Consider the following 114,242-nt stretch of genomic DNA (forward strand, 5'->3'; position numbering starts at 1 on the left):
ACCTCGAAGGTCGAGCGAGCAGGGCGATGGCCCGACGGTCACCGGTGCACTCGAACCACCATCAGCTCGAGTGAGACAAGGGTGCACCAATGAGCACCCTGGCGGTCCCCGCGACGCAGGCGCGGCGTCACGGCCGCCAGAGCGCCCGCCGGGCTGAGGCGACACGTCACCGCACCCGGCAGTCCTGTGAGGGGCCAGCCGGTGAGGAGGGACCACGGGAGGGGGCAGCCACCTCGCGGGACAGGCCCGGTTCGGGGCCGGTGCGGTGGTGAGAGGTGTGGCCGTACCGCCGAGGGGTCAGTCGGTGACCGGGAGGCCGGACGACGTGAAAGCGCGCCCGTCATCGGTGACGGCGGCGGATTCGTAGCCCTTGCCGGTGAGGGTGGCGAGCCAGGACAGGCCCGGTTCGCCCATGGCCAGGGCGGCGGTGGCCCAGGCGTCGGCGACGGCCAGGTCGGGGCCGACGACGGTGACCGATCGCAGGCCGGTGGCGGGGGCGCCGGAGACCGGGTTCCAGACGTGGGCGCCGCGCTCGTAGGTCCCGGAGGTGGCGACCGCGCCGTCGGTCAGCTGGAGCACCCAGGCGAGTTTGTCGGCCTGCCACGGGTGGCGGACGCCGACCCGCCAGGGCCGGCCGCCGGGGCCGCTGCCGCGCATCCGGATGTCGCCGCCCGCGCCGATGTAGTGGCGGGTGGAGCCGGCGGCGGCGAGGCGTTCGGACGCCACCTCGACGGACCAGCCCTTCACGTAGCCGGACGGGTCGAGCTGCCCGCCCGCGTAGGCGTCGAAGTAGCCGCCGGTGTCGCGCCACAGGTCGGCGCAGCGGTCCAGGACCAGGCGCAGGTCGGCGGAGCACTCCTCCAGGCGCAGATCGCCGCGGCGGAACCGGCACACCTCGCTGTCGGCCTGGTACGTGCTGAACCGGGCGTCGACCTCGTGCAGCCACGCGCACGTCGAGGCGATCAGGGACCGGAGCCGGGACTCGGGCAGGTCGTCGGCCAGCTCGATGCTGACGACCGTACCCATGACCTCTTCGACGTGCCGCACGAACCTGGACCCTACGCGCCCGCCTTGTCCAGTGCCGCCTGCAGGGAGGTCTTGTAGGCGCCGGTGGTGAGGGTGGCGCCGGAGACGGCGTCGACGTCCGCGCTCTGCGCCGCGAGCGCGGAAGCGTTGAGGCTCTTCACCGCGTTCGGGTTGATCGTGCCGCTGAAGCCCTCGGTCGGATACGTCGCGTTCGCGCTGGTGATCTTGCCACCGGCGACCTTGATGGTGACCTGGACCGTGCCGTACGTGTGCTGAACGGCCTTGCCCTTGTAGGTGCCGGCCTTGAGACCGGCCTCCTCCTTCTCGGCCTCGCCGCCCTCCGTGCCCTTCTTGTTGCCGGACGGCTTCTTGGAGGTCTCCGGGGCGGCGGTCGACTCGGCGCCGGCCTCGTCGATCTCCGGCTCCTCGTTGACGGCCCCGTTCTGGGCGGCCGACACCGGGACGGCCGGGGGCTGCACGCTCAGGCGGACCCCGAGGATCAGGGCCGCGCCGGTGAGGGTGCCGACGGCTGCTGCGGTACTGCGTCGCATCGCGGGAACTCCTGGTCAGGTAGGGGTCAGAACTCGAAGGGGTCGAGGTGGAGCTGGCTGTCCGGGACGTCGAGCTGCTTGAGCGTGTCGACGGCGGCGTTCACCAGTCCGGGCGGGCCGCACAGGTAGACGTCGCGGCGGTTCACGTCGGGGACCAGGCCGCGCAGCCCGTCCGGGGTGAACAGCCGGCGCGGGCCGGGGTCGTTGCGGCCGCCGACGATGTAGCGCACCCAGGCGTCCCGCTCCTCGGCCAGCTCCTCCAGCTCGGCGCGGAACACCAGCTCGTCGGGGCGGCTGGCCCGGTAGATCACGATGGTGTCCGGCGGCATGTCCTCCAGCAGGGCCCGGATCGGCGCGATGCCGCTGCCGCCGGCGATGAGAAGAGCACGGCGGCGGGTACGGCGTTCCGCGGTGAACGTCCCGAACGGGCCCTCCGCCCAGATCGGCGTGCCGGGGCGCATCGTGGCCAGCTTGCGGGTGTGGCCGCCGGCGATGGTGACGGTGAGCCGCAGCCACTTCGGGTTCGGGGCGGCCGACAGCGAGAACGGGTGCGACTGCCACCAGCCGTTCGCGGTCAGGAACCGCCAGCGCATGAACTGGCCGGCCTGCACCGGCAGCTTGTCGAGCCGCTTGCCCTCGATGTAGATCGAGAACGTGTTGGCGCCCTCGCCGACCACCTCGGCGACGGTGAACCGGTGCCGGGCGTTGAGCCAGAGCGGTTCGACGATGCGGCCCCAGAACAGCGCGGCGATCGTGATGCAGCCCAGCGCCGGCCAGAACACCGAGGCGAACTTGCCGTTCATGTCGTTGCCGGCGGCGATCTGGTGGCCGTAGCCGAGCAGCAGCACGCCGTAGCTGGTCAGGTGGATCAGGTGCCAGAGCTCGTAGTTGAGCACGTTGCGGATGGCCCGGATGGAGATCAGGGCAATGAAGGCGAGCAGGCCGGTGGCGATGGTCGCGCTGATCATCTCCGGGAACGTGGTGATCACGGTCCAGCCCTGCTCGACCACGTCGGTGCCGGCGGTGAGGGCGTAGCCGTACACGATGAAGACGATGTGCGCGACCACGAAGGTCACCAGCGAGGTGCCCAGCCAGCGGTGCCAGCGCAGCAGGTCGCGGGAGCCGACCCACTCCTCCAGCCAGGAGACCCGGCTCATCATCAGCAGCTGCATGAAGAGCAGGTAGCCACCGATCAGGCCGGTCACGCGCCCGGCGGCGATCATCGTGGTGGCGGTGTTGCTGATCGAGCCGGCCTGGGTGTTGAACAGCCACAGCGCCACGCTGGTGGCCAGGCCGGAGAAGAAGAGCAGGACGGTCAGGAGCCGGTTGCCGCTGGTGGACTCGCCGGGCGGGCGCTCGTCGACGACCGGGACGCCGGTGCCGGCCTTCCAGCCGGTCGGGTCGGTCATCGACGGCTCGGTGACCTCACCGCGGCGGAAGTTGTCCGGCTGGGCGTAGGGCTGGCCGTACTGCGGCTGCTGCTCCTGCGGCCACGGCGGCATGGACGGGTTGTCCCAGCTCGGTCGGTTGTCGGTCCGGAGGCTGGAGAAATACCCATCGTCGTCGGGAAGCTCGCGTTGATCCCGGAACGCCGGAATTGTCAACGTCCTCACCTGCTCAGCAGTCGTCTCACGGCGCCTGCCACCCCATGCGGCCGACGTGACGGCCCGTGCGCGGAGGGGCCGTCATGGTTGGGTACGCGCATCACGCCGACTTGGCTCAACGGGAGCGGAAAAATCCCAGAGGTTAGGTTCTTGCGCATGAGTTCCGTACAACCGGTCACCGTGGTCGGCGTCGGCGCCGACGGCTGGCCGGGCCTCTCCGGTACGGCACAGGGCGCGCTGACCGCCGCGGAGGTGGTTTTCGGCGGCGCCCGGCAGCTCGCGTTGCTGCCCGCCGAGGTCGCCGCCCGCCGTGTCCCGTGGCCGTCCCCGCTGGTCCCGGCCCTGCCCGGGCTGTTCGAAGCGGAGCACGGCCGCCGGGTGTGCGTGCTGGCCAGCGGCGACCCGATGTTCCACGGCATCGGCGCCACCCTGGCCCGCGTCCTCGGACCTTCGTCGATCACCGTGCTCCCGCATCCGTCGTCGGTGTCGCTGGCCGCGGCCCGCCTGGGCTGGGACCTCGCCACCACCGACGTGGTGAGCCTCGTCACGGCCCCGGTCGAGACGCTGCACCGGGTGATCAATCCCGGTCGCCGCATCCTGGTGCTCTCCGCCGGAGCGCACACCCCGGCGGCGGTGGCCGGCCTGCTCGCCGCCCGCGGCCACGGCGACGCGACCCTGACCGTCCTGGAGCAGCTGGGTGGCCCGGCCGCGCGGCTGCTGACCGGCGCCGCGGACGGCTGGGCGCTACCGGAGGGCGACCCGCTCAACATCGTCGCCATCGAGTGCGGCGACGGCCCCGCGCTGGCCGTGGTGCCCGGCCTGCCCGACACCAGCTACCAGGGCGACGGGCAGCTGACCAAGCGCGAGGTCCGGGCCGTCACCCTGGCCGCGCTCGCCCCCGCGCCCGGTGAGCTGCTGTGGGACGTCGGCGCCGGATCCGGCAGCATCGGCATCGAGTGGATGCGCAGCCATCCGTCCTGCCGGGCGGTCGCCGTCGAGTCGTCCGCCGACCGGATCACCACGATCACCGCGAACGCTGCCGCGCTCGGCGTGCCCGGTCTGCGCGTGGTGCACGGGCGGGCCCCTGACGCCCTGGACGGCCTGCCCCGGCCGGACACGATCTTCATTGGAGGCGGATTGACCCGCGACGGCGTCCTGGACCGCTGCCTCACCGCGCTGCGCTCCGGCGGGCGGCTCGTGGCGAACGCGGTCACTGTCGAATCGGAGGCGGTCGTGGCGGCCGCCTACGCGAAACTCGGCGGCGAGCTGACCCGGCTCACCGTGCAGCGTGGCTCCCCGGTCGGTGGCTTCACCGGGTGGCGTTCGTTCATGCCCGTCACGATCTGGGCGGTGACCCGATGACCGTCCACTTCATCGGCGCGGGCCCCGGCGCCGCCGACCTGATCACGCTGCGCGGGCACCGGCTGATCGCGGCCGCGCCGGTCTGCCTCTACGCCGGCAGCCTCGTCCCGGAGGAGCTCCTCGACGCGTGCCCGCCCGGCGCCCGCAAGATCGACACGGCGAACCTGACCCTCGACGAGATCATCGCCGAGATGGTCGCCGCCCACGAGTCCGGAAAGGACGTGGCCCGGCTGCACTCCGGCGACCCGTCGGTGTTCAGCGCCGTCGCCGAGCAGATGCGCCGCCTCGACACGGCCGGTGTCCCCTACGACGTCACGCCCGGCGTGCCCGCCTTCGCCGCGGCCGCCGCCTCGCTCGGGCGGGAGCTGACCGTTCCCGAGGTGGCGCAGACGGTCATCCTCACCCGCACCGCCGAACGCGCCACCGCCATGCCACCCGGCGAGGACCTGGCCACCCTCGGCGCCAGCCGGGCCACGATGGTCCTGCACCTCGCCGTCCAGCGGATCGACGCGGTCGTGGCCGAACTCACCGGCACCTACGGCGCGGACTGCCCCGTCGCGGTCGTGGCCAGGGCCTCACGGCCCGACGAGCTCATCCTCCGCGGGACGCTCGGCGACATCGCGGCCAAGGTCACCGCAGCGGGGGTACGCCGTACCGCGGTGATCGTTGTCGGCGCGGCCCTCACGGCCGGCCAGTTCCCGGACAGTCACCTGTACTCGGCCGACCGTTGCCGGCCATGAGCGCGCGGCTGCCGACGCCCGCCGCGATCGGGCCGGGTGCCCGGTGAAGGTGCTCCTGCTGGGCGGTACCACGGAGGCACGGCGGCTGGCCTCGATGATCGACGGGGAGGCCGACGTCGTCACGTCGCTCGCCGGGCGGACCACGGAGCCGCTGCGGCCGGCCGGGGAGGTGCGGGTCGGCGGGTTCGGCGGGGTCGACGGTCTGGCCCGCTATCTGCGGGACGCCCGGATCGACGCGGTCGTCGACGCGACCCATCCGTTCGCGGCGACGATCAGCGGGAACGCGGCCGTGGCGTGCGGGGCTTCGGGCGTACCCCTGCTGATCCTGCGAAGGCCGGGCTGGACCGCCGTGCCGGGCGACGAGTGGCACCGCGTCGCGTCGCTGCCGGAGGCCGCCGGACGGCTGCCGCGGCTCGGACGCCGGGTGTTCCTGACCACCGGGCGGCAGGGCATCGCGCATTTCGCCGCGCTCGACGACTGCTGGTTCCTGGCCCGCTCGGTGGAGCCGCCGACCGGAACCGTGCCGCGTCACCTGGAGGTGCTGCTCGGCCGGGGCCCGTTCACCGTCGCGGCCGAACGGGACCTGATCACCCGGCACCGCGTCGACGTGCTCGTCACCAAGGACAGCGGCGGCTCCGACGCGAAGCTGGTCGCGGCCCGTGAGCTGGGGATTCCGGTTCTCATGGTGAACCGGCCGGCGGCCCCCGACGCCACCACGGTGTCCACAGCGGACGCCGCCCTGTCCTGGTTGCGAACGCTGGACCGCTGAAACACGACAATCGGGGAGCTGCGTGACGCGCGTCGCGGTGCGACGCTCGACTCATGGCCGTACGCGCGCTGTGCACCGAACTCGCGGCGATCCGCGCACTGGTGGCCGACGGACTCGGCGACATCGGTGACGCGGGGGACACCGGGCAGGTCTGGCTGCGTTCGGCCGCGGCCCGCCTGGCCGTTTTCGACGGGGTGATCACCGAGGCCGCGGGGGTGCTCGCCGGGCCCGCCCGGGTGATCGTCGTGACGGTCGCCGTGTTCGCGGTGGTGGCGGGGTCGGCGGCTCTCGCCGCCGCGCTGGGCATCGGGACCCTGATCGGCGCCGGCGTCGCACTGGTGATCCTGCTCGCGGCGCTTCCCCCGGCTGCTCGCGGGATCTACCCGGTGATCGGCCGGCGGCGGCTCGCCCGTGTCCCTCTGCCGCGGTCGTCGCGCCCGCCCGCGCCACCCGCCACGTCGCCGTCCCGCTCCTGGGCTGCCGAGCCGGCGGCCGGCCGTGGACCGGAGGTGGCGGCGGTGTCGGAGAGCGGCCTGGCCGGCGTGCCGGATCGGCTGCTGCGAGCCCGGGTGCGGCTCGTCTCGGCCGCGTTGCGGCAGGTCGGCGCCGACAGCTGGACCGCGCCGGAACTACGCCGGGCCATTCGCACCGACCCCGTGGTCCGCCGCCTCGCCCTCGCCGACCAACTGCTGTGCCAGGCCGTCGACTGTGCCGAACGGCACCTGGGCGACCTGCGGAAGGACAGCCTGTGATGCGATCACCGGTACGGAGCCCGTTCGCGTGGGAGGTCCGGCCCCGGCTGTCCACGATCGACCGTGATCTGGACGCCGTGATCACTGATGCGCAGAGCCGGGACTGGTCGGCGGACCGCCCGGACCGGGTGACGTTCGCCCGCCTGGGCCAGGCCCGCCGCCGGGTACGGGCGCCCGGCGACACGACCGGGACCACCGTCTCCCCGATCCGCTCGCCGCCCTGGTCGCGTCGGCGACCGGACTGCTGACGGCAGCGTCGCTGATGGCCACCGGCGTACCGGCTCACCTGCTGGCCGCCGCCGGGCTGCCGGCGACCCTGGTGCCCGGCGGCGCTGCTTCGGTGACCGCCCCGCTCCCCCTGGCACTCACCGCGGTCGGCGCCCTGTGGACGGCGCTGCCGGCCGTCGCCGTCCTGCGACGGCTACGCCGCCGGTGGGATCGGGCCACCGCCGACGGCCCCGCGCCGATCGACGACCACTACCGCTACGCGGGATTCCGCCGCCGGATCGAGGCATACGCCGGCGCGGCCCGCGATCATCGCTCACCCCGCCGCCGGGCCGCCGCCATCGATCTGGAGTACGCCCTCGACTGGCTGGCAGCCGCACAGACCGAGCCACCCCGCCACTGACTTCGTTCTCCTGCCTCCCTCGCCTTACGCCCTGTCCTTTCGTCCTGCCTCTTGCTCCCGGTGGGGCGGGGGGGAAAGTTCATAGCGAAGAACATCGATGGTTGTTAGGGTGAGTGAAAGGCTTCAAACGGGGAGGAAGTTTGCGTTCTGGTATTAAACCCATATTTTCCGGCGCGATAGCCCTTCTGCTGTCGGGTACGATGATCACACCCGCAACCGCCGCTGACCTCGGCAGCGAAGTGCCCGGCGAGAAATCCATGTCCATTGCGGGATTCGATGCGGATGTCGCCCGCGCCCACGGCTATGAGGTGGTGACGCTGCCCGACGGGGCGGTGGCGTCGGTTCCCGCCGAGAAAGCCGAGGCCGCCCGCCTGGGCAAGTACATCCCGAGATCTGGCGTGATCCCTCCTCCCGCCGGCGGTGTCTCCACCAGCGCCTACGGCGAGACCGTCGGCGACTGCGGACTCTCGTGGGTGCAGATCAGCCCTCGAGGCGGCGCAAAGGCCAGCCTGACGACCGGCATGACGCTCGTGCCTGACTCGGGCGGGCCCTGGGACGTCCACTGGTGGGTCGATGTCGCCGACACCGGGGGCTACTCGACGCAGCCCTACACCGAGTACGACGGCTATTACAGCAGCATCGGTTTGAGTTGGACGGCGAAGGCGCGGTCGCTCAACCTCACCCGAGGCTGGGCGAACGTCACCGTGACCTTCGGAAGCTTCACGATCACCGAGGCAGGGTGGATCTGCTACTCGTACTCGCCGACAGCGTCGACAACCATCACCTGATCTTGCGGTGAGCCGGCGCCGTACGGCACCACTGCCGTACGGCGCCGTCGCACGCTCTCATGCGGGACAATCGATGAGACGGCGCGCCCGCCGACATCAGGGAGACTCTACGTGGAGTTCAGAAGCACGAGCCGGCGTGACGAGCAGTTCGCCCGTCAGACTGAGCGCATCGCCGCTGAACTGCGTGCCAGCGGTCTGCCCCTCTACGCTCTGTCACCCGCAGCGCGGCCTGCCGTCCAGGAACAGTTCGGAGGACTGGAAACCGTCGACGGCACGATTACGGCCGTGCACCTGGTGTATCCCACGCACGCGCCCCTCGGTTTCTGGGCCGATGTGGAAACGGCCCGTTGGAGCGATGAGCGGACCGAGCCGGCAGACCTGCGGGAGACCCTGAAACATCATGTCCGCCGGGCCGGGGATCATCTCTCCTCCTTGACGTGGGAGGAGGACAGCACCACCCTGCTGGTCGACGGTCACCGCGTCGACGCCCGGCGGCTGCGTGCCGGCCCCCGCTGGTGGGTGATGCGAGGGGAACGCGCCGGCATCGAGATCACCGTCGTGGGCAGGGACTGGCAGCCAGAAGCGTGCGCCGTCGAGACAGTCACCGACCCCGTACCCATCCTCAACCGCCTTCGCGACGGCGGCCGCGCCCACCGTCCCGGCACCCGACCGGATCGTGAACCGGAACCACTGCCCGACCAACCGCGCGGCGAACCTCACCGGGCCCTGGCCGACGCGGTCCTGCGCCATGCGGCCGACAGTGCTGCCTGGCGGGCCGACGGCGGTTCCGAACCCGAGTTGCCCACATACTGGACCGAGCTGTGGCAGGCTGCGGTGCTCCGCCAGATGCAGCTGAGTGGCAGAGATGAGATCCAAGCAGCCGCAGCCGTGCGCGCCATGGCAGCACAGTTGGCCGGCCTCTTCGACGAACACGAATGGTTCCGTACCGACGAGAGGCTTCGCGGACGTGCTGTGACCGAGGTCCTCTTCCACACCACCGGCCTGGAGCCCGACGTCCGCAGCCGGACCGCACAGGAGGAATGGTGGCACGTCACAGCGATCGGCGCTGACCCCCGTCTTCGAGCGGCAGCCACCGACCGCTGGCGTACCGCCTGGCAGACCTGGGCCTCCACGGACCGATGACCTGCCGGTAGGAGACTGCTCCGATCACCGGCGATGCCCACTTCTGCCGCCGGCACAGGTTCCGGTCCGCGCCGGGCCGGATCCCTGTTCGGTCGGTGGTGCTGTCACATCCGTGTCTTCCGGTTCGTCCCTGTCCTGGAAGCCGTTCTCACCCTTGTCCGGGTGACGCCGGACGACGCGGGAACGGTCGGAACGAACGTCGCGAAGGAGCACGAGATGCGGATCGTTGTGGCAGGTGGCACCGGTCAGACCGGACGGCTGCTGGTGGACGCCCTACGCGAACGCGGCCACGAGGCGGTGCCGGCCTCACCCTCGACCGGGGTGAACGCGTTCACCGGCGACGGCCTGGAACAGGCGCTGATCGGAACCGACGTGGTGATCGACGTCACCAACGCGCCGTCGACCGATGAGGCGGAGGCGACCGAGTTCTTCCGGGTCTCGTCGGAGAATCTGACCACCGCCGGAGCCAAGGCGGGCGTACGGCATCACGTGGTCCTGTCGATCATCGGCCTGGAGCGGGCCTCGGATCTGGCCTACTACCGGGCGAAACTGGCACAGGAGGAGGCGGTCCGTTCCGGCGGAGTGCCGTACACGATCGTCCGGGCCGCCCAGTTCTTCGAGTTCCTGGACGTCATCCTGCAGGCCAACACGCGGGGCGGCGAGATCGCTCTGGCGCCGCTGCGAGTGCAGCCGATCGCCCTGTCCGACCTCGTCGACCACCTGGCCGTGATCGCCGAGTCGGACCCGGTGGACGGCATCGTGGAGGCGGCCGGCCCGCAGCCGATGGCTCTCGACGAGATCGGCCGCCGGCTGGCCGCTCCCGGCCTCGACGTGACGAGCGGTGGCCGCCCGTTCTTCGGCGCCGATATCCCGGTGGACGCCCTGGTCGCGGGCCCGTCGGCCTACCTGGCACCCACCACTCTGGAATCCTGGCTGACAGACCGCGCCCGCTGACACCGACCCGCGCCCGCCCCACGGAAAGCCGCCGGGGCAGGAAACCGCAGCCGGGCCGCCCACGATCGCCGGCCCGGCTGCCGAGTCCCTTCCGGGCCAGGCGGAGCGGGAGCCGGCCGGTAAGGCTAGGCCGTCGCCGGAAGGAGGGCGTTCCGGCGGGTGAACAGCACCGCGCAAACGGTGACTGAGCTGGTCAGCCCGACCAGCGCCGACGCCCAGACCGCGGGCTGGCCGACCCCGATGCCGTACGCCAGCCAGGACCCGCAGGCCGAGGCCGCCAGCGTCCACCGCAGCGGGGACACCCCCGACAGGTCCTGCCGCCGGTCGCGGAGCAGGGCGAGCGGCTGCGGCACCGCCGAGACGAACGACATCGCGGCCAGGGCCGTACCCAGCATCGTGGCCGCCCGCGAAGCGCTGACCTGGGGCAGCGCCGCGGAGGCGGCGGTGGCCAGGACCACGATCAGCACCCCGGCGGCGGTGCTCGCACTGGCGAGCAGGGGGCGGACGGCACGGGCCGCGGGCCGCGTCACCAGCAGCGCGATCAGGATGGCGAGCCCGGTCGAGGCGCTGACGACGTTCGTCACGATCTGGAACGGGTCGCCGATCAGCAAGCCGTAGGTGATCCAGCCCAGCGGCATGGCGACGCTCAGCATGCAGGCGGTGGCGGACAGGCCGCTGGTCCGGCGGCGTACGCACGAGCGGTACACCTGTGGCCAGGCGATCGACATGGACAGGGTGGCGCCGAGAAGGCCGAAGACGTGGATGAGCATCGCCGATCCGTTCGGGCTGTACCGGCCTCCGCTGAACGCCCGCAACCGGATCGCCACCTGTCGCACCGAACCGGCACCCCGGGGGTGACGGGGACCGGCCCCCATTTGGCACAGTGGACAGATGCTGACCGACGTGGACCTGCCCGCGCCCGGACTGCTCTGGACACGCTGGGCGACGTTGAGCGCCACCCATGTCGCTCTCGGCCGTGCCGGCTGGTCGATCGATGACGGTGGGGCCGGCCGGGATCTGCAGGACGGGAGCTGGGCCCGGTTCGCGCTGCTCGACGGCCGGCGGGCGGTGCTCTACGGCCACCACGCCGGGCACAGTGCCGCGGGCTGGGACGATGCGCCGGCCGACCCGCTCACCGGCGCTCCGGACTGGCTCCCGTGGGACACGCTGGCCCCGCTGGCGGAGGGCGACCGGCTGGGGTTCGTCGTCTGGCACGAGAGCGGCCGCTGGTCGCGGGTGCGTTACCGCGGCGGGCGTACGGACGGGATGGCCGACCTGACCGACCCGGTGTCGAGCGGGGAGCGCACGGTCCTCGCGCTGAGCCGGTTCGGGCCGCGGCCGGCGGCTGAGCGGCTGCTCGCCGCCGCGGTGCGGACCGAGGTGTCGGCCGCTCATCTCGGCGATCTGCTGACCGATCCGTCGCCGGATCTGGCGGCGGCGCTGGCGACGGCCGCCCGCGGTGGCCTGGTGCCGGGCAGTGCCGCGCCACGGATCGCGCCGGGCCGGCGGCCGCCGATGCGCCGGGTTCGCCGGCTCAGTCAGGGCGAGCACGACCGGCTGGTCTGGTCGGCGATGCAGGATTCGCCGGAGTTGTCGCGCCCCGCGCCGCCGGTCACCGACGAGTTGGACACGCTGGTCGGCTGGCTGCAGGACCGGGCGCCGCAGGCCGACGGCCGGTGCTCGCTGCTGGCGTATGCGGATGCCACGAGTTTCAGCGCCCAGCCCGGCGAGCACCCACCCGACGACCGGCCGGACGAGGAGCGTTACACCGCTTTCCGGCGGCTCACCGAGTTGGTCCGGGCGTTGCGCCGGGCCGAGTCCGATCCGCGGTACGGCCGGTGGCTGTTCCTGCGGGTCGAGACGAGCGCGTCCGGCGTGCAGGTGGAGCGGCGGTACGACTCGTGGCCACCGTGGTGGCACGACGACGGTGTCTCCGGCCCGTGGCGCACGAATCTGCAGGAGGAGATGGACGCCCGGCTCCCCCGTTACCGCCCGTCGTGGGTGCCCCTGCTCGACCCGGAGGTCGCCTTCCGCCCGCAGTAGCCGGCCGGAGTGGTCAGCGGGCTTTGCCGGCCCGCAGCAGTTCGAGCGACTTGGCCAGCCGCCGGGCGCGGGTCTCGGCCGTCTTCGCCGAGGTCAGCTGCTCGGCATGCCAGCGCTGGTTGCTGAAGGAGATCGACTCCCAGAACGCCTTGGCGTCCGGCTCAGCGGCCAGGGCCGCCGCAAGATCGTCAGGCATCTCGACGGTACGGGGAGTGTCATCCAACTCGATGCCGAGGTCGTAGACCTGCCCGCCCTCGAGCCCACCGGCGGCCCGCCGCTCGGCGCTGACACCCAGCCAGTACTCCCCACCCATGCGGGCGATGGACGACCGGAACTCGAACTCACCGACCCGCACGACCACCTTGGGCCGCCCGCCACCCCCGAGCCCGGCCACGAACTCGTCAGGAATCCGAAACCCGGTGGTATTCCCCCCGGTCTTCTCCAGCTCACCCCGGTACTCCATTCCCGGAACGATAGCCAACCAGGGGGAACGAGTCAGGCCGTCACGATCGAAAGCCCGTAGTGGATCCGGAAGTAGTCGAAGTCCTTGAGGTTGAGCGTGGCGAGTGGAAGGTCGTGCGCCAGACAGCACGCCGCGATCCACATGTCATTCGTCGGTTTGCCGCGACCGCGGCGCATGGCGTCTGCGGCCAGATCGCCACAGAGTTCTGCCACCACTCTCTCCCCGGTCAGCAGCACGAAGCGGGACATCCATTCGGCAAGCCCGGCCCGGTTCGATGCGCTCCAGTCTCGGATCTGCGGCCAGGTCGTGAGCTCAGCCCAGTTGATGAAGGTCAGAACCTGCGTGGTGCCCGCAAGCTTGGCGGCAAGCGTCGCGGGCACACGCCCCTTGAAGATCGATGAGGCAACGTCAGTGTCGAGCACGATCTGAGACATCGGGGATTTCTCAGGCAACCTGTCGCCACCGCTCAGCCCGATACCACGTCAGGAATTCTTCATACTCCTCGTCCGACTCGAATACGTCGGGAGCCGTTGCCACGGCCTCCTCGAAGGTCATCGGGGGCTTCTCCATCCGCCGGATCAGCTCCTCGATCGGGGTGAGTCCGGCATACGGAGCGGACGATGCCGAATCGGCGCTGCGTGCACTCATGCGCACCTCCTGGAGGACCTCACTAGTCATGGGTTCATGCTACCGAGCCTACTAGGCTGCAGACAAGTCCCCTTCACCACTAGGCCTGCGTCAAGGATACCCCTCGCCCTACGCCGCGGCACCCTCGAAGCGATCCCGCTCCAAGAACGTGAGCTGCGCCTTCTTGTGACCGAGGTCGATCTCCGGCCCCAGTGTGAACCCCTCCCGCCGAAGCCGGGAAATCATCCGTTCGTTGCGGATGTCCGGTTCGGCGATGATGCGCCGGCGCTCCGGCTCGGCGAAGAGATGCCGCAGCAGGGCCGGAAAGACCGCGCTCGTCAGATGCGGCAACTCCCGCCCGGTCGCGTCGAGCAGCAGGTGCAGCCCGAAGTCCCCGGGCAGCACGTCGTAACACTCCCCGACCGGATCCTGCGACGGCTCGTAGGTCTGGAACACCCCGATCGGCCCGCCGTCGAGCAGCAGCAGGTAGGCGTGATGGCTGTCCAGCCCGTCGACGAACCCGTAGATCTCCTCCACGTCGGCGACGGTGTGCTCGCCCATCCCCCAGAACCGGTTGCGCTCCTTGATCACCCACGAGTGCACGACCGGCGCGTGCGCGGCCGGATCGAGCCGGATCATGGTGAGTTCCCCGAGGCCGGGCAGCTTCTCCGCGAAGACGATCACGGGTTCCTCCGTCAGTAGTTCCCAGTCGGTGACCAGTGGCGCGAGCTCCCCGGAAGCCCAGAGCGGCAGCTGGTCCAGGAAGTGCGGTGACGCGGGGTCGTCCGAGGCGCCGAACGGGACGACCCACCGGCTGCGGCCGCGGTCGGCGAGGTCCCACACGTAGCGGGCGACCGGCCCGCGCCAGCAGAGGTCACTGACCCCGGGCACGCTGGACGTGTTGAGCACACACCCGGCCGATCCGCCGAGCGGGATCTGCGGCACGACGGCGTTCAGCCCGGGCAGTTGCAGCGGATACAGCAGGTGCCGATCGCCCCAGGGAGTGTCCGGCAGCGGTTCGGCGAGAACCGGGTCGAGGTCGAGGCCGAGCCCGGCGAGCACCCCGTCGAGGGCGATCCCGATCCGGGCGCGCGGGTCGGTCCACGGCGCGAAGAGCGGGTCGTGCCCCGACGGTTCGAAGAGGGGCCGCAGCTCGGGCCGCTCGCACACGGCACGGGCCCGGGCCGCCTGCCGGGCCATCCGCCGCCCGGCGTCGGCCGAGCCGGCCGGCAGCGCGGTGTCCATGTGGATCCGCTCGTGCGGCACACCGAGGTCGAGCAGCTCGCGGATCCGGCGGGCGCGGGCGGGCGGCGCGAAGTCCACCCCGTAGGGCGCGGTGTCCGGCCGCCGGTCGTTGGCGTTGACAGCGGTCGTGATCTCGGCGCGGAACATCGGCGCCCAGTCCGGTTTCCAGTCGTGTCGCGGCTCCCACGCGGGCACCGGGACGAGCCGGTTGCGGTCGTCGCGCTCCGGCACCCGGCCGACGGTGAGCTGCAGGGCGCGGCCGGTGGAGTCGGCGGTGAGGACGCTGTTGACCGGTTCGGCCCAGCGGGACAGGGCGTCGGCGACGTCGTCCACGGTGGACGCGTGCAGCAGTGGCAACAACGCGTCGAAACCCAGATCAAAAGCGGACCGGGCGGGGGTACGCAGACTCAGGTTCCCATCGATGACCGGTCCACGGGCCGTCTCGATGACGTCGACCACGACCGGGTCGTCATCGCGTACGACGATCGTCTCCTGATGGGTGGCCACCGGCTCCCAGCCGGTCGCGCCGCGGGCCTGGAGCACACCGCCGGCCTCGCGCAGCTCTTCGATGTAGAGGTCCTGGTAATCGGCCATCGCGTTGGTGATGGCCCAGGCCACCGACCCGGCGTGCCCGAAGTGCTGCACCCCGGGGACGCCGGGGAAGGTGAGCCCGGCCACGTCGAAGTCCGGGCAGGCGAGGCGGATCTGCTGGTAGACGCCGGGCAGTTCGAGGAGCCGGTGCGGGTCGCCGGCGATCTGCCCCGGGACGGTCCAGGCGTTGCTGCCGGAGCCGCCCGGCCCCTCGATCGCGAACCAGGACAGGGCGTGCGGCCCGAGGGTCCGCTCGACGTGCGCCCGCCACATCTTGTTGCCGAACGTCCCGAACAGAATGTGCTGTACCTGAAAAACACCGAGCGACGACCACGGGTGCCATTCGATGCCACCAGCGCGGACACCGTCCGTGTAGGCCTCCAGCCAGCGCTGGGTCGAGATGTCCAGTGTGGCGAATGACCGCTGCGCGGTGTCGTCGAGCCGGGCCCGGCGGGCGAACCGGTCCCAGCCCACCTCGGCGGCCCCGGCGACGGACGCGAGCCGCCCCTCCGACCGGAGCCGCTCGACGGTGATCTGACGGCCCCGATCGGTTGCGGTCACCCGCCCCTGGAGCCAGGCCAGGTCGAGGACCGAGCCGGCTCGCAGGTGCGGGATGCCGTGATCATCGCGGTAGAGCTTCATGCGGCGATCGGGTTCTCCAGCTCACCGGCGAAGATCAGCGAGCCGGCCTGGTCGGTGAGGTCGACCATCTGGAGCGTGTTGCGCAGCTGGAGCCGGTTCAGGCAGGAGTGCGCGAAGGTCGGCCGGAGCAGGTCGAGGCGGCCGGCCAGGGCCGGGTGGTCCTTGGCGTGCTCGCGGACGCAGTCGCCGGCGAGCGCCCAGAAGTCGGCGGCGCTGAGCACCCCGTCGCTGTCGAGGATCCCGGCGAGGTGCCGCAGGAAGCCGTCGAACACGTCGGTGAAGATCGCCAGTTCCTTGACCTCGTCGGTGACCTCGGCCCGGATCCGCTCCACCTCGGGCGGCAGTGGCTGGTCGTTCAACACCGCGACCTCCTCGCCGATGTCCTTCATGAACACCCGGGTCGGCACGTGGTTCGCCAGCACGAGGATCAGGTTCTCGCCGTGCGGCATGAACGCCAGGTCGTGCTTGAGCAGGCAGTGCATGATCGGCCGCAGGTAGGCGCGCAGGTAGGTCGTCACCCAGGTGGCCGGCGTCACGCCCGATTCCCGGATCAGGGCGGCGGCCAGCGAGTTCCCGTCGCGGTCGCGGTGCAGGAGGCTGGCCATCGTGGCGAGCCGTTCGTCCGCACCGATGCGCGGGACCGGGCTTTCGCGCCAGAGGGCGGCGAGCATCTTGGTGTACGCGCCGGCCGTCCCGGTCCGGTGATAGGCGTCCCCGGTGTACCCGATCGACGCCAGCTCACGGAGCACCTGAAACCCGCAGGCACGCAGTTCCTCGTCTCCCTCGACGACCGACGCGACCCAGTCGTTGATCGGCGGCGTGGCTCGCATGTACCTGGGTGACAGCCCGCGCAGGAAGCCCATGTTCTGCACGGCGATCGCGGTCTTCACGTAGTGGCGTTCCGGCCGGTCGATGTTGAAGAACGTCCGGATCGACTGCTGTGCCCGATAACGGTCCGGGCCGGCGTCGAGCGGGACGATCGCCCGGCGGGCCACGTCGGGCGCGAACGTGACGGTGACCTTGTGCTCCCACTGCCACGGGTGCACCGGCAGGTAGCGGTAGTCGGCCGGGTCCAGTCCGTGCCCTCGGAGCTGCTGCTCGAAGTGTTCCAGGAGCGGGCCGAGCTCCTCCTGGTAGTGCGTGCGCTCGTCGCCGTCGTACACGAAGACGCTCTCCGACTTGAGGATCGCCACCCACCGCAACCGGACCGGCTGCCCGGCCTCCGGCGCATAGGCCTCGTGGTCGCCCAGACCGTAACCGATCCGCCCGTTGTTGGCCACGAATCCGGGGTGGCCCTCGGTCATCGCGGCCTCGATGGTCTGGAAGGTCGCGTGCACCAGGTCGTCGGCGGTCTCCCGGCGGTGCGCGTACTTCCAGGCGGTCCCGGCCAGCGTCGCCGAGATCTCCTCGAGGTAGGTGCCGAGCAGCTTCTCCGGGATGCCGAGCGTCTCGCGCAAGCCGGCGATGAAGTCGAGCGCGTCGAGCGGCCCGTCGAGCGACTCCGGGTCGATCACCCAGTGCTCGAGCGGGTAGCGCTTGGCGGTGAAGGTGTGCGCGCCGAACTCGAACCGGTCGTCGCCCAGCGCGACCGGCGCGATCAGGCGCTCGTGGCTGAACTCGGCGAGGGCCTTCGCGATCAGCCGGCGATGGGCGAACGCGATGGCCTCCGGCCGCAGGTGCGGGACGCTCATGGCGTACGCCGTCCGCGTGCAGAAGCTGAGCCGGCCGGTCTTGCCGTGCAGTGGCACGTCGCGGTCCACCACGAAGCCGACCTCGGCGTTCTTGCGGTGGATGGCCTCGTTGCGGACGTCCGGCTCGACCACGACCCGCTCGATGCGGGAGTCGGCGAAGCAGAAGTCCATCACGGCCCGCATCACCGCGGAGGTGACCCCGGATCGCTGCCGGGTCGGCGGCGCGACCAGCACGTGCATGCCGATGTCGCCGGGCCGCACGTCGTAGTGCGAGGCCAGCTCGCTGTGCGCCGGATCGTAGGTCTCGGCCAGGAAGAGCGGGACGTCGTCGTCGTCGAGCCCGAGCCACGCGTGGTGGTGCGGGTTGCCGGCGATCTTCTGATACTCCTCGCGGACCCGTTCCGGGGTGGCGCCCTGCAGGCCCCAGTAGTGCGACCGCGGATGGGTCACCCAGCCGTGCAGCAGATCGAGATCACGATCAAGATCCAGGGGTACGAGTCTCACCGGTTCACCAACTGTCGGGGGATGTCGGCGGTGGGGACGCCGAACTGCTGGAACGCGATCGACTCCTCGACCGGGTAGATCTCGCGGCCGGTGATCGCCCTGAGGATCACGCTGTTGCGGTACGGGCCCATGCCCAGGTCGGGGTCGGTGACGCTGTGCGTGTGCTCGGCGGCGTTCTGCACGAACACCTCGTCGCCGGCCTTGTCGACGGCGTAGTCCGCGGTCACGTCGAAGCGGCCGCGGGCGTCCCAGTTGATCCGGTCGCGGACCGGGTCCAGGAAGGACGGGACGCGGGGGGCGTACCCGGTGGCCAGCACCAGGCCCTGGGTGGTGGCGGTGAACGAGCGGCCCTGCTCCCGGTGCTCCAGGGCGAGGGTCCAGCGGTCGCCGTCCCAGATCACGCCGTCCAGCGCGGTGCCGGTGAGCAGAGTGGTCGGCACCGGGCCGGTCAGGCTCTTGGCGTACAGCGTCTCGTAGATCGTGTCGACCAGGTCACCGCTGATGCCCTTGTAGAGGTTGCGCTGCTCCCGGCCGAGCCGGTCGCGCACGTCCATCGGCAGCGCCCGGTGGTAGCGGATGTAGTCCGGGGAGGTCATCTCCAAGGTCAGCTTCGTGTACTCCATCGGGAAGTACCGCGGCGACCTGGTGATCCAGCTCAGGTGGTAACCGTACGTCTCGATGTCGCCGAGCAGGTCGAGGTAGATCTCGGCGGCGCTCTGCCCGCTGCCGATGATCGTGATCGAGTCGAGGCCCTGCAGCCGTTCCTTGTTCGGCAGGTAGTCGGCGCTGTGCACGTACGGCCCCTGGTCGACGGCGGCCGGGACGCGCGGCGCGGTGCCGATGCCGAGGACCAGCTTGCGGGCCCGGTAGGTCTCGCCGTTCGTGTGCACGACGTACGCCTCGCCGTCGTGGGTGACCGTCTCGACCCGGGTGTTCCACCGGATCGACGTCAGCTGCCGGGCCGCCCACCGGCAGTACTCGTTGTACTCGGCGCGCAGCGGGAAGAAGCTCTCCCGGATGTAGAACGGGTAGAGCCGGCCCACCTGCTTGAGGTAGTTGAGGAACGAGAACCGGTTCGTCGGGTCGGCCATGGTGACCAGGTCGGCGAGGAACGGGACCTGGATCGTGACGCCGTCGAGCATCAGGCCCGGGTGCCAGTCGAAGTCCGCCCGCTGCTCCAGGAAGATCCCGTCGACGTCGGGCAGGTCCTCGGTCAGCGCGGCCAGCCCCAGGTTGAACGGGCCGACCCCGATCGCCACGAAGTCGTGGGTGCGCATCAGGCCATCACCGCCGTCGCCGCGTCACGCTCGCCGGTCATCTCCCGGCCGATCTCCCGGATCAGGTCCAGCACGTCCCGCAGGTTGCCGACCGTCGTGTTCGGGTTGAGCAGGGTGAACTTGAGCCAGTAGTGACCGCCGACGGTGGTGCCGGCGACGATCGCCCGGCCGCCGTAGAACAGCCGCTGCCGCAGCTTCGGCATCAGCTCGTCGCACTCGGCGACGTCCATCCCGGCCGGCCGGTAGCGGAACAGCACGGTGCTGAGCGTCGGGGCGGCCAGCGCCTCGAAGTCCTGGTCGTCGCCGATCAGCAGATAGGCGTCGTGGGCCCGGTCGACGACCGCGTCGAACATGTCGCCGATCTGCTCGGCCCCCATGGTCCGCAGGGTCATCCACAGCTTCAGCGCGTCGAAACGGCGGGTGGTCTGCAGGCTCTTGTCGACCTGGTTCGGCACGGTGGCGGCCCGCGGGTTCAGGTAGTCGGCGTGCACCGCGATCCGGCGCATCGTCTCGCCCCGGCGCACCACTATCGCGCTGGAGCTGACCGGCTGGAAGTAGCTCTTGTGGAAGTCCACGGTGACCGAGTCGGCCCGCTCGATGCCGTCCAGCAGGTGCCGGCGGCGCTGCGAGACGAGCAGGCCGCAGCCGTACGCGGCGTCGACGTGGAACCAGATGCCCTGGCTCTCGCAGATCGCGGCGATCTCGGCGACCGGGTCGATGCGGCCCAGGTCGGTGGTGCCGGCGGTGGCGACCACGGCCATCGGGACGTCGCCGTCACGGCGGACCTCCTCGATCGCGGCGGCCAGCGCGGCGGTGTCCATCCGCCCGGCGCCGTCGGTGGCGACGCCGACCACCGCGCCGGCGGCCATGCCGAGGATCCCGGCCGACTTGCTGACGCTGAAGTGGCTCTCCGTGGTGGCGAAGATCCGCAGCCTCGGGATGGCGCTCCGGTCGTCGAGGGCCGCGAGGGTCTCCTCCCGGGCCAGCAGCAGCGCCTGCAGGTTGGACTGGGTGCCGCCGCTGGTGAAGATGCCGTCGGCGCCTGGGCCGAAGCCGATGCGACCGGCCGTCCAGTCGATCAGCCGGCGCTCGATGAGGGTGCCCGCGGTGCTCTGGTCCCAGGTGTCGACGGACGAGTTGACCGCCGAGATCAGCACCTCGGCGCTGAGCGCGGGGATGGCGACCGGGCAGTTCAGGTGAGCGACGTAGGTGGGCTCGTGGAACCAGACGGCGTTGTCCAGGTAGAGCCGGGCGACTTCGTGCAGTGCCGCGCCGGTGTCGCCGAGCGGACGATCGAGATCGACGGCGTCGACCTGGTCCTGCAGATCGGCGACGGCTGCGCCGGAGTACGGCTGCCGCACTGCCTTCACCCTGTCGGCGAGCAGCGCCGACGCGTGCCACACACCGGACGTGTAACTGTCCAGGGTGGACCCGGAAAACAGATGCGGGGACTCGGACCGCTCCAACGGGGGCCTCCAATAAGGTAAACCTTACCTAACCTGAGGGGAGGCTAACCGGCCGGACACGGGAAGGAAACTTCGGCCCGGAGTCACGGAGGACACCACAGACGATCATGCGCGGCCGGGAAACGGCGCCACCTGCGCATGTGTGCCGCCCATTCACTTCGATGAACGTCTAGTGACGAGTGCCACATGGTGCACGAGGCCCGCCCTTGACAGAGCGGGCCTCGTCGATGAAGAAGATCAGAAAGCGGTCAGCGTGATCCCGGCCGCGCGCGGATCCCCGTCGTGCACCAGCGACTCCTGGTTCTGCACGTCGTCGAAGGCGAAGGCGTACGCCTTGCCGTCGGCCATGTTGCTGTGGATCGACTTCGCGTACGGGTTGGCCGGCCCACCGGTGTAGAAGTCGGCAGCGGTCCCGCCCGGCTGGGTGTCGATCCGGCCCAGGGTGGTCCGCCACAGCGCCGCGCACAGCGTGCGGGCGATCGGCCCGACCACCTGATCGTTCGGCGCGCCGAGAGCACCGTCACAGCCCCAGACGTTCGCGGTCGACGGCTTGGTGAAGGACGCCACGGTCCGGCCACTGGTGTCGGTGAAGTTGATGACGTTCCCCGAGGTACGCCCGGTGTACCTCACCTCCGGACGGTCACCGAACGGCACCACTGTCAGATTCTTCGAGGTGTACGCGTTCCAGGCGCTCGTGATGTACGAGTCGAGGTAGGTCGCGCTCATCAGCCCGGCGTCGGCCGCCTTGCCCGGGGCGAGGACCCGCAGCACCGTGCCGTCGGACCGGGTGACCACGCTCTTCGCGAAGTCGGGGTTCGCCCGGACCGCGTCGATGACCTTCTGCCGCCCGTTCGCGACCAGGTCGCCGGTCTTCGTGACGACGCCGCTGCCACCGGTCACCGAGACCTCGTGCGGGATCGCGAACATGTCCACCTGCGAGCTGTTCAGGAACAGGCCCGAGCCGTTCAGGGTGAACTCGCTCCAGTCGAAGAGGATGTCCCGGTTCGGGTCGCCGCCCGCCCACGGAGCCGGCTGCACCAGCCCGTCGGTGGTGATCCGGAAGTCCAGCTTCTTGCCGAACGAGAAGTAGATCCGGCCGGAGATGTTCTTCAGCACCTTGATCGTGGTGCTCTGGCCGTTCGCCGGGCCGGGGATCGCCACGTCCGGCGCGGGCACCGGCACCGCCCCGCCACCGGTCCACGGGGTGAACGCGCCCGACGCGTCGACATAGCCGAGTTTGCCGGTGTCCAGATTGACGCCCAGCACGTAGAGGAAGACCGGCTCGGTGCGCCCGGTCCGGTTGGTCACCGTGAACGGCAGCGTGGGACCGGCCGCCGGGACGGTCGGCGCCTTCGTCGTCGGGACCGTCGTCGGCACGGTCGCCGCGGGAGTGGTCGGCGCGGTCGTCGGCGCCTTCGTCGTCGGCGCCACGGTCGGCACCCTCGTCGTGGGGGCCACCGTCGGCGCGGTCGCCCCGGTGCCGCACGGCGCGCCGTTCAGCTTGCAGTTGACCGGCTGCGGGCCGGCGCCGACGAATCCGAACGTGACGCTCCCACCCACCGGAATCGCGCCGTTCCAGGCACGGTTGGTGAATGTGCGGTGACTGGAGGAAACCGTCATGTCGGTCTCCCAGAAACTACCTACCGAACCACCCGCGGGCAGATCGAATTCGACTTTCCAGGACGTCAGGGCGGATGTGCCGCCGTTGCTGATGGTCACCTCGTCCTGCCAGCCGGAACCCCAGTCGGACACCGTACGCAGGGAAGCGGTGACCGAAGCGGCCGAGGCGGGCAGGGCGATCCAGGCGGTGGTGAGCGCAGCGACCGTCGCCACAGCGGCGAGAATCAGGCTCCGTTTACGGCGCATGGGGGTGCGACCTCCGAGAGTGGCACGGTCAGGGACGGCCGCCATTGTCACTCGCCGGAAACCGCTCTCACAGAGCCTTTAAAGCTGCTTTAAGGTCTATTTTCCTGGACGTTCTCGCCACACCCCGATAACAGAAATCCCGGCTGGTTCCCGGGACTGTCCCGGCGGGGCCGGAACAGCACCGGCAACCAGCCGGGGAGGATCGGGACGCGGCCGCTCATACCGGACCGGCCGGGGCGTCAGCGGGTGAAGCGGATGGCGGTCCAGGAGACGTGGGGCAGGGTGAGCGTGGCGGCGCCGCCGTCGAGGGTGATCGCGCCGCCGGCCTCGGCGAGAGACCGGAGGGTGACCCGCTCCGGCACCTCCTTGGAGTTGTAGGCGTAGACGTCGTCGTCGGTCAGGGTCCAGGACTCGGCGACCGTCAGGTCTGCGCCGAAGGCGGTCAGGTCGACGGCGAACTCGACCGGGTTCGCCACGTCCCGGTTGACCGCGAACACGGTCACGTCGCCGGTGGCCGGGTCGTGGGTGGCGACCGCGTCGACGAGCGGGGCCGTGCCGTACTTGGCCGTGTCGTAGGACGGGGCGTCGATGTGCAGGCGCAGCACGTCGCCCTTGGCCAGGGCCGCCGTCTTGGCGAAGGGGTGGAAGATGGTCTGCTTCCAGGCCGGGCCGCCGGGCTCGGTCATGATCGGGGCGATCACGTTGACCAGCTGCGCCTGGCAGGCGGCGGTGACCCGATCGCTGTGCCGCAGCAGCGAGATCAGCAGGTTGCCGACCACGACCGCGTCCGCCACGTTGTAGCGGTCCTCGATGACCGGCGGGGCGACCTTCCACTCCTCGGGCAGCGGGGCGTTCTGGAAGCGGGACAGGTACCAGACGTTCCACTCGTCGAAGGACAGGTTGATCTTCTTGGTGCTCTTGAGACGCGCGCCGACCGCGTCCGCCGTGGCCACGATGCTGTTGACGAAGAAGTCCATGTCCACGGCGGACGCCAGGAACGAGCCGAGGTCGCCGTCGTGCTCCTCGTAGTACGCGTGACAGGAGACGTAGTCGACCACGTCGTACGCGTGCTCCAGCACCGTCGACTCCCAGGTGCCGAAAGTCGGCATCGACGAGGACGAGCTGCCGCAGGCGACCAGTTCGAGGTCGGGCTCGGCCGAGCGCAACGCCCGCGCCGTGCTGGCCGCGAGCAGCCCGTACTCCTCGGGGGTCTTGTGCCCGGTCTGCCAGGGGCCGTCCAGCTCGTTGCCCAGGCACCAGATCTTGATGCCGTAGGGCTTCTCCGCGCCGTTGGCGCGCCGCTGCTCGGAGAGCGCGGTCCCCTCCGGATGGTTGACGTATTCGTGGACGTCGAGCGCCTCCTGCACGCCACGGGTGCCGAGGTTGACCGCGTACATGATCTCGACGTCGGCCTTCTCCGCCCACTTGGCGAACTCGTCGATGCCCACCTCGTTGGTCTCGATGCTGCGCCAGGCCAGGTCACGACGGCGGGGCCGCTGCTCGCGGGGGCCGACACCGTCCTCCCAGCGGTAGCCGGAGACGAAGTTGCCGCCCGGGTAGCGGACCATGGTGACGCCCAGCTCGCGGGCGAGGGCCAGCACGTCGGTACGGAAGCCGTCCTCGTCGGCGAGGGGGTGGCCCGGCTCGTAGATGCCGGTGTAGACGCAGCGGCCCATGTGCTCGACGAACGAGCCGAAGGTACGGCGGCTGACGGGCGCCACGACGGCAGCCGGATTCAATGCGACACGCGCACGAAGCATGGTTGTTCCCTTGATGAAGAAAGAAGAAGGAGATGCGCGGGCTACTTGACGGAGCCGAGAGTCAGGCCGCCGCGCCAGTACCGCTGCAGCATCAGGAAGGCCGCGATCAGGGGGACGATCGCGATCAGGGCGCCGGTCACGATCACGTTGAACGTGGCGCCTCCGCTGTTGCCCATGATCGCGGACATGTACCAGGCCCGCAGCCCGACAGTGAGCGGATAGAGCTGGTCGTCGCTCAGCATCACCAGCGGCAGGAAGAAGTTGTTCCAGGACGCGACCATGCTGAACAGCAGGACGGTGACCAGGGCCGGCTTCATGGCGGGCAGGGCCACGCTGGTGAAGACCCGGACCTCGCCCGCGCCGTCGATCCGGGCCGCCTCGAGCATCTCCTCCGGGACCGAGTCGGCCACGTAGACCCTCAGCAGGTAGACACCGAACGGGTTGAGCAGCGACGGCAGGATCACCGCCCAGATCGTGTCGACCATGTTCGCCTGCGACATCAGCAGGTAGGTCGGCAGCACCAGGGCGGTCGCCGGCACCATGATCAGTCCGAGGAGCAGCGCGAACAGGGCGTTACGGCCGGGAAAGCGCAGTTTCGCGAAGGCGTAGCCGGCCAGCGCCGAGATGACGGTCGATCCGATGCCGCTGACCACCGCGTAGAAAGCCGAGTTGCGCAGCCAGGTGACATAGACCCCGTTGTCCTGCTCGAACAGCACCTTCAGGTTGTCGATCAGGTGGAAGTCGGAGAACCAGAGCGAGGCCGACTGGAAGAGCCCCTCGTTGTTCTTGGTCGCGGCCACCAGCAGCCACCAGAACGGCAACAGGAAGTAGATCGCCATCAGGCCCATGACGACGTGAGCGGCGACGCTGCCTTTCTTCAGGTTCATTGCAGCGCGCTCCGTTTCCGGGTGGCGAAGAGGAAGATGTACGACCCGACGAACACCACCGCGCCGAGCAGGAACGAGATCGCCGCCGAGTAGTTGTACTGCTGGAACGAGAACGCCTGCTGGTACGCGTAGATGTTGGGCGTGTAGTGCGTGGTGATCGCGCCCGGGTTGAGGGGCTGCAGGATCAGCGGTTCGGTGAAGAACTGCAGCGTGCCCATGATGGTGAAGAGGGTCGCCAGGACCAGCGCGGAACCGATCATCGGGGTCTTGATCCGCAAGGCGATCTGCACCTCGCTCGCGCCGTCGATGCGGGCCGACTCGTAGGTCTCCCGTGGCAGGCCTTGCAGCGCCGCGTACAGGACGATCATGTTGTAGCCGGCCCACTGCCAGGTGACGATGTTGCCCAGCGACGCCAGCACGGTGCCGGTGGAGGTGAAGTCGATGCCGGTCCAGGCGAAGGGCCCGACGCTGTCGCTGTAGAGGAAGCCCCACATCAGGGTGCCGATGACCACCGGCACGGCATAGGGGACGAACGCCGCCAGCCGGAAGAACCGGGAGAACCGCGAGGTGGCGGCGTCGATCAGCAAGGCCGCGACCAGCGCGAGAACGATCATCACCGGGGTCTGGATCAGGCCGAAGACCAGGACCCGGACCACGCCCTCGCGTACCAGCGGGTCGTCGATCGCCTGTTTGTAGTTGTCGAACCAGGCGAAGACCTCACCCTCGATCAGGGTGGAGCGGTACAGGCTGATCTTGAAGGCGTAGGCCATCGGAAGCAGCAGGAAGGCGATCAGCAGCACCGCGAACGGCAGGACGAAGAGCCAGCCGGTGGCCGCCTCTTTCAGCCGCGCGGCGCGCCGGGTGCCGGCGGTTCCACCCGAGGGGCCCACGGCCGCCGGAGCGGCCGTGGGGGAAGTCTGGACCTCGGTCATTACTGAACCTTGAAGCCCTGCTGGGTGGCGTAGGTCTTGATGTTCTCCTGCGCGGTGTCCAGCGCCGCCGTCCAGGAGGTCTTCTTCTCGATCGCCTGGCCCAGGTTGGTGGTCAGCTGGTTGAAGTTGTAGCTGTTGAACGGGCTCCAGTCGAGCTCACCGATCGCGCTGTAGGCCGGCACGAAGACCTCGTTGACCTTCTGGCCGCCGAAGAAGTCGTAGGTCTTGCCGGTGAAGGTGTCCGCCTCCAGGACCGGGGTCACGGTCGGGAAGAGGAACGCCTTGTCGATGCCGATCTTCCAGGCCTCGGAGTTCTTGGCGCCGAAGATCTCGATGGCGACCTTGGCCGCGATGTCCGGGTACTTCGCCTGGTCGGTCACGGCGAACGAGGAGCCACCCCAGTCGCCCTGGGCGTTGGCGCCGGCGGTCCACTGCGGCAGCGGGGCGACCTTCCACTTGCCGGCCGCGCCGCCCGCATTGGCCTGGATGTAACCGGGGCCCCAGCCGGCCGCGAGGTAGGTGGCGTACTTCTCCGAGCCGAGGCCGTTGTAGAAGTCGGTGGTGTGGAAGGCGGTGGTGTCGGCCAGGCCGTTGCCGACCATGCCCTCCCAGTACTCGAACACCTTCTTGGCCTCGGCGCTGTTGACGTTCACGCCGATGCTGCTCGGGTTGGCGATGTCGTACGCATAGGGCTTGGCCCCGGCCTGCCAGAACAGACCGGTCATGAAGCCGCCGTCGTTGGCGCCGAAGTCGGTCATGAAGCTCTTGCCACCGGAGGCGGTCTTCAGCTTCTCCGCCTGCGCCTTGTACTCGTCCCAGGTGGTGGGGACGGTCAGGTTGTACTTCTTGAAGATGTCGTCGCGGTACATCATCGCCATCGGGCCGGCGTCGACCGGGATCGCGTAGACCTGGTCACCGGAGCTGACCTGGCTCCACGCCCAGCCGGCGTAGTCGCCCTTGACGTCGTTGGCGCCGTACTTGCCGAGGTCGACCAGGTGCTTGGTGAGCGCGAATGTGGGGATCTCCTGCAACTCCAGCATCACCACGTCGGGCGCGCCCTTGCCGGCCTTCAGCGCGGTCTGCAGCTTGGTGTACTGGTCCTGGCCGGTGCCCGCGTTCGTCCACTCGATCTTGACGTCGGTGTGGGTCGCGTTGAACTGGTCGACGACCGCCTTGAACTCCGGGTACCAGGCCCACACCTTGACGGTGACGGTGCCGGTGGGCTTCTCGGCCGGCTTGTCGTCGCCGCCGCTGCTGCAACCGGTCAGCGCGAGGGCCGTGGCCGCGACCGCCGCCACAACTGATCGCCGACTGACTCTCCGTGCACTAAAGTTGCCGATGTTCACTGGGTCCTCACAGACGAGTAGATGCGTATCCAGTTGATCAGTTCTGAGACCCGTGCAGGGCTCAGAGAGCCGACCTCCGGTGCTGGCACACCGGGGGTCGGCCGTTAGGCCAGACCTCGCACGCCCGATCAGTCTTCACTGCTGGTCGAGCGATGTTGCTACGCTTTTGCAGCGCTGCAAAGCAAAGCATGCACGGCACCCTGAACGACGGCAAGGGGTAACCTGCCGGAAACTTGGGGCGGTCAGAGGGGGCAAGAATGCGTCGAGAAGTCACTCTGCGTGACGTCGCGGAGTTGGCCGGCGTCTCCAGCCGAACCGTCTCCAACGTGGTGAACGGCTACGCCAACGTCACGGACCACACGAGAGAGCGCGTTCAGCGCGCGGTGGAACAACTCGGATACCGTCCGAACGTCCTCGCGCGCAACCTCGCGCAGGGACGGTCGGGGCAGATCGCGGTCGTCGTGCCGTATCTGGACACCCCGTACTTCTCCGAGTTGTTGCAGAGCGTGATCCGTGCGGCGCGGGTCCGCGGCTATAACGTTTTGATCGACCAGACCGACGGCGACCCCGAGCACGAGCGCGCGTTCATCGCGCACGGCTCGCGGCGGCTGCTCTTCGACGGCGTCATCTTCAGCCCGCTCGGCCTCGACCAGCAGGCGCTCACCGACCGCGATCCGACGCTGCCGCTGGTGATCCTCGGCGAGCGGTCCAGCGACGGCAGCTTCGACCACATCGGGATAGACGACGTCGCGGCCTCCCGGGAGGCCACCGAGCACCTGCTCGCCCTGGGCCGGCAGCGGGTCGCGGCGATCGGTGACCAGCCCTACGCCACCGGTGAGGCGGCGCAACGGCGGACCCAGGGCTTCCGCGAGGCGCACGCGGCGCGCGGGCTCACCCCGCACGAGGAGCTGATCATCAGCACGCCGCGGTTCAACCGGCCGGACGGCGCCCGGGCCATGGCTCACCTGCTGGATCTGCCGGAGCCACCGGACGCCGTCTTCTGCTACTCCGACCTGGTCGCGCTCGGCGCCATCCGGACCATCGTGTCGCGCGGGCTGCGCGTCCCCGAGGACGTCGCGGTGATCGGTTACGACGACATCGAGGACGGGCGCTTCTCCAACCCGACGGTCACCACCATCTCGCCCGACAAGGAGATGATCGCGACGACCGCGGTGGAGAGGTTGCTGCTGCGCATCGGCAGCGCGACCCCTCCGGACGGCTTGGAGGTACGCGCTCCGCACCGCCTGATCATCCGGGAGAGCACTACTGGAAGAGTTTCGCAGCAGTGATCAGGGTCTGGACGACCCCGTAGCCGAGGAGCACGACCACCAGGGCCCAGGAGAGAGCGAGCCGCACGCTGTGGTTCTTCACGCCGCCACCTCCTTCCGGCTCTGCGCGGCCGGCTCGTGCAGGTGCTCCGGCACCGGCCGGATCAGCAGGTTGGCGACGAATCCGACGGCCAGCACCCCGACCATGGTGAACAGGGCCGGCCGGTAGGCGTCCGCGGTCAGCGTGCCCGGTTTGCCCTGCGCGTCGAGGAACCCGTTGATGATCAGCGGACCGGCCACCCCGGCCGCCGACCACGCGGTCAGCAGCCGCCCGTGGATCGCGCCCACCTGGTAGGTCCCGAACAGGTCCCGCAGGTAGGCCGGCACGGTCGCGAACCCACCGCCGTAGAACGACAGGATCACCCCGGCCAGCAGCACGAACAGCGCGGTCGCGAGGTGACCGGCGAAGGCCAGCGCCGCGTAGAGCACCATGCCGACGCCCAGGTAGACCATGTAGATCGGTTTGCGGCCGATCAGGTCGGAGGTCGACGACCAGACGAACCGGCCGGCCATGTTGAACAGCGACAGCAGGCCGACGAACCCGGCCGCCGCGGAGACCGCGACCGTCGAGACGCCGCCGGACTCCCGGAAGAAGTCCTGGATCATCGGGCTGGCCTGCTCCAGGATGCCGATGCCGGCCGTCACGTTGCAGAACAGCACGATCCAGAGCAGCCAGAACGAACGGGTCCGGATCGCGTTCGCGGCGGAGACGTCGGCGGTGGTGACGAGCGGCTTCTCCCGTACGGCCGAGGGGTCCCACCCGTCCGGACGCCAGCCCGGCCGCGGCACCCGGATGTTGAACACGCCGAACATCATGATCACGAAGTAGGCGACGCCCAGGGTGAGGAACAGGGCGGTCAGCGCGTCCCCGTCGGCGACCGAGGTGGCCACCGCCGGGTTGTAGCCGTCGTCGTAGAAGGACAGCAACTGCCGGGAGGCCGGACCGGCGATCATCGCGCCCCCGCCGAACCCCATGATCGCCAGGCCGGTGGCCAGGCCCGGCCGGTCCGGGAACCACTTGATCAGGGTGGACACCGGCGAGATGTAGCCGATGCCCAGGCCGATCCCGCCGAGCACCCCGTAACCCAGATAGAGCAGCCAGAGCTGGCCGGTGGCGATGCCGAGCGCGCCGACCAGGAAGCCGGTGGCCCAGAACGAGGCGGAGACGAACATCGCCTTGCGCGGTCCGCTGCGCTCCACCCAGGTGCCGCCGACCGCGGCCGAGAGGCCCAGCATGACGATCGCGATGCTGAAGACCACCCCGATCGCCGTCTGGCTGGCGCCGAAATGCTGAACCAGGGAGTTCTTGTAGACGCTGGTGGCGTAGGCCTGGCCGATGCACAGGTGCACGGCCAGCGCCGCCGGCGGGATGAGCCAGCGACTGTACCCCTCAGGGGCGATGGTGTGCTCACGGTCGAGCGCGGACAGGAGGGCCATCGCCGCACAGTACCGATCGAAGCAGGCAAATTGGAAGGTTACCTGGCGGTCAGAATGAAACCATTCACCTCGCTGACCCCCCCGGCCGCGACCGGGTACTCGGCGCCCCGCAGCGTGTGGTCGTCCTGCCAGGCCAGCGACACCGCCAGGGACACCCCGTCGACCATGCCGATCCGGTCGCGCCGGGCCATCACCGCGCCGTCGGAGAGCCGGATCAGGGCGACCGCGGCGGGCAGTGTCCGGCCGGTGCTCTTGTACTGGTAGGCGACGGCGAGCATGGTCCCGTCCGGGGAGAGGCGTATCCGATTCACGGCGAAGCAGTCGCTCTTGCCCAGCGGGATCCGTGACACCGGACGGCCGGTCGCCACGTCGATGACCAGGGGCAGGCACTCGTCGTCCGTCGAGGCCATCGCCAGCCGGCCGGCGGACAGGTCGCTGTGGCGGAGCCCGCCGAAGACCTTGCCGAGGTTGATCATCGGCTCCTTGACGACGGTCCGCTCCGTCCCGGTGGCCAGATCGTGGGCGAACAGGCCCGCCGGCCGCCAGAGGTACGCCGTGGTGGCGTCCGCCGTGAGCAGCGTGACCTGCTCGTTCCTGCGCCGGATGTCTCGCTGGATCCGGGCCCTCCCGTCCGGGCCGGTCACCACCAGCCGGTACTCGAGCCCGGCTGCGTCCGGCCGGTCGGAACGATCGACGGCCGACTTGGTGTCGTACGAGCTGAACGCGACGATGCCGCCGTCCGGCAGCGGCACCACCTTCGTCCAGTTCGGGGCGCCGACGACCGGGTGCCCCACCAGGACGCCGTCCGGTCGCAGCTCACCGGCCTGCCGGTCACGGCCGATCTCGACCTCGGCGCCACCCGGCACGTGGTAGCGACCGGCCGCGTCGTCGAGGATCAGCGCCTGGGCCGGCGGCGTCGCCACCGGATCGACGGTGGGCGCCGGCTCGGCGGTGGCGGCCGGCAGCTCCGGCGGCGCCGCCGGGGCGCGCCAGGCCGCCACTCCGGCGCCGCCACCGGCCAGCACCACCAGCACCGCGGCCGCCGAGACCGCCGCCTGCCGGTTGCGGCGCCGGCCGGCCCGGCGGTGGACGTCGGCGAGGTCACCCGGATATCCCGGTGCGCTCCGGGCCGCCGCCCGGACCATCTCGGCCAGGTCCTGCGGGATCCTCTCCATCGGTCAGTCCTCGCTGTTCAGCTCGTGCCGGAGGGCGGCCAGCCCGCGGGCGAGACGGCTCTTCACGGTGCCCTCGCTGATCCGCAGGGCGGCGGCCGTGTCGGCGGTGGAGAGGTCGAGCAGCACCCGGCAGGTGATCACGGCGCGCTGCGGCTCGGGGAGCTTGGCCAGCGCGTCGCGAGCGACAGTGATCTCCGGCGGCCACAGGTGCGGATGGGCGGAGTCGTCGGCCGGTGGACGCTCCCGGCGCACCTTGCGCCACCAGGAGGTGGCCCAGTTGAGGGCGACCCGGAAAACCCATCCGGCCGGATTGTCGAGGCGGCTGACCGTGGGCCAGCGGGCGTAGGCACGGGCCATCGCCTCGGCCACGGCGTCCGCGGCCAGCTCGTCCCGGCGCAGGGTGACCGCGAGCGCCCGGTAGATCCGGTCGGCGTTCGCCCGGTAGAAGGCCTCGAAGCCGTCCTGCTCCGAGGCCATCGGGTCCGCGCCGATCATCACTGTCGAGGACACCATGTTCGGTACACGCCGGTGACCGCTGATCGGTTCCCGCCTAGTCGGAGGATTTCTCGTCGGGGGTCTCCAGGCCCGCCTTCTCGTCGCGGTCGGCCCACTCCAGGAGCGTCTCCAGGGAGTACGCCTCGTCGTCGATGGCGGCGTGCAGGTCGCCCAGCCGGGCGAAGCGCTCGGGGACCGTACGCATGGTGAAGTCCCTGGGGTCGAGGTCGTGGATCTCGTCCCAGGTGACCGGGGTGGAGACGGTGGCCTCCGGGACGCCGCGCACCGAGTAGGCGCTGGCGATCGTGTGGTCCCGGGCGTTCTGGTTGTAGTCGATGAACAGGGCGGACGGGTCGCGGTCGCGGCGCCACCAGGTGGTCGTCACGTCGTCGGGGGCCCGGCGCTCGACCTCGCGGGCGAAGGCGAGCGCGGCCCGGCGCACGTCGGTGAAACCCCACTCCGGCCGGATCCGCACGTAGACGTGCAGGCCCTTGCCGCCGGAGGTCTTCGGGAAGCCGGTGACGCCCAGCTCGTCGAGGACCTCCCGGACGACCGGGGCGACCCGCCGGACAGTGTCGAACGGGCAGTCCGGCATCGGGTCGAGGTCGATGCGCCACTCGTCGGGGCGCTCGGTGTCGGCCCGGCGCGAGTTCCACGGATGGAACTCCACGGTGGACATCTGCACCGCCCAGATCACGTCCGCGAGTTTGGTCACGCAGAGCTCGTCGGCGTGCCGGTGGTAGCGGGGGAATGTCACCCGGACCGTCTCCAGCCAGGGCGGAGCGCCGTTGGGCACCCGCTTCTGGTGCACCTTCTCCCCGGCCAGACCCTCCGGGAACCGGTGCAGCATGCAGGGTCGCTCGCGCAGCGCGCGGACGATCCCGTCGCTCACCGCCAGGTAGTACTCGACCAGGTCGAGCTTCGTGGCGCCGAGCTCCGGGAAGTAGACCCGGTCCGGGTTGGAGACCCGGACCTCGTGGTCGCCGACTTCGATGATCGTGGCTTTGCCCGCCATACCTGCGAAACTAGCCCAACCAGGCGTCGTCCATGTCCCGAAGCAGCGTGTCGCCCGAGTCGAGCAGGTCGAGCAGCGGGCCGATCCGGGGCAGCTCGTGCGTGACGAAGTACTGGGCGGCCAGGCGTTTGCCCTCGTAGAAGGCGCCCTCCTTGCCCTCGGCCGCCCGTCGCTGCTCCAGCCACATCCAGGCGATCACCAGGTGGCCGGCGGCATCCAGATAAGCCGTGGCGTTGACCAGAGCCTTCTCGGCGTCGCCCCCGGCCCACAGCGTGGCGGTCGTCGCGGCGAGCCGGTCGGCCGCCTTCTTCACCGGGCCGCCCAGGTCGGGTGTCTTGTCGGCGGTCGCGATGATCCGGTCCAACAGCAGGGCCAGGCCGGCCCCGCCCTTCATCGTCACCTTGCGGCCGAGCAGGTCGAGGGCCTGGATGCCGTCGGTGCCCTCGTGGATCGAGTTGAGGCGGTTGTCCCGGTAGAACTGCTCGACCGGGTACTCGCGGGTGTAGCCGTACCCGCCGTGGACCTGGATGGCGTGGTCGTCGGCGAGACGGCACCACTGCGACGGCCAGGCCTTCACGATCGGCGTGAGCACGTCCAGGAGCAGGTCGTTCTCCGGCGACGGCTCGTCCAGCAGCTTCGCCGCATAGAGCACCAGGGCCAGGCCCCCCTCGACGTACGACTTGGAGGCGAGCAGCATCCGGCGGACGTCGGGGTGCGTCACGATCGGGACCGGAGGCGCCGCCGGGTCCTTGTCGCCGACCGGCCGGCCCTGCAGACGCTCCCGCGCGTAGGCCAGGGCGTGCAGGTAGCCGGTGTAGCCGAGCGCGACCGCGCCGGAGCCGACGCCGATCCGCGCCTCGTTCATCATGTGGAACATGTACGCCAGGCCGCGGCCCTCCTCGCCGACCAGCTCGCCGATCGCGTCGTCGAAGGCGAGCACCGTGTTGGTGGTGCCGCGGTAGCCCATCTTGTGGTTGAGCCCGGCCAGCACGACGCCGTTGCGCTCGCCGGTGTCCAGCCGCTTCTTCGGCACGATGAAGAGCGACAGCCCCTTGACCCCGGCCGGCGCGCCCTCGACCCGGGCCAGCACCAGGTGGATGATGTTCTCGCTCAGCTCGTGGTCGCCACCGGAGATCCACATCTTGCCGCCGTTGATCCGGTACGTCCCGTCGTCCTGCCGGACGGCCTTGGTGGCCACGTCGCTCAGCGAGGACCCGGCCTGCGGCTCGGACAGGCACATGGTGCCGGTGAACCGGCCCTCCAGCATCGGGTGGACGTAACGGCTGATCTGCTCGTCGGTGCCGTGCGCCAGGAGCAGGTGGGCGTTGCCGGCGGTGAGCATCGCGTACGCCGAGGTGCCGGTGTTGGCCGCCTGGAACCAGAGGAAGCAGGCCCGCTGCACCACGTGCGGCAGCTGCAGGCCGCCGTGCTCGGCCGGGAAGCCGGCGGCGATCAGGCCGGACTCGGCGAAGACCCGCAGCGCCCGGCTCACCTCGGGAATGATCGTGACGGTCTCGCCGTCGAAGGTCGGCTCGTTGAGGTCGCCGGTGCGGTTGTGCGGCGCGAAGTCGCGCTCGGCGATCTGCTGGGAGACGTCGAGGAACGCGTCGAACGTCTCCCGGGAGTGCTCGGCGAACCGCTCCCGGGCGGTCAGCGCCTCGGCGTCGAGCCATTCGTAGAGCAGGAAGTCGAGATCCCGCCGGGAGAACACCTTGGACACCGCGGTCACCACCGTTTCAGCCGGAACTTAATGCACCCAGTGTGCATCAAGTTTAGTCCGCCGCACGGTGCCGGCCCACCTGGATCGTCACGCCGGCCGGGATCCGGCTGGAGTGCTTGATCTCGTACATGGCATGGTCGGCGGCGCGCAGGGCCTCGTCCGGGTCGGTCGCGGCCGGGGCCAGGTGCACCCCGACGCTCGCGCCGATGCCGATCTCGTGCCCGTCGATCCGGAACGGCAGCTCCAGCACGTACCGTACGCGGCCGGCCATCGCGATCGCGTCGTCGGGCGCGACCGTGCCGGGCATCAGGATGACGAACTCGTCGCCACCGACCCGGGACAGCACGTCCTCGGTACGCACGCAGGCGCTGAGCCGTTCGGCCACCTGCCGCAACAACTCGTCGCCGATCTCGTGCCCGTGCCGGTCGTTCACCGGCTTGAACCCGTTCAGGTCGACGAAGAGCACCGCCACCGCGTCGGCCCGCAGCGTCGAGTTGAGCTTGTCGTGCATCCGGCGCCGGTTGGGCAGGCCGGTCAGCGGGTCGTGCTGCGCCTCGTGCTCCAGCCGCTCCTGGAAAGCCCGGTTCTCCGAGATGTCCCGGGCGTTGATCACCACGCCGTTCAGCGACGGGTTGGCCATCTGGTTGGAGGCGGTGAAGTCGAACCAGCGGAACTGGCCGTCGGCGGTCCGGACCCGGCACTGCAGGCGCAGCACCCCGGCCGGGTCGGCGAGCAGCGCGCCCAGCTTCTCCCGCATCTGCGGCTGGTCCTCGTGGTGCACCACGTCGAAGACGCTGTGCCCGGCCAGCGAGCCGGCCTTGAAGCCGAGCACCGACGTGGTGCTCGGGCTGCTGAAGATGATCCGGCCGCCGGCGTCGAGCACCGACACCAGGTCGGGGGCGTGCTGGAAGAGGGCCTGGAACCGCTCGTCGGCGCGGCGCCGGGTGATCTGGGTGCGGTAGCCGAGCAGGGTGATGCCGACCACACCGATCACGAGCATCGCCAGCAGCGTGAGGTTGAGGGTCTGGCTGCGGTTGTAGACGACGCCGTCGAAGGACGCCTTGGTCTGGGTACGGATGTAGTACCAGCCGCTGTGATCGATGTCGATCACCACGGCGATCATCTTCTCCTCGCCCTCGAGGTACTCGACGAACGCCGAGGCGCCGGTCCGGTTGCGCAGGATCTCCGGGTTGACCGTGGTGCCGAGCACCTCGTCCAGACTGGCCGCGCCGATCCGGCCGGTGGCGTCGACGATCGTGGTCCGGTGGTAGTCGCTCTTCAGCTCCCGCATGTAACCCTGCAGGGAGGTCGACGAGACGTGGTTCAGCCCGATCAGGTACCCCGCCGGGACGCCCGCACGGGTGAACGGCACGGCGACCGCGGCCACATAGGAGGCGGGTTTGGCGGGGTCGCTCCCGGCCACCTGCATGACGTTCGAGAAGCCGTAGTCGTCGACGGCGCTGTCGGTCGCGGCGGCGGTGTCGAGTTGCGCCCACATCGGCTGCCAGCCGGCGTCCTCGGTCGCCGGGAGAGGAGAGTCCCCGCTCGCCATCAGGACGTTGTGGCCCGGGTCGGTGATCAGCAACCCGTACTGGAAGGTGTTCGTCTTCTTCGCGGCGGCGGCCAGCGCCGCCTTCGCCTGCTCGACGGAGACCGCGGTGCCGGCCGCGAGCAGAGCGCCGATCTTGCCCAACTCGACCGTGGAGTAGTACTGGAGCTGGCCGGTGAGCTCGGCGTTGTTGTCACCGAGGGCCGTGGTGTCGGTCCGGTGCACCTTCTCGACCGCCTGGACGGTCGAGCGGTTCACCAGAATGCCGGCGACCCCGGCTCCGGCCAGCAACAACACGCTGACCAGCACCGCGATCCAGTTACGCAGCCGCATCGGGTTCCTCCTCACCGCATGTCATCGGCAGAGGAGTCGGGAAGTGAATGAACCCGCAGAAGAAACCAGGGAATACCCCGAGGGAAATGAGGCGGCGCTCGGCGGGATCGACCACGATGATGGAGAGGCAACCCATCGGGTCGATGTCGTCACACCCGGTGTGGGACCCGGCCCGACGAAACGGAGCACCGGATGCTCAGACAGGTGGTTGCGTCCCCGCCCGGGTGGCAGAGGACGTTGCTCTCCCGGATTCCCTCCCCCCGCCGATCGATCGAGGACACCCCGGCCGTCCCGGCACCGCCGGCCCGGCGCATCGTCCGATCCCGCCTCAGCGTCACCGGCGCCGGTCTCGCCGCCGTCTTCTACTGTCTCTCCTTCACCCCGTCGCTGCTGCCACGCGCCTGGTTCCTGCAGGGCGTGGTCGCCGGGATCACCGCGGCCATGGGGTATGCGCTGGGCGCCGCCCTCGGGGCGCTGGGCCGCCGCCTGCACGGCCCGTTCCGCGCCCGGACCACGCTGATCGCCTGGTCGGTGCTCGCCGCGGTGGTGCCGGCGGTGGTCGGGATCTTCCTCTGGCTCGGCACCCGCTGGCAGCGTGACCTACGGGTGCGGCTCGGCATGGCGCCGGTCCCGGAGTACGACATCGCCCGTACCGTCGGGGCCAGCCTGCTCACCTTCGGCCTGCTGCTGCTCATCGCCCGGCTGCTGCGCCTCGCCACGTACGGGTGCGCGCTGCTGTTCCGCCGGGTCGTCCCGCAGCCGGCCGCCTACTGCGCCGGCACCCTGGTGGTGGCCGTCCTGGCGTACTCGGCCCTCGACGGCCTGCTGATCGCCAACCTGTTCACCACCGTCGACCGGCTGGCCGCCGTGGAGAACAGCGGGACCGGCAACGGCGTCACCGTTCCGGCGTCCACCCTGCGCTCCGGCGGGCCGCAGTCGCTGGTCCAGTGGGACTCGCTGGGCCGTCAGGGCCGGACCTTCGTGGCCGGGACACCCACCGTCGAGGAGCTGACCCGGTTCGCCGGCCGGCCCGCGGTCGAGCCGATCCGCGTCTACGCCGGCCTCACCTCCGCCGACACCCTGGCGAGACGAGCCGACCTGGTGGTGCGGGAGATGGACCGGACCGGCGCGTTCGACCGGGCGGTGATCGCCGTGATCACCCCGACCGGCACCGGCTGGGTCGACAACAAGGTCCCCCGATCTCTGGAGTTCATGTATGCCGGGGACACCGCGCTGGTGTCCATGCAGTACTCGTACCTGCCCAGCTTCTTCGCCTTCATGGGCGACCGGTCCGAAGTGGCCGACGCGGCCGACGCCCTGATCAGCGCGGTGCGCGCGAGGTGGGCGGCGCTCCCGGAGGCGACGCGGCCACGGCTGCTGCTGTTCGGCGAGAGCCTCGGGACGTACGGGATGGAGATGACCTTCGGCACGCCGGAGCGCCTGGCCGCCGGGGCGGACGGGGCGCTGCTGCTCGGGCCGACCTTCGCCAACCCGTCGCACCGGGCGCTCACCGAGGGCCGTGCCCCGGGCAGCCCGATCTGGGACCCGGACTATCCGGGCCTGCCGGTCGAGTTCGCCGACGACGCGGCCGAGCTGCGGGACCGCTCCGGCCCGCCACCGAAGGTGGTCTACCTGCAGAACGCGACCGACCCGGTGGTCTGGTGGAGCTGGGACCTGCTCTGGAAGAAGCCACAGTGGCTGGTCGGGCAGCGGGCGCCGGACGTCACCCCGGACATGCACTGGTACCCGGGCATCACGTTCTGGCAGATCACCTGTGACCTGGTCTTCTCCAACAAGGTGCCGACCGGGCACGGGCACTCGTACCGATCGGAGACGGTGGACGGCTGGGCGGCTCTCGCCCCGCCGCCGGGCTGGACGACGGCGGACAGCATCCGGCTGCGCGCCCTGCTGGACGGATGAGTTCACCCCGGTCGATCGGCTGAACCGCAACGAGTGATGCCCGTCGAAGCCCCTCGCGCGTTGAGAATCGAAGTGGGGAGCGCGAGAGGGGGCCGGTGATGGGTGATGCGCTGAGCGGGTTCCAGCGACTGCCGGGCCGGCGGTCCCGGCCGGTGACCCAGGGGCTGCTGGCCATGATCGCCGCGGTGCTGATCCTGGGGTGTGGCCTGCTCGCCGGGCGCCTGTGGGCCGACGAGGCGCCGGCCCCCGCACCGGCGCCGAGCCCATCGAGATCCGCCGTGTGACACGGTAGGTTCCCCGGCATGACCTTGCATCGAAAACTGTCCATCGCAGTGCTCGCCCTCGTCGTGGCCGGCGGCACCGGATTCACCTCGGGCGCCGGGCTCTCGTGGCAGCTCACCGACACCGGCTCGACCGCGCGGTTCCGTGGGCTCGCCCCGGTCAGTGCGAAGGTCGCGTGGGCCGCCGGATCCGCCGGGACGGTGCTGCGGACCGTGGACGGTGGGCGCACCTGGGCGTCGGTCGGCCCACCCGAGGCCGCCGAGCTGCAGTTCCGCGACATCGAGGCCTTCGACGCCCGGCACGCGGTGGCGCTGACCATCGGCAACGGCCCGGAGTCCCGGGTCTACTCCACGTCGGACGGTGGCGCCTCCTGGACCGAGACGTTCCGCAACGACGATCCGGCCGCCTTCTACGACTGCCTGACCTTCAGCGACCGGCGGCACGGGCTGGCCCTGTCCGACCCGGTCGGCGGGAAGTTCCGGATCCTCGCCACCCGCGACGGCGGCCGGACCTGGCAGACCCGGCCCACCAGCGGCATGCCCGACGCGCTGCCCGGCGAGTTCGCCTTCGCGGCCAGCGGCACCTGCCTGGTCTCGTCCGGCCGGCACGCCTGGTTCGCCACCGGCGGCGACGCGACGGCCCGGGTGTTCGCGTCGAAGGACGGCGGATGGACCTGGTCGGTTTCCGATTCACCGGTGCCGAGCGGGCCCAGCGCCGGCATCTACTCGCTGGCGTTCCGCGGGCCGGGACAGGGCGTCGCGGTCGGTGGCGACTACGCCGCGGAGACGTCCGCCCCGGACGGTGCGGCGGTCACCCGGGACGGCGGACGGCGCTGGACGGTGTCGCGGACGGCGCCCGGCGAGTACCGGTCCGGGGTGGCCTGGTGGGGCGGGCGTACCGCGCTGGCCGTCGGCCCGACCGGCAGCGACGTCTCCTGGGACGGCGGCGTCACCTGGCGGCGCTTCGACACCGGCAGCTTCGACGCGGTGGCCTGCACCGCGGACGGCGCCTGCTGGGCGTCCGGCCGGGACGGGCGGATCGCGAGGCTCAGGCGTTGAGGTAGGTCAGCACGGCCAGGACCCGGCGGTGGTCGTCGTCCGAGGGCGGCAGGTCCAGCTTCGTGAAGATGCTGCTGATGTGCTTGCTGACCGCCTTCTCACCGACGAACAGCTTGGTGGCGATCGCCCCGTTCGATCGTCCCTCGGCCATCAGCGAGAGCACCTCACGCTCGCGGGTGGTCAGTCCGGACAGCGGCGAGGAGTGGCGGGCGAGCAGCTGCGAGACGACCTCCGGGTCCATCGCGGTGCCGCCGCCCGCCACCCGGCGCACCGCGTCGACGAACTGTGCCACGTTCGCCACCCGGTCCTTCAGCAGGTAGCCGACCCCGCCCGCGCGGTCGGTCAGCAGCTCCCTGGCGTAGAGCGGCTCGACATGCTGGGACAGCACCAGCACCGGCATGCCGGGCACCTTCTGCCGGGCCTCGATAGCCGCCTGCAGGCCCTCGTCGGTGAAGGTGGGCGGCAGCCGGACATCCACCACCGCCACGTCCGGCCGGTGCTCCAGCAGGGCCGGCAACAGCGACGGTCCGTTGTCGACCGCCGCCACCACCTGGAAGTCGAACGCCTCCAGCAGACGGGTCAGCCCGTCCCGGAGGAGGGCGAGGTCTTCGGCGAGGACAACGCGCACGGCAGCTCCATGGTCACGACGGTCGGTCCGCCCGGCGGGCTGGACAGGCTCATCGTGCCATCGAAGGCGGCGAGACGGCGTTCGATGCCTCGCAGCCCGGTGCCGCCGGACGGGTCGGCCCCGCCCCGGCCGTCGTCGGAGACCCGCATGACCAGGGTCCGGCCGGTGTGCCACAGCTCCACGGCGCCGTTGCCGGCCGCGCCGTGCCGCACCGCGTTGGCCAGCGCCTCGGCCACCGCGAAGTAGGCGGCCGACTCGACCGGGGTGTCCAGCCGGCCCGGCAGCTCGGTGGTGACCGTGACCGGGATCGGCAGGGCCATCGCCAGCGCCCGCACGGCGCCCTCCAGCCCGCGCTCGGCGAGCACCGGCGGGTGGATGCCACGGACCAGGTGCCGCAGCTCGACCAGGGCGGCCGAGCTGCTCTCCCGCGCCTCGGCGAGCAGCTTGCGGGCGGTGACCGGGTCGGCGTCGACGATCTCCTCGGCCAGCCCGATGGTCATGCCCAGGGCGACCAGCCGGGCCTGGGCGCCGTCGTGCAGGTCACGCTCGATCCGGCGCAGCTCGGCGGCCTGGGCGTCGACCGTGTCGGCCCGGGTGACGGTGAGCTGGCTGACCCGCAGGCGCAGCTCGGCGGCCCGGGTCGGGGCGAGGAAGAGCCGGCTGAAAAGGGCGTCGAACCGGCGAAGGTACGGCGCGGCCGCGACCCCGATGGACAGGATCACCGCGCCCTGCGGCAGAGACAGGAAGCCCTCGCCGACGGTCTCGATCGGCCAGATCATGCCGTAGCCGTACGAGTCGGTGCCCAGCCAGATCCAGAGCGGGATGAGCAGGATGCCCTCGAACCCGTAGACCGGCAGGGCCAGCGACAGCATGCCCAGCACCAGTCCGGCCACCGCGCCGGGCAGCAGCCAGGCCACGTCGCGCCAGGTCGCCGGGTCGGTGATCAGCCACTGGTAGTAGCGCAAGCCGCCGAGGACCACGCCGTCCGGCCGCGGACGGTACGGCCGGGAGATCGGCACGCCCCGCCCCGCGGCGAGCCGGCGCGCCAGATCGGCACGCGCCCGGATCAGCATCGTCACCAGCGGCAGCGCCAGCAGCCCGATGCCGAGCACCGGGGTGAGCACCAGCCCGACCGCGAAGAGCACGAACAGGGGGATGTTCACGACGGCGAGGGGGACGGCGAGCAGCCCGCCGGCGACGGCACGGGCGCCGTCCCGGATCCAGTCACGCGAGTCCATGCCCTCATCCTGGCCACCGGGCGCCAGGTTGTCGGTAGGGCCAGCCCTACCTCGCTTCGGTGGCCTGGCACTCCTGACCGGCGATCATCGGAGACGGTTCGCTGGGAGCATGACGACGACAGCAGCAGCGCCCCGGACCGCGGGCAGCGATTTCGCCGAGTTGAACCGCCGGATCAGCGCGGCCGGGCTCCTGCGCCGCCGGCCCGCGTACTACGCCGTACGCCTGAGCCTGGTGTCCCTGGCCCTGATCGGCGGGTGGACCGCCTTCGTCCTGGTCGGCGCCTCGTGGTGGACGCTCGCCGTGGCGGCGTTCCTGGCCGTGGTGTTCGCCCAGGTGGCGCTGGTGGCGCACGACCTCGCGCACCGGCAGGTGTTCCGCACCAACCGGCCCAGCGCGCGGGCCGGGCGGATCGCCGGGAACCTCGCGATCGGCATGTCCTACGGCTACTGGATGGACAAGCACACCAAGCACCACGCCAACCCGAACCACGACGACCTGGATCCGGACGTCGGCCCGGACGTGCTGGTCTGGTCCCGGGAGCAGGCGCGCGGCAAGGGTTTCGTCGTCCGGCACCAGGCGTGGCTGTTCTTCCCGCTGCTCACTCTTCTGGGGGTGTCGCTGAAACGCGACAGCGTGCGGGCGCTGGCCGGCGGCACGATCAAACAACGCGGCCTGGAGGCCGCGCTGCTGGCGATCCACTTCATCGGGTACGCCGCCGCCCTGCTCCTGGTCCTGTCGCCGGTGCAGGCGCTGGCCTTCCTCGTGGTGCACCAGGCGCTGTTCGGGGTCTACCTGGGCCTGACCTTCGCTCCGAACCACAAGGGCATGCCGCACCCCGACGGCACCGAGGACTACCTGCGCAAGCAGGTCCTCACGTCACGCAACGTCCGGGGCGGGTGGTTCGTGGACGCGGCGCTGGGCGGGCTCAACTACCAGATCGAGCACCACCTCTTCCCGGCGATGCCGACGCCGAACCTGCGCCGGGCCCAGCCGATCGTGCGGGACTACTGCGCCGAGATCGGGGTGCCCTACGAGATGACCGGGCTGATCGAGTCGTACCGGCAGGCGCTGCGGCATCTCCACGACGTGGGAGCCGATCTTCGCAAAGGATGAGTGATAACCCGGAATCGGGCGTAGACTCTCTATCGCACCTAACACCATCGTGTCATGAAAACTGAGAAGAATCCGACTACTACCCCCCTAGATCAGCATTACCGCAGGTAGTAACCCTGTTGTTACCGGCGGGCCACACAGCCTATTCGTAGGATTTGGGGCTAAAGTGCCGCGCGTGAAGGTGACCTTGCAGGAGATCCGGGAACGGACCTACAAGCCGGTCGACGCGTGGTGGACCGTGCTTCTGGTTGACCCGCTGGCGGCCCGGCTGGTGCGTCTCGTGGCGCCGTACCGATGGATCACGCCCAACGTTCTGACCCTCGTCGCATCGATCTTCGGATTCGGCGCGGCCGCCTGTTTCGCGTCCGGGGAGAGGGGGGCGCTGGTCGCGGGCGGCGTCCTGTTCCACATCAGCTTCGTGGTCGACTGCATGGACGGGAAGATCGCGCGGCTCAACGGGACGGGCACGATGTTCGGGCAGTGGCTCGACTTCGTGCTGGACCGGGTGCGGATCTTCTTCATCGCGCTGGCCCTGTTCGGCGGGCAGTTCGCGCGGACCGGCAACACGGCTTACCTGTGGCTGATGGCGATGGCGATCTTCCTGGACCTGTTCCGGTACCTCAACGGGGCCCAGATGGCGAAGGTCCGGCGCGCCATGAAGGACCAGCTCAACGCGTACCGCCTGCCCTCCGCGAGCGAGCCCGACGCGGACGACGAGACGGCCGACGACCTGACCGGGCCCGCCGGCGGCGGCTCGCTGAAGAGCCGGATCGGCGAGACGCTGCGCCGCAACCGCATCCGCACACACCTGTTCAGCGGCATCGAGTACGAGATGACGGTCTTCATCATCGCCCCGATCACCGGGCTGATCTTCCCGGTCACGATCGCGGCCGGCGCCGGGCTGCTCACCTTCGAGCTGTTCCTGATCTACAAGCTGTTCCGCACGTGTCAGCGGTTCCCCGGCAGGCTGGCGGCCGCCCGGGCCGCCTACGACGAGCATGCGGCGGAGCGGGTCACGTCCTCGGTCTGAGGACACCCCGGTCGTCCCCGCACCCCCGGCGCCGCGGTGCCCGGAGGTGCTCCGTTTCCGCCACCGGCGAACCCCTCAGCGGCCGCCGATCCCGGGCGAAGAGACGGCCATGACAGAGCCTGCTCTCGGCGTCCCCCTCACCGTCAAGCTGCGCCTGGTGAGCGCGAGCTCGGGACGCCCGCGGACCGGATGCGCGGTCAGCCTGTGGCACTGCGGCGACCTGGCGGCCGGCCGCCAGGTCGCCGACCCGGCCGGCTGGGTCTCATTCGGCAGCGCGTTCCCCGAGGCGCAGGCCGGGCACTGGCCGCACGTGCACTTCGCGGTCCACTCCGGTGACGGCGAGGTGCTGCACAGCGCCCAGCTCGCGCTGCCCGGCGACGCGTGCGCCAAGGCGTACTGCACGGCGCAGCGACGGCGTCTCGACGGGATGAGTCTCGGCCGGGACTGCTGCGGCACCGGAGAGTGGGCCGTGGAAATACCTTCGGTGACCGGCGACGCGGCCCGCGGCCTGGTGGCCACCCGCACGGTGGGCGTGTGATCCGGGCCCGGCTAGATTGGCCCGATGCCACGACGCCGCCTGCTCTACGTCCTGGCCGTGGTGGCGATGCTGGGGCAGATGGCGTTCGCCATGGTGACCACGGCGATCCAGCAGTCACCGACGATCGACGAGCCGGTCTACGTGGCCACCGCCGAGGTCTACCGGCAGCAGCACAGCCTGCGCTACAACCCGGAGCACCCGCCGCTCGGCAAGCTGATCATCGCGGCCGGGACGGCGTTCGCCGGCGCCGAGCTCGACCCGGCCTATCCGGGCAACCAGACCCGGCTCGGGCGGCACCTGCTCTACGAGACCGGCAACAACCCGTTCCAGCTGATGCTGCTGGCCCGGCTGCCGGTCATCCTGCTCACCCTGGTCTTCGGGCTGGTGGTGCTGCTCTTCGCGCGTGACCTGGCCGGGCCGTGGGGCGGTCTGATCGCCCTCACGATGTACTGCTTCTCCCCCGACGTGATCGCGCACGGCTCACTGGCCACCCTCGACGTGCCGGCCGCCGGGCTGCTGCTCACCGCGTTCTGGGCGGCGTGGCGCGCGCGGACCCGCCCCGGGCTCTGGGTCCCGGTGGCCGGGGCGGCTCTCGGGGCGGCGCTCGCCACCCGGATGAGCGTGCTTCCGGCCGTACCCCTGCTGGTCCTGCTCTCCGGATGGTCCGCCTGGCGGGCCCGGCCCGGTGACCTGAAGCGCCGCCTGCTGATCGCCGCCGGAGCGGGCCTGGGCGCCGGGCTGATCGCGGTGGCCGTGGTGTGGTTCGTCTATCTCGTGGTGGATCCACGGTTGCGCTGGACCAGCCCGCCCAACCTGCCCGACGTGCACGGCCTGAAGCGTCTGGCGGTGGATCTGCTGCCGTTCCCGCAGGCCTACACCGACGGCATGCTGATCCAGTTCAAGTTCGAGAACCGGCTGTTCAACGGGTTCCTGCTGGGTGAGTCCTACAAGGGGTCGCCCTGGTACTACATGCCGGTCGCGATCCTGATCAAGACCCCGCTCGGCATGCTGGCGCTGTGGATCGGCGGGCTCGTCACCATGCTGACGGCGCCGCGGCTGCGGGCCGCGCTGCTCTACCTGCTGCCGGTCTCGGTGGTGCTGCTGCTGGTCACGATGACCGGAGCCCGCAACTACGGCACGCGGTACGCGATCCACCTGCACCTGTTCCTGGCGGTCGCGGCGGGGGCCGTCGCGCTGATCAGGCTCCCGGCGTCGCGGGTCGCGGCCGGGCTGCTGGTGCTCTGGGTCGTGGTCAGCTCGGCGCTGACCTTCCCGTTCTACCTGCCCTACTCCAACGAGGCGTTCGGCGGGACCACGCGGACCCACCTCAACCTGCACGACGCGAACGTCGACTGGGGCCAGGACCTCGCCCGCCTCGGCGTCTATCTGCGGGCCGAACACCCGGGCGAGCAGGTGTGGCTCGTCTACAAGGGGTCCGGGGTGCCCGCCTACTACGGGATCCAGGCGCGCGATCCGTACTCGGTGCCGCTCGACCAGGTCCACGGTCTGCTCGTCGTCTCCGACTCCCGGGTGGCGCTGGCCGGGCCCCGACTCAAGCAGATGATCGCCACCTCCCAGGAGATCGGCGACGTCGGGCATTCGATCCGGATCTATCGCCGCTGACCCTTGTCGGTTACTCGCCGGTAATGCTTAGGTGACACGATGACGCACTTCGACATCGTGATCGTGGGCAGCGGCTTCGGTGGCAGCGTCAGCGCTCTGCGGCTGGCGGAGAAGGGATACCGGGTCGCCGTGCTCGAAGCCGGCCGCCGGTTCACCCCCGACACCCTGCCCAAGACCTCCTGGGACCTGCGCAACTTCCTCTGGGCCCCCCGGCTCGGGATGCGCGGCATGCAGCGGATCACCCTGCTCAAGGACATCATGGTGCTGTCCGCGGCCGGGGTCGGCGGTGGCTCGCTGGTCTACGCCAACACGCTCTACGTGCCACCCACGCCGTTCTTCGACGACCCGCACTGGTCCGGCATCACCGACTGGTCGGCCGAGCTGGCGCCCTTCTACGATCAGGCGTCGCGGATGCTCGGCGTCGTCGAACAGCCGACCATGACGCCGTCCGATGTCGTCATCAAGCAGGTCGCCGAGGACATGGGCGTGGGGCACACGTTCCGGCGTACCCCCGTCGGGGTCTTCTTCGGCGAGCCGGGCAAGACCGTGCCGGATCCGTATTTCGGCGGCGCCGGACCGGACCGCACCGGCTGCGTCGAATGCGGCAACTGCATGATCGGCTGCCGGGTCGGCGCCAAGAACCGGCTCGACGTCAACTACCTCTACCTGGCCGAGCGGGCCGGCGTCACGGTCCACCCGGACACCGAGGTGACGACCCTGCGCCCGGAGGGGGCCGGCTGGCGGATCGAGACCCGGCGCGGAGTCTTCACCGCCGAGCAGGTCATCCTCTCCGCCGGGGCGCTCGGCACCCAGCGGCTCCTGCACACCATGAAGGACCGCGGCGTGCTGCCCGCCCTCTCCGGCCGGCTCGGGCAGCTCACCCGCACCAACTCGGAGGCGCTGCTCGGCGCCGCCACCAAGGACGTGCCCGAGCAGCCGTTCTCCCAGGGCATCGCGATCACGTCGTCGTTCCACCCGGACGCCGACACCCACATCGAGCCCGTCCGTTACGGGCCGCGCAGCAACGCCATGGGGCTGCTCTCCACGATCCTCGTCGACGGGGGTGGGCGGGTGCCGCGGCCGCTGCGGTTCCTCTGGCAGGCCCTGCGGCACCCGGTCGTCCTCGGGCACTCGCTCTCCGTCCGCCGGTGGAGCGAGCGGACCATCATCGCCCTGGTCATGCAGTCGGTGGACAACTCGCTCACGGTACGGCGCACCCGTACCGGCCGGCTCACCACGAGTCTCGGCCACGGCGCCGCCAACCCGACCTGGATTCCGGTCGGCCACGACGCCGTCCGCCGGATCGCCGACCGGATCGGCGGATACCCGGGCGGCACCGTCGGCGACATCGTCAACATCCCGCTCACCGCGCACATCCTCGGCGGCGCCACCATCGGCGACTCGCCGTCCACCGGGGTGGTCGACGCCTACCACCGGGTCTACGGATACCCCGGGCTGCACGTCATCGACGGCTCTGCCGTCCCGGCGAACCTCGGCGTCAACCCGTCCCTGACGATCACCGCCCTGGCCGAACGCGCCATCGCCCTCTGGCCCAACAAGGGCGAACCCGACCCGCGCCCGTCCGCCGGCGCCCCCTACCAGCGCCTGAGCCCGGTCCCGCCCCGGTCCCCGGTCGTCCCCGCGCACGCCCCGGCCGCCCTCCGCCTCATCCCGGCCCCACGCCCCCGCCCGGCCGCCTAGCATCGATGGGCATGACAGTCTCTCTCGCCGGGAAGGTCGCGCTCGTCACCGGTGGCTCCCGTGGCATCGGCCGAGCCGTCGTCGAACGCCTCACCAGCGACGGCGCTCGGGTCGTGTTCACCTACCACTCCGCGGAGGCGGAGGCCACGAAGCTCGCCGAGGAGACCGGCGCCGAACCGGTCCGATGCGACCAGGCCGACCTCGACACCCTGCCGGCGATCTTCGCACCCGTCCGCGACGGCCTGGACATCCTGGTCAACAACGCCGGCATCGCCTTCGCCCGCCCGATAGCCGAGATCACCGTCGACGACTTCGACCGCCTGCTCACGATCAACACGAAGTTCCCGACATTCGCCATCAGGACGGCCATCCCCCTGCTGCGTGACGGCGGCCGGATCATCAACCTCTCCAGCATCAACACCGCCCTCCCCAGCCCCGGCGCCGGCCTCTACAGCGCCAGTAAAGCCGCTCTCGAACAGATCACCCGGGTAGCCTCCCGCGAACTCGGCCCACGCCGCATCACCGTCAACACCGTCTCCCCCGGCGCCACCGACACCGACATGCTGCGCTCGGTCAACACCCCCGAAGGACTCGACCGCGCCGTGACCTTCACCGCCCTTCAGCGCCTCGGCACGCCGGCCGACGTAGCCGCCGTGATCGCCTTCCTGGCCGGCCCGGACGCCGCCTGGATAACCGGCCAGAACCTCCACGCCGGCGGTGGTTACGTCATCTGAGACCCCCGCACCGGTACGCCGTGCGCCACCCCCAACCGCAACCACACCGACCCAAGCGCGAGGCGCGTCAGAGGACGAAGGCGTCGGTCCAGAGCTGGCGGGAGCGGCCCGACAACGCCTCCATCAGGCCGACGGCCTGGCTGTCGGTGAGGCCGGCGACGAAGTCGACGACGGCGCGGCCCCGGGCGCGGGAGAGGCGGTCGGGGGTGCCGGCCGGGAGTTCGGTCTCGGCGAGTTCGACCAGGTCGCGCAGGCGGCGTGGGAGGCGCTGCGCCTCGTCGGGGTCGGTGATCCAGGCGATCAGGGCCTCGACCAGGGAGGCGAGGAGGCGGGCCTGGCCGCGCTGGTGGAGGGCGAGGTCGGGGCGTTCGAGGACGAAGCGGTTCTGGACGAACTTGAGGATCTGCACCTCGTGCCATTGGGCGCGGGACAGCTGGGCGTGGCCGCTGCGGACGGCGGGCTGGCCGGTGAGTTCGACGGCGTCGACGAGGCGGCGGGTCCAGTTGGCGGAGAAGGCGGCGACCCGGGCCTCGGCTTCGAGGGAGCCGTCGAAGGGGCGGGCGAGGAGGCCGTCGACGAGTTCGGCGCGGACGAGTTCGACGGCGTCGGCGAAGGCCTCGTCGTCGGCGATCCAGTCCTCCTTGCGGCGCAGGGTGCGGCGCAGCGACTCGATGGCGCCGCCGGCGCGGGTGAGGTCGGATTCGCTGCCCCAGCGCTGCCAGGCCATCAACTCGGTGGCGACGAGGCCCTGCTGGAGGACGCCGACCCGGTGCACGTCCTCGAGGTCGTGGATGGCGTAGGCGATGTCGTCGGCGGCGTCCATCACGGAGGCCTCGACGGTCTGCTGCCAGTCGGCGACCCGGCCGGCGAACGGGGCGCGGGCGGCGCGGACGTCGGCGATCTCGGTGGAGTAGGCGCCGAACTTGAGGGAGCCGCCGTCCGGGTCGCCGGGGACGACGGCGGCGCCGCGTGGGGGCGGGTCCATGAACCGGGGGTGCGGGTCGGGGTGGGTGAGGCGGGTCCACGGGTATTTGAGGATGGCGGCGCGGACCGCGTTGGTCAGGTTGAGCCCGATGGTGGCCTGGCCGCCGATCTCGGTGCTGGTGACGATCCGGTACGACTGGGCGTTGCCCTCGAAGCCGTCGGGCAGCCCGAGCCGGTGCCGGGCGAGCCGATCGAGGACCCGTTCGCCGAGGTGCCCGAAGGGCGGGTGGCCGAGGTCGTGGGCGAGCGCGGCGGCCTCGACGACGTCCGGGTCGCAGCCGCCGAGCTTCTCGGCCAGGTCGGGTGTCGCGGCCTGGAGGCGTTCGGCGACGGCCCGGCCGACCTGCGCCACCTTGAGGCTGTGAGTGAGCCGGTTGTGGACGAGGAGTCCCGCCCCGCCGGGGCTGATCACCTGGGTGACCCCGGCGAGACGGGCCAGGAAGGGTGAGCTGACGATCCGGTCCCGGTCGACCCGGAACGGGCTCTGTGCCAGATCTCCGGGGGCCACCAGACTGTCACCGAAGAGGCGCTGAGCACGTGGATCGTCCATGCCCGCAGAATCTACCGACTCTGCAGGGCGTCCAGCGCGACGGCCATGGCCACGACGAGACGGCGGTCCAGGTACTGGTCGTAGATGCTGACCTGGTACGTGTCCCGCAGACCCCACTTGCGCACCACCGAGAAGGCCGGGCGGCCCTGGATGGTGAAGTCGAAGTGGTACGGCAGCCACGACAGGTAGTCGACGAACCGGCGCAGCACCGCGACCCACGGGTTGCGCTCCTGACCGGCGATCTCGCCGTAGCCGGGCTGCTCGACGACCCAGCTGGAGCGCAGCAGGGAGGCCGCGAAGTTCTTCCGGAACAGGCCGATGGGCTGCCCGCTCGCGTCGAAGACGTCGTAGGTGGCGCCGAGGTCGATGACCTGACGGGCCTTGAAGCCGAGCACCGGGTACTGCTTGGTGTCGTCGGTGTAGAGGGTGACCTGCTCCTTGAACGCCAGCCGCTTCTGCTGAGCGAAGGCGAGCAGGCCGGCCTCCTCCCCGGTGGGGGAGACGGCGTGGACCTCGTACTGGTTGACCATGAGGCGGATGCGCTGACGCACGATGAGGTGTGTCTGCTGCTGAAGGGTGTCTTGCGTCACCGCGGCAGTGTGTCATACCGGTCACTTGCTGAGGCAATGCTGAGGGCCACGGTGGCCGTGGCGAACCCGGGCAGGCCAGACTGGAGCCCATGGCGAAACGAACGCGTACCGTGATGGCTCTGGCGCTGGCCGCCGCGGCGGTGTGGGCCGCCCGCGACATTCCCGCTCAGCTGGGCGCCCGGGCCTCCGGGTCCCGCCGGTCCCGGGTCGAGTCGTCGCCGCAGTATTCCGGCGGCAAGTTCCGCAACACGGTGCCGGCCACCGAGGTCACCGCCGCGTCGATGCCGCGGCTCGCGGTGGCGGCGGCCACCGGCCGCGAGGCGCGGCGGCCGCATCTTCCGGTCCCGGTGGTCACGCCGGCTCCGGGCGGCGACGCTGAGGGTCTTCACATCACGTGGTACGGGCATTCCTCCGCCCTGATCGAGATCGAGGGCCGCCGGGTCCTGCTCGACCCGGTGTGGAGCGACCGCTGTTCCCCGTCCCGGCTGGCCGGCCCGCGACGGCTGCACGAGCCGCCGGTGGCGCTGCGCGACCTGCCCCCGATCGACGCCGTGGTGATCTCCCACGACCACTACGACCACCTGGACATGGCCACCATCCAGACGCTGGCCGACCTGCAGGCCGCGAAATTCCTGGTGCCGCTGGGCGTCGGGGCGCACCTGGAGCGCTGGGGCGTGCCGGTGGGGCGGATCGTCGAGCTGGACTGGCAGGAGCGGGCCACGGTCGCCGGGGTGGAGTTCGTGGCGACGCCGGCGCGGCACTTCTCCGGGCGTGGCCTGACCCGTGACGAGACGCTCTGGGCCAGCTGGGTGATCAACGGGCCGACGCGGCGGGTGTTCTACTCGGGCGACACCGGCTACTTCCCCGGGTTCGCGGAGATCGGCGCGGAGTTCGGGCCGTTCGACGCCACGCTGGTGCAGATCGGGGCGTATGGGGACGCCTGGCCGGACATCCACATGACCCCGGAGGACGGGGTGGCCACCCACGTCGACGTGCGCGGCGGGCTGCTGGTCCCGGTGCACTGGGCGACTTTCAACCTGGCTCTGCACGACTGGGCGGAGCCGGCCGACCGGACCTGGCGGGAGGCGAAGGCGCGGGATGTGGCGCTGGCCGTGCCGCGGCCCGGCGAGCGGGTCGACGTCGACAACCCGCCGCCGGTCGACGGCTGGTGGCAGCAGATCAGCTAGCCGGCTCCGCTCGGGGCACACAGATCTGGACGGCGGCCGGGACGATCTCGGCGGTGAACTCCTTCGTCTTGGCGCGGGCGCCGCCGTCCAGCTCGTACTCGAGTTTCGAGGCCAGGGTGACGTCGATCCGCCGGGCCCGGGTGGTCCGGACGAACGGCGAGTGGTCGGAGCGGCTGACCGCCATGGTGCCGAGGGCACGCGCCCACTGGAGGGCGTTCTGCGCGGTGGCGACGCCGACGTCGAGCCAGCCGTCGTCGGGGCTCGCGTCGTCGAAGGCGTGGATGCCGCCGGTGATGGTGCCGACGTTGCCGATCAGCACGCAGCTGGCCTCGCCGTCGAACCAGTCGGTGCCGTCGATGCGGATGGTCGCGTGCGGCGCCTCGCCGTTGACGTGCCGCAGGCCGGTCCAGACGTAGGCCAGCTTGCCGAGCCGGTCCTTGAGCGCGCCGTCGGCGTCCTTGATCATCGCCCCGTCGAAGCCGACGCCGGCCATCACCGCGAAGTGCTCCCCGGCGAGCCGGCCCAGGTCGTAGCGGCGGCGCTCGCCGGTGAAGGCGATGTCGACGGCCTTCTCCAGGTCGGTGGGGATACCCAGGTTGCCGGCGAGCAGGTTGCCGGTGCCGGCCGGCATGATCGCGACCGGGATCTTGGACCCGCCCTTCTCCTGGGCGAGGACGTCGAGGGTGCGCTGGACCATCCCGTCGCCACCCCAGACGACGAGCAGGTCCACGCCGGCCCGGACGGCCTTGCGGACCTTCTTCGGCGCCTTGCGGCTCTTCGGGACCTCGTACCACAGCAGCTTCTCGACGTCGCGGCCGGTCAGCAGCCGGCGCAGCTCGTCGAGGCCGCCACCGAGGGTCTTGCGCTGGTGGGCGACGACGGCGATCGTGCGGGGTGTACGCATGCCGCCGCCGTTACCCGGTCCGGGTCACACCCGAAACCCGTGTGGTTCGCACCGGTGTCCCAGCGCCGCTGAGACACCGGCGACGACCCCACCGGGCCACCGCGCTCAGCGGAAGCCGAAGCGGCGGCGCTTCTTGCGGCCGAACAGGGTCTGTGCGGTGTCGGCGCCCTGCCGGAGCCACCGGGAGGCGCGGTTGTTCGGTCCGCGGCGGCGCTCCACGGCTTCGCCGAGCTTGCGGGCGCCCGCCACACCGAGCGGGACGAGGATCGCGGTCAGCACCATTCTGCGAAGGAAGTTCCAGATCATGCCCTCTGATTACCCACTCGGCATGATCAGTTCACGGTCTCCCGCATACGTTGTTCGGCGGCGGCGCTGCGGATCACCATGAGCCGCAGCTCCAGCTCGTCGGCGACGATCGAGGCGAGGTGCTGCAGCGCGGTGAGCTGGCGCGGGTCCGCCTCCCGCGGCACGCTGTCGATCACGTTGACGGTGCCGAGGCGGTAGCCGTCGTGGGTGCGGATCGGCGCGGCGGCGTAGAACCGCAGGCCCAGCTCGCCCCGGACCAGGGGGTGCTCCAGGGTGCGCGGGTCCACGGCGGCGTTGTTGATCACATAGACGTCGTCCTGGGCGATCACCGAGGCACACAGGCCGGGCTCCCTGCCGACCTCGCGCACGCCGCTCAGCCCCTGGCAGGCGGCCAGCCACACCCGGTCCCGCTCGACCAGGGAGACGGTCGCGATCGGCGTGCCGAAGAGGGCACCGGCCACGAAGGCGATCCGGTCGTACGCGTCCTCCACCGGCTGGTCGACCAACCGGTAGCGGCGCACAGCGGCGAGCCGGTCCTGCTCCCGCGGGTCCACGTTGTCCAGGTACTCGTAGGCGTTCGACGACTCCGTCATGGACGGAAGCCTATGCCCGGAACCGGCGGGGACGTCGCACAGATCGTCAGTCGACGGGCTCGGGGAGCGCGCGGACCCGTACCTCGGTGATGGCCCGTCCGGTCACCTCGGTCACCTCGGCGGTGAACTCGGGCAGCCTCACCACCTCCCCCGGCCCGGTGGGGATGTGCCCCAGCTTGGCCAGCACCATCCCGGCGATCGTGGTGTAGTCGCCCTCCTCCTGGTGGTGCCCGTGGAAGCCGACGTCCGGCAGGTCGTGGATGGGGAACGATCCGGGCATCAGCAGGGCGCCGTCGGGCTCGCGGACCGTCGCCGCCACGTCCCTGTCGGTCTCGTCGTAGATCTCCCCGACGATCTCCTCGACCAGATCCTCGATCGTGACGATGCCCTCGATGGCGCCACGCTCGTCGACGACCAGCGCGAGCGGCTGACGTCCGCCGCGGAGCTGCTTGAGGGCGTCGGTGACCCGCAGCGTCTCCGGCAGGAACAACGGCGGCCGGGCCAGATCGTCGACCGGGCAGTCCGCCCCGACCAGATCACGCAGGTGCACCACGCCGATCACGTCGTCCAGCCCGGCCGGGCCGATCACCGGGGCCCGGGAGTGCCCACCGTCGATCAGCGCGCGCAACGCCTCGGCGGCGGGCCGGCCGCTGGCCAGGCTGAGCACGTCGCGGCGGGGCACCAGAATCTCCCGCAGGATCCGGTCGGCGATCTCGAACGCCCCGGAGATGATGGTCCGCTGCTCGGCGGAGAACTCCTGCTGGGCGGCGACCAGGTCACGGATCTCCTCGGTGGTGACCTCGTCGCGCTGGGCGCGCGGATCGACACCCGCCAGCCGGACCACCACATCGGTGGACTTCCCGAGCAGCCAGACGGCCGGGCGGGAGATCTTCGACAGCACGTTGAGCGGCCTGGCCACCAGCATCGCCCATCCCTCGGCCCGGTTCATCGCGATCCGTTTCGGCGCCAGCTCCCCGAGGACCAGGGTCACGAAGGTCAGCACCAGGGTGGTCAGGACCGTGGCGACGCCGTCGGCCGCGAACCCGAGGAAGCCCAGATGTGCCGCCACCGGGTCCTTGAAGGTCGTGTTGGCCACGGCGGAGGCGAGAAGCCCGCCCAGGGTGATGCCGATCTGGATGGTGGCCAGGAACCGGTTGGAGTCGCGGGTCAGGCCGGCCAGCACCCGGCCGGACCGGGATTCCCGCTCCAGGCGCTGCACCTGGCCCTCGCGGAGCGAGATGAGGGCCATCTCGCTGCCGGTGAACACAGCGTTGAACAGGATCAGGAGGAACACCAGAAGGATCGGAACGCCCAGGCCATCCATCGCTTCGCCCTTCGGGACAAATCACACATTCCCGAACAATTTAGCGAGCAGTACGGGTCAGAATCGGGAGAACGACCGCAGCGGCATCCGGGGACCGAACTTCGGGGCGCTGATGCCGCCGAGCGCCAGCAGATCGCAGACCCGGCCACGATGCCCGCGGAACGGCTCCAGCAGCTCCAGCATCCGCTCGTCGGTGCCGCGCACCTCACCGGCCAGCGCGTAGGCCACCGTGTTCGGGATGTGGAAGTCGCCGACGCTCACCGCGTCGGGGTCACCGTGCGACAGGCGCACCGTCTCGGCGGCGGTCCACGGGCCGATCCCCGGCAGCGCGGTCATCCGGGCCGTGAGCTCGGCCGCGTCGGCACAGGCCTCCAGCCGGTCGGCGACCTGCGCGGCGCGCAGCAGCGCCTGGGTGCGGCGCTGCTCCACCCCGAACGGATGGAACACCCAGTAGGGGGTGGCCGCCACGGCGGCCGGATCCGGTGGCAGGACCAGCTCGACCGGGCCGGGCGCGGGCTCCCCGAAATGCCGGCAGACCGCGCGGTACGACCGGTGCGCCTCCTTGCCGGTGACCTTCTGCTCCAGGATCGCGCGCATCAGACGGGGGAAGACCCGGCCGGTGGCGGGTAGCCGTACCCCCGAGAAGGTTTTCGCCAGACGCGCGACGAGCGGATGCCGCGCCGCCAGCGCCGGGAGACCGCTCACATCGTCGCGGAGGCCGGCGACCGCGTCCGCGCGGTCGACGGCCCAGCGGGCGCCGGGCCCGTGACCGGTCGCCACGAGATCCCCGGCAGATCGGGCCAGATGCAGAGTGGCCGGGCCCTCCGGTGTACGCATCGCCAGCCAGAACCCGTCCTGGCGGACCAGGCCGCACGGATCGTGTTTCGGCACGAGCAGCGGCCGCACCGAGGGACCGAAGGCATAACGCTCCGGTGGGCTCAGCCGGCGGGTCTCGGTCACCGCGCAACTATGCCACTCCGGCGCCCCCGGAGGCGGGCACGCCGATGGCCCTGACCATGCTCCGGGGTCAGGGCCATCGGGCCGTGACCGGACACCCGAGAAAGGTCCGGTCACACTGTGCGAAACCGCCGCCGGCGTCCGGCAGGGGGAAGGACGCCCACCGGCGCTGACGGGGGGCCCGGCCCGGGTTGCCCCGGACCGGTTCAGCGCAGGTGGATCGACGTCGGTTCCGCGGTCGGTGGTCGTACCGGTCAGCGGACCCGGACTCGGATCGAGTCGAAGGCCGGCGTCTGGTTGGCGCGCTCCATCATCGGGATACGGTGCGAGCCGTCACCCGCCCACGAGGAGCACTGGAACTCGCCCGCCTGGGGCAGGCCCGGCACCTGAATGGCGACGGTGTCCGGCTGAGCGCCACCGCGGCGGTCCTCGGTCGCGACGAAGAACGCCGGGACCGGGTCCGGGGCGGGAGCCGCGTTGCGGTTGTCCAGGATTCGGCAGGCGGTGTGGAAGTGACCGCGGACGATGCCGTTCTGCAGAACGCTGGACTCCACGTAGTAGCCACCCTGGCCGGCCGCGAGGAACCGGTCACGGATCAGGTTCCGGGTGCTCACCTGGATGGTGAACGGGGTGTTCCGGTTGACCTGACGCGGAGCGTTGGTGATCAGCAGGGTCGGGTTGTTCGCGGCCGCGCCGACCTCACCGAACTCGGTCGAGACGCACCGGTTGCCCTTCTGGAAACCGTCGTGGTCCTCCAGGTTGGAGGTGTCGCAGCTGTTGGTGAGCACACCGAGGCCGGCGCCGGGCGGCGGCGTGACGGCTCCGCCGCCGTTGTTGCCACCGTTGTTGCCCTGGTTGCCACCGTTGTTGCCCTGGTTGCCGCCGTTGTTGTTCCCACCGTTGTTGTTGCCGCCGTTGTTGGCGGGCGCGGAGGAAGCGGCCTGGCTCGGCGCGGCGCTGGCGTTGCCGCCGTTGTTGTTGCCACCGTTGTTGTTGCCGCCGTTGTTGCCCTGGTTGCCACCATTGTTGCCCTGGTTGCCACCGTTGTTGTTGCCGCCGTTGTTGCCCTGGCCGTTGCCGCGGCCCCGGTTCGTCTGGTTGGCGACGTTCTTCGTTACCCAGTCACGGCACCGGGCCTGGAGCTGGGCGGTCGTCGCCACGTCGCCGGCGCCGTCGTCCGCGTGCTGCGTGACCTGGCCGTTGTTCGTGGTGTACGTGCCCTTCCGCGTCTGAGTGGACAGACGGGACCGAGCCGGGGCCTGCAGCTTGTCGCAGGCGGCGAGCGCAGAGTTCGTGCCGGCGTTGTTCTGGCTCTTCGTGCCGGCACTGGAGATCTGCGTGACGGTCACGACGCCACCGAACGCGGCCAGGGCGGCAGCAGCGACGACGACTATGCGGCGCCGACCGCTGAACCACGCCGGGGAGTTGGCGCGCCGGTACTTGGACCTTCGCATGGGTGACACCTTTCTCTGTCGCCGTGGGTGGGCGATGTTTGACCTACCGTGCGCGGAAGATGCGCATGGTGGTGACGACCCCGACCACCAGCGCGGCAGCGAGGACCAACAGGATCACGGTGTTACTGAGACCGGGCACGTTCTGGCCCTCGGTGGCGGCGATGAGCATCTGGTTGTCGATGGGGACCGGGCCTCCGCCCGGGTTCGCCGCCGGCGCCGGCGCTGTGGGCAGCGCGGCGTAGTCCACGATGCCGCTGCTCTCCAGCAGCGTCATGTGCGTCATCACGAACTGGTTGGTCTGCTGGGCGAGCTTGCGGACCGAGTCGTTACGGGTGGTGCCCCGGATCGTGGCGATCGCCGGGAAGATCTTGCCGTGTGCGGCCCGCAGCCGGTCGATGAAGATCTGGTCGAACTGCTGCGGGGTGGCGGCGTTCTCCATCTCCTTCAGCCAGGCCTGCTGGTCGCCGTTCGGCTGGTTCGGCAGCATGATGCCGAGCTTCGCGGCGACCGCGCGGTCCAGGGCGTCGAGCGAGACGTGCTGCAGAGCGATGTCCGCGCCGATCTTCTTGACGTCCGGGTTCTTCGACTTCTCCGCCGCCATGTTGCCGGCGGGGATCTCCCAGAGGCCGGCGAGCCGGACCTTGACCACGAAGTCACGGTCCGCGTCGCTGATCACGCCGGCGCCGTTGTCGGTGAGACCGGTGTTCGGGGGCACGGGCACCACCGGGTTGTCAGCGGCCCGCGCCAGTCCGGCCGGTGTCACCATGAACGCCAGGGACAGCGCCAGCGTGGCGGTCAGCCATCGGGGGATCCGGCGGGTCCTCATGTATCTCCTCCAACCTCTCCAGTGCCTGTGCCAGGTCAGTAGCTGTAGTCGCTGCCCGAGTCCGAGCCGCCGGCGTCGCCGGAGGTGTCGTCGGCGGGAGGAGCGACCGGCTTGGAGACCGCGGGGAGGCACGTGAGGTTCTTGGTGCCGTTCGGCTGGATCACGAACCAGGTGCCGCTGACGTTCTGGCCCTTCCACTGACCCGGCTTCTTGTCGCCGATGTAGCGGTAGAGCGGCCAGCCCTTGAGGGTCAGCTGCTTGGTGCCGTCGGCCCGGGTGACCGTTCCGACGAGCGACTCGTCGACGCCGCTCAGCTTGGGCTCGCCGTCGTTGGTGACCGCCGGCGGCCAGATCTTGGCGCAGTCGCCGTTGCAGTTCGACTTGGCCGGGCTGTCCTCGTCCTTGTCGAAGCGGTAGAGGACGAAGCCGTTCTCGTCCTGGACCGTCGTGCCCATCCGCGCGACCTTCTGCGCCTTGAGCTCGTTGGTGGCCAGCTCGTCGCTGATCTCCGGGGTGTTCGCGTCACCAGGGGCCGCCTCGGCGGTCGCCCCGGCGCTCGGGTCCGTCTCGGGCGCGGCGCCGGCGGTCGCGCCGGGCGTCGCCGCCACATCGTTGGACGCCGGCTCAGCGGCGTTTCCGTAGTCGGCGGTGTTGAGACCGGCCGGGGCGCATCCCGTCAGTGCGATCGCCGCAACCAACGACGCGCCGAGAACCTTCAACTTCCGCTTCTCCGGTGCCACGGGGCCCTCCAGCTGATTCATGGCTCTGGCATTTCCGGGCAGTAGTACGGAGGGCGGTCGAAGACGGTTGAACATTCGGGTCGATCAAATCAATGATTTTTCGGTTGAACCTTCCGGCCGTCCGGCACGTAATACGGAGACCCCTGACGTGAAAAATGGCCCGGTCGCTCAGCGACCGGGCCATTTCCGTGCTCGTACGGTTACGGAACGCGAACCAGGGTCTCCCCGGCGCCGCTCTGGGTGATCTCCTGCACCTGCACGTGGGCGATGTCCGTGACCGGGGTGGAGGTGACGGCCTGGAGCATCAGCGGCTCCTTGTTGGCGGCCGTGCCCCAGCCCTTCTCCCCCACCGTCCAGGCGGCGACCTTCTCCGAGGTGCCGTCCCGGCGGACCAGGAACAGGGCGCACTCCTTCGGCCCGGTGACCCCGGCGACCGCGAAGGAGACCTGGGTGCCCCAGTCCTTCTTCAGCAGGCCGACCACGGCGCTGACCCCGGTCCGCGCGTCGTTGCCGGTGTAGTTCTCACCGGGCAGCTTCGTGCCACCGATGTTCACGCCACCGACCGGCAGCGGGTCGAGCTGGTTGCCGGCCTCGGCCGGAGTGGTCGGCGTGCCCGGCCCGTTGTCCGGGGCGAGCCACTGACCACCGGCGAAGAGCGCGCCGATGGAGAGCATCGCGAAGACCACCACGGCGGCGGCCAGCGAGTAGAGCCGGCGGCTGTTGGCCCGCTGCCGCTCCGCGCCGACCTCGCGCAGCATCTTGTTGAGCACCGCGCCGTCCCGCTCGGCCCGCTCGGCGGCCACGAAGGCCTCGCCGTCGACGGTCGCCAGGACGTCGGCCACCTCGACGAACGACTCCAGCTCGTACGCGCACTGCGCGCAGTCGATGAGGTGGTCCTCGAAACGGGCCGCGTCACGGTCGTCCAGGATGCCGAGGGCGTACGACGCGACGTCGTAGTGCTGCTGGTCCTGCGTCATTCCGTCACCCCCCGCTGCTGCAGCGCGGTGCGCAGGGCACGCAGCGCGTAGTAGACCCGCGACTTGGCCGTGCCGAGCGGCAGGTTCAGCGCCTCGGCCGCCTCCGGCACGGTGCGCCCGCGGAAGTACGTCTCGATGAGAATCTCCCGATGCGAATGGCTGAGCTGCCGGAGCGCGTCCGACACCGTCATCGACTGCAGGACCTTGTCGGTCTCGTCGGACGTGGTCGGGAAACTCTCCAGCTCCCGATCATACGTCTCGGCGGGGCGGGCGTTGGCGCTGCGATGCTCGTCGATGGCGATCCGCCGGGCGACGGTGACCAGCCACGGGCGCAGCGACTGCTGGCCCTGCGCGCCGAGCCGGTGCGCGTTGCGCCAGGCACGGAGCAGCGTCTCCTGCACGATGTCCTCGGCGCGCTGCCGGTCACCGCCGGTCAGCCGCAGGACGAACATCAGCAGCGGGCCGGCGTGCTCCTCGTACAGCAACCGGACGAGCGTGTCCTCGTGACCGGGCGTGCTGCTGGGAGCGGCCTCGTGCCGCGGCGACTGTCGCGGGATCACCGTGCCCTCGTCCCGGTTGTTGCCACCGTCGAGAGCCTGCCACCTACCACCGGAGTGTTGCCGTGCCATCACACGCACCCTCTCCGGCGCGAGCCGATCCTCGGCCACCGCATGCATCGATACCTCCGCCCGGACCTTTCCCCGTCGCCCGATATACGGCCGGGAGGCCCGGCCGGGATCAAAGCCGGGGCGAGAATTTCCGGGACACTTGGTCTCAACGGTCCTCCGCTGCGTTCGAGAGGGAAGGCGCGCCCAGCCGCCGATCACGCTCTGTATTGATCAACGCCGATTGGGACGCCAGGTAAGGGCGAATGATACTCAGTGACATTCGACCCTGGACATGTCCCCGAGAATAATTCTCCCGGTCGGGAGAGAGCGTGATCTCGCAGCGTGAACAAGCGATTCCGCTGCGTCGTCACAGGTGCGTAATGTGCGGTGAATGAGCGCTCCGGCGAACCGAACGGGGGATGCTCGAATTCCGGTCGGACCCTTTCGGGCGACGCCCGTCGGGGAGCGCTCCCATTTTCGATCTCGCAGTTCCCGGGCCTGCGCGAGCGGACCTGCCGACCGGCGGCGCGGCGACGGAACGCTCGCCGGCGCCGAGGCGCGCTCAAGCGGGCGCGGCTGTGCGCGGGCGTTCCGCGATACGGATCGGCATCTCAGCCAGCGGGACGGAACAAGCCCTTCTGGGATCCCTCCGGCCCACTGGACGGGAAAGGTGTGTGCACGAGCACAGACAGGGGCGGCCTCAGCGGGTGTGACTGGTCGCCAGCGACAACGCTCGGTGCAGGACCCGGGCGTCGCCCAGCATGCCCCGCAGCCGCCGCTCCAGCCCCGCGATCGGCACCAGATTCTGCGGGGCCCGGGGATCCTTGTACGCCGACGAGGCGAACCGCGGCAGCGTCGCCACCGACACCTCGGCCAGCTCGATCGCCTGCTCCGCGGTCAGCTCCGGCGAGCACTCCACCCGCACGATGCCCGACCACGGCGCGCCCGACGAGCCGGGCAGCCGCAGATACCACGACCAGCCGCCCCACACCGAGCCGAGATGGAAGACCGGCGTCCGCTGGCCGGGCCGCAGCCGGGGCACGATCGCCTCCTGCGCGGCCGGCAGATAGTGCTTCTGCTGGGTCTTCACGTAGCCGATCGTGCGGGGCAGCTGACGCCGGTTGCGCAACGGCCCGTCCACCACCAGCAGATCGGCGCCGTCCGTGCCACCGTCCCGGGCCGCCGCCGAGATCTCGATCTCCAGCGCCGTCAGCGGGCCCTGCACGGCCGCCGGCAGCTTGCTGGCCTCGCCGTTGCCGCCGACCCGGTGCACCTCGTAGCGCACCGAGCCGGCCTGGACGTCGGTCGCCGACGGGCTGGCCGTGAACAGGCCCCGGGCCACCCGGGCGCCGACCAGCTCGGCGGCGCCCCGGGCCAGGTCGCATCGGACCACCCCGGCGGCGTACGAGGCGGCGAGCCCCGCATACGACGTGCCGTCCTCCTCGGCCGTCCACAGCCCGGCGTCGTTGCGCCGCACCCCGTCGACCAGGAACACCACGTCCGGCACCGTCGCGTCACGGGACACGTCGATCGGCGCCCACTCGGCGGCCGGCACCTCCACGTCCACGTCGACCTGAGCGCTGCTGGACGAGCCCGGCCCGTCCCCACCACCGTCGCCGCCCTCGAAGGAGGAGCCGTAGGACGGGTCCCACGCGTCGACGAACATCCTGGTCACAGGCCGACCCTCTCCACGTGGGCGGTACGCGCGTCCTTGTGCACCTCGAACCGGACCGGCACCCGCTCGGCCAGCGCGTGCACGTGGGTGACCAGCCCGACCATCCGGTCGCCGCGGGCCGCCAGATTCTCCAGAGTCGCCGCGACCACGTCGAGGGTGGCCGCGTCCAGGGTGCCGAAGCCCTCGTCCAGCACGATCGACTCCAGGCTCGCCGCGGTGGTGCTCATCCCGGCCAGTTGCTCGGAGAGGGCCAGCGCCAGGGCCAGCGACGCCTGGAACGTCTCGCCGCCGGACAGCGTCCGCACCCCGCGCCGCAGCCCCGCGTCGTGATGGTCCACGACGAAGAACTCGCCCTTCTCGTGCATCAACTCGTACTGCCCGCCGGTCAGCTCCCGCAGGATCCGCGACGCGCCGTCGACGAGCAGGTCGAGTGCCTCCTCCAGCAGCCAGCGCTCGAAGTTGTTCGCCCGCAGGTGCCCGGCCAGCGATTTCGCCACCCGGCTCGCGCGCAGCAGCGCGTCCCGCTGCTCGATCGCGGCCAGCGCCTCCGCACGCCGCTCGGTGAGCCGCCGCCAGGCCGCCTCGGCCCGCTCGGCGGTCACCGCGGCCGCCCGGATCAGCCCGGCCTCGTCCGCGGACGAGGGGCCGGCCACACCGGCGGCGGTGAACAGATCGACGATGTCGGCGCGGGCCCGGACCGTCTGCTGGTGCGCGGCGGCCACCGCGGACTCCGCCGCGACACGGGCCGCCTGCCGGGCGGCGTGCTCGCCGGACGCCCAGTCGACCAGCGCACGCCAGGCACCCGCGAGGTCGTCGCGGTCGGCGGGCGGCGGGCCGAACCGGGCCAGGCCGTCGCGGACCACGTCGAACGTACGCCAGGCGGCGCGCTGCCGCTCCTCGGCGGCCTTGACCACCGTGTGCGCCTTGCGCTGCGCCTCGCGGGCCGCCCGGACCGCCGCTCCGGCGCTCTCCAGGCCCCGCTGCAGCGCGCCCAGCTCGGCCAGCCGCTGCTGCAGCGCCTCCACCCCGGGCAGCGCCTCGACGGCCTTGCGCACCTCGGCGAGCCGGGTCAGATGGTGCTCGTACTGCCCGCGCTTGCGCTCCAGATCGAAGGCGGCGTTACGGGCGACCGCGTCCCGCTCGCGCCAGCGGGCCTGCGCCGACTCGGCCTCCTGCTTGGCCACGTTGCCGGCCTGCTCGGCGAGCCGGACCGCGGACTCGCGGGGCACCTCGGGCACCGCCGTGACGGTCTGCTCGCAGACCGGGCAGGCGTCGCCGGCGCTGAGGTGGCCGCGCAGCGCCGCCGCCCGGTCCCGCTGCTGAGCGTCCCGGTAGTCCTGGCGGGCCTGCTCCAGCAGCTGCTGGGCGCCCATGTGCTGGGCCTGGGCCAGCTCGGCGGCGGCCAGCGCGTCCCGGTGCTCGACGTCGGCCACCGACACCTTGCCGGCGAACCACTCCTCCTGCTCGATCAGCCGGGTCAGCTCGGTGTGCCGGTCGAGCGCCACCCGCAGCTGGCCGGGGTCGCCGGCCGCGGCCAGCTCGCCACGGACCTTCTCCTCGGCCTCCTCGGCCGCGTGGACCTCGTCGGTGGCCCGGTCGGCCGCGGCACGCGCCGCGGACACCGCGCCGGCCGCCTCGGACAGCCCCTCCGGGGCACGCACCGAGCCGAGCGCCGCGAGCTCCGCGTCGACCGCGTCACGGGCCTCCGAGGCGGCCACCTCGGCCTCCCGGGCGGACCGCAGCCCCGGCACCGCGGCCTCCACCGCGGCGGTCAGCTCCCGCATCCGCTCGAAGTGGGCGGCGGCCTGCTCGACGGCCTCGTCGGTGGCGTCCTCCAGAGCGCCGAGCTGCTGCTCGACCACGGTCAGCTTGGCCTCCGCCCCCTTACCCCGCTCGGCGGCCTTGACCTGCACCTCCTCGTAGACGTGCAGGCCCAGCAGGTTGACCAGGATCTGCTGCCGGGTGGCCGGTTTCGCGTGCAGGAAGTCGGCGAACTGGCCCTGCGGCAGCACCACGCAGCTGGTGAACTGCTCGTAGGGCAGGCCCACCGCGTCCAGCACGGCCGCGTCCATCTCGGCCGGGGTGCCGGCCAGGACCTCGCCCAGGTCCTCCAGGCCCATGCCGGTGTCGAGCTTGGTGACGTCGAAGCCGGGCGGCATCAGCTGCAGCCCGGCGCCCGCGGTCTTGACGTTGCCCCGGCCGTCGCGGCGCACCACCCGGGTCGCCACGAACCGGTCCCCCGCCGACTCGAAGACCAGGCGCACCCGGGCCTCGGCGGCCGACGGGGCGAGGGCGTTGCCGATCCCCCGCGTGCCGCCCCAGCGGGGCACCGTGCCGTAGAGGGCGAAGCAGATCGCGTCCAGGACGGTCGACTTGCCGGAGCCGGTCGGGCCGACCAGGGCGAAGTAGTCGGCGTCGGTGAAGTCCACGGTCGTCTGGTCACGGAAGACCGTGAACCCGGCCATGTCGAGCCTCAGTGGCCTCATCGGTTGCTGCTCACCTCGTCGTACAGCTCGTCGAAGAGCTCGCGGACGCCCTCCTCGGCGTTGCCGCGGCTGTCCAGGTAGTCGCCGAAGAGCTCGCGGGGCGAACGGCCGGCCCGCTCGGCGCCGCGTGCGCCGCTGCTCTTGGGCAGCATGTCCGGGTCGATGCGCACCTCCAGGGCGTTCGGCAGGAGCTCCTGCACGTCCTCGCGGAGGCCGGGCCGGGGCGCTTCCCGCACCAGGACACGCAGCCAGGCATCCGGAAGGTTCACCGTGGCGAGCTGCTCCAGCGTGCCGCGGACGGTCCGCAGGGTGAGCGCCGAGGTCACCGGCACGTCGCGGACGTGCGCGGCCCTGTCGGCGGACACGTCGACGATCGCGACCGAGCAGACATTTTCCTCCTCGCCGAAGTCGACGGCGAGCGGGCTGCCGGAGTAGCGGGTCGGGCACGGGGAGATCACCGACTGGGTACGGTGCAGATGGCCCAGGGCGACGTAGTGCGCGTTCGGCGGGAAGACGGTGGCCGGCACGGCATAACCCATGATCGTGTGCGCCTCCCGCTCGCCGCCGCCGGTGCTCGCGCCGACGATCGTCAGGTGGGCGGTCAGCAGGTTGACCACACCGGGCTCGCCGAACGGCTCACTGATCTTGGCGATCAGGCGGGCCATCAGGTCCGCATACGTCTGGTTGGCCTCGGCGGCGGTCAGGTCATACATCTCGGCGGCGCGGATCGCGTAGCGCTGGGAGAGGAACGGCAGAGCGACGAGCCGCCACCGCTCACCGCCCTCGGTCGTCCCCTCGATCAAGAGGTCCTTCAGATCCCCTTTGGGGTACGACCCACGCAGCTCGATCCCGGCCGCGTCGGCCCACGGGCGCAACGCGTCGAGCGCGGCCCCGTTGTCGTGGTTGCCGCCGATCGCCACCACCCGTGCGCCGGTCTTGCGCAGCGCCGACAGCGCCCGCGTCACGAGCCTGGTCGCCTCGGCGGTCGGCGCCGCGGTGTCGTAGAGGTCACCGGCCACGATCACCAGGTCCGGACGCTCGGCACGGGCTATCTCCACCACCTGGGCGAGAACCCTGATGTGCTCCTCGGTGCGGTTCTTGCCCTTGAGAACCTTGCCGACGTGCCAGTCGGAGGTGTGCAGGATGCGCATCGCTGAACCCTAGTCCGCTCGTCAGAAGGGAATGTCGTCGTCGGCCCCTGGTCGCCCGCCTATCACCGCGAACGGGTCGGCGCCCTGCACGATCGAGCGGAGCGTCTCGGCCGGCGGCGGCCCGGACTCCGACTTGCGGGTGGCCCACGCCGGGAACGGGAACTCGACGCAGAGCGGGACCGGGATGTCCGGCTGGTTCACGAACATCGTGCCCGGGCGGGCCAGCAGGGCGCGCTGGCGCATGGCCGGGGGGAGGAACCCGTACTCCGGGCGGGACGCCTCGGCCGGGTCGAGACGGCCGACCACGCGGATCGCCGAGTTCGTCACGATGCGGCGCTCGACCTCGCTGGCGGTCTGCTGGGCGCCGATCAGGATCACGCCGAGCGAGCGGCCGCGCTCGGCGATGTCGAGCAGCACCTCCTTGATCGGGGAGGAGCCCTCGCGCGGCGCGTACTTGTTCAGCTCGTCGAGGACCACGAAGAGCAGCGGGCGGCCGGTGCCCGACTTCTCCTTCTCCTCGAACTCGGTCTTCAGCGTCACACCGACCACGAACCGCTGCGCCCGGTCCGGCAGGTTGTGCAGGTCGACGACGGTCACCTGGGCGCTGTCGGCGGTCTTGATCCGGTGCGGGCGGCGCTGCGCCAGGTCGCCGCGGATCAGCCGGGACAGGTCGCGCTTGCTGCCGATCAGCCGCCGGGCGAACGCGTTGACGGTGCCCATGTTGACCGCGCTGCCCGCCCAGGTGGACCGGGTCTCGTCGTCGGTGAGCTGCTCGACCACGTGATCGACGAGATCCTGATACGAGCTGATCCGCTTGCCGTCGATGCTGATGCCGCCCTCGGCGGGCACCGCATACCGGTTGAGGTGGGCGGTCACCGAGTGGACCACCATCGTGTACTGCTGGCGCTCGTCGTCGGCGTCGGCGAACACATACGGCAGCAGTTTCTGCTCGCAGAACTCGGCGAGCGTCCAGTAGAAGGCGTCGACCCCGGTGAGCCGGCTGGCCACGTCGGGCGCGCCGGACGAGTCACCGGCCCGGGGCGGCGCGTAGACCCGCACGTCCGGGAAGGGGGCCGCGGGCAGGCCGAGCAACGCATACGCCTCGCGGGTCCGGTCGTCGAGCTTGGTGTTGGGATGGTCGAGGAAGAGCAGGTCCTCACCCTTGACGTTGAAGATCAGCGCGCGGGCGTTGGCGCCGTCGGCGCCCAGCTGGCCGGACCGGAACACCGAGTAGAGCAGGAACGTCGCGAAACTGGTCTTGGTCGCCACGCCGGAGATGCCGGAGATCGACACGTGCGCGCCCCGGGTGCCGTCGAGGAAGTCGGCGTTGAGGAAGACCGGGACCCCGTCACGGCCGGTGCCCATCGGGACCCGCCGCTCCATCCGGTCGAAGTGCAGCGCCGCGTCACGCGCGTCGCCGGAGGCCCGGTGCACCACGGCGCCCGGGGCGGGCGGCACGTAGAGCTCCGGGTCGACGCGGGTGGTGGTGATCTCGGCGGCCTCCTGCACCATGGCGGGCAGCGTGCCGTCGGCGATGGCGAACACGTCCGAGTCGAACTGGGCGCCCTCGTGCCGGGCCCGCACCTGGGTGACCACGCCGGCGATCGTCACCGGCTCGCGGTCCGGCAGGTCGCGCCGGGTCACCACGACGTCGTCGAGCTGGAGATAGCTGCCCGGGGTCACGGCCGTCCAGAACTGCAGCGGTGTCGCGTCCGCTGTTCCGAGCACCCGCCCGACGGGGGAAGTTTCGTCAGACACGGGGATCATGGTGCCTCAGAGGTACGACAAAATGCCCGCGCCCTTCGTTGTCCACAACTTCTGGTGTCCATCCACAGAGTTATGCACAAGATCTTGGCCTGATAACGGAGGCGCGCCCTGATGTGCACCGATCGGCCGGGATCGGCACTCATCTCACCTCCGGACATGCGGTGAGCGCCCGTTCCGTACATAGCGGTCAGGCCCGTACATACCGAAGGAAAAGCATGTCCTCGTGCGGGAGCGCGTGCCCCAGCGACATCCGGCGCGGGGGCGTGGGCGGCCCGTGCGCGATCCGGCCCGCCGCGCCGCCGGCCAGCATCGGGGCGACGGTCAGGCACAGCTCGTCGACCAGGTCCGCGGCGATCAGGGCGCCGAACAGGCCGGGGCCGCCCTCGCAGAGCACCTGCGTCGCGCCGCGCCCGTGCAGCACCCGCACCCCGGCGGCCAGGTCGACGTGCTCGTCACCGACCGCGATCACCTCGGCGACCTCGCGGACCGGCGCGCCGGCGGGCGCCGCGTGGTGGGTCAGCACGATCGGGCGGACCGGCGCGTCGGAGAAGACCAGCTGCTCCGGGTCGAGATCGAGAGAGCCGGAGACGATCACCATGAGCGGGAACTCGGGCAGCCCGTTCGCCCGCCGCCACGCCCGGTCCGCCTCGGTCAGGCGCAACGCGTCGTACCGCTCGGCGCGGACCGTGCCGGCCGCGACGACCAGGGCGTCGCAGACCGTACGCAGATGGTCGAAGATCTCCTTGTCACCGGGCCCCTGGAGGCCGGCGGAGAGGCCGTCGACCGCGACCGCCCCGTCGGCGCTCGCGATGAAGTTCGCCCGGAGGACCGGACGGGCGGACCGCGGGTAGTGGGCGAGCAGCGCGTCGCGGGTGAGGATCACGGGCCGGGCGGGCCGGTGACCGGCGGGGTCGGCTCGGGCTTGCGGTGCTGGCAGTCGCACCAGGACGCGCCCTTGCAGTCCTCGTGCCGCCGCTCCCGGCAGTCCGCACAGATCATGCCTAGACCCTAGACCCGTGGCCGGTAGTCGGTGCCGCCTCAGCGGCGCCGACGACCGGCCACGTCCCCCGGTCCCGCATATCGGGACGATGATCCACTCTTCGGGAGTACGGCACTGTCCGACACCCGACCGGCGAACCGCCCTCACCGGCGCGGACTCCTACTCTGAGGTGTGATTTCGGGCATATGACGCTGGCTTGACGGCCGGGACACGGCTGCGCAACCGGTCGGAAACGCCAGGTGGGCAGGGTGTTCAACGGGGACGGCGCCACCGGCCGTCGCGACGGGAGGATTTACATGTTGCTGCGGGTTCGAGTCACCCTTCCGGACCGCCCGGGCGCTCTGGGACAGGTCGCGCGCACTCTCGGGGTGGCCGGCGCCGACATCGTCCAGGTCGTGGTGCTGGAGCGCCTCGGCGGCCGCGCCGTCGACGACTTCACCGTCGTGTGGCCCGGCGCGACCCGCGTCGAGCGGCTCCTCGCCGGCCTGGCCGCGATCCCCGGTGTGCAGGTGGACGGCGTGTGGAAGGCGATAGGAGCACCGGTCAACGGCGGCCACGACGCCGAGCTGCTCGCCCAGGTCGCGGCGAACCCGGTGGACGGCCTGGCCACCCTCGTCGACGCCGTTCCGGGACTGCTCGCCGCCGACTGGGCCGCGGCCGCCGTCGTCCCGGCCGACTGGGCCGCGCGCAGCGGCGCCGGCGGGGGCAGCGAGCCCACCGTGGCGTACGCCAGCTGGCGCGCCCCGTCCCCGCTGCACCTGCCCGAGGTGACCCCGCTGCGGGCCCGCCCGATGACCGAGCCCGGTGGCGCGCGCTTCGCGGTGGCCCCGTTCGGCCGGGGCGGGCTGGTGCTGGTCGTCGCCCGTACCGACGAGGACGACCTGCCGGCCGCCGCCTTCCACGTCACCGAGGTGGACCGGGTGGCCCAGCTGGTCCGGGCCGCCGCCGTCATCCTCGGCACCCGGCTGGACTCCGTCGGCACGCCCGCCGCCGTCAATCCGGTGTGATCGTCCTAACCTCAGTTTTAGCAGCTCAGGCAATACCAACGCAACAACGGCGGTGCACTCTGAAAGGGGCCGGCAGCCGGATTCCGGCTCCCGGCCCCTGGAGGAAGGAGTGCCTTCGATGGCGTTGTGGCGTGTCCGGGCCACGGTCGACGACCGCCCCGGTTACCTCTCGGTGCTGACCGCGAGCCTGGCCCTGCGGTCGGTGAACATCCTCGCCGTCCAGGTGCACACCACCGAGGACGGCGCGGTCGACGACTTCCTGGTGGACGCTCCCGATCAGCTGACCGAGGCCGACCTGCTGGCCGCGGTGGCCAAGGGCCGTGGGCGCGACGCGTTCGTGGCCCGGGCCGAGGCGCAGGGGCTCGCCGATCAGCCGACCCGGGCGCTCGCGCTGGCCGGCCGGCTGGTTCACGAGCCCGACACGCTCGGCGAGGCCCTGGTGACGCTGCTCGACGCGACCGAGGTCCGCTGGCGCCCGCAGGGTGGGGACGTGCCCGGCTTCCACGGTGGCCGGATGACTCTCACCGACCCGGGCGGCGGCTCGCTCGAGGTGCTCCGGGCGCTGCCCGCCTTCACCCCCGCCGAGTTCGCCCGGGCGCAGGCGCTGGTCGAGGTGGCCACCGCGATCCACCGGCGGCACCGCGAGCAGGTGGCGCTGCTGCTGCCGGACGGCACCGAGATGGTGCTGCGCGCCGCCGGGCCCGACGACGTGGCCGCCGCCGGCGAGTTCCACGACGAGTGCTCCCCCGCGACGCTGCGCCAGCGCTACCCGGCCGGGGTCCCCACCGACGCGAGGCTGCGGCGCCTGCTGGAGCCGGCCGGCGGGCTGACCCTGCTCGCGGTCGCGCCGGGCGGCGCCGTGGTGGCGATGGCGACCCTGCTGGCCGAGGGCGACCTCGGCGAGGTCCGCGTGCTGGTCGCCGACGACTGGCAGCGGCGCGGCCTCGGCACGGCGTTGCTGCGGCGGCTCCGGGCACACGCCGCGAAGAACGGCGTCGCGGCGGTGGTGGCACACGTCGGCGCGGGCAACGTGGCGATGCTGCGCACCCTGCGCCGGGTCGGCGCCGGGCCGATCGAGCGGGACGGCGCGATGGTCACCGTCACCCTGCGGACGGCCGGCCCCCGCGTGACCGACGAGACCCCCGCCACCTCGGCGTGATCGGAGAGCGGCTGGTCGGCGTGATGTGAAAGCGGCCGGCACTCACGGCTGTCGCAGTGCCCTGAGACAGCCCTGACCGAGTTCCCACCGCCTGCGGGTGGGTGGGTGAGAGGGGTGGCGGCGGGCTTTGCCTGCCGCCACCCAAGGGTCCCCGCCGCCGTATCCACACGCTGGATGTCAACCCGTCGCCGGCCCTGGGACGGCGGCCGCGTCTCAGGGTGGCGGTCAGCCGTGACGGTCGCCGTGTTCGACGCAGGTGGCTGTCCAGCCGGTCGGGACCACCTGGACCTTCATCCGGCGGCGGCAGTCGGGGCAGTAGCGGGGCGGCTCCAGCTCACGGGCGGCCGTGCACTCCGGGTGTGTGCCGGGCTCGCCACAACGGTCGCAATACATCAGAAGGTCGCCGACAGGGACTTGACCGGCATCTTCAGGTCCTTCAGGAGTTCCAGGTCGGCGGTCGCCGGGCGGCCCAGCGTGGTCAGGTAGTTGCCGACGATCATCGCGTTGATGCCGCCGAGCAGCCCGTCGCGGGTGCCCAGATCGCCCAGGGTGATCTCCCGGCCGCCCGCGTAGCGCAGGATGGTCCGTGGCATGGCCAGCCGGAACGCGGCGATCGCCCGCAGCGCGTCACGGCCCTCCACCACCGGACGGTCCCCGAACGGGGTGCCGGGGCGGGGCGTCAGGAAGTTGAGCGGGACCTCGTGCGGGTCGAGCTCGGCCAGCTGGGCGGCGAACTCGGCCCGCTGCTCCAGCGTCTCCCCCATGCCGAGGATGCCGCCGCAGCACACCTCCATGCCGGACTCCCGGACCATGGTCAGCGTGCTCCACCGCTCCTCCCACGAATGGGTGGTCACCACGTTGGGGAAGTAGGAGCGGCAGGTCTCCAGGTTGTGGTTGTACCGATGGACACCCATCTCGGCCAGCTCGTCGACCTGCTCCTTGGTGAGCATGCCGAGGCTCGCGGCGACCTGGATGTCGACCGCCTCCCTGATCGCCCGCACGCCGGCGCGCATCTGGTCCATCAGGCGCTTGTCCGGCCCGCGGACGGCGGCCACGATGCAGAACTCGGTCGCCCCGGTGGCCGCGGTCTGCTTCGCCGCCTCCACGAGGGAGGGAATGTCGAGCCACACCGCCCGGACGGGGGATGCGAACAGGCCCGACTGCGAGCAGAAATGACAGTCCTCGGGACAGCCACCGGTCTTCAGCGAGACGATGCCCTCGACCTCGACCTCCGGACCGCACCATTTCATCCGGACGTCGTGGGCGAGTTGCAGGAGCTCCGGCAGGTCCTCGTCGGGTAGACGCAGAACCTCCAGGATGCCCGCCTCGTCGAGGCCGGCGCCGTCGTCGAGCACCCGGGTACGGGCGTGGTCGAGGATCTCTGGCATGCCCGTACCCTACAGAGTTCCCAGTCCGGTAGGACTGTCGGAGCTGGGTGATAGTTTGCCAGTCTGGTGATCAATGGGGGTGTCTTGGCGGACTGGTTGGAGACGCTCGATCGTCTGGCCCACGAGCGGGCCAAGGCGGGACTCACCCGTCAGCTGCGGCCGCGAGCGGCCGGCGACACCGTCATAGATCTCGCCGGCAACGACTACCTCGGCCTCTCCGGTCACCCCCGGGTGGTCGGCGCGGCACGGCAGGCCCTCGAGGCGTACGGGTTGGGCGCCACCGGCTCCCGGCTGGTCCGCGGCACCACCGACCTGCACACCGCCCTCGAGGAGACGCTGGCCGGCTGGCTCGGCTGCGAGTCGGCGCTGGTCTTCTCGTCCGGCTATCTGGCCAACCTGGCCGTGGTCCGGGCCCTGTCCGCGGTCTGTGACCTGGTCGTCTCCGACGCGTACAACCATGCCTCCCTGATCGACGGCTGCCGGATCTCCGGCCTGCCGGTGCGCGTCGCCCCCCACAACGATCCGGCCGCCGTCGCCGCCCTGCTCGACGCGCATCCGGGCCGGGCCGCGGTGGTCACCGAGTCGGTGTTCTCGGTCGACGGCGACCTCGCCCCGCTCGCCGCCCTGCACGCTGTCACGTCGGCCCGCGGCGCGCTGCTGATCGTCGACGACGCGCACGCCCTCGGCCTGCTCGGCGAGTCCGGGGCGGGCGGCGTCGCGGCCGCCGGGCTGACCGGCGCGCCGGACGTGATCGTCACCGCCACACTGTCCAAATCGCTCGGCGGCGCCGGTGGCGTGGTGGCCGGGCCGGGCCCGCTGGTCCGGCACCTGGTCGACACCGGGCGCAGCTTCATCTACGACACCGCCCCGCCCCCGGCCGTGGCCGCCGGGGTGCTCGCCGCCGTCGAGGTGGCCCGCGCCGCCGACGACCGGCGGGCCGTGCTGTTCCGGCGCGGCGCGCATCTGGCGGCCACGCTGCGGTCCGCGGGCCGGCCGGTCCACGATCCGGCGGCCGGTGTGCTGTCGGTGCCGGCGCCGGGCCCGGAGGCGGCCGTGGCCTGGGCCGCCGACTGCCGTGACAGCGGGGTGGCGGTCGGCTGCTTCCGGCCACCGTCGACACCGGACGGCAGCTCACGACTACGGCTGACCGTGAACGCGGGCGTCCCCGAGGAGGCTTTCGCCCGAGCCTTGACCGTGATCCTGGAGTGCGCACCATGACCGCCGACCCCCCGCAAGTGACCCGCCGGGCCCATCTCTCGGTGGTGCCGCCACCCCGTCCCGAGCGGGGCGGCGGGGGCCACGGGCTGCCGACTGCGACACCACCGCCGGTCCGGGTGGTCACCGGCGTCCCGGACCCGTTGCAGGCTCACGGCGGCGGGCACCGGCTGGAGCCACGCCCGGTCCCGCCTGCGCCCCGTCCCGACACCCCGGCGGAGCCCCACGACGACGACCCGGCACGACACGGCGTCCCGTCGTCGGGCGCGGGGCCGGCGACAGCGGCCCGTGCGGACGACGGAGCAGGCCCCGGCGCCGGGCCGACGGAGCCGCACACCGCCGACCGCACGGCGAACACGACGGACCGACACGCCGGCGACCGCATACGACGCGACGCGGGGCGGCCCGACGACGACCCCACACAACGCGACGCGACGCGGCACGACGACGACCCCACACAACGCGCCGCGAGGCGGCCCGACGACGACCCCACACAACGCGACACGGGGCGGCACGACGACGACCCCACACAACGCGCCGCGACGCGGCACGACGACGACCCCACACAACGCGCCGCGAGGCGGCCCGACGACGACCCCACACAACGCGACACGGGGCGGCCCGACGACGACCCCACACAACGCGCCGCGAGGCGGCCCGACGACGACCGCACAGGACACGACGCGGGGCCGCACGAAGGCGACCGGGCTAGCGGCACGGCAGGGCGGCACGACGACCACCCGGCGAGCGGCATGGCGGAACGGCAGGACGGCGATGTCGAGGCGGAGCCGAACGCCGAGCCCGAACACGACGATGCCTCTTACGACGACGCGGTGACGCCGTCTGCCGTACCGCTGCGGGAGGAAACGCCGGCCGACGGCGAGCCGGAAGCGGACCGCGGACCGGAAGAGGCGGAGAGGGCGCCGGAGGCGGCGAATCCGCACGAGTGGCATGGGATCGTGCTGGTCACCGGCACCGACACCGAGGTCGGCAAGACGATCGCGACCGCCGCGATGGCCGCGGCCGCGCAGGCCGCCGGGCTCCGCGTCGCCGTGATCAAACCCGGTCAGACCGGCATCGCGACCGGCGCGCCGACCGACGCCGACGTGATCGCCCACCTGGCCGCGCCGGACACCGTGCGGACCCTCGCGGAGTATCCGGAGCCGCTCGCCCCGCTGGCCGCCGCCAAGATCGCCGACATGCCGCCGCTGGAGCTGTTCGACGTGGTCGACGCGATCCGCGCGGAGGCCGCCAAACACGACCTGGTGCTGGTCGAGGGGGCCGGAGGCCTGCTGGTGCCGATGGGTGTGCGCCCGTCCGGCGAGGCGTGGACGTTCGCGGATCTGGCGACCACCCTGGGCTCGGGAACGATCGTGGTGGCCCGCGCCGGTCTGGGTACGTTGAATCACACCGCCCTGACTCTGGAGGCGCTGAACCGTCGCGGCGTGCACGCCAAGGTCATCCTCGGCGCGTGGCCGGCGGAGCCCGAGCTGGTGCACTGGGCCAACCTGGGCGAGCTGGTTCCGCACCTGGTCGGAGCGTTGCCGGCGGGCGCCGGGTCGATGGATCCGGGCGTGTTCCGGCGGTCGGCGCCGGGCTGGCTGACCCCGGCCCTGCACGGCGTGCTGGACAACTGGCGCGTGTGGGCGGAGGAGGCGGGCTGACCGGACACCCGCCACAATTGCTGTCCGGGGAGGTGATCCGCATGCACACTGGCCGGGTGGCATTCACCCTGACGATCGACTGTGGCGGCGGCGGTATCAAAGGTTCGGTTCTCGACGAGGCGGGGACCATGCGGGCGCAGCCGATCCGGGTCCCGACGCCGTATCCTCTGCCACCCGACCTGTTCGTGAAGACGCTGGTGGCGCTCGGCGAGCAGTTGCCGAACGCGGACCGTGTCACGGTCGGCATGCCCGGCATGATCCGGCACGGCGTGGTGGTGGCGACCCCGCACTACGTGACCCGCTCCGGGCCGCGTACGAAGGTCGATCCGGAGCTGGTCGAGGCGTGGCACGGGTTCGACGCGCGGACCGCGCTGGCCGACGCGTTCGGGCTGCCCACGCTGGTGCTCAACGACGCCGAGGTGCACGGCGCCGGGGTGGTCGCCGGGACGGGCTGCGAGCTGGTGCTGACCCTCGGGACGGGTCTGGGCTGCGCGCTGTTCGACGGTGGCGAGCTGGCCCCGCACCTGGAGATGTCGCAGGCCCCGGTGAAGTGGGGGATGTCCTACGACACGTATATCGGGGAGCACGAGCGCCGCCGTCTCGGGGACGCGCTCTGGTCGCGGCGGGTGCGCAACGTGGTCGAGGGGTTCCGGCCGGTCTTCCTGTGGGACCGGGTCTATCTGGGCGGCGGCAACTCCCGGCTGATCACGCCGGCGCAGCTGGCCCGGATGGGCGACGACGTGGTCGTGGTGCCGAACACGGCGGGTATCGTCGGCGGCGTCCGCGCGTGGACGCTGGGGCAGCGCTGATGGTCGTCTCGCCGGCGGCGGTCCTGCTCGACTTCGGCGGGGTGCTCGCCGACGCGCCGTACCGCGCGGAGCGCCCCGACCTGGTGTTACGCCTCTACAACCTGATCGAGGGCGCGCTCTCCCCCGGCCGGATCCAGCAGGCGCTGGTCGACGGCGGCGCCGCCTACGCCCGGTGGCGCGACGAGGACTGGCCGGACGAGTTGTCGCACCTCGCGGTCTGGGAGCGGTTCGTGATCCACGACTGGCCGCCGCTCGCGCAGGCCCGGGTCCGCGGCCAGGTCACCCGGCTCAGCTACGACTGGGCGTGGCGCGAGGGGTGGACGCTGCGGCCGGGCATCCCCGAGTTCCTCACCGCGTGCCGTGAAGCGGGTGTCCCGCTGGCCGTGGTGAGCAACACGCTGTGCGGCGCGGCGCACCGCGACTACCTGGCCAACGCCGGGGTCGGACGGCTCTTCGCGGTGCAGGTCTACAGCGACGAGGCGGGCGTCCGCAAACCCAACCCGCAGATGATCTGGAACGCCACCGACGCCCTCGGCATCGCCCCGCGGGACTGCTGGTTCGTCGGCGACAGCCGGCGGCGCGACATCGCGTGCGCCCGGCGCGCCGACATCGGCTCGGCCGTCCTGATGCCGTCCGGCCGGGAGGACTGCGGCGGGGACCAGGCCGAGCCGGACGCCACGGTCGCCGACGGCTGGGGACTTCTAGATCTTTATTCGGTACGGCGGGCGTAGGTCCCGTAACTCCCCGCGCGGGACGAGGGCGGTCCGTCCGGAGACCGGCCCGCCGCCGGCTCATGCACGCCCGTCACCGTCACCCCCAGCCGTCAGGAGGCGGTGACCTGCCAGACCGTGGTGCGGCGGATCGGCATGCTCTCCAGCTCCTCGATCACCGGGACGTCGTAGACCGCACGCTGGATCAGGTCCTCCGGCAGATAGGCGCGGCCCGGGTCGCCGACCAGCACGAGCGAGCCACGGCCGGCCGCCCGGCGCAGGAACGGCAGCACCCGCCCGGCCATCTCCCGGCTGTAGAAGACGTCACCGGCGAGCACCACGCCATACCTGTCGTCGCTGTCGAGCAGGTCCGCCTCGACGGTCGTCACCCGTACCCCATTGGCCTCGGCATTGGCCTGTGCCGCGGCGAGCGAGAGCGGATCGATGTCGTTGGCCGTCACCGGCGTCGCCCCGGCCTTGGCCGCGGCGACCGCGACCAGGCCGGAACCGGTCGCCAGGTCGAGAACGCTGCGCCCGGCGACCAGCTCGGGGGCGTCGAGGATGTGCCGGGCCAGGGCCTGCCCGCCGGCCCAGGCGAACGCCCAGAACGGCGGCGGCTGCGGGGTCCCGGCCGACTCGGTCGCCTCCCACAGGGCGATCGGGTCCTCCGCCTGGAAGAGCGAGACCTCGGGCACGAACGGGACCGGCGCCGACACGGTGTGGGCGTGGACGAACTCCAGAAGCACGCCTGCGATTGTGCCGTCGCCGCTCAGATGCGCGGCAACCGGGCCGATCAGTCCGACAGGGGTACGCCGGAGGGAGCACCGATGCCGACACGGTGGCCTGCCACCATCTTCGGTGCCTGGATGGTGGTGCTCGCCGTGGCCTTCGGGCTGCAACCGGGCCTGCAGGCGCCACTGCGACTGGTCGCCGGGATCTCCGCCGTCGTGGCGCTCTCGCTGGGGGTCCGCCGCAGTCAGCCCGACGACGTCAAGCCGTGGTGGGTGCTGGCCGGCGCGGTCGTCCTGTCGGCGGCCGGTGGCGCGGCCGCGTTCGCGCCCTCGTTCATCACCAACTGGCTGACCTGGCTGGAGCCGGCCGGGATCGCGACCCTGCTGGTCGCGTACGCCGCGCTCGCCGTGGCCCTGGCCGGTTTCGTGGACCGGCGCACCAGCGCGTCCCGGGACTTGGCCGGCCTGCTCGACGCGCTCACCGTCACGTCCGGGGTGGCGCTGCTGATCTGGACGTTCGTGGTCGGCCCGCGGCTGGAGGGTTCGGCCGCGACCGGCTGGACCGAGATCGCCATGCCGGTCGCCGACCTGCTCTGCCTCGGGCTGCTGATCCGGCTGGCGACCATGCCGGGCCGGCTCGTCGCCCCCGGCTATCTGCTCGGCGCCGGAGTGGTGGCGCTGCTCGCCGCCGACGTGGGCCGGGCGTCCGGTTTCGGTCATCTGGCCCTGTACACGGCGGCGGGGCTGGCCGCGCTGATCCCGTCGATGGCCGAGCTGACCCGCCCGGCCGAGACGCCGCCCGCGGAGACGAGTCACGCCCGGCTGGCGCTGCTCGGGTTCGCCGCCATGGTGGCGCCGACCGTGCTACTGGTGAAGATGTTCCGGGACGGCCAGTTCGCCGGCCTGACCGTGGTGGCGGCGCTCAGCACGCTGATGGTGGCGCTGGTCCTGGCCCGGATGTCCGGGATCATGGCGAGCCACCGGCAGGCGATGTCCCGGGAGCGGGCGCTGCGGGAGGCGTCGGCGGCGCTCGTCTCGGCCGCCGACAGCGAGGCGGTGGGCCTGGCCGTACGCACCACCGTCGCCCAGCTGATCCCCGGCGACGTGCCGCACGGGGTGGTGCTGGCGATCGCGATCGCGCAGACCGAACCGCAGTCGCCGGAGGCCGCCGCACAGGCCGCCGTGGATCGGGCCACCGGCACCGCCGCGCGCCTGGTCACCACCCGTGACGTGGACTGGGCCGTGGCCGTACGCCTCACCCAGTTCACCAAGACGCTGCGCTGCCCGATGGTGCTCAAGGACCGGCCGGGCGGCGACCCGCTCGTCGGCGTCCTGCACGTGGGCGCGCCGACCTGGGCGCTGCTGGAGTTGCAGCGCTCGGTGGAGGTGCTGGCCGCACAGGTGGCGCTGGCGCTGGAACGGATCGCGCTCGGGCACGAGGTGGCCCGGCGCAACAGCGAGACCTACTTCCGGACGCTGATCCAGAACACCGCCGACGTGATCACGATCCTCGACGAGGACGACCGGATCCAGTACGCCAGCCCGTCCGCGGTCGGGGTCTTCGGCGCCGACCCGACCGGCGCCCTGCTGCCCGAGGTGATCCACCCGGGCGAGCGGTCCCGGCTGGGTGACGTGCTCGCGGCCGTCCGCGGCGGCCACCAGCTGGAGCAGCAGCTCGACTTCCGGGCGCGCGGCAACCGGCGCAGCGAGGTGCTGCTGGAGCTGCACTGCCGGGACCTGCGCGCCGAACCGACGGTGTCCGGCCTGGTCATCACCATGCGCGACGTCACCGAGCAGCGGCGCCTGCAGAACGAGCTCACCCATCAGGCGTTCCACGACTCGATGACCGGCCTGGCGAACCGGGTGCTCTTCAACGACCGGCTGGCCCACGCGGTGGCCCGCAGCACCCGCGACGGCTCGGTGATCGGCGTGCTCTTCATCGACCTGGACGACTTCAAGATGGTCAACGACACGCTCGGCCACGCCGTCGGCGACCAGCTGCTGATCGAGGTGGCGCACCGGATCGCCGGGGCGCTGCGGGCCGACGACACCGCGGCCCGGCTCGGTGGCGACGAGTTCGCCGCGATCGTGGAGAACGTCAACGACCCGGGCGCCGTCGAGGAGACCGCGAACCGGATCTTCGCGGCCCTCGCCGAGCCGATCATCACCGACGCCAAGCCGCTGTACGCGATGGCCAGCATCGGCATCACCACCACGCCCGAGGGCGCCGACGCGGACGAGCTGCTGCGCCAGGCCGACCTTGCGCTGTACGTGGCCAAGGGCGCCGGCAAGAACCAGTGGCGCCGCTACCAGGCGCACCTCCACAACGAGATGGTCGAACGGCTGGAACTGCGGTCGGCGCTCGACCACGCCGTCAACGAGGGTCATTTCCTGCTGCACTACCAGCCGATCGTGGACCTGTCGTCGGGCACGGCTGTCGGGTTCGAGGCGCTGGTCCGGTGGCACCATCCGAAGCGGGGTGTCATCACACCGGACCAGTTCATCGAGGTCGCCGAGGAGAGCGGCCTGATCCTGCCGATGGGCCGCTGGGTGCTGGAGGAGGCGCTGCGTACGGTCGCCGAGTGGCGCCGCATCCTGCCACCCGGGCAGGCGCCGTACATGAGCGTGAACGTGTCGGTGCGGCAGTTCCGGGAGAGCGGGTTCGTCGAGCAGGTCCGTACGGCGCTCGCGAACACCGGTGTGCCGCCCGAGGCGCTGATGCTGGAGATCACCGAGACGCTGCTGGTCAAGGACGACGAGCGGATCTGGACCGACCTGGGCGTGCTGCGGGAGATGGGCATCCGGATCGCCATCGACGACTTCGGCACCGGCTACTCGTCCCTCGGCTACCTGCGGTCCCGGCCGATCGACATCATCAAGATCGACAAGACCTTCATCGACGACATGGTCCTCGGGCAGCAGCCGATGGCCCTGGTCAGCGGCATCGTGAGCCTCGCCCAGTCGCTGGGCCTCGCGGTCGTCGCCGAAGGCATCGAGGACACCGCCCACCGCGACGTCCTGATCCGTCTGGGCTGCCCGCTGGGCCAGGGCTTCCTCTTCTCCAGCCCACTGGGCCCCACCGAGGTCCTGGCCTGGCTCCGCAGCCCCCAGTCCGTAGCCGTCTGACAGCCCGAGCCGGTCGTGGCGCTGCCCGCGGAGGCCCGCAGCGGCGCTCACGACCGGCCGCCCTCAAGAACCGAGCTGATCGCCGCTGCTGTTCCGGGACACCCGCAACAGCCCCCCACAACCAGCCGACCTCAAGAACCGAGCCGGTCGCCGGCGCTGTTCCGGGACACCCGTTGCGGCTATTCACGACCAGCCATTTGGGGGCACCCGTTGCGGCACTCACGACCAGCCGGTGCAGAAGGTGGTGCGGGATCAGGCGTCCGGGCCTCGGCGGCGGAGTTCGTCGACCTGGGTCATCGCGGCGCGCAGGTCGGTCAGCCAGTCCTCGGTGTGGCGGCCCACCAGCTTGACGCACCAGGCCAGCGCCTCCGACCGGGAGCGGGCCACCCCGGCGTCGACGAGGGTGTCGAGGACCTGCCGCTCGGGCTGCCGGAGCCGGGTCATCACCGGGGCGGACAGATGGGTGAACAACTCGGACGCGTCGCCGCAGCGGGCGCCCCACGCCACCTTCCGCTGATAGCGATGCTCGACCTGACGGGCGACGCGGATCCGGGCGTCGCGGGTGTCCTCACGGAACTGGGCGATCCGCCCGGCCTGGGCGGCGGCCGCATCGGCCTCGGTGGCGTCGTCGCCCAGCTCGGGCCGGGGCAGCCGGCCCCAGATGATGATCTCGTCGCGATCGATGACGACCTCGGGCCGCTCGGCGAACCACCCGTCCGGAACGGCTCCGGCGATCCAGGCCGCGGCGTCATCGGCAGCGGGCGGCTCGGCACGGCCACCCTGTTGGGCAAAACGGACTCGCATCTCAACCTCCCGAACTTACGTGATTACATGCTTACAACGTTGGACGTGCAAGCGGCAACCATAGGCGGCGGCTTCCTGAGGCAGAGGCGAGGCGGGGACGAGCAGCCGGACGGCACGGGAGCAGGCCCGCACGACCACGCCGGCGGCAAGCCGCCACAGGACGCGGGCAGGCAGCCCGCCGGGCGACCACGGAGGCGCAACCCGGCAACCACAGGCAGGCAGCCCGCCGGGCAACCACGGAGAGGCGCAACCCGGCAACCACGGGCAGGCCGCCGCCAGGCGACATGCGGACAGGCCCCTCAGGGTGACGCGCGGGCAAGCCGTCACAGCACGACATGCGGGCAAGCCGCAACGGGGCACCCGTGGAGGGCGGGGAGCAGAAACGGCGAACCGCCCCGGCACCGGAGAGTCGGCGACGAGGCGGCTCGGGTCGAGGGCCACGAAACGGTGGCGTGGAGCGCGCAAGGTCCACTACGCTGCGGAGCCAGCAGCTCCAGAGGCCTTGGGAGCGCTCCCACCAGCCACGTTACCGCACATTCACATCGGCGAAAAGACCTGCGGGCCGGTTGGTACCCGGCAATTGCGACATGCCAGAACGGGCAATTTGCACTAGCCGCCTTCCGGACGACAGAATGAATGCGACGACGAGCATTCGCGAGCTGGACTGGCGTGTGCGCGCAGCGTCAGCCGAATAACTCGCTGTAGGAGTCGAACAACCATGGCCAAGCAGATAATTACCGTGCTGACCGACGACCTCGACGGTACGGAAGCGGACCGCACCGTCGAATTCGGCCTCGACGGCGTCAACTACACGATCGACCTGTCCGAGAAGAACGCCGGCAAGCTGCGAAAAGCACTGGAACCGTTCCTCTCCGCAGCCACCCGGCTGGGCCGCAACGGTAACGTTCCGACCCCTGCCCGGCGCACAGTTCCGGCCGTCTCGAGCCGTTCCAGCCGCGACCAGAATCAGGCCATTCGGGAGTGGGCCAACAAGAACGGCTACACCGTCTCGGAGCGTGGCCGGATCCCGAGCGAGGTCGTCGAGGCGTACCACAGCAAGCGCTAGTTTTCGCACGGCAACGGCGTCACCCCGGGCAAGGGGCGGCGCCGTTTGCCGTTGCGGGGCGGATGCCGGCGACCCGGTATCGAGCCCCTATCGCCGGACCCGGAACCATTGCCTCCGTGATGACCGCGCCGTTCCCGGCAGCCCGGCCCGGAAAAGCCCGCCGCGGACGGCCACAACCGGGCGGGACGGCCGCGGAAAAGAGCCCGAGCACCGGAAACGACGGTCGAACGGCCGGAAACGAGGTCCGGCGGGCCGGAACGGGGACCTGCTGACCGGAAACGCGGACCGGCGGGCCGGAACAGGGACCCGGTGGCTGGAAACGCGGACCCGGTGGCCGGAAACGCGGACCCGGTGGCTGGAAACGGGGACCGGCCGGCCGGAAAGCGGAGCCCAGAAGAATGCCGGATAGCCGGCGACGGCAGAGCCCGCCTTCGATAGCCCACCGCCCGGAAATGGAACGCTACCGGCTCGACGTAAACCGGCCCCCGGAAAGGGCGGTTCAACGGCGCGTTCAGGGGTACCGCAACACCCATGCGTGTAGTGATCGTGGGCGCCAGCGGCAACTCCGGCACCGCCCTGCTGCGGCGCCTGCGTTCCGAACCGGATCTGGACCTGACCGGTGTCTGCCGTCGCCTGCCCGCGCCGGCCGGCCCGTACGCCGACGTCACCTGGCACTCGATCGACATCGGGGCCGACGACGCCACCGATCGCCTGACCGAGGTGTTCACCGGCGCCGGCGCGGTGGTGCATCTGGCGTGGCAGATCCAGCCGAGCCACGACCAGCGCCGCCTGTACCGGACGAACGTCCTGGGCAGCCGCGCCGTCTTCCGTGCCGCGGTCCGGGCGGGCGTCCCGGCCCTGGCGCACGCGTCGTCGGTCGGGGTCTACGCGCCGGGCCCGAAACGGGCGTTCGTCCGTGAGACGTGGCTGCGCACCGGTGTCCCGGAGTCGTCCTACAGCCGGCACAAGGCTCTCGTCGAACGGATGCTCGACGAGGTCGAGTCCGATCATCCGACGATGCGGGTCGTGCGGCTCCGCCCGGGCCTGATCTTCCAGCGTGACGCGGGCGCCGAGATCGCCCGCTACTTCGCCGGCCCGCTGCTGCCGGCGAGTCTGCTCCGTTTCGGCCGCATCCCGGTCGTGCCACGACATCCGGGCCTGCGCATGCAGGCGGTGCACGCCGACGACGTGGCCGACGCCTATCTGCGCGTGCTCCGCGCCGACGTCCGCGGCGCTTTCAACCTGGCCGCCGGCCCCGTGCTGGACGCCGACATCGTCGGTCGCGCTTTTCACGGCGTACCCCTGCGGGTCCCTGGTCTTCTTCTGGAGGGCGCCGCCGCGCTGACCTGGCAGCTGCGGTTGCAACCGGTGGACCGCGGATGGGTGCGCCTGGCGCTGAAGGCGCCGTTGATGAGCTGCGACCGGGCGGCCGGCGACCTGGGCTGGCGGCCGGCGACCGACGCGGTGAGCGCCCTGCGGCAGCTCCTGGCCGGCATCGCCGACACCGCCGGCGCCGCCGGTCCGCCGCTGACCGAGGACCCCGGCCGCCCCGGACGCTTCGGCGGCCTGCTGCGGGGCCGCCTTCCCGGAACCGGAAACCCCTACTGATCCGGTACGCCGCCGGCCGTCCCCGACCGCATCCCACCGGTCCCGTGGCTCCCCCGCGAGGGGGCTGCCCGCTCCGGGCCGAAGCGCGGCCGCCGGGCCGATCCGGTGATGACCGTGACAGCGGTGGAAGCCGCACCGGCCGTCACCCGTAGGGTGGTCGGCGTGCTTCGTGAGGTCACAGCGATCCGGTATGTCACGCCGTTGCGGGAGGGTGGGTCGCTGCCGGGGGTGGTGGAGGCCGACGATCTCGGCACCTATGTGGTGAAGTTCCGCGGGGCCGGCCAGGGGCCGCGGGCGCTGGTCGCCGAGGTGATCGCCGGCGAGCTGGCCCGGCGGCTCGGCCTGCCGGTGCCGGATCTGGCCCGGGTGGAGCTGGATCCGGTGGTGGCGCGCGCCGAGCCGGACGAGGAGGTCCAGGAGCTGATCAAGGCCAGCGCCGGGGGCAACCTCGGGATGGACTTCCTGCCGGGCGCGCTCGGGTACGACCCGGTGGCCCACCCCGTCGAGCCGGGACTGGCCAGCCGGGTGCTCGTGTTCGACGCCTTCGTGGAGAACGTGGACCGCAGCTGGCGCAACCCGAACCTGCTGATGTGGCACGGTGGCCTGTGGCTGATCGACCACGGCGCGACGCTCTACTTCCACCACAACTGGCCCCGCGCGGAGAGTGTCGTCCATCGGCCGTACCGCTGGGACGATCACGTGCTGAAGCCGTACGCCACGGAGCTCGCCGCCGAGGGTCCGGCCCTGGCCGGGCGGATCACCCCGGAGCTGCTGGCCGAGGTGATCGCCCTGGTCCCGGAGGAGTGGCTGGAGGACGGCGACCGGGAGGCGTACCTGAACCACCTGTCGCAGCGCGCGGCCCGGCCGGAAGCGTGGCTGCCGTGACGACGAAACTCACCCCCTACGAGTACGCGATCATCCAGGCGGTGCCCCGGATCGAGCGCGGCGAGCTGATCAACGTCGGGGTGCTGCTCTACAGCCAGCGGCACGACTTCCTGTCCGCGCGGACACATCTGGCGGAGTCCCGGCTGCGGGCGCTGGACCCGGCGGCCGACGTGGCGGGCATCCGGACGGCGCTGGAGGCGTGGGAGCGGACGTGCACGGGCGGCGGGGCCTCCGAGCAGATGCGCCTCGGCGAGCGCTTCCGCTGGCTGGTGGCCCCGCGCAGCACGATCCTGCGGGCCGGCCCGGTCCACATGGGCCTGACCGCCGACCCGTCCACCGAGCTGGACCGGCTGGTGAGCCTGCTGGTCCGCTGACCTCCGGGCCGCGCCGGTTCCGGATTCGATCGTGGACGGGCCCCCGTGCCGGCGCCGGGCGGGGCACACTGATCGCATGCAGCTCCCGCTGAACCCGCCGGTCAAGCCGATGCTCGCGAAACCCGTCGCGGACATCCCGCCCGGCCAGGTCTACGAGCCCAAATGGGATGGATTCCGGTCGATCGTCTTCCGGGACGGTGACGAGGTGGAGATCGGCAGCCGCAACGAGAAGCCGATGACCCGTTACTTCCCCGAGGTGGTCGAGGCGATCCTGGCCAACTTCCCGGAGCGCGCGGTGATCGACGGCGAGGTGATCGTCGCCGACACCGGGCGGAACACCCTGGACTTCGAGGCTCTGCAGCAGCGCATCCACCCGGCGGCGAGCCGCGTGAAGCTGCTCTCCGAGCAGACCCCGGCCGGTTTCGTGGCGTTCGATCTGCTCGCGCTCGGCGACGAGGATCTGACCGAGCTGCCGTTCCAGGAGCGGCGCGAGAGGCTGCGGGAGGCCCTCAAGGACGCGAAGCCGCCGGTGTACGTGACTCCGGCGACCGACGATCTGGAGACGGCCCGCCGCTGGTTCGCCGAGTTCGAGGGCGCCGGGCTGGACGGCCTGATCGCGAAGTCCCGCGACCTCACCTATCAGCCGGACAAGCGGGTGATGTCGAAGATCAAGCACAAGCGCACCGCGGACTGTGTGGTGGCCGGCTACCGGGTGCACAAGTCGGCGGACGACCGGATCGGCTCGCTGCTGCTGGGCCTGCACGACGAGCGCGGCGTCCTGGTGAGCGTCGGGGTGATCGGCTCGTTCCCGATGAAGGTCCGGGAGGAGCTGTTCCAGGAGCTGCAACCGCTGGTCACCACGTTCGAGGGACACCCGTGGAACTGGGCGGCGCACGAGCAGGGCGAGCGGACCCCTCGGAAGAACGAGGTGAGCAGGTGGAACGCGGGCAAGGACCTGTCGTTCACTCCGTTGCGCCCCGAACGGGTGGTGGAGGTCCGCTATGACTACATGGAGGGAATCCGGTTTCGGCACACCGCCCAGTTCGAGCGGTGGCGTCCCGACCGCGACCCGCTGACCTGCACATATGAGCAATTGGAGCGACCGGTGCGGTTCGACCTGGCCGAGGTGCTGACAAGCCGCTGACGGGCCCGCCGCCGTGGACCGGCTAGGGTTTGTCGCGTGGATCGTCGCTCACGCCTGGCCGTCGCCGTCCTGTCCGTGCTGGTCCTGACGGCGGGGTGCACCCTGCCGTCGTTCGCCCCGGAGGGCTCGGACGAGCCGGCGCGCCGTGGCACCGAGAGCGCCGCCGCGCCGTCCGCCTCCAGTGCGGCGACCCGATGGCGGCCGTGCCCCGAGGTGCCCCGCAAGCTGGTCAACCGGACCGCGACGGGGATGACCTACGAGTGCGCCACGGTGCCGGTGCCGAAGGACTGGGCGGCCCCGGTGGCCGGCGAGACCTACGGCATCGACATGATCCGCATCCGGTCGGAGCGGCAGCGCGACCGGATCGGCTCGCTGCTGCTCAACCCGGGCGGCCCCGGCGGCTCCGGCATCGACGTGGCGGTCTACCTGTCGTTCGGCCAGGCGCTGGGCGGTCTGCCCACCGAGGTCACCGACCGGTTCGACATCATCGGCTTCGACCCGCGCGGGGTCGGCGAGTCCGACCCGGTGAAGTGCATCTCCGCGACCGATCAGGACGCCAGCTTCGCCGCCGAGCCGGACCCGGTCGACCAGGCCGCGTTCGACCAGATCGCGGCGCTGAACAAGAAGATCGCCGACGGCTGCGCCAAGGAGTACGGCCCGAGCCTGCGCACCTACTCCACCGAGCAGGCGGCGCGTGACCTGGACGCGCTGCGGGCCGCGGTCGGCGACGAGAAACTGACGTACCTCGGCTTCTCCTACGGGACGCTGCTCGGGGCGACGTATGCGCAGCTGTTCCCGAAGAACGTGCGGGCGCTGGTGCTGGACGGCGCGGTCGACCCGACGGAGAGCTACGTGTCCGGCTCGGAGCAGCAGGCGAAGGGCTTCGAGCGGGCGTTCACCAACTTCACCAACTGGTGCACGCAGAACGCGACGAAGTGCCCGATCGCGCCGGACGCCCGGGGCGCGGTGACCGACGCGATGGCGAAGGCGGAGAACTCACCGGTCCGCGGCTCGGACGGGCGGGAGGCGACACCCGGCTGGATCTTCCTGAGCGTGATCTCGTCGCTCTACACCGAGACCGGCTGGACCAGCCTGGCCGACGCGATCGACAGTCTCGCGGCCGGCGACGCCGAGGGCGTCTTCGAACTGGCCGATCAGTATGCCGAACGCGATCCGAACGGGCGGTACTCCAACCTGTTCGACGCCAACCTGGCGGTGAACTGCGCGGACACCGACAAGGCACCGACCGAGGCGGAGGTCCGCAAGCTGCAGGGCGAGTGGCGGACGAAGTACCCGCTGTTCGGCGCGCCGCTGGCGATCGGGATGCTGCCGTGCACGTACTGGGGCGGGCAGCGCGACCCGTACCCGGTGGGCAAGGCCGAGGGCGCCCCGCCGATCGTGGTGGTGGGCACCACCGGTGACCCGGCCACGCCGTACGAGAACACCGCCGACCTGGCGAACATGCTGGGCGTCGGGCACGTGCTGACGTGGGAGGGCGAGGGCCACACCGCCTACCCGTCGACCGCCTGCATCCGGGCCGCCGTCGACGCGTACCTCATCGATCTGAAAGTCCCGCAGGAGGGTCTGCGCTGCCCTCCGAAGTGATGCCCTGACGGGCCGCCATCTGCTCCAGCAGCGCCCGGGCGACCCGCAGGTTCTCCTTGAGCTCCTCCTGCTCCTCGTGGCGGAAGGCGTCGTTGTTCACGATGAGCTTGCTGGAGAAGTGCGCGGTGATCAGCGGGATCACCAGCAGCACCATGACCGAGATGAGGATCCCGGCCAGCACCCGGGCCTGCCACGACTGGGGCGAGATGTCGCCGTAGCCCACGGTGGACGCGGTGACCACGGCCCACCAGATCGAGTCACCGAAGGACGTGCCGTCCTCGAACCGGTTGTAGAGGGTGCCGCAGACGACGATCAGAATCGAGTACGCGATCAGCAGCGTGCGCGGCGAGTTGGCCAGCCAGACGACGGCGCGGTACAGCATGCGGGGCACCCGGAGCAGCGCGTCCATCACGTCATCGTGCCCGACGTGAAGGCGTCATGACAGCCCGTGACAAGCTTTCGATCATGCAGATCCGGATCGCCACCCGTGCCGACGTCCCCGCCGTCCTCCACCTCCTCGCCGATGACGACATCAGCCGCACCCGTGGTTTCGGGATCGTCGCCGAGGAGGTGGACGCAGCCGTGTGGGCGGCCTTCGAGGCGATCGACGCCGACGACCGCAACGAGCTGATCGTGGCCCTCGACGGCGACGAGGTGATCGGCACCTGCCAGCTCACCTTCATCCCGGGCCTGAGCCGCGGCGGCGCCGAGCGGATGCTGATCGAGGCCGTCCGCATCCACACGGCCCGGCGCGGCCAGGGCCTCGGCGGCGACCTGATCCGCTGGACCCTCGACCGGGCCCGCGAGCGCGGCTGCGCCATCGCCCAGCTCACCACCGACAAGCGGCGCACCGACGCGCACCGCTTCTACGCCGCGCTCGGCTTCGAGGCCTCCCACGAGGGCATGAAGATCCTGCTGTGAGCCGGGCGTCCCGGTCGTTCGCCACGGGCTCCGGCCGCCGGGGGCGGCTACTCGGGGGTCGCCCAGTTGGCTCGGTTGATCTTGCTCGGCTGGACCCTCGGCGGCTCGCCCGGCATCTTCGGGTGGTCCGGCGGGTAGGGCAGGTCGCCCAGGCCGGCGTGTTCGTCCCGCTCGACCCACTCCAGCAGGGGGGTGAGGTCGTGGGCGACCTCGTCGATGGCGGCGTGCGGATCGCCCACCTCGGCGAAGCGGGGCGGCATGGTGCGCAGGTCGAAGTCGTCGGGCTCGGCGGACGCCAGCTCCGCCCAGGTGACCGGGGCGGAGACGGTGGCCCGGGCGTTGGCCCGGAGGGAGTAGGCGCAGGCGATGGTCCGGTCGCGGGCCATCTGGTTGTAGTCGAGGAAGACCCGTTCGCCGCGCTCCTCCTTCCACCACGCGGTGGTGATGCCGGCCGGGTTGCGGCGCTCCACCTCGCGGGCCAGGGCGATCGCGGCGCGCCGCACGTCCACGAACGACCAGCGCGGGGCGATCCGCACGTAGATGTGCACGCCGCGGCCGCCGGAGGTCTTCGGATAGCCGGTCCAGCCGAGGTCGGCCAGGACCTCACGGACCACGCCGGCCGTGGCGATCACGTCGGCGAAACCGGTGCCGGGCTGCGGGTCGAGGTCGATGCGCAGCTCGTCGGGCTCGTCGGGGGCGTCGGCACGCACCGGCCAGGGGTGGAAGACCACGGTGCCCATCTGGGCGGCCCAGGCGACGTGGGCCAGGTCGGCCGGGCTGAGCTCGTCGGCCGTACGCATGCTGGGGAACTTGATCTTCGCGGTTCTGATCCAGTCGGGGACGCCGCGGGCCGGGATGCGTTTCTGGTAGAACGCCTCGCCCTCGATGCCGTCGGGGAAGCGCTGCAGGGTGGTGGGACGGTCGCGCAGCGCCCGCAGGATGCCGTCGCCGACCGCCAGGTAATACTCGAAGACGTCGCGCTTGGTGAATCCCCGGCCCGGGAAGACGATCTTGTCCGGGCTGCTCAGGCGCACGGTGTGCCCGGCGATCTGATGCTCTTCAGCGGCGGCTTTCGGCATGCCCCGAGCCTACGGCCAAGAGGCGGTGCGGGCCGCCCGGCGAACCGGACGGCCGCGCACGATCGTCAGGCGCTGCGGCGGCGACGGGTGTACCAGAGCGCGGTGGCGCCGCCGGCCACCAGCATGCCGCCGACGGTCAGGGTGCCGGTGAGGGGGGCGCCGGTGACCGGGAGGTTCCGGCCCACGCTGACGCCCTGGTTGGCGGCGCTGGCGGAGGGCCGCGGCTGGGCGTTCGCCGACTGCAGGCCGGTGCCCGGGCTGCTCTTGACGGTGCCGGTCGGCAGGCTCTCCGACACGGACGGGGACGGCGACATGGCCGGCGGTGTGGTCGGCGGCGTGGACGCGTAGCCGCTGTGGCCGCGGGCCGGGGTGGTCGGCGCGGTGGTGATCGTCCGGACGGTCCCGGCGGGGGCCGGCGTGGTCGAGGCGACCGCCGGCGCGGTGGTGACCCCGGGCGTGCCGGGCACCTGCTGGACGGTGCCGCCGTAGCCCGGGTTGCCCCGCTGGTCGGCGGGATCGGGGCTCGGTGTCAGGATCGCGTGGCCGGCCTTCTGCACGACGTCGGTCGCCATGGCCGGGGCCCCACCGAGAGCCAGAGCAGCAAGAACAGTGGCGCCGACCGTGGCTAGTCCAGCGGCCGGACGGCTCGAGAAGCTCATGAGGAGTATCCGTTCTGTTGCGGAAGGTACGATCCATGGTCGCACGGGAGCTTAACGGTAATTGCCCGTTTTACCCGGAAACACCCCCCGGCGGGTCTTCAGCCCGGAAGACCACCGAAACGGTGACTACGCCATAAATGGGACAGAGCGCACACCTTGAGCTCGAACTGGGGGTCCGCAGCGAAGAGTCCCCCGCTGTACGGGGCGTGCAGCTGCACGCTGGCGCCCGAGTCGAGATAGACGGAGACCACCGTGCGACGCCCGCGACGTTCGGCCCGCAGGTCCACGACGCGGCTCCAGGGGGCGAGCCCTTCCTCGAAGACCGAGGAGGTACGGATCCCGCGGTCACCCACCTCGACCCCGGTACGGCGCCCGGCCAGCAGACCGGCGACCGCCCCCACCAGCAGGGGCGCCACGATCAGCGCCGCCCACGTCCAGCCCGGCGGGCCGGACCACAGGAGGGCCGTCATCACCCCCGTCGTGACACTCGCCACGGCGCCGAGGACACCGAGGTAGAGACCGTGGCCGAGGCCCTGCTGCCAGGTCGGCCGGAACGTCGCGGGGGAGGCACCTTCCATGACCGGTCAACTCCGGGTGAACATCACTCCTGGCGGACCGGGGGTGCGACGTACGGTTGACGGCATGACGACCGATCTGCCTACCACTCAGGACGAGTGGCGCATCCGCCTGTCCCCGGAGGAGTTCTACGTGCTCCGCGAGGCCGGCACGGAGCCGCCCTGGAGTGGTGAGTACGTGGAGACAAAGACCGAGGGCGTCTACAACTGCCGGGCCTGTGGCGCGGCGCTGTATGAGAGCGGCAGCAAGTTCGACAGCCACTGCGGCTGGCCGTCCTACGACGACGCCATCCCCGGCGCGGTCCGGGAGATCGAGGACCGCAGCCTCGGGATGGTCCGCACCGAGATCCGGTGCGCCAACTGCGACTCACACCTGGGCCATGTGTTCCGGGGCGAGGGCTTCACCCCGAAGAACACCCGGCACTGTGTGAACAGCCTGTCGATCAGGCTGGATCCCGCCGCCTGAGATCCTCGATCACGTAGGAGACACCGTTCTCCGCGGTGATCGTCCCGCTGGACCCGGTGACGACCCAGTCGTCGCCGAGGTCCGGGGCATGGACGTCGCCGGCCACGTCGAGTTCGATCCTGGTCCGCACGATGTGGCCGGCCCGCGGCAGGAAGGCGGCGTAGACGTCGCCGCCGCCCATCACCCAGAAGTCGTCGAGCGTCACGTCGTCGAGGGAGTGCGCGACGGACGCGCCGGGCGCCGCCCAGCCCACCGACCGGGTGAGGACGATGTTCTCCCTGCCGGGCAGCGGCCGCCGGGGCAGCGACTCCCAGGTGGCGCGGCCCATCACGACCGCGGCGCCCATCGTCCGCTCCTTGAAGGTCCGCTGCTCCCCCGGGACGTGCCAGGGGATCGTGTTGCCGGCGCCGATGACCCGATGACGGGCCTCGGCCCAGATCATGTGGATCGTCATACCGCGACGGGCGCCTTGATCAGCGGGTGGTGCTGATAGCCGACCACGGTGAAATCCTCGTACTCGTGCTCGAAGAGGCTCTCCCGCGGCTTGATCTCGAGCGTGGGGAACGGGTAGGGCTCGCGGGTGAGCTGCTCCCGCACCTGCTCCAGGTGGTTGGTGTAGAGGTGCACGTCACCACCGACCCAGATGAAGTCACCCGGCTCAAGGCCGACGTGGGCGGCGATCATCTGGGTCAGCAGGGCGTAACTGGCGATGTTGAACGGCACGCCCAGGAAGAGGTCGGCGCTGCGCTGGTAGAGCTGGCAGGACAGCTTGCCGTCGGCCACGTAGAACTGGAACAGCGCGTGACACGGGGCCAGCGCCATGTCCGGGATGTCGGAGACGTTCCAGGCGGACACGATCATGCGCCGCGAGTCGGGGTTCGTCCGGATGGTGTCGACCACCTCGGCGAGCTGATCCACCTCCCCGCGCGAGGTCGGCCAGGACCGCCACTGCTTGCCGTAGACCGGGCCCAGCGAACCGTCGGGAGCGGCCCACTCGTCCCAGATGGTCACGCCCTGCTCGCGCAGCCACCGCACGTTGGTGTCGCCGCGCAGGAACCACAGCAGCTCCACGGCGAGCGACTTGAAGTGCACCCGCTTCGTCGTGACCAGCGGGAACCCCTGGGACAGGTCGTAGCGGAGACGCTCACCGAAGAGGCTGAGCGTCCCCGTACCGGTGCGGTCGCTCTTGGGAGTGCCCGACTCCAGGACGCGTCGCAGGAGAGCTTCGTATTGGGTGTCGACAGCCATGCCGGTAAAACTAGCGGAGCTTGCCCCCGATGGTGACGATGCGCCGGGCGAGGTGATCCAGCGCGGCGAGCTGGGCGTCACCCAGCGGCGCGTCGTTGTTGCCCCCGGTGACGTGCGAGACGCCGTACGGGTTGCCGTCGGCGAACTTCAGCGGATCGGTGTATCCGGGGGCCACCACCACGCCGCCGAAGTGGTAGATGGTGTTGTAGAGCGCCAGCAGCGTCGACTCCTGACCGCCGTGCGCGGTCATCGAGGCGGTGAACCCGGCGTACGCCTTGTTCGCCAGCAGGCCCTGCGACCACTGCGGGCCGAGGGTGTCGATGAACTGCTTGAGCTGGCTGGTCACGTTGCCGTACCGGGTCGGCGACCCGAAGAGCACGGCATCGGCCCACACGACGTCGTCGGCGGTCGCCTTCGGTTCGTCCTTGGTCCGGTCGAAGTGCTGGCTCCACGCCTCGTTGGAGGCGATCGCCTCGGCCGGGGCGAGTTCGGTGACCTGGCGCAGCCGCACCTCGGCGCCGGCCTTCTCGGCCGACTCACTCAGCCGCTGGGCCATCGAGTGGATCGTGCCGGTCGACGAGTAATAGATGATCGCGAGTTTGACGTCAGCCATGACTCTAGGAGATCTCCCGCGAGGCCCGGCCGAAACACTTATAGATGAAGTTCGCTGCCATCCTCGTCGTCGAGCCAGACGCCGTCGGTGGCCAGGTAACGGAACTTGTAGTGGCCCGGCTCGAGCGGCACGCTCACCGTCCGGGTGCCGTTACGCCGCACCTGCAGCTCGTGCTTCCCCGGCTCCCAGCCGTTGAAGTCGCCGACCACGCTGACCGTCCCGGGCGGCTCCTCAGCCGGCAGGGAAAAGGTCACCCGCGTCTTGCTTCCGAACAACTTACTCGTCTTGATCATGAAGTCCTCCCTTCACCGGTACAACGTCGCACTGCCGCGTATGTTGTGCCGATGCATCCCGAACCTCATGACGAGCTGCGTGTGGCGTCCTTCCGCGACCTGGACACCACCACCCTCTACGAAATTCTCAAGCTTCGCAGCGAGGTCTTCGTGGTGGAGCAGGAATGTGCCTACCTGGATCCGGACGGACGGGACGCCGAGCCAGGAACCCGGCATCTCTGGTTCGCCCAGGGCAAGCGGGTGCGGGCCTACCTGCGGATCCTCAGCGACCACGGGGTGGAGCGGATCGGCCGGGTGGTGACCGCCCCGGAGGCCCGCGGAGCCGGTCTGGCCGGACGCCTCATGGAGCACGCCCTGTCGGTCATCGGCAACCGGCCGGCCGTGCTCGACGCCCAGGCGCACCTCGCCGGGTTCTACGCGAGGTACGGCTTCGAGACGACCGGCCCGGAGTACGTGGAGGACGGAATCCCCCACGTGCCGATGACTAGGGCAGGTTCGCAACCAGTTCGGTGACCGAGCGGCGGCGGCCGGTGTAGAACGGCACCTCCTCGCGGACGTGCAGCCGCGCCTTCGAGGCCCGCAGGTCACGCATCAGGTCGACGATCCGGTGCAGCTCGTCGGCCTCGAACGCGAGCATCCACTCGTAGTCGCCGAGCGCGAACGACGCCACCGTGTTGGCGCGGACGTCCGGGTACGGCCGGGCCATCTGCCCGTGCTCGGCCAGCATCGCGCGCCGCTCCTCGTCGGGCAGCACATACCAGTCGTACGAGCGGACGAACGGGTAGACGCACAGGTAGGCGCGGGGGTCCTCGCCGGCGAGGAAGGCCGGCAGGTGGCTGCGGTTGAACTCGGCCGGGCGGTGCAGCGCCATCTGCGACCAGACCGGCTCCAGGTGGCGGCCCAGCGCGGTGCGGCGGAACAGCCCGTAGGCGTCCTGCAGCGCGTCCGACGAGCTGGAGTGCCACCACACCATGATGTCGGCGTCGGCGCGCAGGCCGGACACGTCGTAGGTGCCGCGGATCGTCACATCCTTGCCCGCGAGCTGCTCGAACAGCCCGTCGACCTCACCGGCCACCTCGTCGCGCAGCGCCGGCAGCGGCGACGACACCCGGAAGACCGACCACATCGTGTAGCGGATCGTCGCGTTCAGCTCTTTGATCCGGGAAGCATTCGTCTGCTCGGTCATCTAGTTTCCCTCCAGGAACCTGTACACATCGTCCGCCGCACGCTCGCCACTGGCCACACACGCCGGGATGCCGACACCGTCGAAGGCCGCCCCGGCCAGCGCCAACCCCTCCGGCAGCCCGGCACGCAGCCGCGCCACCCGGTCGGCGTGACCCGGCGCATACTGCGGGAGGCCGCCGCCCCAGCGCTGCACCCACGAGTCCACCGGCGCGGGCAGCTCGGCACCGATCAGCTCACCCAGCTCCCGCCGGGCCACGGCCAGCAGCGACGCGTCGTCGAGCTGCAGCCGATCCTCCTCGCCGGCCCGCCCCAGCGACACCCGCACCACCACCGGGCCGGGCTCCCGCGCCAGATGCGGCCACTTGGTGGTGAAGAAGGTGGCCGCCTTGACCAGGGTGCCCTCGCCCGGCGGCACCAGGAATCCGGACAGGTCCGGCAGCGTGGCCCCGGCCGGCAGGGCCATCGCGGCGAGCGCGACGCTCGCGTAGGCCAGCTCCCCCACCGCGGGGTCGCCGAGCAACCGCGCCGCGGGCGACGCGGGAACGGCGAGAACCACCGCGTCCACCTCATCCACCCCCGGCGACGGCGCAGAACCAAAGATCAACTTCCAACGGCCCGCAGGCGTACGGGAAAGCTCGCGCACCGGCAGCCCCAGCACCACACGAGCCCCCGCCGCCGACGCGGCGGCATCGACCAGACGGCTCATCCCGTCGCCCACCGCCGCGAAGACCGGCCGCCCCGGGACCCGCCGGCTGCGCGCCTGCGCCGCCCGGACCGCCCCGGCCAGGGTGTGCTCGGTCTCCGCCGTGGCCGCGAGCTGCGGCATCGTCACGCGCAGGGACAGCCGGTCGGCGCGTCCCGCATACACCCCGCCGAGCATCGGGTCGACCAGCCGGTCCACCACCTCGTCGCCGTACCGCTCGCGAACCAGCTCACCGACCGCCACGTCGGCGCCCGGGGCGAGCAGCGGACGGCCGCGGTCCACATCGGCGCCGCTCGCCGGCAGGGCCACACCGTCCAGCGCGGACAGGTCGCCGGGCACGCCGACCAGGGTGCCGCCCGGGATCGGCGTCAGCCGGCCACCGATCGCCAGCGCGGCAGGACGGGCCGCCGGATGCACCAGCGCCTCCCCCAGCCCCAGGCGCCGCGCGAACGCGACAGCCGCCGACTCGGCGCCGTCGGACCCACTGGCCAGGAACGACTCGGCGCCCCGCTCGACCCGGCGGCCGCCCAGCTCACCGGTGTGGAGCTTGCCACCCAGGGCGGGGCTCCCCTCGAACACCACGATCTCGGTCCCGGACGGGGTGAGATCCCGCAGCCGCACCGCCGCCGCCAGGCCCGCGATGCCGCCGCCGATGACCGCGATCCGCTTCCGCACGCTCTTCACACTCCCAGGTCGCACCCGGCGCCGCCCACCGGGGTCCGCCGCTGTGACGCCGCACGGCCGGTCCGGTGTCCGGCCGGCTGAATCCTGGCCCCGGCCGGGCCCGGGCGACAGGGTCTCAGGACCCGGAAACCTCGTGCACCAGCGCGACCAGCCGGGTCAGCACCTCCGGGTCGGTCTCCGGCATGACGCCGTGGCCCAGGTTGAAGACGTGCCCGGCCGCCGACTCGCCCTGCCGCAGGACGCGGCGTGTCTCCCGCTCGACGGTCTCCCAGCCGGCGAAGAGGATCGCCGGGTCCAGGTTGCCCTGCACCGCGCGGTCCGGGCCGACGCGGCGGGCCGCCTCGTCGAGCGGGGTGCGCCAGTCCACACCGACCACGTCGGCGCCGGCCTCGCCCATCGCCTCCAGCAGCACCGCGGTGCCGACACCGAAGTGGATCCGCGGGACGCCGGCGCCGAGCAGCCCGTTGAGCACCTTGGCCGAGTGCGGCATCACGTAGCGCCGGTAGTCGGCCTCGGACAGCGCGCCGGCCCACGAGTCGAACAGCTGGACCGCGCTCACCCCGGCGTCGACCTGGACGCGCAGGAACGTCAGCGTGATGTCGGCGAGGCGGGCCAGCAGGGCGTTCCACAGGTCGGGCGCCCCGTACATCATCGCCTTGGTCTTGAGGTAGGTCCGTGAGGGACCGCCCTCGATGAGGTAGCTGGCCAGCGTGAACGGCGCGCCGGCGAAGCCGATCAGGGGGGTCTCGCCGAGCTCGGCGACCAGCAGCTTGATCGCCTCGGTGACGAAGTCGACGTCGGCCGGGACCAGCTCGCGCAGCCGGGCCAGGTCGGACTCGGCCCGGATCGGCTCGGCGACCACCGGGCCGGTGCCGGCCACGATGTCCAGATCGATGCCGGCCGCGGCGATCGGCACCACGATGTCGCTGAAGAAGATCGCCGCGTCGACGTTGTACCGGCGCACCGGCTGCAGGGTGATCTCGGTGACCAGATCCGGCCGCCGGCAGGACTCGAGCATGCCCACGCCCTCGCGGATCTTGCGGTACTCCGGCAGCGATCGCCCGGCCTGCCGCATGAACCAGACCGGCGTCCGCGTAACGGGCAGACCACGACACGCCCGGACGAAGGGGGAATCCTCGAGAACCGTCACCGGGACATCGTGCCACGCGAGTGAATCGTCCCGGCGGCGCGCCGAGCACGGGACGGCGGCGAGATCGGCATAGGCTGCCCCCATGGCGTCCCCCTCCGCTGCCCCCGAGGCGTTCACCCGCGCCGTGGCCGGGTTGCGCGCGGAGTCGCCGCGGCCGGAGATCCTGCTCGAGGAGATCGCCGCGCCCCAGCGGCTCGCGCCGTACGCGTTCGCCCTCAGCGCCACCGTGCTCCGTGCCGGTGACGAGGTGGCGAGCGGCCGGCTCATCCTGCTGCACGACCCGGCCGGGCACGACGCCTGGCGCGGGGACCTGCGGCTGGTCACCCTGATCACGGCGGAGCTGGAGGACGATCTGGCCTCCGACCCGCTGCTGCCGGCGGTGGCCTGGACCTGGCTGACCGACGGGCTGGACCAGCACGCGGCGGCCTACACGGCGATCGGCGGCACCGTCACGCAGACGGCGTCGACCCGGTTCGGCGAGCTGGCCGGCCCGGACCCCACCGCCGATCTGGAGGTCCGCGCGTCGTGGACGCCGACCTCCGGCGACTTCGGCGCGCACCTGCGGGGCTGGCTGGCGATGCTCGCCTCGACGGCCGGCCTGCCACCGCCCGGGGTGGCCTCGTTGAGCGACCGCCAGCTGCGCGTCTGACAGCGGCGTCAGCCGTTTCCGCAGGCCTCCAGGGCCTCGCAGGCCACCTCGATCGGGATGGCCAGGCCGATGCCCTCGGCGTCGCGGGCCTTCGCCGTGGCGATGCCGACCACCTCGCGGCTGGAGTTGACCACCGGCCCGCCGGAGTTGCCGGGGTTGATCGGGGCGTCGAACTGGATCGTCGGCCCGTCCTCGGTGTTGCGGAACGCGCTGATCACGCCGGTGGTGACCGAGTCCTCCAGGCCGAGCGGCGCGCCCGCGACCAGCACCTGCTGGCCGGACTTGACGTCTCCGGCGGCGATCCCGAGCGCCTTGATCTCCCGGTTGGCGCGCAGCAGCGCCAGGTCCTTCTCCTGGTCGACCTTGACGATGGTCGCGGTGATCCGGGTGTTGCCGCGTTCCAGCGCCACCTGCCGCTCGCCGTCGCCGAAGATCTCCTCCACCACGTGGAAGTTGGTGAACAGGCTGGTCCGGCCGTTGGCCTCGCTGACCGCGAAGGCGGTGCCGGTGAACTCGCCGGCCCGCACCCGGAAGACGCTGGGCAGCACGTCCTCGGCGATGCCCTGCGAGTCGAAGTTGGCGGAGGTCTGCTGCTTCTCGAGTTTCTCGACGCGGTCCTTGGAGGCGTTCACCGTGTCGGCGATCTCGTTGTTGTTCTGGATGATGGTCTCCACCCGGAACGCCTGCCAGCCGGTGACCAGGACCAGCGCCGTGACCAGTCCGAACAGCGCCGGCTTGTACCTGTTCTTGCGCTCGCGGGGCTCCGGCGGGGTGTAGGCCGCCTGGTACTGCTGCTGCGGCGCCTCGTAAACCGGCTGCTGGTACTGGTACTGCGGCTGCTGGTACTCGGCCTGCTGGTACTGGGGCTGCTGATACTGGTACTGCTGCTGAGGTTGCGGTTGCGCCCACGGGTCCTGCGCCTGGTACAGCTCCTCCCGCCAGTCCCATTCCTGGGCACGGCGCCCACCGTTGGCTGGCGTGAAGGGCTCGAACGGGCTGGACATACGGCGCGGCCTCCCGGTGGTCTCGGCGCTGCGACAGGTGGTACGGACCGGAGCGGCAAACGGATGAACCCCCCGGAAGATCGAGAATCGACGCGCCGGGAGCCCTGCTGCGCACAGCGGGGGTGCTACCCCCGTACGGTTACGGAGTGACCGACGAAGCACCCCTGCGCCGTCGGGACTCGCCGGACACGGCAGGGGACGGACCGCACCTTGTGCCGCCCGACCCGACATCTGGCGGTCCCGAGGATTCCCGCCCCGCGACACCCCTGACCGCCCCGCGTGACGGCACGCCCGCCCCGGTCGAGACCGCAGCCGAGTTGGCCGAGGTGGTCTCCCGGATGGCGGCCGGCACCGGCCCGATCGCGGTGGACGCCGAGCGCGCGTCCGGATACCGCTACACCCAGCGGGCCTACCTGGTGCAGCTGCGCCGGGCCGGGTCCGGCACCGTGCTGATCGATCCCCTGCCGCTGGACGATCTGCGCACCCTGGACGCGGCGCTCGCCGACACCGAGTGGGTGTTGCACGCCGCCAGCCAGGACCTGCCCTGCCTGGCCGAGCTGGGCATGCGGCCGCGCCGGCTGTTCGACACCGAGCTGGCCGCCCGGCTGGCCGGGTTCGAGCGGGTGGGGCTGGCCGCGCTGACCGAGCAGTTGCTCGGCTATTCGCTGGAGAAACACCATTCGGCGGCGGACTGGTCGACCCGGCCGCTGCCCGAGTCGTGGCTGACCTATGCGGCGCTCGACGTGGAGCTGCTCACCGACCTGCGTGACGTGCTCGCCGACGAGCTGGACCGGCAGGACAAGACGGCGTGGGCGGCCGAGGAGTTCGCCGCCCTGGTCGCCGGCGCGGACCGTCCGCCGCGGGTCCGTCCCGACCCGTGGCGGCGCACCTCGGGCATCCACCGGGTGCGGGGCGCGCGCGCCCAGTCCCGGGTCCGCGCGCTCTGGTATGCGCGGGACGGGGTGGCCGCCCGCCGTGACTCGGCGCCCGGCCGGGTCCTGCCCGACTCGGCGATCGTCGCCGCGGCCGAGACGGATCCGAAAGACGAGCGCACCCTGCTCGGCATCCCCGGGTTCGGCGGCCGCTCGGTGCGCCGGCTGGCCCGGATCTGGCTGGACGCGCTGGACCAGGCCCGGTCCCTGCCGGATGACGCGCTGCCGGTGAACCAGCCGGTCGACGGGCCGCCGCCACCGCACCGCTGGGCCGAGCGCGACCCGATCGCCGCGGCCCGGCTGGCGCGCTGCCGGGCGGTCGTCGTGCGCACCGCCGACGAGCACAACCTGCCCCCGGAAAATCTGATCAGCCCGGATTTCATCCGCCGCCTGGCGTGGTCGCCGCCGGACGAGATCACGCCGCGGACGGTGGGCGACACCCTGCTCGGCTTCGGCGCCCGCAACTGGCAGGTCGGCCTGCTCGCCGACCTGCTGGCGGAGGTTCTGCCCGACCCGGCGTGAGCCGGCCCGCTCGCCGCGGTCGTCACCAACCCGGCGTGAGTCGACGAGGAGCCCGGCCGGACCACGGCCGGGCTCCGCTTCGTACCCCTGAGGTCAGCTCTTGCTCTCGATCTGCGCCCGCAGCTTCGGGAACTCGGCCTTCACCTGCTTGGCCTTCTTGAAGTACCACATGACCATGCCGATGCTGCCCTCGTCGGCCCAGGCGCAGACGGCCACGTCGACGCTGCCGGAGGCCTTGGAGTCGCCGCACTTGGCCGCGCCGCCGTAGGCGCCGGTGCTCACCGCGGTCTGGTTGGTCACGTCGAGGCCGCCCTTGCCGAGCCCGACGAAGATCCCGCCCAGTGTCGGGCCGGGCAGCGGCACGTCCCGCTCGGCCGCGGCCACCACGACGACGTTCTCCTTGTCGATGTCGCCGTAGAACGCGCTGAACGACTTGCGGACGCCGGGGTCGGCGGCCAGCCCCTCGCGCATCGTCTCGGCGACGTCGGCGATGTCGGCGTCGGTCAGCTTGGGCCGCCCGCCGAGCTTGGCCGGCTCGGTGAGCCGGATGGTGGCCTTCGGCGCCTCGGTGGTGGGGGCGGCGGTGGGCGCACTGGTGCTCTCGGTGCGCTTGTCACCGGAGGTGGCCGCGTCGATGGCGTCCCCGGTCTTCTCGGCGGCGTTCTTGCCGATCAGGTAGAGCGAGGTGACGACGCCGACGCAGAGCACCAGGACGAGGGCCACCACGCTGATCACGATCGGCGTGGTCTTCGACTTCCGCGGCGGCGGGGGCGGCGGCGGGAAGCCGGGCACGCCGTACTGCGGGACCGCGCCGTACGGCGGCTGCTGGCCGTAGGCGGGCGGCGCCGGGTACGGCGTGGTGGGGTCGGGCTGCGGAGGGTACGGCGGCGGTGGGGGCGGGCCCCAGCCACCGGGCTGTCCGCTCGCCGGATTGGCGGGGTGGTGCTCACCGAAGTTCGGCGGGTACGTCATCGACGCTCCAGGGATCGCGAAGTCGATGGATCTTATCGGTGCTCAGAGGCCCCGCACGGTCCCTCGACCGGTGAGTTCACACACCCGTCCGGCTGGTCCCTGGCTTTCCGTTCAGTCCTGGTTCGCGACGCCGATCATGGCGTACGGCCCGCGAATGTGACCTTTTCCCGGAGTCCCTGGCCGCTACTAGTTACTGGCGAGTAGCATTGCCGACACATTTGGGTTCACGCCCGCAAGGAGGCTTGCTGTGCCCCGTGAAGTACGCGAGGTCGTCTTCGTCGACGGCGTCCGCACCCCGTTCGGCAAGGCGGGCGGCATGTATGCCGAGACCCGCGCCGACGACCTGGTGATCCGCTGTATGCGCGAACTGCTGAAGCGGAATCCCAACCTCCCGCCGGAGAAGGTGGAGGAGGTCGCGATCGCGGCCACCACCCAGATCGGCGACCAGGGCCTGACCCTCGGCCGGACCGCCGCGCTGCTGTCCGGCCTGCCCAAGACCACGCCCGGCTACTCCGTCGACCGGATGTGCGCGGGCGCCATGACCGCCGTGACCAATGTCGCCGGCGGCATCGCGATGGGCGCGTACGACATCGCCATCGCCGGTGGCGTCGAGCACATGGGCCGGCACCCGATGGGCGAGGGCGTCGACCCCAACCCGCGGATCCTGGCCGAGAAGCTGGTCGACCCGTCCGCCCTGGTGATGGGCTCGACCGCGGAGAACCTGCACGACCGTCTCCCGCACATCACCAAGGAGCGGGCCGACGCCTACGGCCTCAATTCCCAGATCAAGACCGCCAAGGCGTATGCCGACGGCAAGATCCAGCCGGACCTGGTGCCGGTCGCGATCCGCTCGGCAGAGCTGGGCTGGGGCCTGGCCACCGTCGACGAGGCCCCGCGCCAGACGTCGCTGGAGAAGCTGGCCACCCTGAAGACCCCGTTCCGCCCGCACGGCCGGGTCACCGCCGGCAACGCGGCCGGGCTCAACGACGGCGCCACCGCGGCGATCCTTGCCGACGAGGCGACCGCCCGTGAGCTGGGCCTGCCGGTCGCCATGCGGATGGTCTCCTACGCGTTCGTCGGCGTCGAGCCGGAGATCATGGGCTACGGCCCGATCCCGTCGACCGAGAAGGCGCTGAAGAAGGCCGGCCTCACCATCGACGACATCGGCCTGTTCGAGCTGAACGAGGCCTTCGCGATCCAGGTGCTGGCCTTCCTCGACCACTACGGCATCGCCGACGACGACCCGCGGGTCAACCCGTGGGGCGGCGCGATCGCCATCGGCCACCCGCTCGCGTCCTCGGCGATCCGCCTGATGACGCAGCTCGCCCGGCAGTTCGCCGAGCGCCCCGACGTCCGCTACGGCATCAACGCCATGTGCATCGGCATCGGCATGGGCGGCACCGTTATCTGGGAGAACCCGTATTGGGAAGGCGCGGCCAAGTGATCGAGAACCCGAACGAGGTAGTGACCAAGGCGATCCTCCGCCTGGTCCAGGTGCCCGGGCTGGACCGGCCCGCCGCCCTGATCACGCTGGACAACGGCTTCGACCACAAGAAGCCGAACAGCTTCGGCCCCGGCGGCCTGACGTCGCTGGACGAGGCGATCACGGCGGCCACCGAGGCGGACCCGGCGTTCATCGCGCTGACCGGCAAGCCGTACATCTTCTGCGTCGGCGCCGACATCACCGGCATGCCGCTGATCAGCTCCCGCGAGCAGGCCGTGGCGCTGGGGGAGATGGGCCACCGGGTCTTCGCCCGGCTCCGCTCCTCCACCATCCCGACCTTCGCCTTCATCAACGGCGCGGCGATGGGCGGCGGCCTGGAGGTGGCGCTGCACTGCCACTACCGGACCGTCTCCACCGGCGCGGCCGCGCTGGCCCTGCCCGAGGTCGCGATCGGCCTGATCCCCGGCTGGGGCGGCTCGCAGATCCTGCCGAACCTGATCGGCATCGTGAACGCGGCCACCGTCATCCTGCAGAACCCGCTGACCCAGAAGCAGCTGCGCCCGAAGCAGGCCAAGGAGATGGGTGTCGCCGACGCCCTCTTCGAGGCAGCCGACTTCCTGGAGGACTCGCTGGCCTGGGCGGCCGGCGTGGTCAGGGGCGACGTCACGGTGGAGCGCCCGGAGATCGAGCGCAAGGACTGGGACGGCGTCCTGGAGTTCGTCAAGGCGATGCTGGACGAGAAGCTGCACGGCGCCGTCCCGGCCGCCAACAAGGCCGTCGAGCTGCTCGCCCTGGCCAAGACCGCCTCCTTCGAGGACGGCACCGCGGCCGAGACCGAGGCCCTCGCCGACCTGATCCTGGGTGACGAGTCCCGGGCCAGCCTGTACTCGTTCGACCTGGTCCAGCGCCGGGCCAAGCGCCCGGTCGGCGTGCCGGACAAGTCGCTGGCCCGCAAGGTCACCAAGGTCGGCATCATCGGCGCCGGCCTGATGGCGTCCCAGCTGGCCCTGCTGTTCCTGCGCCGCCTGCAGGTGCCGGTCGTGCTGACCGACCTCGACCAGGAGCGCGTCGACAAGGGCGTCGGCTACGTGCACGCCGAGATCGAGAAGCTGGTCGCGAAGAAGCGCATGGACGAGGGCACCGCGGCCAAGCTGCGCCTGCTCGTCAGCGGCTCGGTCGACAAGGCCGTCTTCGCCGACGCCGACTTCGTGATCGAGGCCGTCTTCGAGAACCTCGACCTGAAGAAGCAGATCTGGGCCGAGTTCGAGAAGATCGTCAAGCCCGAGGCGATCCTGGCGACCAACACCAGCTCGCTGTCGATCACCGAGATGGCAGCCGGCCTGGAGCACCCGGAGCGGGTCGTCGGCTTCCACTTCTTCAACCCGGTGGCGGTCCTGCCGCTGCTGGAGATCATCAAGGGTGAGAAGACCGACGACGCCACGCTGTCCACCGCCTTCGAGGTCGGCAAGCAGCTGCGCAAGTCGTCGGTGCTGGTCAAGGACGCCCCGGCGTTCGTGGTCAACCGCCTGCTCACCCGGGTCACCAGCGAGATCTTCCAGGCCGTCGACGCGGGCACCCCGCTCGACGTGGTGAACGTGGCGATGGACCCGCTGGGTCTGCCGATGCGCCCGATCGCCCTGCTCCAGCTGGTCGGCCCCGCCGTGGCGTACCACGTGGGCGAGACCCTGCACGCCGCCTTCCCGGACCGGTACGTGGACTCGCCGAACCTCAAGCGGATCGTCGACGCCAAGCTGCCGGTCATGGTGGACAAGGAGATCAACCCCGAGGTCGTCGCGCTCCTCGAGGTCGGCGACAAGCCGCTCACCGCCGACGAGGTACGCCAGAAGGCGCTCGACGGCCTGGCCGAGGAGATCCGCATCATGCTCGACGAGGGCGTGGTGGCGGAGGCGCAGGACATCGACCTGTGCATGATCCTCGGCGCCGGCTACCCGTTCCATCTGGGTGGCGTCACGCCGTACCTGGACCGCAGCGGCACCGCGGAGAAGATCACCGGCAAGCGGTTCCTCGCCGACGGGGTGGCGAACGTCCGCTCCTGATTCACATGGTGCACATCGAGTGCCCCCGCGCCGGTGACGGTGCGGGGGCTTCTCGTTTTCACCCGGTCAGCGGTCATCGCCGTCGCCGGTTCGTCGATAGGATCCTCCGACATCACAAGCTCTGGAGCATCGATGACGTACCCTCCTCACCCCGGTGAGCCGAACCCTTCCGGATATCCGCCGCCGCAGCCGCCGCAGTACGGCCAGCAGCCGCAGTACGGCGAGCAGCCCCAGTACGGCCAGCAGCCGCCGCAGTACGGCCAGCAGCCCTACGGGCAGGAGCAGCAGCCGCCGTACGGTCAGCAGCCGCAGTACGGCCAGCAGCCGCCGCCCGGCTTCGGCCCCGGTCCCGGCGGGTTCCCGCCGCCGCCGTTCCCGCCGAAGCGCAAGTCGCGGGTCCTGCCGATCGTCCTGATCACACTGGGCATCGTCGCGGTCCTCTGCATCGGTGGCATCGGCGTGTTCTACGTGATCGGCAAGAACGCGATCGACGACCTGGCCGCGGTGACCATCACCGAGCCGGCGACGCTCGGCGGCCGGCCCAAGCTGGAGAACAAGGAGTTCGAGACGATCACCACGGACATGGAGAAGAGCCTCGCCGCGTACCCCGGGGCGGAGAACTCGTTCGGCGCCATCTACGGCGACCCGGCCAAGGAGGACATGGTCGCCGCCCTGGCCACCAAGGCCCTGATCGCGAGCCCGCAGAAGGAGCTGGACGCCTCGTTCGAGACGTTCGGCAAGGACGCCCCGGTCAGCGGGCTGACCAACGCGGACACCGGCGCCCTGGGCGGGGTCGCGAAGTGCGGCACCAGCGCGGTCTCCGGCATCGACGTGGCGGTCTGCGGCTGGGCCGACGAGGGCAGCGTCGGCATGGTCATGTGGTTCTTCAAGAAGGCCCCGGACGTGATGGCCGAGTTCCCGAAGGTCCGCGCCGAGATCGAGACCAAGACCACCAAGTAGACGGCGAAAGGCTGTTCCGGGACGTCCCGGAACAGCCTTTCTCAGCTATCGGATGTTCGCGCTATCAGGAGCTGGAGAGCGTCTGGAAACGCGAGGTCTGAATGGTGCCGAGCGGGCATTCCCGGGAGGACCGGCGGCCGCTGCTGGTGCCGGTGTTCTTCCACGGGCCGTCGTACCAGGTGGCCGTCGAGCCCTGGCACTTGATGGTGATCATGTGCCGGCCGGTGCCCGACAGACAGATGCTCGTCGCACCGATCTTGACGCCGTCTTCGTAGATGTCCTGGATACTGCACTGGGACGGGAAGGCGAACGCCGGAATGGCGGCGACGCCGATCCCACCGGCAGCGAGCGTGACGACGGTGGCCACGCGTGCCATGGACCTGGTGACCTTCGAATGACTGTTCGTGATCCGCATGCAACTGTCCCCTCGTGATTTCGCGCGAGGCCCCCGGGAGCGCGTTGTTAGCGATCACTATACATTTATATTGATGGATGTAAACGGCGTCAGGCACGGGTCCGCGGAACGCTCGCCGACGCGGCCACCACCGGCGTCGTGTCGGCGGCCGGCAGCGCCACGGTGACCTCCAGGCCGCCGCCCTCCTGGGCGACCGCCGACACCGTGCCGCCGTGCGCGTCACAGACCGCCCGCACGATCGACAGCCCCAGTCCCGAGCCGCGCGACCCGGTGCGCTCCCAGCCGCCCCGCCGGAACGGCTCGAACAGCCCCGGAACGTCGCCCGGCTCCACCTCGTAACCGGTGTTGCCGACGATCAGGCGGGCCTGGCCCCCCGACGACTCGGTCCGCAGCCACAGCCGGCCGAGCAGGTGGTTGTACCGGATGGCGTTCTCGATCAGGTTGCCGGCGAGCCGGTCCAGCAGGCTCGGGTCGCCGACCACCGGGGCCGCCCCGAGATCCGTGGTGACCTCCAGTTTCAGGCGCTCCGCCTCCACCTTCACCGCGGACAGCGCGTTCTGCACACTGAGCGACAGGTCGGCCGGCACCTTGCGCACCAGCCGGCGGCCGGACTGCGCCTCCGACCGGGCCAGCACCAGCAGCGCGTCGACGAGCCCGTTGGCCCGCTCCGAGGCGTTGCGGACCACCTTGGCCATCCGCCGGAACTCGGCCACATCCGCCTCGTCGTCGCTGAGCGTCACGTCGATCTCGGTCCGCATGACCGCGAGCGGGGTGCGCAGCTCGTGCGACGCGTTCGCCACGAACCGTTTCTGCGACTCGAACGCCGCCGCCAGCCGGTCCAGCATCGCGTCGAAGGTCCGGGCCAGCTCGGCCACCTCACCGTCCGCGCCGGAGTAGCGGATCCGCTGGTCCAGCGTCTCCTCACCGAGCCGCTGCGCGGTCTGGGTCACGTCCCGCAGCGGCCGCAGCGCCCGGCCGGTCACCGCGTACGCCAGCGCGATCCCGACGATCCCGACCGCGGCGAGCGCGCTGAACCCCTTGATCAGCAGCTCCCGGGAGGCCTGCGCGACCATGTCGGTCTGCCAGGCCAGCGCCTCCCGGGTGGTGCCGTCGCGCAGCGTGACCGTCGAGTTCTGCTGCAGCTCGTCGACCGGGTGCAGCGACTCGCTGACCAGCAGCCAGGCCAGCAGCACCAACACGGCGCCCGCGCCGACCAGCAGGATCCCGTTGAGCAGGGTGAGCCGCAGCCGCAAAGTCGGCTGCACGTCGAACCGCAGGCCGCGGCTGCGGAGTCCGGGGTAGACGGTCACGAGGCCACGACCGGCTCGGGAATCCGGTAACCGGCCCCCACCACGGTCTCGATCAGCGGTGGATCACCGATCTTCTTGCGCAACGTGTTGATGGTGACCCGGACCGTCGTGGTGAACGGGTCGGTGTTGGCATCCCAGACCCGCTCCAGCAGCTCCTCGCTGGACACCACGCCGCCCTTGGCCTTGAGCAGCTCCTCGAGGACACAGAACTCCTTGTTGGTGAGCTCCAGCGCCGCCCCGCCCCGGGTCACGACCCGCCGCGACTGGTCCAGCACCAGGTTGCCGACGCTCAGCACCGGCGGCGCGACCGGGGTGGCCCGCCGGCCCAGCGCCTGCACCCGGGCCACCAGCTCCTTGAAGTCGAACGGCTTGGCCAGGTAGTCGTCGGCGCCCAGCTCCAGGCCCTCCACCTTGTCCTCGACCGAGGAGCTCGCGGTGAGCATCAGGACCCGGGTCAGCGCGCCCGACTCGACCAGGGCCGCGCAGATCTCGTCACCGTGCATGCCGGGCAGGTCACGGTCGAGCACGACCACGTCGTAGCGCGTCACATACGCCATCTCGTGCCCCTGGAGGCCGTCGTAGGCGACGTCCACCGCCATCCCCTTACGGCGCAGGCCCCGCACGATGGCGTCGGCCATGTCCCGCTCGTCTTCCACCACCAGCACCCGCACCGCGACCTCCCTGCTCCGTACGTGAAGGCTAGTTCAAAGACGCCAGACGGCGATGGAGGAGTCCAGGCGGCGGCAGATCAGGACACCGGTCGTGAACCGGCAGTCGCCCGCGATCCGCTCGGCGTGGCCCAGCAGGCGCACCCGGCCGGTGGCGAGGTCGAGGACGCCGTACCGGAGCTTGTAGCCGACCTGCTGCAACCGGTAGACCCACGCGGTGCCGGGCGACGGGCCGGGGCCGCCGCTCGTCCAGGAGCCGGGCACCTCGGTGGTCCGGCCGGTCGACGGGTCCAGCACGGCCAGGGCCGGCTCGGACTGGCTGGCCCGGGCGATCAGGACGTGGCCGTCGATCACCTCGCTGGAGTCGTACCCCTCCGAGCGCCAGAGCCGGCGGCCGGTGGACGGGTCGAAGCCGGTGAACCCCTGGACGATCGCGGCCACGCAGACCATCGGCTCACAACTCTGCGCGTACCCCTCCTCGGGAAGGATCCCGCCGTCCTGCCGCCACCGCTCGGTGAGGGTCGACTCGTCGTAGGCGATCGTCTCGTCGTCGCCGTAACCGGCCAGCAGGAGCCCGCCCGCCACCCAGATCACCGAGTCCTCGGTGAGCGGCCGGGGCAACCGGAAACCACCGGCAGCGACGCCGGTGAGCGCGTCGTGCGCCAGCACCCGGCCGTCGCCGTACACCTCGTAGAACCGGGCCGGGAACCCCGCGGCGTAGAAGGCCGCCGCCATCGTCAGCTGCCCGTCCACCGGCTGCTCGACCGACCAGCGCGCCTGCCCGGTCCGTGGGTCGAGCGCCCGCCAGACGTTGCGGTTGCTCGGCAGGCCCGGCGCGGTCTCCTCCTGGACCAGCGCCATGGCGTGGTCGGCGGAGATCCCGAACAGGTTCGCCGGCCGCCGCCAGACCGGCGCGCCGCCGCCCGGCCGCACCGCCATCAGCCCGAGCGTCGCGGATTCGTTGTCGTTGTAGCTGACCAGCAGCAGGCCGTCGCCGGCGTCCACGACGGAGAAGACGTCGCCGGACACCGTGACCCGGTAGACGCCGGCCGGGGTCACCGCGGGCAGGGCGTAGGCCTGGATGACGTAGGTCCGGATCACCGTGCCGATCGGCCCGGCCTGCCCGATCACGTAGAGCCGGCCGTCACCGGTCCGAATGCCGTCGCCCAGGGTGATCGGGAGGACGACCGGGCCGGGCGGTGGTTGCGGCGGCGGTCCGCCGCCGCCGAGCAGCACCACCAGGAGGACGGTGAGAGGACCGAGGATCCAGCGGTACGGCAGCGGCGCCCCGGGCAGCGCGGTCTCCGTCTCGCCCGGCCCGCCGGACGGCACCTCACCGAGATCGATCAGGGCGTCCCGCAACGGCTGCCCCCAGGTGTACGTGTACCGGTCTCAGACCCGATAGGCCCACACCCGCAGCCCCCGGACATCTCGACAGACTACGTATCGATCGTCGGCTCCGCAGTCCCCGCCCATCCCCTCGGCGGTCCCCAGATACCTGACCTCGGTGGCTCCCGGCAGGACCGCCCCGAACGCGCGCACGCCGGTGCGCTCGTCGCGCCACAGCAGCAGGTCGTGCGAGCCGAAGGCCTCCACCTCGCCGGTCCAGCCGGACAGGTCGACGCGGGGCGCGCCGGTCGCGGTGTCCACGAGCCGCTCCGGCCCCTCGCCGTCCGGCCGGCTCACCAGCACCCCGCCGGCCCGGGGGGCCAGCTGCGTCGCGGCCGGCGCCGACCAGGTGATCCGCCCGGTCCGCCGGTCCAGCACCCGCACCTCGCCGTCCCCGCCCGCGCAGAGCAGGCCCGCGCAGTCCTCCGGCTCGCCGTCGGTGTGCAGGTCACGGGTCCAGAGTGGCTGGAGGGTGCGAATGTCGTACCCGACCTGGATCCCGGCCTCCGGATAACCGATCAGGGCCACGTCGCCGAGCACGTCGCTGGTGCCCGGCCCGGAGCCGGCCTCCTTGGGCAGCCCGGTCTCGCGCAGCGTCGCGCCGGTCCGGGCGTCGTGCAGGCTCAGCCGGTCGGACGCGGTGATCAGCACGGCGGCCGGGCCGTCGCCGCCGGCCGCCTCGGCGGTCACCGAGCCGCCCGGCGTGACGGTCCACAGCACCTCGCCGGTGGCCAGGTCCAGTCCGCGCACCTCGGTCCGGACCGGCGGCTCCACGTGCGGACGCCCGTCGGCCGAGAAGTAGAGCATCCCCGGGTCGCCGGACTCCTGGTCGTAGAGGGTGCCGGGCCGGAAGATCCGGTCGGTGAGGACGGCCAGGCCGCCGGCCAGCGGCGTGATCCGGTTCGGGGTGGTCCAGAGGATCCGCCCGGTGCCGGGGTCGAGGACCGTGCTGGACAGCCCGGCGCCGACCAGCAGCAGGTCACCGACCCGCTGCACCCGGACCGCGCCGAAGACGCCCTTCGCCGGGTCGAAGGTGGCGCTGACCGGCATCTCGGCGCTCCACAACCGGTGCGGCGACGGCTGCGGGTCCCAGGCGGTGAGGGTCCGGCTCTGCCCGGCCAGCACGACGGTGAACACACGCCCGCCGGCCATCTGGATCGTCGATTCGGCGCCGGGCGCGGCCGGGATCACCCCGAGCGGGCGCCAGAACGTGCCGCCCGGCGCGACGGCCCCGGCCACCCCGAGCGTCAACAGCACGGCCAGCGCCAGGCCCAGCGGACGGTAGCGCCACGGTGGCGGGACCCGGCGGCCGGCGAGCCGATCGGGCGGGGCGTCCAGATCCAGCTCGATCAGCGCCACGCCACAACCTTCCTGAGGATCACGCCGCCTCGGACCGGTAGGACCAGACGACCAGCTCGCCATACATCGACCGGCAGATCAGCCGCTCCGGGGCGGACTGGCACTCCCCGGTGCCGGCCGGCAGCTCGTCGAGCACGCGGGGCCGCGACAGGCGCGGGTCCACGATCGCGACCATGGTACGCGGATCCGCCCCGATCGCCCGGGTGACCAGCACCTCCCCGGCCGGGGTGGCCACGTCGAGCGGCCGCCAGCCGGTCAGGTCGACGAGCACCCGGCCGGTCGCCGGATCGACCAGGGCGGTCGGCGCGTTCGGGCCGTCCGCATACGCGATCAGCCGCCCGCCGATCGTCTCGACGGTGCGCCAGCCGGGCCGGCGCCAGCGCTGATCACCGGTCGCCGGGTCGATGGCGTGCACCCCGTCGAGACCGATCAGGCAGGCCAGCGGGCCGCACGTCCGGACCTCGCGGGTGGTGCCGGCCGGCCCGGTCCACAGCGGGCGCAGGGTCGCCGGGTCGAAGGCGGACACCTCGACGCCGGAGGGCCCCGGATGCCGCAGCAGCACCACTCCCCCGGCCACCAGCGGGTTGTCCGGGTCGTAGTTGGCGGCCGGCACCTTCCGCTCGGCGAGCAGGGCGCCGGTCCGCCCGTCGTACAGCTGGGCGGTCAGGTCGTCGCGGACCATCAGCATCCGGGCCGTGTCACCGGGCGGACCGGGCACGCTCAGCAGCACCGCTGTCGACGGCACCGCCACCCGCCAGCGGGCCTTGCCGGCCACCGGGTCGAGGGCCTCGACGGTCCGTTCCACCCGGCGGCCGGTGCCGGACGACTGGCTGCGCACCCCCTCGACCGAGAAGACCAGGCCGGTGCCCTCGAAACTGACCACGCTGCGAACGTTGTGCCACCGCGGGATCCCGGTCGACAGGGAGACCGCGGTGGTGCCCGGCTCGGTGCTTCCGGCGCCCCACGGCCGCAGCAGGAGCATGCCGTCGCCGGCGCGCAGCCGATAGACCGGGACCGGCTGGCCGACCTGCCACTGCGGTGCGCCGGTCGCCAGGTCGTACGAGGTGAGCTTGCCCGCCGACTGGATCACCAGCTGGCCGGTGCCGGTCACCAGGTACGGGTCGCCGGAGCCGATCTCCAGCCGGGTCAGCGCCGCGAGCAGCGGGGGCGGCGGCGGGCCGGAGGCGGTGACGGCGAACAGCGCCATCGTCGCGACCAGGGCGAGGACCAGCCCGGACGGCAGCGATCGCCGCCCCGGCCGGTCATACGCGATCGGTTCGCCCCGGTCGTAGCCGAGGTCGATCACCAGTGGCCCGCCGGCGGTTTCCGCACCCATCCGCCAACGGTAACTATTCAATAACGAAGTGCCCAGGGGCTCAGACGTGGATGTCGGGCTCCGCGAGACGGGACACGAAGCCGACCACCTCACGGGCCACATCCTGCGAGGTCAGCCCGAGCGAGCTGAGGATCTCGGCCCGGGTGCCGTGCGGGTGGAAGCCGACCGGAACCCCGAAGTCGCGCAGCGGGGTGGACACGCCCGCGTCGCGCAGGGCGCTCGCCACCGCGTCGCCGACACCGCCGGCCCGCACCCCGTCCTCCAGCGTCACGACCGCCCGGTGCTGGGCGGCCAGGCCGGTCAGCTCGATCGGGACGGGACGGACCCAGCGCGGGTCGACGACGGTCACCCCATACCCCTGCTCGGTGATCCTCTCCGCCGCCTCCAGCGCGAGGCCCGCGAACGAGCCGACCGCCACCAGCAGGATGTCCTGCGACTCGCCCTCACGCAGCACGTCGACCTGGCCGACCCGGCGGATCGCCGGGGTGTCCGGCGCGACCGCGCCGGTCGGGAAGCGCACGATGGTCGGCCCGTCGTCGACCGCGACCGCCTCGCGCAGCTCCTCACGCAGCGACGCGGCGTCCCGCGGGGCGGCGATCCGCAGCCCCGGGACCACACCGAAGACGCTCATGTCCCACATGCCGTAGTGGCTCGGCCCGTCCGGCCCGGTGATGCCCGCCCGGTCCAGCACGAACGTCACCGGCAGGTTGTGCATCGCCACGTCCAGCAGGACCTGGTCGAAAGCACGGTTCAGGAAGGTGGCGTAGACCGCCACCACCGGGTGCAGCCCGCCCATCGCCAGACCGGCCGCCGACGTGGCCGCGTGCTGCTCGGCGATGCCCACGTCGTAGGTGCGCTCCGGATACTTCTTCGCCAGCTCGGCGATGCCGGTCGGCTCGGCCATCGCGGCGGTGATGCCCACGACGTCCAGCCGCTCGTCGGCGATCCGGACCAGCTCCTCGGCGAAGACCGCCGTCCACTTCAGCGACGGCTTCGCCATCAGCGCGCCGGTCTGCGGGTCGAACGCGCCCGGACCGTGCAGGCAGTCCGCCTCGTCCTGCTCGGCGGGCCGGTAGCCGTAGCCCTTGCGGGTCACCGCGTGCACGATGACCGGCGCGTTGAAGCCCTTGGCCCGCCGCAGCGCCGACTCCATCGCCTGGTGGTCGTGGCCGTCGACCGGCCCGATGTATTTCAGGCCGAGGTCCTCGAACATCGGCTGCGGGCTGACCGCGTCCTTGATGCCCTTCTTGACCGCGTGCAGCACCTCGAAGACCGGCTTGCCCACCACCGGGGTCTGGCCCAGCGCGTCCTTGACCAGGTCGAGCACCTTCTCGTAGCCCGGGTTGAGACGCAGCGTGGACAGGTGGTCGGCCAGGCCGCCGATGGTCGGCGCGTAGGAGCGGCCGTTGTCGTTGACCACGATGACCAGGCGGTTGCGCGTGGCGGCGATGTTGTTGAGCGCCTCCCAGCACATGCCACCGGTCAGCGCGCCGTCACCGACGACGGCGACCACGTGACGATCCTCACCGCGCAGCGCGAACGCCTTGGCCAGACCGTCGGCGTAGGACAGAGCGGTGGAGGCGTGCGAATTCTCGATCAGGTCGTGCTCGCTCTCCGCCCGGCTCGGGTAGCCGGTGAGGCCGCCGCGCTGGCGGAGCAGGTCGAAACCGTCCTGCCGGCCGGTCACGATCTTGTGGACA

General features: G+C 71.4%; 108 protein-coding genes and 1 pseudogene (1 of these 109 running past the window's edge). 42 read left to right on the forward strand and 67 right to left on the reverse strand.

The annotated features are described in order from the left end of the window. Nucleotides 1-297: 297 nt before the first annotated feature. Genes BM290_RS32230 through BM290_RS32240 form a run of 3 tightly spaced genes read right to left on the reverse strand, consistent with a single transcriptional unit; the run spans nt 298 to nt 3,181 of the window. Nucleotides 298-1,026 (reverse strand): FAD:protein FMN transferase, encoded by a 729-nt coding sequence (locus tag BM290_RS32230; protein ID WP_093619707.1) that lies wholly within the window; start codon nt 1,024-1,026, stop codon nt 298-300. 32 nt (nt 1,027-1,058) lie between these two features. Next, on the reverse strand, nt 1,059-1,577 hold the full coding sequence (locus BM290_RS32235) for an FMN-binding protein (protein ID WP_093619708.1): 519 nt from the start codon (nt 1,575-1,577) through the stop codon (nt 1,059-1,061). 26 nt (nt 1,578-1,603) lie between these two features. Next, nucleotides 1,604-3,181 (reverse strand): ferredoxin reductase family protein, encoded by a 1,578-nt coding sequence (locus tag BM290_RS32240; RefSeq protein WP_093619709.1) that lies wholly within the window; start codon nt 3,179-3,181, stop codon nt 1,604-1,606. A 156-nt stretch (nt 3,182-3,337) separates the two neighbouring features. Here BM290_RS32240 and cbiE point away from each other — a divergent pair, with 156 nt between their 5' ends. The 9 genes from cbiE to BM290_RS32285 all read left to right on the forward strand — a co-directional run bounded on the left by cbiE (nt 3,338) and on the right by BM290_RS32285 (nt 10,317). Further along, nucleotides 3,338-4,543 carry a precorrin-6y C5,15-methyltransferase (decarboxylating) subunit CbiE gene (gene cbiE, locus BM290_RS32245; protein WP_093619710.1) on the forward strand — a complete coding sequence of 402 codons (1,206 nt, stop codon included), beginning with the start codon at nt 3,338-3,340 and terminating at the stop codon, nt 4,541-4,543. Then, entirely contained in the window at nt 4,540-5,283 is a 744-nt protein-coding gene (gene cobM, locus BM290_RS32250) for a precorrin-4 C(11)-methyltransferase (protein ID WP_093619711.1), read from the forward strand. The genes cbiE and cobM overlap by 4 nt, the downstream gene beginning before the upstream one ends. 43 nt (nt 5,284-5,326) lie before the next feature. Then, a complete protein-coding gene (locus BM290_RS32255) occupies nt 5,327-6,052 on the forward strand; it encodes a cobalt-precorrin-6A reductase (protein WP_093619712.1) in 726 nt (241 codons plus the stop codon). Between the two features lie 53 nt (nt 6,053-6,105). Continuing rightward, nucleotides 6,106-6,804, forward strand: coding sequence for a hypothetical protein (locus tag BM290_RS32260; protein ID WP_093619713.1), 699 nt, complete (start codon nt 6,106-6,108; stop codon nt 6,802-6,804). After that, complete coding sequence (locus BM290_RS32265) at nt 6,804-7,052, forward strand: hypothetical protein (RefSeq protein WP_093619714.1); 249 nt, start codon at nt 6,804-6,806, stop codon at nt 7,050-7,052. Before BM290_RS32260 ends, BM290_RS32265 begins: the two co-directional genes overlap by 1 nt. Before the next feature lie 14 nt (nt 7,053-7,066). Next, on the forward strand, nt 7,067-7,432 hold the full coding sequence (locus BM290_RS32270; RefSeq protein ID WP_093619715.1) for a hypothetical protein: 366 nt from the start codon (nt 7,067-7,069) through the stop codon (nt 7,430-7,432). Between the two features lie 200 nt (nt 7,433-7,632). Beyond that, a complete protein-coding gene (locus BM290_RS32275; protein WP_143134019.1) occupies nt 7,633-8,220 on the forward strand; it encodes a hypothetical protein in 588 nt (195 codons plus the stop codon). 111 nt (nt 8,221-8,331) lie between these two features. After that, entirely contained in the window at nt 8,332-9,363 is a 1,032-nt protein-coding gene (locus tag BM290_RS32280; protein ID WP_143134020.1) for a hypothetical protein, read from the forward strand. Between the two features lie 216 nt (nt 9,364-9,579). Next, a complete protein-coding gene (locus BM290_RS32285) occupies nt 9,580-10,317 on the forward strand; it encodes an SDR family oxidoreductase (RefSeq protein WP_093619960.1) in 738 nt (245 codons plus the stop codon). 125 nt (nt 10,318-10,442) lie between these two features. Here BM290_RS32285 and BM290_RS32290 read toward each other — a convergent pair whose 3' ends face one another. Beyond that, the gene (locus BM290_RS32290; RefSeq protein WP_239143838.1) at nt 10,443-11,153 is read right to left on the reverse strand and encodes a SemiSWEET transporter; all 711 of its coding nucleotides are present in this window, start codon (nt 11,151-11,153) and stop codon (nt 10,443-10,445) included. Between the two features lie 55 nt (nt 11,154-11,208). Here BM290_RS32290 and BM290_RS32295 point away from each other — a divergent pair, with 55 nt between their 5' ends. Beyond that, nucleotides 11,209-12,360 carry a hypothetical protein gene (locus BM290_RS32295; RefSeq protein WP_093619718.1) on the forward strand — a complete coding sequence of 384 codons (1,152 nt, stop codon included), beginning with the start codon at nt 11,209-11,211 and terminating at the stop codon, nt 12,358-12,360. Nucleotides 12,361-12,373: 13 nt separating this feature from the next. Here BM290_RS32295 and BM290_RS32300 read toward each other — a convergent pair whose 3' ends face one another. The 13 genes and pseudogenes from BM290_RS32300 to BM290_RS32355 all read right to left on the reverse strand — a co-directional run bounded on the left by BM290_RS32300 (nt 12,374) and on the right by BM290_RS32355 (nt 27,609). Beyond that, nucleotides 12,374-12,823: a YdeI/OmpD-associated family protein gene (locus BM290_RS32300; protein ID WP_093619719.1), complete on the reverse strand. Its 450-nt coding sequence runs from the start codon at nt 12,821-12,823 to the stop codon at nt 12,374-12,376. Between the two features lie 32 nt (nt 12,824-12,855). Then, the gene (locus BM290_RS32305; RefSeq protein ID WP_093619720.1) at nt 12,856-13,257 is read right to left on the reverse strand and encodes a type II toxin-antitoxin system VapC family toxin; all 402 of its coding nucleotides are present in this window, start codon (nt 13,255-13,257) and stop codon (nt 12,856-12,858) included. A 10-nt stretch (nt 13,258-13,267) separates the two neighbouring features. Then, nucleotides 13,268-13,501 carry a hypothetical protein gene (locus tag BM290_RS32310; protein WP_093619721.1) on the reverse strand — a complete coding sequence of 78 codons (234 nt, stop codon included), beginning with the start codon at nt 13,499-13,501 and terminating at the stop codon, nt 13,268-13,270. A gap of 78 nt (nt 13,502-13,579) precedes the next feature. Further along, nucleotides 13,580-14,131, reverse strand: a complete 552-nt coding sequence (locus BM290_RS51120; protein WP_373871104.1) for a GNAT family N-acetyltransferase — start codon at nt 14,129-14,131, stop codon at nt 13,580-13,582. 30 nt (nt 14,132-14,161) lie between these two features. Further along, nucleotides 14,162-15,928: pseudogene (locus tag BM290_RS32315) on the reverse strand (penicillin acylase family protein); the annotation flags it as partial. Then, nucleotides 15,925-18,123 (reverse strand): GNAT family N-acetyltransferase, encoded by a 2,199-nt coding sequence (locus BM290_RS32320; RefSeq protein WP_093619723.1) that lies wholly within the window; start codon nt 18,121-18,123, stop codon nt 15,925-15,927. The gene BM290_RS32320 and the pseudogene BM290_RS32315, both read right to left, overlap by 4 nt. Next, nucleotides 18,120-19,400 (reverse strand): lysine N(6)-hydroxylase/L-ornithine N(5)-oxygenase family protein, encoded by a 1,281-nt coding sequence (locus tag BM290_RS32325; RefSeq protein ID WP_093619724.1) that lies wholly within the window; start codon nt 19,398-19,400, stop codon nt 18,120-18,122. Before BM290_RS32325 ends, BM290_RS32320 begins: the two co-directional genes overlap by 4 nt. Further along, nucleotides 19,400-20,866, reverse strand: a complete 1,467-nt coding sequence (locus BM290_RS32330) for a pyridoxal phosphate-dependent decarboxylase family protein (protein WP_203779551.1) — start codon at nt 20,864-20,866, stop codon at nt 19,400-19,402. Before BM290_RS32330 ends, BM290_RS32325 begins: the two co-directional genes overlap by 1 nt. Before the next feature lie 237 nt (nt 20,867-21,103). After that, a complete protein-coding gene (locus BM290_RS32335; protein WP_093619725.1) occupies nt 21,104-22,732 on the reverse strand; it encodes a beta-1,3-glucanase family protein in 1,629 nt (542 codons plus the stop codon). Nucleotides 22,733-22,971: 239 nt separating this feature from the next. Then, complete coding sequence (arfA, locus tag BM290_RS32340) at nt 22,972-24,492, reverse strand: arabinosylfuranosidase ArfA (RefSeq protein ID WP_093619726.1); 1,521 nt, start codon at nt 24,490-24,492, stop codon at nt 22,972-22,974. 41 nt (nt 24,493-24,533) lie between these two features. Then, on the reverse strand, nt 24,534-25,379 hold the full coding sequence (locus tag BM290_RS32345) for a carbohydrate ABC transporter permease (RefSeq protein WP_093619727.1): 846 nt from the start codon (nt 25,377-25,379) through the stop codon (nt 24,534-24,536). Further along, nucleotides 25,376-26,311 (reverse strand): carbohydrate ABC transporter permease, encoded by a 936-nt coding sequence (locus BM290_RS32350; protein ID WP_093619728.1) that lies wholly within the window; start codon nt 26,309-26,311, stop codon nt 25,376-25,378. The genes BM290_RS32345 and BM290_RS32350 overlap by 4 nt, the downstream gene beginning before the upstream one ends. Then, complete coding sequence (locus tag BM290_RS32355; protein WP_177319989.1) at nt 26,311-27,609, reverse strand: ABC transporter substrate-binding protein; 1,299 nt, start codon at nt 27,607-27,609, stop codon at nt 26,311-26,313. The genes BM290_RS32350 and BM290_RS32355 overlap by 1 nt, the downstream gene beginning before the upstream one ends. 305 nt (nt 27,610-27,914) lie before the next feature. Between BM290_RS32355 and BM290_RS32360 the strand changes: the two genes are divergently transcribed. After that, entirely contained in the window at nt 27,915-28,946 is a 1,032-nt protein-coding gene (locus BM290_RS32360; RefSeq protein ID WP_093619730.1) for a LacI family DNA-binding transcriptional regulator, read from the forward strand. Here BM290_RS32360 and BM290_RS51125 read toward each other — a convergent pair. From BM290_RS51125 to BM290_RS32390, 7 genes are read right to left on the reverse strand one after another with little or no spacing between them, the layout of a single operon-like run. Beyond that, nucleotides 28,921-29,028, reverse strand: coding sequence for an MFS transporter small subunit (locus BM290_RS51125; protein WP_425319649.1), 108 nt, complete (start codon nt 29,026-29,028; stop codon nt 28,921-28,923). The genes BM290_RS32360 and BM290_RS51125 overlap by 26 nt on opposite strands. After that, complete coding sequence (locus BM290_RS32365) at nt 29,025-30,422, reverse strand: OFA family MFS transporter (protein WP_093619731.1); 1,398 nt, start codon at nt 30,420-30,422, stop codon at nt 29,025-29,027. The genes BM290_RS51125 and BM290_RS32365 overlap by 4 nt, the downstream gene beginning before the upstream one ends. Before the next feature lie 38 nt (nt 30,423-30,460). Beyond that, nucleotides 30,461-31,597 (reverse strand): hypothetical protein, encoded by a 1,137-nt coding sequence (locus tag BM290_RS32370; RefSeq protein ID WP_093619732.1) that lies wholly within the window; start codon nt 31,595-31,597, stop codon nt 30,461-30,463. Nucleotides 31,598-31,600: 3 nt separating this feature from the next. Then, nucleotides 31,601-32,110, reverse strand: coding sequence for a sigma-70 family RNA polymerase sigma factor (locus tag BM290_RS32375; protein WP_093619733.1), 510 nt, complete (start codon nt 32,108-32,110; stop codon nt 31,601-31,603). 37 nt (nt 32,111-32,147) lie between these two features. After that, complete coding sequence (gene ligD / locus BM290_RS32380) at nt 32,148-33,107, reverse strand: non-homologous end-joining DNA ligase (RefSeq protein ID WP_093619734.1); 960 nt, start codon at nt 33,105-33,107, stop codon at nt 32,148-32,150. 10 nt (nt 33,108-33,117) lie between these two features. Continuing rightward, nucleotides 33,118-34,827, reverse strand: coding sequence for an acyl-CoA dehydrogenase (locus BM290_RS32385; protein WP_093619963.1), 1,710 nt, complete (start codon nt 34,825-34,827; stop codon nt 33,118-33,120). Between the two features lie 52 nt (nt 34,828-34,879). Beyond that, nucleotides 34,880-36,709: a sensor domain-containing diguanylate cyclase gene (locus tag BM290_RS32390; RefSeq protein ID WP_093619735.1), complete on the reverse strand. Its 1,830-nt coding sequence runs from the start codon at nt 36,707-36,709 to the stop codon at nt 34,880-34,882. Between the two features lie 192 nt (nt 36,710-36,901). Here BM290_RS32390 and BM290_RS32395 point away from each other — a divergent pair, with 192 nt between their 5' ends. From BM290_RS32395 to BM290_RS32405, 3 genes are all read left to right on the forward strand, one after another. Next, nucleotides 36,902-38,629 carry an alpha/beta hydrolase gene (locus tag BM290_RS32395; protein WP_093619736.1) on the forward strand — a complete coding sequence of 576 codons (1,728 nt, stop codon included), beginning with the start codon at nt 36,902-36,904 and terminating at the stop codon, nt 38,627-38,629. A 98-nt stretch (nt 38,630-38,727) separates the two neighbouring features. Then, nucleotides 38,728-38,913 (forward strand): hypothetical protein, encoded by a 186-nt coding sequence (locus tag BM290_RS32400; RefSeq protein WP_093619737.1) that lies wholly within the window; start codon nt 38,728-38,730, stop codon nt 38,911-38,913. An 18-nt stretch (nt 38,914-38,931) separates the two neighbouring features. Further along, nucleotides 38,932-39,969: a sialidase family protein gene (locus BM290_RS32405; RefSeq protein WP_093619738.1), complete on the forward strand. Its 1,038-nt coding sequence runs from the start codon at nt 38,932-38,934 to the stop codon at nt 39,967-39,969. Here the strand turns inward: BM290_RS32405 and BM290_RS32410 are convergent. Then, complete coding sequence (locus BM290_RS32410) at nt 39,959-40,597, reverse strand: response regulator (protein WP_093619739.1); 639 nt, start codon at nt 40,595-40,597, stop codon at nt 39,959-39,961. The two genes, BM290_RS32405 and BM290_RS32410, sit on opposite strands and share 11 nt — an antisense overlap. Beyond that, nucleotides 40,549-41,835 (reverse strand): sensor histidine kinase, encoded by a 1,287-nt coding sequence (locus BM290_RS32415; RefSeq protein WP_093619740.1) that lies wholly within the window; start codon nt 41,833-41,835, stop codon nt 40,549-40,551. The genes BM290_RS32410 and BM290_RS32415 overlap by 49 nt, the downstream gene beginning before the upstream one ends. Nucleotides 41,836-41,944: 109 nt before the next feature. Between BM290_RS32415 and BM290_RS32420 the strand changes: the two genes are divergently transcribed. From BM290_RS32420 to BM290_RS32445, 6 genes are all read left to right on the forward strand, one after another. Further along, nucleotides 41,945-42,949 carry a fatty acid desaturase family protein gene (locus BM290_RS32420; RefSeq protein WP_093619741.1) on the forward strand — a complete coding sequence of 335 codons (1,005 nt, stop codon included), beginning with the start codon at nt 41,945-41,947 and terminating at the stop codon, nt 42,947-42,949. 175 nt (nt 42,950-43,124) lie between these two features. Further along, on the forward strand, nt 43,125-43,979 hold the full coding sequence (locus BM290_RS32425) for a CDP-alcohol phosphatidyltransferase family protein (RefSeq protein ID WP_093619742.1): 855 nt from the start codon (nt 43,125-43,127) through the stop codon (nt 43,977-43,979). A gap of 109 nt (nt 43,980-44,088) precedes the next feature. Then, nucleotides 44,089-44,517 carry a peptidase associated/transthyretin-like domain-containing protein gene (locus BM290_RS32430; protein WP_093619743.1) on the forward strand — a complete coding sequence of 143 codons (429 nt, stop codon included), beginning with the start codon at nt 44,089-44,091 and terminating at the stop codon, nt 44,515-44,517. Nucleotides 44,518-44,541: 24 nt separating this feature from the next. Continuing rightward, the gene (locus BM290_RS32435; protein ID WP_093619744.1) at nt 44,542-46,140 is read left to right on the forward strand and encodes a phospholipid carrier-dependent glycosyltransferase; all 1,599 of its coding nucleotides are present in this window, start codon (nt 44,542-44,544) and stop codon (nt 46,138-46,140) included. A gap of 39 nt (nt 46,141-46,179) precedes the next feature. Next, nucleotides 46,180-47,841: a GMC oxidoreductase gene (locus BM290_RS32440; RefSeq protein WP_093619745.1), complete on the forward strand. Its 1,662-nt coding sequence runs from the start codon at nt 46,180-46,182 to the stop codon at nt 47,839-47,841. Nucleotides 47,842-47,852: 11 nt separating this feature from the next. Then, the gene (locus BM290_RS32445) at nt 47,853-48,575 is read left to right on the forward strand and encodes an SDR family oxidoreductase (protein ID WP_203779550.1); all 723 of its coding nucleotides are present in this window, start codon (nt 47,853-47,855) and stop codon (nt 48,573-48,575) included. Nucleotides 48,576-48,642: 67 nt separating this feature from the next. Here the strand turns inward: BM290_RS32445 and BM290_RS32450 are convergent, their stop codons facing one another. Both BM290_RS32450 and BM290_RS32455 read right to left on the reverse strand, forming a co-directional pair. After that, nucleotides 48,643-50,109 carry a deoxyguanosinetriphosphate triphosphohydrolase family protein gene (locus BM290_RS32450; RefSeq protein WP_093619747.1) on the reverse strand — a complete coding sequence of 489 codons (1,467 nt, stop codon included), beginning with the start codon at nt 50,107-50,109 and terminating at the stop codon, nt 48,643-48,645. Nucleotides 50,110-50,120: 11 nt separating this feature from the next. Further along, nucleotides 50,121-50,699 carry an LURP-one-related family protein gene (locus BM290_RS32455; protein WP_093619748.1) on the reverse strand — a complete coding sequence of 193 codons (579 nt, stop codon included), beginning with the start codon at nt 50,697-50,699 and terminating at the stop codon, nt 50,121-50,123. Between the two features lie 89 nt (nt 50,700-50,788). Here BM290_RS32455 and BM290_RS32460 point away from each other — a divergent pair, with 89 nt between their 5' ends. Then, nucleotides 50,789-51,886 carry an MBL fold metallo-hydrolase gene (locus tag BM290_RS32460; RefSeq protein WP_093619749.1) on the forward strand — a complete coding sequence of 366 codons (1,098 nt, stop codon included), beginning with the start codon at nt 50,789-50,791 and terminating at the stop codon, nt 51,884-51,886. On the opposite strand, the gene BM290_RS32465 is transcribed toward BM290_RS32460, so the two are convergent. The 15 genes from BM290_RS32465 to BM290_RS32535 all read right to left on the reverse strand — a co-directional run bounded on the left by BM290_RS32465 (nt 51,879) and on the right by BM290_RS32535 (nt 68,537). Further along, the gene (locus BM290_RS32465) at nt 51,879-52,790 is read right to left on the reverse strand and encodes a diacylglycerol/lipid kinase family protein (RefSeq protein ID WP_093619750.1); all 912 of its coding nucleotides are present in this window, start codon (nt 52,788-52,790) and stop codon (nt 51,879-51,881) included. The two genes, BM290_RS32460 and BM290_RS32465, sit on opposite strands and share 8 nt — an antisense overlap. A gap of 105 nt (nt 52,791-52,895) precedes the next feature. Continuing rightward, nucleotides 52,896-53,096, reverse strand: coding sequence for a hypothetical protein (locus BM290_RS32470; RefSeq protein ID WP_093619751.1), 201 nt, complete (start codon nt 53,094-53,096; stop codon nt 52,896-52,898). Between the two features lie 26 nt (nt 53,097-53,122). Then, complete coding sequence (locus BM290_RS32475) at nt 53,123-53,689, reverse strand: GAF domain-containing protein (RefSeq protein ID WP_093619752.1); 567 nt, start codon at nt 53,687-53,689, stop codon at nt 53,123-53,125. Between the two features lie 46 nt (nt 53,690-53,735). Beyond that, nucleotides 53,736-55,013, reverse strand: coding sequence for a hemolysin family protein (locus BM290_RS32480; protein WP_177319990.1), 1,278 nt, complete (start codon nt 55,011-55,013; stop codon nt 53,736-53,738). Between the two features lie 57 nt (nt 55,014-55,070). Beyond that, nucleotides 55,071-55,973 carry a DNA-3-methyladenine glycosylase family protein gene (locus BM290_RS32485; RefSeq protein ID WP_093619753.1) on the reverse strand — a complete coding sequence of 301 codons (903 nt, stop codon included), beginning with the start codon at nt 55,971-55,973 and terminating at the stop codon, nt 55,071-55,073. 251 nt (nt 55,974-56,224) lie between these two features. Then, nucleotides 56,225-57,424, reverse strand: a complete 1,200-nt coding sequence (locus BM290_RS32490) for a Pecanex-like protein 1 (protein WP_093619754.1) — start codon at nt 57,422-57,424, stop codon at nt 56,225-56,227. Between the two features lie 43 nt (nt 57,425-57,467). Continuing rightward, complete coding sequence (locus BM290_RS32495; RefSeq protein ID WP_093619755.1) at nt 57,468-58,250, reverse strand: DUF4142 domain-containing protein; 783 nt, start codon at nt 58,248-58,250, stop codon at nt 57,468-57,470. 35 nt (nt 58,251-58,285) lie between these two features. Continuing rightward, nucleotides 58,286-59,011, reverse strand: coding sequence for a COG4315 family predicted lipoprotein (locus BM290_RS32500; protein ID WP_093619756.1), 726 nt, complete (start codon nt 59,009-59,011; stop codon nt 58,286-58,288). A gap of 179 nt (nt 59,012-59,190) precedes the next feature. Next, nucleotides 59,191-59,967 (reverse strand): anti-sigma factor family protein, encoded by a 777-nt coding sequence (locus BM290_RS32505; protein ID WP_093619757.1) that lies wholly within the window; start codon nt 59,965-59,967, stop codon nt 59,191-59,193. Further along, entirely contained in the window at nt 59,964-60,644 is a 681-nt protein-coding gene (locus tag BM290_RS32510) for a sigma-70 family RNA polymerase sigma factor (protein WP_093619758.1), read from the reverse strand. Before BM290_RS32510 ends, BM290_RS32505 begins: the two co-directional genes overlap by 4 nt. 631 nt (nt 60,645-61,275) lie before the next feature. After that, entirely contained in the window at nt 61,276-62,250 is a 975-nt protein-coding gene (locus BM290_RS32515; RefSeq protein WP_093619759.1) for a hypothetical protein, read from the reverse strand. Continuing rightward, nucleotides 62,247-64,736, reverse strand: a complete 2,490-nt coding sequence (locus BM290_RS32520; RefSeq protein ID WP_093619760.1) for an AAA family ATPase — start codon at nt 64,734-64,736, stop codon at nt 62,247-62,249. Before BM290_RS32520 ends, BM290_RS32515 begins: the two co-directional genes overlap by 4 nt. After that, nucleotides 64,733-65,887: an exonuclease SbcCD subunit D gene (locus BM290_RS32525; protein ID WP_093619761.1), complete on the reverse strand. Its 1,155-nt coding sequence runs from the start codon at nt 65,885-65,887 to the stop codon at nt 64,733-64,735. The genes BM290_RS32520 and BM290_RS32525 overlap by 4 nt, the downstream gene beginning before the upstream one ends. Before the next feature lie 21 nt (nt 65,888-65,908). After that, the gene (locus BM290_RS32530; protein WP_093619762.1) at nt 65,909-67,654 is read right to left on the reverse strand and encodes an ATP-binding protein; all 1,746 of its coding nucleotides are present in this window, start codon (nt 67,652-67,654) and stop codon (nt 65,909-65,911) included. A gap of 187 nt (nt 67,655-67,841) precedes the next feature. Then, nucleotides 67,842-68,537: a pyrimidine reductase family protein gene (locus tag BM290_RS32535; protein ID WP_239143837.1), complete on the reverse strand. Its 696-nt coding sequence runs from the start codon at nt 68,535-68,537 to the stop codon at nt 67,842-67,844. 413 nt (nt 68,538-68,950) lie between these two features. On the opposite strand from BM290_RS32535, the gene BM290_RS32540 reads away from it, so the two are divergent. Next, a complete protein-coding gene (locus BM290_RS32540) occupies nt 68,951-69,661 on the forward strand; it encodes an ACT domain-containing protein (protein WP_093619966.1) in 711 nt (236 codons plus the stop codon). Between the two features lie 118 nt (nt 69,662-69,779). Beyond that, nucleotides 69,780-70,820: a GNAT family N-acetyltransferase gene (locus tag BM290_RS32545; RefSeq protein ID WP_093619763.1), complete on the forward strand. Its 1,041-nt coding sequence runs from the start codon at nt 69,780-69,782 to the stop codon at nt 70,818-70,820. Between the two features lie 225 nt (nt 70,821-71,045). Here BM290_RS32545 and bsaP read toward each other — a convergent pair whose 3' ends face one another. Beyond that, entirely contained in the window at nt 71,046-71,213 is a 168-nt protein-coding gene (bsaP, locus tag BM290_RS51190; RefSeq protein ID WP_444978726.1) for a biotin synthase auxiliary protein BsaP, read from the reverse strand. After that, complete coding sequence (gene bioB / locus BM290_RS32550) at nt 71,213-72,208, reverse strand: biotin synthase BioB (protein WP_093619764.1); 996 nt, start codon at nt 72,206-72,208, stop codon at nt 71,213-71,215. Before bioB ends, bsaP begins: the two co-directional genes overlap by 1 nt. An 84-nt stretch (nt 72,209-72,292) precedes the next feature. Here bioB and BM290_RS32555 point away from each other — a divergent pair, with 84 nt between their 5' ends. The 4 genes from BM290_RS32555 (at nt 72,293) to BM290_RS32570 (ending at nt 76,627) form a co-directional block, all read left to right on the forward strand. Next, on the forward strand, nt 72,293-73,426 hold the full coding sequence (locus BM290_RS32555; protein WP_093619765.1) for an 8-amino-7-oxononanoate synthase: 1,134 nt from the start codon (nt 72,293-72,295) through the stop codon (nt 73,424-73,426). Between the two features lie 953 nt (nt 73,427-74,379). Then, nucleotides 74,380-75,087, forward strand: coding sequence for a dethiobiotin synthase (gene bioD / locus BM290_RS32560; RefSeq protein ID WP_093619967.1), 708 nt, complete (start codon nt 74,380-74,382; stop codon nt 75,085-75,087). Between the two features lie 56 nt (nt 75,088-75,143). Beyond that, entirely contained in the window at nt 75,144-75,896 is a 753-nt protein-coding gene (locus tag BM290_RS32565; protein WP_093619969.1) for an ROK family protein, read from the forward strand. After that, a complete protein-coding gene (locus BM290_RS32570) occupies nt 75,896-76,627 on the forward strand; it encodes an HAD family hydrolase (RefSeq protein ID WP_093619968.1) in 732 nt (243 codons plus the stop codon). Before BM290_RS32565 ends, BM290_RS32570 begins: the two co-directional genes overlap by 1 nt. A 92-nt stretch (nt 76,628-76,719) precedes the next feature. Here BM290_RS32570 and BM290_RS32575 read toward each other — a convergent pair whose 3' ends face one another. Continuing rightward, nucleotides 76,720-77,361, reverse strand: coding sequence for a class I SAM-dependent methyltransferase (locus BM290_RS32575; RefSeq protein ID WP_373871103.1), 642 nt, complete (start codon nt 77,359-77,361; stop codon nt 76,720-76,722). Nucleotides 77,362-77,433: 72 nt separating this feature from the next. On the opposite strand from BM290_RS32575, the gene BM290_RS32580 reads away from it, so the two are divergent. Then, the gene (locus BM290_RS32580; protein ID WP_093619767.1) at nt 77,434-80,463 is read left to right on the forward strand and encodes a putative bifunctional diguanylate cyclase/phosphodiesterase; all 3,030 of its coding nucleotides are present in this window, start codon (nt 77,434-77,436) and stop codon (nt 80,461-80,463) included. A 252-nt stretch (nt 80,464-80,715) separates the two neighbouring features. Here the strand turns inward: BM290_RS32580 and BM290_RS32585 are convergent, their stop codons facing one another. Further along, entirely contained in the window at nt 80,716-81,267 is a 552-nt protein-coding gene (locus BM290_RS32585; RefSeq protein WP_093619768.1) for a hypothetical protein, read from the reverse strand. Nucleotides 81,268-81,985: 718 nt separating this feature from the next. Between BM290_RS32585 and BM290_RS32590 the strand changes: the two genes are divergently transcribed. From BM290_RS32590 to BM290_RS32615, 6 genes are all read left to right on the forward strand, one after another. After that, the gene (locus BM290_RS32590; protein WP_093619769.1) at nt 81,986-82,333 is read left to right on the forward strand and encodes a histone-like nucleoid-structuring protein Lsr2; all 348 of its coding nucleotides are present in this window, start codon (nt 81,986-81,988) and stop codon (nt 82,331-82,333) included. Nucleotides 82,334-82,864: 531 nt separating this feature from the next. Further along, entirely contained in the window at nt 82,865-83,941 is a 1,077-nt protein-coding gene (locus tag BM290_RS32595) for an NAD-dependent epimerase/dehydratase family protein (protein WP_093619770.1), read from the forward strand. A gap of 162 nt (nt 83,942-84,103) precedes the next feature. After that, a complete protein-coding gene (locus BM290_RS32600; protein ID WP_093619970.1) occupies nt 84,104-84,826 on the forward strand; it encodes a HipA family kinase in 723 nt (240 codons plus the stop codon). Beyond that, nucleotides 84,823-85,200, forward strand: coding sequence for a DUF3037 domain-containing protein (locus BM290_RS32605; RefSeq protein ID WP_177319991.1), 378 nt, complete (start codon nt 84,823-84,825; stop codon nt 85,198-85,200). Before BM290_RS32600 ends, BM290_RS32605 begins: the two co-directional genes overlap by 4 nt. A gap of 76 nt (nt 85,201-85,276) precedes the next feature. After that, entirely contained in the window at nt 85,277-86,344 is a 1,068-nt protein-coding gene (locus tag BM290_RS32610; protein WP_093619772.1) for an ATP-dependent DNA ligase, read from the forward strand. A 36-nt stretch (nt 86,345-86,380) separates the two neighbouring features. After that, the gene (locus BM290_RS32615) at nt 86,381-87,949 is read left to right on the forward strand and encodes an alpha/beta hydrolase (protein ID WP_093619773.1); all 1,569 of its coding nucleotides are present in this window, start codon (nt 86,381-86,383) and stop codon (nt 87,947-87,949) included. Here the strand turns inward: BM290_RS32615 and BM290_RS32620 are convergent. After that, nucleotides 87,900-88,358, reverse strand: a complete 459-nt coding sequence (locus BM290_RS32620) for a potassium channel family protein (RefSeq protein WP_093619774.1) — start codon at nt 88,356-88,358, stop codon at nt 87,900-87,902. The two genes, BM290_RS32615 and BM290_RS32620, sit on opposite strands and share 50 nt — an antisense overlap. A gap of 56 nt (nt 88,359-88,414) precedes the next feature. On the opposite strand from BM290_RS32620, the gene BM290_RS32625 reads away from it, so the two are divergent. Beyond that, the gene (locus tag BM290_RS32625; RefSeq protein ID WP_093619971.1) at nt 88,415-88,870 is read left to right on the forward strand and encodes a GNAT family N-acetyltransferase; all 456 of its coding nucleotides are present in this window, start codon (nt 88,415-88,417) and stop codon (nt 88,868-88,870) included. Nucleotides 88,871-88,917: 47 nt separating this feature from the next. Here the strand turns inward: BM290_RS32625 and ligD (BM290_RS32630) are convergent, their stop codons facing one another. The 3 genes from ligD (BM290_RS32630) to BM290_RS32640 form a co-directional block, all read right to left on the reverse strand. Then, the gene (gene ligD / locus BM290_RS32630; RefSeq protein WP_093619775.1) at nt 88,918-89,949 is read right to left on the reverse strand and encodes a non-homologous end-joining DNA ligase; all 1,032 of its coding nucleotides are present in this window, start codon (nt 89,947-89,949) and stop codon (nt 88,918-88,920) included. 65 nt (nt 89,950-90,014) lie between these two features. Beyond that, entirely contained in the window at nt 90,015-90,608 is a 594-nt protein-coding gene (locus BM290_RS32635) for a hypothetical protein (RefSeq protein ID WP_143134021.1), read from the reverse strand. Between the two features lie 98 nt (nt 90,609-90,706). After that, nucleotides 90,707-91,186 (reverse strand): hypothetical protein, encoded by a 480-nt coding sequence (locus BM290_RS32640; protein WP_093619777.1) that lies wholly within the window; start codon nt 91,184-91,186, stop codon nt 90,707-90,709. A gap of 64 nt (nt 91,187-91,250) precedes the next feature. On the opposite strand from BM290_RS32640, the gene msrB reads away from it, so the two are divergent. Further along, complete coding sequence (gene msrB, locus BM290_RS32645) at nt 91,251-91,649, forward strand: peptide-methionine (R)-S-oxide reductase MsrB (RefSeq protein ID WP_093619778.1); 399 nt, start codon at nt 91,251-91,253, stop codon at nt 91,647-91,649. On the opposite strand, the gene BM290_RS32650 is transcribed toward msrB, so the two are convergent. The 4 genes from BM290_RS32650 to BM290_RS32665 are packed head-to-tail and all read right to left on the reverse strand — an operon-like array spanning nt 91,627 to nt 93,803. Continuing rightward, a complete protein-coding gene (locus tag BM290_RS32650; RefSeq protein ID WP_093619779.1) occupies nt 91,627-92,103 on the reverse strand; it encodes a dihydrofolate reductase in 477 nt (158 codons plus the stop codon). The genes msrB and BM290_RS32650 overlap by 23 nt on opposite strands. Next, on the reverse strand, nt 92,100-92,897 hold the full coding sequence (locus BM290_RS32655) for a thymidylate synthase (protein ID WP_093619780.1): 798 nt from the start codon (nt 92,895-92,897) through the stop codon (nt 92,100-92,102). The genes BM290_RS32650 and BM290_RS32655 overlap by 4 nt, the downstream gene beginning before the upstream one ends. Before the next feature lie 10 nt (nt 92,898-92,907). Next, the gene (gene wrbA / locus BM290_RS32660) at nt 92,908-93,510 is read right to left on the reverse strand and encodes an NAD(P)H:quinone oxidoreductase (protein WP_093619781.1); all 603 of its coding nucleotides are present in this window, start codon (nt 93,508-93,510) and stop codon (nt 92,908-92,910) included. Between the two features lie 38 nt (nt 93,511-93,548). Beyond that, a complete protein-coding gene (locus BM290_RS32665) occupies nt 93,549-93,803 on the reverse strand; it encodes an isoamylase early set domain-containing protein (RefSeq protein WP_093619782.1) in 255 nt (84 codons plus the stop codon). 51 nt (nt 93,804-93,854) lie between these two features. Between BM290_RS32665 and BM290_RS32670 the strand changes: the two genes are divergently transcribed. Beyond that, on the forward strand, nt 93,855-94,316 hold the full coding sequence (locus BM290_RS32670; RefSeq protein ID WP_093619972.1) for a GNAT family N-acetyltransferase: 462 nt from the start codon (nt 93,855-93,857) through the stop codon (nt 94,314-94,316). Here BM290_RS32670 and hemQ read toward each other — a convergent pair. The 3 genes from hemQ to hemE form a co-directional block, all read right to left on the reverse strand. Continuing rightward, on the reverse strand, nt 94,288-94,989 hold the full coding sequence (hemQ, locus tag BM290_RS32675) for a hydrogen peroxide-dependent heme synthase (protein WP_093619783.1): 702 nt from the start codon (nt 94,987-94,989) through the stop codon (nt 94,288-94,290). The two genes, BM290_RS32670 and hemQ, sit on opposite strands and share 29 nt — an antisense overlap. Next, nucleotides 94,990-96,375 carry a protoporphyrinogen oxidase gene (hemG, locus tag BM290_RS32680; RefSeq protein WP_093619784.1) on the reverse strand — a complete coding sequence of 462 codons (1,386 nt, stop codon included), beginning with the start codon at nt 96,373-96,375 and terminating at the stop codon, nt 94,990-94,992. It abuts the gene before it with no gap. Nucleotides 96,376-96,490: 115 nt separating this feature from the next. Then, nucleotides 96,491-97,525 (reverse strand): uroporphyrinogen decarboxylase, encoded by a 1,035-nt coding sequence (gene hemE, locus BM290_RS32685; RefSeq protein WP_239143835.1) that lies wholly within the window; start codon nt 97,523-97,525, stop codon nt 96,491-96,493. 82 nt (nt 97,526-97,607) lie between these two features. On the opposite strand from hemE, the gene BM290_RS32690 reads away from it, so the two are divergent. After that, on the forward strand, nt 97,608-98,174 hold the full coding sequence (locus BM290_RS32690; protein ID WP_093619786.1) for a DUF3000 domain-containing protein: 567 nt from the start codon (nt 97,608-97,610) through the stop codon (nt 98,172-98,174). 8 nt (nt 98,175-98,182) lie between these two features. On the opposite strand, the gene BM290_RS32695 is transcribed toward BM290_RS32690, so the two are convergent. Beyond that, nucleotides 98,183-99,178 carry a S1C family serine protease gene (locus BM290_RS32695; RefSeq protein WP_093619787.1) on the reverse strand — a complete coding sequence of 332 codons (996 nt, stop codon included), beginning with the start codon at nt 99,176-99,178 and terminating at the stop codon, nt 98,183-98,185. A 146-nt stretch (nt 99,179-99,324) separates the two neighbouring features. Here BM290_RS32695 and BM290_RS32700 point away from each other — a divergent pair, with 146 nt between their 5' ends. Further along, nucleotides 99,325-100,632, forward strand: coding sequence for a ribonuclease D (locus BM290_RS32700; protein WP_093619788.1), 1,308 nt, complete (start codon nt 99,325-99,327; stop codon nt 100,630-100,632). Between the two features lie 93 nt (nt 100,633-100,725). Here BM290_RS32700 and BM290_RS32705 read toward each other — a convergent pair whose 3' ends face one another. Next, on the reverse strand, nt 100,726-101,604 hold the full coding sequence (locus tag BM290_RS32705) for a hypothetical protein (protein WP_093619789.1): 879 nt from the start codon (nt 101,602-101,604) through the stop codon (nt 100,726-100,728). 247 nt (nt 101,605-101,851) lie between these two features. Here BM290_RS32705 and BM290_RS32710 point away from each other — a divergent pair, with 247 nt between their 5' ends. From BM290_RS32710 to BM290_RS32720, 3 genes are all read left to right on the forward strand, one after another. Continuing rightward, nucleotides 101,852-103,048: a thiolase family protein gene (locus BM290_RS32710; RefSeq protein ID WP_093619790.1), complete on the forward strand. Its 1,197-nt coding sequence runs from the start codon at nt 101,852-101,854 to the stop codon at nt 103,046-103,048. After that, complete coding sequence (locus BM290_RS32715; protein ID WP_093619791.1) at nt 103,045-105,105, forward strand: 3-hydroxyacyl-CoA dehydrogenase NAD-binding domain-containing protein; 2,061 nt, start codon at nt 103,045-103,047, stop codon at nt 105,103-105,105. The genes BM290_RS32710 and BM290_RS32715 overlap by 4 nt, the downstream gene beginning before the upstream one ends. A gap of 132 nt (nt 105,106-105,237) precedes the next feature. Next, nucleotides 105,238-106,065, forward strand: a complete 828-nt coding sequence (locus BM290_RS32720) for a hypothetical protein (protein WP_093619792.1) — start codon at nt 105,238-105,240, stop codon at nt 106,063-106,065. 64 nt (nt 106,066-106,129) lie between these two features. Here the strand turns inward: BM290_RS32720 and BM290_RS32725 are convergent, their stop codons facing one another. From BM290_RS32725 to dxs, 7 genes are all read right to left on the reverse strand, one after another. Next, nucleotides 106,130-106,432 (reverse strand): hypothetical protein, encoded by a 303-nt coding sequence (locus tag BM290_RS32725; RefSeq protein ID WP_143134022.1) that lies wholly within the window; start codon nt 106,430-106,432, stop codon nt 106,130-106,132. Between the two features lie 137 nt (nt 106,433-106,569). Continuing rightward, on the reverse strand, nt 106,570-107,790 hold the full coding sequence (locus BM290_RS32730) for a sensor histidine kinase (protein ID WP_177319992.1): 1,221 nt from the start codon (nt 107,788-107,790) through the stop codon (nt 106,570-106,572). Beyond that, on the reverse strand, nt 107,787-108,461 hold the full coding sequence (locus BM290_RS32735; RefSeq protein ID WP_093619794.1) for a response regulator transcription factor: 675 nt from the start codon (nt 108,459-108,461) through the stop codon (nt 107,787-107,789). The genes BM290_RS32730 and BM290_RS32735 overlap by 4 nt, the downstream gene beginning before the upstream one ends. Before the next feature lie 33 nt (nt 108,462-108,494). Further along, entirely contained in the window at nt 108,495-109,820 is a 1,326-nt protein-coding gene (locus BM290_RS32740) for an outer membrane protein assembly factor BamB family protein (RefSeq protein ID WP_093619795.1), read from the reverse strand. 30 nt (nt 109,821-109,850) lie between these two features. Continuing rightward, entirely contained in the window at nt 109,851-111,206 is a 1,356-nt protein-coding gene (locus BM290_RS32745; protein WP_177319993.1) for an outer membrane protein assembly factor BamB family protein, read from the reverse strand. Between the two features lie 19 nt (nt 111,207-111,225). After that, on the reverse strand, nt 111,226-112,542 hold the full coding sequence (locus BM290_RS32750; protein ID WP_093619797.1) for an outer membrane protein assembly factor BamB family protein: 1,317 nt from the start codon (nt 112,540-112,542) through the stop codon (nt 111,226-111,228). 40 nt (nt 112,543-112,582) lie between these two features. After that, a protein-coding gene (dxs, locus tag BM290_RS32755; protein WP_093619798.1) for a 1-deoxy-D-xylulose-5-phosphate synthase crosses the window boundary here: on the reverse strand, nt 112,583-114,242 show its 3' portion. It continues 251 nt past the right edge of the window; the window shows 1,660 of its 1,911 coding nt (coding positions 252-1,911); its start codon lies off the right edge, out of view; its stop codon occupies nt 112,583-112,585.

It is taken from the genome of Actinoplanes philippinensis (assembly GCF_900113015.1).
GTDB classification, from domain to species: Bacteria; Actinomycetota; Actinomycetes; order Mycobacteriales; family Micromonosporaceae; genus Actinoplanes; species Actinoplanes philippinensis.

Bases quoted from the DNA above. Each gene is read 5' to 3' on its own strand.
- BM290_RS32500 (WP_093619756.1), bottom strand. From the start codon at position 59,011: ATGAATCAGCTGGAGGGCCCCGTGGCACCGGAGAAGCGGAAGTTGAAG.
- wrbA (WP_093619781.1), bottom strand. From the start codon at position 93,510: ATGGCTGACGTCAAACTCGCGATCATCTATTACTCGTCGACCGGCACG.
- BM290_RS32470 (WP_093619751.1), bottom strand. From the start codon at position 53,096: ATGATCTGGAACTTCCTTCGCAGAATGGTGCTGACCGCGATCCTCGTC.
- BM290_RS32365 (WP_093619731.1), bottom strand. From the start codon at position 30,422: ATGGCCCTCCTGTCCGCGCTCGACCGTGAGCACACCATCGCCCCTGAG.
- BM290_RS32690 (WP_093619786.1), top strand. From the start codon at position 97,608: ATGGCGTCCCCCTCCGCTGCCCCCGAGGCGTTCACCCGCGCCGTGGCC.
- cbiE (WP_093619710.1), top strand. From the start codon at position 3,338: ATGAGTTCCGTACAACCGGTCACCGTGGTCGGCGTCGGCGCCGACGGC.
- BM290_RS32695 (WP_093619787.1), bottom strand. From the start codon at position 99,178: ATGTCCAGCCCGTTCGAGCCCTTCACGCCAGCCAACGGTGGGCGCCGT.
- BM290_RS32345 (WP_093619727.1), bottom strand. From the start codon at position 25,379: ATGAACCTGAAGAAAGGCAGCGTCGCCGCTCACGTCGTCATGGGCCTG.
- BM290_RS32325 (WP_093619724.1), bottom strand. From the start codon at position 19,400: ATGCGCACCCACGACTTCGTGGCGATCGGGGTCGGCCCGTTCAACCTG.
- BM290_RS32625 (WP_093619971.1), top strand. From the start codon at position 88,415: ATGCAGATCCGGATCGCCACCCGTGCCGACGTCCCCGCCGTCCTCCAC.
- BM290_RS32430 (WP_093619743.1), top strand. From the start codon at position 44,089: ATGACAGAGCCTGCTCTCGGCGTCCCCCTCACCGTCAAGCTGCGCCTG.
- BM290_RS32525 (WP_093619761.1), bottom strand. From the start codon at position 65,887: ATGCGCATCCTGCACACCTCCGACTGGCACGTCGGCAAGGTTCTCAAG.
- BM290_RS32440 (WP_093619745.1), top strand. From the start codon at position 46,180: ATGACGCACTTCGACATCGTGATCGTGGGCAGCGGCTTCGGTGGCAGC.
- BM290_RS32480 (WP_177319990.1), bottom strand. From the start codon at position 55,013: ATGGATGGCCTGGGCGTTCCGATCCTTCTGGTGTTCCTCCTGATCCTG.
- BM290_RS32640 (WP_093619777.1), bottom strand. From the start codon at position 91,186: ATGGAAGGTGCCTCCCCCGCGACGTTCCGGCCGACCTGGCAGCAGGGC.
- BM290_RS32705 (WP_093619789.1), bottom strand. From the start codon at position 101,604: ATGACGTACCCGCCGAACTTCGGTGAGCACCACCCCGCCAATCCGGCG.
- arfA (WP_093619726.1), bottom strand. From the start codon at position 24,492: ATGCTTCGTGCGCGTGTCGCATTGAATCCGGCTGCCGTCGTGGCGCCC.
- BM290_RS32505 (WP_093619757.1), bottom strand. From the start codon at position 59,967: ATGACGCAGGACCAGCAGCACTACGACGTCGCGTCGTACGCCCTCGGC.
- BM290_RS32570 (WP_093619968.1), top strand. From the start codon at position 75,896: ATGGTCGTCTCGCCGGCGGCGGTCCTGCTCGACTTCGGCGGGGTGCTC.
- BM290_RS32520 (WP_093619760.1), bottom strand. From the start codon at position 64,736: ATGAGGCCACTGAGGCTCGACATGGCCGGGTTCACGGTCTTCCGTGAC.
- BM290_RS32390 (WP_093619735.1), bottom strand. From the start codon at position 36,709: ATGCGGCTGCGTAACTGGATCGCGGTGCTGGTCAGCGTGTTGTTGCTG.
- BM290_RS32415 (WP_093619740.1), bottom strand. From the start codon at position 41,835: ATGGACTCGCGTGACTGGATCCGGGACGGCGCCCGTGCCGTCGCCGGC.
- BM290_RS32545 (WP_093619763.1), top strand. From the start codon at position 69,780: ATGGCGTTGTGGCGTGTCCGGGCCACGGTCGACGACCGCCCCGGTTAC.
- BM290_RS32750 (WP_093619797.1), bottom strand. From the start codon at position 112,542: ATGGGTGCGGAAACCGCCGGCGGGCCACTGGTGATCGACCTCGGCTAC.
- BM290_RS32635 (WP_143134021.1), bottom strand. From the start codon at position 90,608: ATGAGCTTCTCGAGCCGTCCGGCCGCTGGACTAGCCACGGTCGGCGCC.
- bioB (WP_093619764.1), bottom strand. From the start codon at position 72,208: ATGCCAGAGATCCTCGACCACGCCCGTACCCGGGTGCTCGACGACGGC.
- BM290_RS32405 (WP_093619738.1), top strand. From the start codon at position 38,932: ATGACCTTGCATCGAAAACTGTCCATCGCAGTGCTCGCCCTCGTCGTG.
- BM290_RS32585 (WP_093619768.1), bottom strand. From the start codon at position 81,267: ATGCGAGTCCGTTTTGCCCAACAGGGTGGCCGTGCCGAGCCGCCCGCT.
- BM290_RS32310 (WP_093619721.1), bottom strand. From the start codon at position 13,501: ATGACTAGTGAGGTCCTCCAGGAGGTGCGCATGAGTGCACGCAGCGCC.
- hemQ (WP_093619783.1), bottom strand. From the start codon at position 94,989: ATGACCGAGCAGACGAATGCTTCCCGGATCAAAGAGCTGAACGCGACG.
- BM290_RS32235 (WP_093619708.1), bottom strand. From the start codon at position 1,577: ATGCGACGCAGTACCGCAGCAGCCGTCGGCACCCTCACCGGCGCGGCC.
- msrB (WP_093619778.1), top strand. From the start codon at position 91,251: ATGACGACCGATCTGCCTACCACTCAGGACGAGTGGCGCATCCGCCTG.
- cobM (WP_093619711.1), top strand. From the start codon at position 4,540: ATGACCGTCCACTTCATCGGCGCGGGCCCCGGCGCCGCCGACCTGATC.
- ligD (WP_093619775.1), bottom strand. From the start codon at position 89,949: ATGCCGAAAGCCGCCGCTGAAGAGCATCAGATCGCCGGGCACACCGTG.
- BM290_RS32375 (WP_093619733.1), bottom strand. From the start codon at position 32,110: ATGGTGTCCTCGACAGTGATGATCGGCGCGGACCCGATGGCCTCGGAG.
- BM290_RS32435 (WP_093619744.1), top strand. From the start codon at position 44,542: ATGCCACGACGCCGCCTGCTCTACGTCCTGGCCGTGGTGGCGATGCTG.
- BM290_RS32300 (WP_093619719.1), bottom strand. From the start codon at position 12,823: ATGGAGTACCGGGGTGAGCTGGAGAAGACCGGGGGGAATACCACCGGG.
- BM290_RS32285 (WP_093619960.1), top strand. From the start codon at position 9,580: ATGCGGATCGTTGTGGCAGGTGGCACCGGTCAGACCGGACGGCTGCTG.
- ligD (WP_093619734.1), bottom strand. From the start codon at position 33,107: ATGGCGGGCAAAGCCACGATCATCGAAGTCGGCGACCACGAGGTCCGG.
- BM290_RS32650 (WP_093619779.1), bottom strand. From the start codon at position 92,103: ATGACGATCCACATGATCTGGGCCGAGGCCCGTCATCGGGTCATCGGC.
- BM290_RS32335 (WP_093619725.1), bottom strand. From the start codon at position 22,732: ATGCGCCGTAAACGGAGCCTGATTCTCGCCGCTGTGGCGACGGTCGCT.
- BM290_RS32370 (WP_093619732.1), bottom strand. From the start codon at position 31,597: ATGGAGAGGATCCCGCAGGACCTGGCCGAGATGGTCCGGGCGGCGGCC.
- BM290_RS32495 (WP_093619755.1), bottom strand. From the start codon at position 58,250: ATGAGGACCCGCCGGATCCCCCGATGGCTGACCGCCACGCTGGCGCTG.
- BM290_RS32230 (WP_093619707.1), bottom strand. From the start codon at position 1,026: ATGGGTACGGTCGTCAGCATCGAGCTGGCCGACGACCTGCCCGAGTCC.
- BM290_RS32530 (WP_093619762.1), bottom strand. From the start codon at position 67,654: ATGATCCCCGTGTCTGACGAAACTTCCCCCGTCGGGCGGGTGCTCGGA.
- BM290_RS32295 (WP_093619718.1), top strand. From the start codon at position 11,209: ATGCTGACCGACGTGGACCTGCCCGCGCCCGGACTGCTCTGGACACGC.
- bsaP (WP_444978726.1), bottom strand. From the start codon at position 71,213: ATGTATTGCGACCGTTGTGGCGAGCCCGGCACACACCCGGAGTGCACG.
- BM290_RS32720 (WP_093619792.1), top strand. From the start codon at position 105,238: ATGACGTACCCTCCTCACCCCGGTGAGCCGAACCCTTCCGGATATCCG.
- BM290_RS32395 (WP_093619736.1), top strand. From the start codon at position 36,902: ATGCTCAGACAGGTGGTTGCGTCCCCGCCCGGGTGGCAGAGGACGTTG.
- BM290_RS32490 (WP_093619754.1), bottom strand. From the start codon at position 57,424: ATGCGAAGGTCCAAGTACCGGCGCGCCAACTCCCCGGCGTGGTTCAGC.
- BM290_RS32400 (WP_093619737.1), top strand. From the start codon at position 38,728: ATGGGTGATGCGCTGAGCGGGTTCCAGCGACTGCCGGGCCGGCGGTCC.
- BM290_RS32670 (WP_093619972.1), top strand. From the start codon at position 93,855: ATGCATCCCGAACCTCATGACGAGCTGCGTGTGGCGTCCTTCCGCGAC.
- BM290_RS32590 (WP_093619769.1), top strand. From the start codon at position 81,986: ATGGCCAAGCAGATAATTACCGTGCTGACCGACGACCTCGACGGTACG.
- BM290_RS32275 (WP_143134019.1), top strand. From the start codon at position 7,633: ATGATCACACCCGCAACCGCCGCTGACCTCGGCAGCGAAGTGCCCGGC.
- BM290_RS32540 (WP_093619966.1), top strand. From the start codon at position 68,951: ATGTTGCTGCGGGTTCGAGTCACCCTTCCGGACCGCCCGGGCGCTCTG.
- BM290_RS32665 (WP_093619782.1), bottom strand. From the start codon at position 93,803: ATGATCAAGACGAGTAAGTTGTTCGGAAGCAAGACGCGGGTGACCTTT.
- BM290_RS32265 (WP_093619714.1), top strand. From the start codon at position 6,804: ATGCGATCACCGGTACGGAGCCCGTTCGCGTGGGAGGTCCGGCCCCGG.
- BM290_RS32305 (WP_093619720.1), bottom strand. From the start codon at position 13,257: ATGTCTCAGATCGTGCTCGACACTGACGTTGCCTCATCGATCTTCAAG.
- BM290_RS32465 (WP_093619750.1), bottom strand. From the start codon at position 52,790: ATGCGTACACCCCGCACGATCGCCGTCGTCGCCCACCAGCGCAAGACC.
- BM290_RS32595 (WP_093619770.1), top strand. From the start codon at position 82,865: ATGCGTGTAGTGATCGTGGGCGCCAGCGGCAACTCCGGCACCGCCCTG.
- BM290_RS32270 (WP_093619715.1), top strand. From the start codon at position 7,067: ATGGCCACCGGCGTACCGGCTCACCTGCTGGCCGCCGCCGGGCTGCCG.
- BM290_RS32620 (WP_093619774.1), bottom strand. From the start codon at position 88,358: ATGGACGCGCTGCTCCGGGTGCCCCGCATGCTGTACCGCGCCGTCGTC.
- BM290_RS32475 (WP_093619752.1), bottom strand. From the start codon at position 53,689: ATGACGGAGTCGTCGAACGCCTACGAGTACCTGGACAACGTGGACCCG.
- BM290_RS32460 (WP_093619749.1), top strand. From the start codon at position 50,789: ATGGCGAAACGAACGCGTACCGTGATGGCTCTGGCGCTGGCCGCCGCG.
- BM290_RS32350 (WP_093619728.1), bottom strand. From the start codon at position 26,311: ATGACCGAGGTCCAGACTTCCCCCACGGCCGCTCCGGCGGCCGTGGGC.
- BM290_RS32510 (WP_093619758.1), bottom strand. From the start codon at position 60,644: ATGCATGCGGTGGCCGAGGATCGGCTCGCGCCGGAGAGGGTGCGTGTG.
- BM290_RS32445 (WP_203779550.1), top strand. From the start codon at position 47,853: ATGACAGTCTCTCTCGCCGGGAAGGTCGCGCTCGTCACCGGTGGCTCC.
- BM290_RS32655 (WP_093619780.1), bottom strand. From the start codon at position 92,897: ATGGCTGTCGACACCCAATACGAAGCTCTCCTGCGACGCGTCCTGGAG.
- BM290_RS32610 (WP_093619772.1), top strand. From the start codon at position 85,277: ATGCAGCTCCCGCTGAACCCGCCGGTCAAGCCGATGCTCGCGAAACCC.
- BM290_RS32580 (WP_093619767.1), top strand. From the start codon at position 77,434: ATGCCGACACGGTGGCCTGCCACCATCTTCGGTGCCTGGATGGTGGTG.
- BM290_RS32450 (WP_093619747.1), bottom strand. From the start codon at position 50,109: ATGGACGATCCACGTGCTCAGCGCCTCTTCGGTGACAGTCTGGTGGCC.
- BM290_RS32260 (WP_093619713.1), top strand. From the start codon at position 6,106: ATGGCCGTACGCGCGCTGTGCACCGAACTCGCGGCGATCCGCGCACTG.
- BM290_RS32360 (WP_093619730.1), top strand. From the start codon at position 27,915: ATGCGTCGAGAAGTCACTCTGCGTGACGTCGCGGAGTTGGCCGGCGTC.
- BM290_RS32420 (WP_093619741.1), top strand. From the start codon at position 41,945: ATGACGACGACAGCAGCAGCGCCCCGGACCGCGGGCAGCGATTTCGCC.